Raw genomic sequence first — 115,343 nt, 5'->3', positions numbered from 1 at the left:
GAAATCTTACAAGGTATGGGCGAATTCATGTTTCTTGGCGCTGCAAACAGCGTGCAAAAACATATTGCAGACCAGCAAACCAATATTCGCTTATGCCGCCAAAGGATTTTGCTGCTTCAAGGTGGGGCGCGTTGTCTCAGCACGGTTATTGGCACGTTAAGCGCGGTGGCAATGTTGGCTCTTGCTACGCATGCTTATCATGCAGGCACGCTTTCCGCAGCGTGTTTGCCTATGTTGGCATTGAGCGGGCTTGCTGCATTTGATGTAGTGGGGCCTTTACCGGCAGCGTGGCAATTGCTTGGGCATGTGCGAGTGGCTGCACGCCGCGTATTTGCTGTATGTGATCAGCCTCCATGTGTGCCTGTACCTGCTGTAATAGCCTCGCCAGTTCAAGCATTGGATTTGTGTTTTTGTAACTTGGGAATGCGTTACCCAGAAGCAAAACACTGGGCGCTACGGCACGCCAACCTGTTGATCCGGCAAGGAGAGCATGTTGCTCTGGTTGGGCCATCAGGGGCAGGCAAAAGTACGCTGATAAATCTGCTGTTCCGTTTTTATGATTATCAGAAAGGAACAGCCAGTTTTGGTAACGTTGATCTGAAAAACGTCGATGCTGATATCATGGCGCAGCACATTGGCGTGGTGGCGCAGGATTATCACCTGTTTCAGGGCAGTATCCGGCGTAACCTGATGATTGCCAACCCCAACGCCACAGAGGAAAAAATGTGGCGGGCATTACAGATAGCGCAGCTGGCAAAGTTTACACACGCTGAGCCAGCAGGTCTGGATACCTTGATTGGAGAAGGAGGTGTTCGCCTTTCTGGCGGGCAGGCACGGCGGTTGGTTATAGCGCAGGTTGTGCTGCGAGCACCAGCCTGGATCATTCTGGATGAGCCGACCGAAGGTCTGGATGCGCAGACGGAGCAGGAGCTTATGGCCGCCTTGCTTGCTGCTCTACCGCCGCAAACAACCATAATGTGCATTACCCATAATCCTGCAGTGGCCGGATTGATGGACCGTATCGTGCGCGTTGAAGAAGGCCGGTTTCATGAGGCCGGGAGAGCGCCATGATCCGACGATGACCTGACCCACCCAAAACCCTTATTTGCTTTTACCGTAATCAGGAGATCTGACGGTGGAATTTATTGATCCCAATGTCGTCGATCTGTCGCGCTTTCAATTTGCGTTGACGGCATTGTACCACTTCATGTTTGTGCCGCTTACCCTTGGCCTTACATTCATGCTGGCAGCTATGGAGACGGTTTACGTCGTTACCGGCCGGCAGATTTATAAAGATATGGCGCAGTTTTGGGGCAAACTGTTCGGTATCAACTTTGCCATTGGGGTTGCAACCGGCATCACAATGGAATTTGAGTTTGGCACCAACTGGTCCATGTATTCTCACTTCTTTGGGGATATGTTTGGCACGCCCTTGGCTATTGAAGGCCTGATGGCCTTTTTTATGGAATCTACCTTTGTAGGTCTCATGTTTTTTGGGTGGGATCGGCTAAGCAAGCAGGCACACCTAGCCGTTACTTATCTGGTAGCCCTAGGCTCCAATTTGTCAGCCCTGTGGATACTGATTGCCAATGCCGGGATGAATGTGCCCGAAGGTGCGCATTTTGATCCAGAAACCATGCGCATGCAGTTTGAAAGCTTTGTAAATCTGGTTTTCAACCCAGATGCACAGGCCAAGTTTGTACATACATCTGTTGCGGGTTACGTTTCTGCGGCAATGTTTGTAATGGGGATTAGTGCTTTTTATCTTTTGCGCGGCCAGCACCGGCAGTTTGCAGCGCGTTCATTCCGTATGGCGGCATTGTTTGGCATTATCTCCACCGTGGCAGTTATCACGCTGGGAGATGTGCTGGGGCGGTTGGATTATGAAAAGCAGCCGACCAAAATTGCGGCAATTGAAGGCCTTTGGCATACCAGTAAACCACCGTTTGAGCCGTGGATTTTGGCCGCGCTGCCAGATGATGCCAAGCAGGAAAACCATTTTGAAGTAGGTGTGCCGCTTGTACTTACCCCGCTGATTACCCATACGTTTGATCAGCCTATTACCGGTATGCATGAACTGGAAGATGCTGCCGGACCGCGTATTCGTTCGGGTATTGAGGCTGTAAGCGCCTTGCGCCGCTATGGTGTAACGCATAGCGATGCAGATCTTGCTCTGTTTACGCAGCATGAGCAGGATATGGGGTATGGCCTGTTGGCAGCCCGACACGCGCCCAATCAGGATGTTACGAATATTCCTGAAAATCAGATTGATACTGTGGTGAAAGCAACCCAGCCCGATATTCTCCCCAACGTGTTTGTTACATTCTGGTCTTTTCGGTTTATGGTGTTTCTCTCCCTATGGTTCTTCGCGCTGTTTGCTATCTCTGCATATATCAGTCTAAAGCGTCGTCTGGAGCATAACAAACTTCTTCTAAAACTGTGTATGTGGTCTATCCCTTTGCCAATTTTGGCAACAGAGTTTGGGTGGATTACGGCTGAAGCAGGCCGTCAACCGTGGACAGTATTTGGCTGGCTGCCAACATTCCTGTCTGCCTCAAGCCACGGTGTGTCTTACATGGTGTTTTCGCTTATCGGGTTTGTGCTGCTTTACAGTGTGTTTATTGCCGCAGAACTTTACCTCATGTTCAAGTTTGCGCGTCTGGGGCCAGAACACGACAGTATGGAACCCCATGCTCAGCATGCTGCTCCCAAACCGTCTGCCTTTGACATGCACTCCACGGCCTCCTGACAGGACACGGTGATATGGAACTTTACGCGATACTGAAAATAGTCTGGGCCGTTATGCTGGGTGTGCTGTTTATCGGCCTTGGCACCATGGTGGGCATGGATATGGGGGTTGGCACATTATTGCGCTTTGTAGGGCGCAATGATGCCGAACGCCGTACAGCACTTAACATTATTGGCCCGCATTGGGATGGCAACCAGGTGTGGTTCATTTTGGGAGGAGGGGCAATTTTTGCCGCTTTTCCCACACTCTACGGTACATCGTTCTCGGTTTTTTACGTGGTCATGATCACGCTGCTGTTCAGCATGATCTTACGTCCAGTCGCGTTTGAATATCGTTCCAAGGCAGATAGCAGACTATGGCGCGCAAGCTGGGATTGGGTGTTTCTTGTTTCGGGCTTTGTGCCGATGTTTATCTACGGTGCAGCCTTTGGGAATATTCTGGAAGGGGTAGGATATCATTTTGGATGGACGGGGCAGTATTATCAGGATGAATCCTTCCTGTCTTATCTGCTCAACCCCTTTGCCATTCTGTGTGGCCTTATGTCCGTTAGCCTGAGCATTTATCAGGGTGGGGCTATGCTGATGCTGCGGGCCGATAACCCAATTTGGGCGCGTGCTCGGCATTACGCCATTGCCGGAGGTATATTTGCGGCCATCCTGTTTGTGGCTGGTGGCGTGTGGATGCAGTTTTTGCCCGGATTTGTCATGCAGGCTCCGGTTAATCCTGCCATGCTAGCAAACCCGCTACATGGGCAATCAGTCGCCATAGTTGCTGGTGGGTGGATGCATAATTTCCATAATCATCCTGCCTTGTGGGCGCTGCCTGTTGTGGGGGTGGTTTGTATGTTGGCAGGTTCTGCCATGCTGGCGGCTGGCCGCACTGTAGTGGCCTGGTGGTTGGGGCTGGGTGCATGGGCAGGCACCATCATGACTGTTGGCTGCGCCATGTTTCCATTCCTTATGCCATCCTCCACCGTGCCAGATCAAAGTCTGACGGTATGGAACAGCACGGCAAGTGAATATGGCTTGGGCTGTATGTTGGCTGTGGCCGCCATTTTTGTGCCGATTATTCTATCCTACACTTCGTGGTGTTATTACGTCATGCGCGGGAAGGTTCATACCGCTGATGTCGTAAACGATACCCATAGCTACTGATTGTGAGGTCGTGATGACAAAGCTTTTGCGTCTGGCCGGTCTGGCGGTTGTTCTTGTGGTTTCCCTACTGTTTGCCGTGTTTGTGGGGGACCAGGGGCCTTGGTATTTTGCGTGGGTGATCGGCACGGTCATGATCATTCTGATTTCTGGGGCAGGGGCTATTATGCTGGATGCTCAATCCAACCTTTCATCCGATGAGGAAATCTGACCATGATGGGTGATCTCGAACGGATTATTTTCTTTATTCCCGTTGTGTATATGGGGCTTTACCTTATTGCTTATCGGTGCGGACGGCGCTGGTTCCCATAATAAAAAGGCGCCACCCCAACATATGTGGGTGGCGCCATTATTGGGTGCAGCAGGTAATATAAGTGGCAGATAGTGGAACCTGCCAAGATGTTCGGATGTTACACAGGCACTACGCATTGACCAGACGATCATGCTGTTGTGCTTAAGCTTGTTCTGTTCTTGTTTTTTCTTTCAAGGAATGGAGCAAAGGTTTCCTTGTTGGGTGCATGATCTTGGTCGTAACATAGAACCGAGAGAATGTTATGAAAACATGGGTGTACTGGGGTAGCGTTGGCGTGCTGAGCCTTGCGGTTATCAGTGCTGCTGGGTGGAAACTTTTATTGCATCCAGAAGCAGCAGTGCTGCCCGTTGCCGCCGGGTTTGGTCCTAGTCCTGATCTTCCAAAACCCAACCATACCTTGTTCCCAACGGTTAATATTGCAACGCCTATTGGGTGGTCGGGCACGCAGGCTCCATCACCCGCACAGGGGCTGGCTGTTACGGCTTATGCAAAAAACCTGAACCACCCGCGATGGCTCTATAAATTGCCCAACGGTGATATTCTGGTGGCCGAGAGCAACTCCCCCAAAACAGATGTTAAAACTGTTAAAAGCCGTATTGCCGGATTTGTTATGGGCAAAGCAGGGGCGGGGGATGCCAGCCCCAACCGGATTATTCTGCTGCGTGATACATCAGGGAACGGAACTGTAGATACGCGCACGGTTTTTCTGGATCATCTTTATTCTCCGTTTGGGATGGCTCTGATAGGGAATGATCTCTATGTGGCCAATGCCAATGAGATTTTGCGTTTTACTTATCATGATGGCGATACGCAGATTAATACGCCGGGTACCAAAGTGGTGGACCTACCTGCAGGATATAACCATCATTGGACTAAAAACTTGCTTGCCAGCCCAGATGGCAGCTTTCTGTACGTAACTATCGGATCCAATAGCAATGTTGCCGATAACGGTATGGAGGTTGAAGAAGGGCGGGCGCGGATAGACAAACTTGACCTGTCCACAGGAAAGCTCACCCCATATGCAACCGGCCTGCGTAACCCCAATGGCTTGGCTTTTGAACCAGATAGCGGTGCCCTATGGGTAGCGGTAAATGAGCGGGATGAAATAGGCAGTGACCTTGTGCCCGATTACATTACCGCCGTGAAGGAAGGGGCGTTTTATGGTTGGCCGTATAGCTATTACGGCCAGCATGTTGATAGCCGTGTTTCACCTCAGCGTCCCGATCTTGTGGCTCAAGCTGTTGTGCCTGATTACGCGGTTGGGGCGCATACGGCATCCATCGGGATTGCGTTTTCTCATGATGCCATCCAACTTCCTGATGCTTGGCGACATGGGTTGTTTGTGGCGCAACATGGATCATGGAACCGTAGGCCTAAAAGTGGCTACAAAGTTATCTATGTGCCGTTTGCCGATGGTCAGCCAGCAGGAATGCCTATTGATGTTCTGACGGGCTTTTTAACATCTGATGAAGCACATGTGCATGGGCGGCCGGTAGGCTTGGCACTTGATCGTTCAGGAGCACTGTTGGTTGCTGATGATGTTGGCAATGTTGTATGGCGTGTGACAGGGCAGAACCCATAGTGCCCATTGCCTTGAAATGTGATCCTTGCATTTTGGATAATAAAATACGGATCACAGTTGTGTGATTTTGGTGCCGAACAGGTGCATATGCTTTCAATATCATGAAGGTATATGCACAGAGTGATGGCACTGTGTGCCGCAGAAGCCGGCCTCACGCCCGGACGCCTCAGTGCGGTGGCGATGTGTGGTTAACCAATTCACAACAATATGTATAAATTTTAGTCAGGCCATAATGATGACGGATAGCCGTGACATATCCTACCATGTCAGGAAGGTGCGGGCGCTACATGCTGCCGTGTAGCAACCGCGAAATATGATTTAGGGATGATTATGGAAAATCAGGTTCATTCAATTTGGGCGCAATTAAGCGGGCTATTGCCTGTATTGTTAGGGTATGTAAGCCAGTTTGTTCTGGCATTGATTGTTCTTTTTGTAGGCTGGAAAGTTGTTAACGCTGTAACGCGGGCAATGGGCCGGATGATGACCGCCAGCCATATAGAGCCTACATTACGTGGTTTTCTGCTTAGCGTTGTGGGGCTGTTCTTAAAAGCTCTTTTGCTTATTAGCGTTGCCTCCATGGTAGGTATTGCAACCACATCCTTTGTTGCGGTGTTGGGTGCAGCAGGCTTGGCTGTTGGTATGGCGCTACAGGGTAGCCTTGCAAACTTTGCTGGCGGTGTTTTGATTCTGCTGTTCCGTCCTTTCAAGGTGGGGGATTCCATTACTGCAGGTGGCAGTTCAGGCACGGTGACATCCATTGAGATGTTTCGCACTGTACTGCTGGATGCAAACCACGAAATTATTTATGTTCCCAACGGAACACTCTCAAACAACATTGTTATTAACAGCTCGGAATCTGACAGGCTTTTGGGCTCAGTTAGCTTACTGATTGATTACAATGATGATCTTGATAAAGCACGCGCATTGTTGCTGGGGCTGACAGAACAGGATCCGCTGGTTTTGAAAGATCCGGCTGCTTCGGTTTCCTTTTTACCCAAACCCGCAAATATTCAGGTCACTTTGGGATTCTGGTGTGCGCCGGGGGATGTTTCATCTCTCGTGGCAAAGTATTCCGAGGATTCAATCAAGGTGCTTCAGCGGGAAGGTTATCGTTTGGGGGTAACTGCGCGGCCAGCCGCATAATACACGCTATTCTTGCTTGGCGCTCAATAAGAGCCATCAATTTTGGCAAGGGGGTAGGCATTGTCCTACCCCTTTTTTGATTCAGTTAGAGTTTGAGAGCCTTGCGGAAGACCCAACAAAAACTCATGGAAGTACGTACTTGCAATTTATTCTTAGTTGCTTAATAAGGCGCGGGCCGTTCCCATGCAGTGAGCCTTGCCATGAGTTTTCGTGTGTTTTGTTTGCATACGCTTTGTGTTTCCAGCCTGCTTGCAGGTGTTGGAGAAGGCGTTTTCTTTTCTAATTACGTGCGAGCAGAAGATGTAGCATCGTCACAGAAGGCTGTTCGTGCGCCACTTGCAGCTAAAAAACAGCCAAATACAGATCAGGCAAAAAAGGCGGAGCAGGGGCAAAACAAACAGACACCAGTTGCAGCCAAGCAGGAGGATCTGGTTGTTAAGGCATCGCGTAATAACCGTATGTATGTCACCAACGGAGGGGATCTAGGGGCATTAGGGCATAAAAAGGGGTTAGATGTTCCGTTTAATATACGGAGCTATAATTCCAGCCTTATTCTGAATCAGCAGTCCCAAACGCTTGGAGATGTTCTGCTGAATGACCCAACTGTTCGTACAACAATGGGGTATGGTAATTACGCTCAGCTTTTCCAGATACGTGGCTTTACCCTGTATGGCGATGATATTGCGATTGATGGCTTGTATGGTGTAACGCCACGCCAGCTTGTTTCACCACAACTCTATGATTCAGTTCAGGTTCTTAACGGTGCCAGCGCGTTTTTGAATGGTGCTGCGCCGGGCGGATCTGCCATTGGCGGCAATGTCAATCTTATTCCCAAACGCGCAGCTTCTACCGATATCACGCGTGTAACAGGTGATTATACAAGCAGCGGGCAGGGTGGTGGCGCTTTTGATCTTAGCCGCCGTTTTGGCAAAGACCGTGCTTATGGTTTCCGCTTCAATGCCGCAGGCATGGATGGCGAAACACCCATCAAGGGGGAACGGCATGATGATATTGCCCTTGGCGGTTCCTTTGATTGGCATAATGATGATACGCGCATCAATATGAACATGAACTACCAGAAACAGCAGGTTTTTGGTGGACGCAGTGCCATTATTGTTTCCAGTCTTGCAACGGATATGCCTACGCCCAAGGCAACATCTCCATCAAAAAATTGGGGACAGCGCTGGGCTTATACAGATTTGTCCTACCTGTTCGGCACGTTGAATATTGAACATGACTTTGGTGAGCATATTACCACCTACGCAAAATTTGGCGCCCAGAGTGGGAACGAAATGGGTAATTATGCCACAACCACGCTTACCAATTCTCGTACAGGAGATGGATCTGTGGGGGCCATGGCAGATGCTTATAATGTGATGAACGAGGCAACGCAGGCGGGTGTGCGTGCGCATGTCAACACAGGTTTTATCAAGCACGAAATCAATGCGGGTGGTTCTGCAATTTGGGAAGAATCAGATGCAGCCTATGCCATGAGCTTGGTAGGGGAATCTGGAAACATTTATCATCCCACCCAGTTTACGCCCAATGAAACATATGCCGGAGGGAGCCTGCGCAACCCGGGACGCGTTTCATGGAATAAGCTCTATAGTTTGTTTCTGTCAGATACGATGACTTTCTGGCACGATCGTATCGCTTTGACAGGAGGCTTTCGTTATCAGGATATCCTGTCAGATTCCTATAATTACGGAAGTGGTAGCCTACTTTCGCATTATAATTCTTCAGCCTTTTCGCCTGTTATTGGCCTTGTTGTGCACCCGGTTAAGAATTTTGCGTTGTATTTCAACCGTATTCAGGGGCTTTCTGCAGGCACGACTGTTGGTTCCACCTACGTAAATGCGGGGCAAACCTTTGCGCCGTATCAGAGCACGCAGTACGAGGTAGGTGCAAAGTATGACGTGGGCCGTTTTTCTGCTGGTGTTGCATTTTTCCAGACATCCATGCCGTATGGCATGACAGAACCCTACGGAGATACGGGTGAATCTATCTATACCCAAAGTGGTAAGCAGAGAAACCGGGGTATGGAGCTGACATTCAACGGAGAAATCCTACGCGGTTTACGGTTTAATGGAGGTCTCACGCTGATTGATGCCAAGCAGGTGCATACAGCGGGTGGGGAATATAATGGCAAGACCGTTATTGGTGTTCCAAATTATACAATTAACGGCAATCTGGAATACGATGTCCCCTTCGTAAAAGGGCTAACGCTTGTTGGTCGTGTGGTCAGTACTGGCAAGCAGCAGTTTAATAACGTTAATTCAGCACATTTGCCTGCATGGTCCCGGTTTGATCTGGGGGCGCGTTATACCTTTTTGGTGCATAACAAACCTCTTACGGCACGGTTTGAAGTCGATAACGTTGGAAACCAACGCTATTGGGCCTCTGTTTATCAGAGCGATCTGGTTATGGGTGACCCGGAAACATTTAAGTTTTCAGTAAGCGCTGATCTCTGATACAGCCATATTAGAAGATGCTATTGTTTAGAGCCGGATGTCGCTTTGTCGCATCCGGCTTTTTGATATGTGCATGAGGCCAAGATTTTCTTTTGAGAAACAAAGTTTCCAAATTTTTAAAAGTTATTTTGTAAATAAAAATTATTTAAAGAGAAAATTGTTCTTTGATGGTGTGAAACCTTTAGTAAAGGGTGCCGTTCAACACAGTGCGCACTGTGCGGATTTATCTTTTCTGTAAGAAAATCACCGCTTCCAAAAGGACAATACTAATGAAAAAAATGTACTTTCTTGTTGCGGCTTTGTGTGTTGCTGCGCCAGCGCTTGCTGAATCTTTACCAGAACGGACAGGCATCAATTCTGTTATGGGCATAGCACCTAAAACAGATGATTTTATTCAGGCTGTTGTATGGAGTGATCTTTTTGAGATTCAATCCAGTCAACAAGCACTTTCAGAGCCTTCTCTTAAAGATTTTGCATCTAAAATGATAGAAGATCACCACAAAACTTCGGCGGAGCTGAAGCAGATTGTGAGCGATAACAACATGAACAATACGCTGCCAGTTGATGTGGATGAATCGAGCCAAAAAAAGCTTGATACGCTCCATGGTCTGCATGGTGAAAGTTTTGTGCGGCAGTACCGGGAAGATCAGATAACAGCGCATGAAAATGCTCTCTCGCTTTTCCAGCGTTACGCAAAGAATGGGGATAATCCTGCCCTGAAAAAATGGGCTGCCAGTACCGTGCCAACGCTTGAAGAGCATCTGAGATTGGCAAAGAATCTGCCCCAATAAAACTGCCTTGATGATCTAAGCTGTAGAGCGCGAGCGTTCACGGCGGGAAATATCCTGCCAAGGTAATGCGCACCTTGGTATGTCATTTTCTTCTGGAACAGTGATTGATTTGCAATACATGCGCTCTTGAGCGTATAAGCAGCATTCACTCAGATGAAAGGTCGTGTAACGACCTTTTGCTGGCTCTTGCCGCTCTCTGCTCTCAGAACGACGCCCATATGGAAGGTGTCCAGAGCACTTCACCCTCCATAGGAAACCCAAGCCCTGCAGGGGGCTGTGCGCCGTCGAAGAGAGCGAGATATCGTCCACTTTGATTGTGATCAGCTGTTCAATCAAAGGATATCTCTGTGACGACCGATAGCTGCAAGGTCTTGATGATCTTCCCTCTTTTTAACGCCAATTCATTCTGGAATTATAAAGAAGCCTGTGATCTGGCTGGGGCACGTTATCCGGCAGCTCCCCTTGGTTTGATTACGGTTGCAGCGCTGCTTCCCAAAAACTGGGAGGTGAGGTTGGTGAACCGGAATACCGAGCTTTTGACCGATGATGATTTCGCTTGGGCGGATATGGTCATGACCGGCGGAATGCTTCCCCAAAGAAATGATGCCCTACGCATTATAGAAATGTGCCGTGCCAGCAATAAGCCTGTGGTGGTTGGAGGCCCAGATGTTACCTCCAGCCCAGATCTGTATAGCGCAGCAAATTTTCAGGTGCTGGGTGAAGCGGAAGAAATCATGATTGATTTCATAACAGCTTGGCGTAGGGGAGATACGCAGGGCGTCTTTAAGGCTCCTATGGGCAAAACAGACGTTACCAAAAGCCCTTTGCCGCGCTTTGATCTGTTAAAGCTGGACCAGTACCTGCATGTAGGTATTCAGTTCTCACGCGGGTGCCCGTTTAGCTGCGAGTTCTGCGATATTATTGAGCTGTATGGGCGTGTGCCGCGGACCAAAACAAACGCGCAGGTTCTTGCTGAACTGGATGCTTTATATGCTCTTGGTTATCGGGGGCATGTGGATTTTGTTGATGATAATCTGATTGGCAATAAAAAAGCGCTCAAGAAATTTTTGCCGGACTTGAAACTCTGGCAGAATAAAAAGAAATTTCCGTTTGAGTTTTCAACCGAAGCATCCATCAATCTTGCAGATGATACGGATTTGCTGCGCGGTCTGGCAGAGACAAATTTCTTTGCTGTATTTATCGGGATAGAAAGCCCCGATACAGATACGTTGGTGATGACGCAGAAAAAGCAGAATACCCGACGCAGCCTGCAAGAAAGCATTACCAAAATTCATGAAGCCGGCATTTTTGTAAATGCTGGTTTTATTGTTGGCTTTGATAGCGAAAAAGGCAGTGTTGCAGCAGGGATGGTGGACTGTATTGAAGATACAGCCATTCCGGTTTGCATGGTTGGGTTACTATATGCTCTGCCAACAACACAGCTTACACGGCGTCTGCTGGCAGAGGGGCGGCTATTTTCTGGGGGCGAGCAGACGCAATCTGGGGATCAGTGCACGGCGGGGCTGAATTTTGAAACAAACCGGCCTCGCCGCGATGTATTGAATGATTACAGAACCGTGCTGGCAGAAATTTATAATCCGGTTGCATATTTTGGTCGTGTCCGCAGAATGGGACGGATGCTTAAGCGTGAGCGTGCCCATAAAATGATACGGGGTGATTTGCGCAGCTTTATCCGATTGCTTTTCCGTATTCATCGTGCAGGCCCCGGAACAGCCAAACAGTTCTGGCGTATGATGCTTGATTGTGGCCTGCACAACCCCAAGGCAATACCTTATGTGGTTATGACGAGCGCACTTTATTTGCATCTCGGCCCATTTTCACGGCAGGTAGTGCGTGAAATTGATAGGGAAATTAAGGATGTAGATGAAGGGCGTTGGCATGCCCCAGCAGTAAAGGTTGCAGCAGTGCAGGCCGCAGAACTGGAACCTGCTGCATAACTTGGCGGATACAGAAAGAGTTTAATAAGGCTGATATTCTGGCGTGGTGTGGTCAAGCGCCCCGGTGCCGAATGCCAGCCCAGCTGCTGCAATAAGTGTGGCATAATAGGCATCGGAATGGCTGAGTGTTGCATCTACCAAGCCATTTTCAGCTAGAGACGTTTGTACAATAGACCCAACACCATTGCGGTAGGCAGCATATGCGGCATCAAAAGCTGTTTGTGCGGCTGTTTCAAGTTTGCCGGAGGATGCATAAGCGGCCAAGCTTGTGTGTAGGGCATTTTCTGCTACCACAATTTGTTTAACGGATGAATCAACCGTTTTCTGTAAAGCTGCGTTGGCACTATCAGCTTGATCCTGTGCCTGTTTAAGTTGTGCAGCCCGCATACCACCATCAAAAATTGGCACGGAAACGCCACCAAGAATAACACTGCTGAGCGAATTGGAAGAGAGGTTGAGGGTGGGAGAGGAATCACTCCCTACGCCCGGTACAGAAGAAAGTGCCAAGTGGCCGGTTGTATAGGCCACGTTTCCGGTTACAAAAATCTTTGGCAGAAATTCGCTTTTAGCAGCAGCAACCTGGCTTCTAGCGGCTTTTGCATGGGCATACGCTGCAAGAACATCTGCGCGCCGAGAAACAGCTTGTTGAATAAAGGCATCACTCAGGCGCGTATCATCCAATGCCAAAGGTCTGCCAGATATATTCTCTGTTTCAAAATGAGTGCGGGGCGAAATGCCGATAGCGTTAACAAGTTCCAGATACGTGTTTTCAACATCGCCTTGTGCCTGAACAAGACGGAGTTCTGTTTGGGCCGTAGCCTGTTGGGCTTGTGTAACATCTACAATAGTGCCTTGCCCATGTTTAAGGCGCGCTTGCGCGGCTTCCTGCACGCGTTTGGCGTTTTCTAGTGCTTTTTCCAGAAAATGCACGCGGGATACGGCTGCCGCATGTGTATAGAAAGCGATCGTCACACTATAGATAATTTTCTGATGTTCTGCGGTAAATAGAATATTCGCGCCAATCTGGGCTTGTTGAACGGCAGCAAGAACTGCCTCTCGCTTGCCAAAATCAAAAAGCAACCATTCCAAACCTAATGTTTGAATTTCCCCGGCACCTGAGCGCGAATTACGCATGCCCCCAATAAGGTTATTAAAATTGGTAACCCCACCATTAAATATTTCTCCCGCAGCACCTCCATTGCTGATGCTGGGAGTATCACCATTATTGCGTGCACGGTTATAACCGCCGACGACTGTTGCAGTAAGGCGCGGAAGATACGTGCTTTTGGCTATGCCTACGGCCAATGCGGCATCTCGTGCAGTATCCCATGCCCGGCGTGTATCGGGGTTGGTGGATTGGGCAATGTCAATCAATTCTGCCAGACTGTAAGCGTGTCCTGCCTGTGTTGTTATGGCGGCATCAGCCGGGCGTATTTCAATCTGCTTGTTGGACGGCAGCGTATAGCCTGGTGGCAGAACCAGGCCGTGGGCATTTGCACGCCCGGGTTTGATTTCACCATTAGCAGAAAGATTTGGTTCCCATGGTGCGTTTGGCTGGGAAGGGGCTGTTTCCAGTTCCTGCGTTGCACATCCACAAAGCATCATAACCGCACAACAAGCAACAAGACGGAAAGGATTATGGGTCATTGTGCGTTGTGTTCCAGTTGTTCGATATATGCGGTGGTGTGCGCTGGGGTATCTTCCAGCAAGGTGGTAGCTAAATGATCAGCCTGGATCAATGTGCTATGCCACGTAGCCAATTGGTGCTGGAGTTGCTGTGTGCTTGCGCCCGGATTGACTGGTTCCGTCTGAGTGTATTCCAGCGTCAGTTTTGCGGCATCCAATGCGCTTTGAGCTTGCGCAAACAGGGCCTCGCGTTGCTGAATCGTGGGAGCCTGTTCCTGTTTGCGTAAAAGTTGGAAAATAGCTTTCAGCTTTGCTGGCACCAGATTACGGGCACTTGCGGGCCAGAAACTGGTGAAAATGGCGTAAGTAATAAAATTACCAATCATGATCCCGACAATGCGGTCTCTCGCTGTTGTCATATCACTTGTAGGGCCATAGCCGTTCAGATCGGTCAGATAGAAAGCCAGACCAATCTGAAATCCTGCATAGGCGATCCGCTGATTACCCGCTTTGACCCAAGCCGCCAGAAGTGACACGCCAAAAACAAGCACCAGAAAGCCGGTTATGCCATCAAGGTGCGGCATAACCCAAATAATACTTAAAATACCAATCACTCCACCAATAAGAGCACCGGTAATACGAAGTGTTAATTTAGATATCATCTCACCCGTAGTGGGGAGTGCGACAATAAAACATGTGATGATACAGGTGTGAATGCCTGGCCAATCTAGCATTTTGAATAAAAGATAACTGCTCATAACCGCGGCAGTACCTTTTACGGCAAAGCGAATATGATCAGGATTACTAAATGCATCAGGCGCGAAAAAACCTGATTTCTCTTCAGATTTTTTGGAGTCCTCTGTTATCGGTGTGGTGAAGGTTGGTAGAAGGGAGGCCAAGTTGCGTAGCGTTACGTTTTTTTCTGGGTTTGCAGGAGGAGTAATACTGGTAGGATAATCTCCTTGAGCAAAGATTGTCACCATTTCAGTAAGCGTGCCCAGCAACTCAGCAGACGCGGTTGCACCTGAGCGTGCGGCGTTGCATGAAAGAGCCAAAACGGCAACGCTGGCATTTGCGGCTTGTTGTAGGCAGGCCAGATCCTGCGGTGACCAGATTTTTTCCAGCTTGGCCATTTTGACATTGCGCATCATCTCAGAAGCCCCTGTGTTTAGAAGGGTGCTTGCATGATCAAGCAATGCGGGATCCGGGTTTTGTAATAAGGAAATGGAAAGCTTAAGGCGTTCCGTTATACCTTCTGTCAGGAGTGTTTTGGGGGAAGGGCAGATAAATAGCCCAAGCACAACCATGACTGCACCCGGCACAGCCAGAAAAAGGTCTGCGTACAGCACGGCGCGGGTTACAATTTCCCCTACGGGAACCTGATCAATGGCAATAAGGGCGTAAACGATAATCAGCCCAAGCATATAGGCCACAGGCTTGAGTTTGCTGGCTGACCCCAGAAAGAAAAACCCAAAAGAGAGCAGCGCAATAACAATAATCAGCCAAAGTGGATGATCCAGCGTAAGCCGGATAAGCCCGTAAACAAAGGCCAATAGAAAAAGAATAATGATGTTAAGGCCAATAGCAGCCACAGCATTGGTAACGCGGTCTTTCTGCCACAATGCCATGGTAACAAGGGCTGGCACGGCCAGATCAGGCACTTGCCATACTTCTCCAACCAACACCGTGGCTGTGCACCCTGCAGCCATACGCAAAGCATACCCAAGGCGACCGGGTGCTGGGTTGCACACTAACGCCCATATGCGTGAGAGTGTGAGTTTAGGAGAATTATTCCTATCTTGCTCACCTTGCTCGGGGGAGAGGTCAGTGGCAGGCGGCACCATACCGGATCTCTACATTAGCAGTGGCTCCCATGCGTAACAGTTCAGGCCGTATATCATCTATCTTGATACGCACAGGAAAACGCTGGGCAACATGCACCCAATCCATCTGCCGTGGCACAATAGGGAGTGCGCGCGCAAGAATGGTTGTATCAGCAGACATAATGCCCCAACCAATACTTTCTACATGCCCATGTAACGGCGTATGCCGATCGATCATGGAATAAACCGTGACACAATCGCCTGCATGAATGGAAGAAAGGTGAATTTCACGGATGGGGGCGGTAACGTACCATGCATCATCTGCAATCAGGGTAAACAGCACTTGTGATGGTGCCAGAACCTCACCGGGCTTTACTTGTAAGCTGGTAACGTATCCATCAGCAGGGGCGGTTACAGTTGTCTGGCGGAGTTCATAGCGCGCATGATCCAGTGCGGCCAGACTTGCTGCTTGTGCCGCCAGAGAGCTTTTAAGGTCACCCACCGCCATATCTGCGGCAACAGATTGTTGGTGAGCCTGCGCCAATGAAACTTCAGCGTTATGCAGTGCTACCCGTGCCTGATCGTATTCTTGCCATGGAATATAGGCTTTTCCGGCTAGGGGTTTCAGGCGTTCTGTTGTGCGGGCAGCAAGATCGCGGTTTGTTTGGGCGCGGGTAATCTGGTCCGTAGCTACGGCAGCATTGGCGGTTTTAACACCAACAAGTCGCTTCTGGTTGTCTACTTCAGCATTTGCCAGTTCCAGATTGGCTTCGGCTTGCCTTACGGTTAGCATGTAAGGTTCCGGGTCCAGACGGTACAATACATCGCCTTTGTGCACATGCTGGTTAACGTGAACCCGCAGGTCAATCAGGCGTCCACCCACGGTGGAGGCTACATGCACCAGTTCGGCATCAATGCTTGCACTGTCGGAACTTGGATAACTATTGCTTTTATGGGCAACAACAATACCGCATAGGCTTGCCGCTCCAATACAGGTAACTGCAATAAGAATACCTAAGGGCTTCTTGCCTGAAATACGCACGTGTTGCATTAACCTGGCCCAAATACAAATACCCATAATGCCAAGGCAGCCAGAACACCCAAAGCAACATAGGTAAAAAGACGAAAGCTCAAAAGAGCATCAATTCCGGTTAGGAGGAAAATAACGCGCAAGGTTAGTGCGACCGCAATACCCGTTATTCCGCACACCATCCAAGCAGGAAAATAAGCACCAACGATAGGGAAGGAAGGTGCCCCCCGAAATGTACACCCGCTAACCAGAGGAACGAGTAAAACAGAGAGGAACCTATGGGAGGGTCTGGGTATCATGCGGGCAAGAAGACTTTTCTGTGATCAGTGTTCGGTGTTTTTCGGTTAGCATGTTTCCAGTGAAAGAATAGGCAGAAAAACAGATTCACTTTCAAAACCACCCAAACTTAACGATGTTAAAATGGGGGAAGTGCGAAATAAATGTCAAGCATCAAAACATTTATGCCATGTGCGTAATCGGCATTTACCGGAGGTTGAATGGAAAATAACGCAAACAACCTGCAAAAATAGAAAGATCAGATATTTCTGGAATAACTGTATGAAACAGAACGGCTCTGCGCATTACTTTTAAGAAACAGAGCGCAGAGCCGCTTAAATATTATAGTGATGTATGGAATTAAAAATCAGCAGAAAGAGTAGCAGTGACCACAAACGGAGAACCGATAACGTAGGTGGGCTGTGAACCAGACAGGCTTTTGCCCGTAAGCACACCATGCTGTGTTTTGGCGTTTGTTGTATAACCATACATTGAAGACAGATAGTGGTTATCGCCAAGGTTTACGAGGTTCAGCTTGATTTTAGGAGAGACGTGGCCAATTTGCGGCAAGCGTCTGCCAAAGCCAAGGTTGGCCGTAACGTAACCGGGAATGCTCTGGTCGTTCATAAGCGTGGCGTATTGGGTGCCAGTATATTGCAGCGTAAAGTTGCCGAACCATTTGCCATCATTATAAGTCAGCCCCAATGAGCCTGAGAATTGGGGTGCGCCAACTTCTTGCTTGCCCTTTGTTGCAAGATAATCTCCTGCATAGGCAATGTTGTTTCCGTTTTTAGTGTGCATATACTGGCCAGATGCATAAGCACTAACGTGGTGCCAGGGGCGCGAGGCAAGTTCAGCCTGAATACCATAGGCCTCCATGCCACCGGCGTTGATCAACTGTGAAATTGTTGATGTTGAGCCCGGTTCATAGCTTACAGCCGAAACCTGATGGTTGGTTACGTTATAATGAAAGCCGGCCAGATTGGCCATAAACAGGCCGCTGTAGCGATAGCCTATTTCTTCCGTAATCATGTATTCCGGCTTGTAATCAGACATCGGGAGAGATGTCGCCTTGCCATTGTTGTAGCTGTAAGAGGCAAGCTGTGAACTCAGCCCCGCTGGCAAGTGGTAACCGGTTGTGCCGTTTACATAGATCTGATGGTTCGGATTAAAGCGGTAATTGATAAGCACCTGTGGTGAGGGAACAAACACGTTTTTAATGGATTTGCTTGCCGTTACGCCTGGTAGATCCTGGGTGTATTGGCGGTTAGCCATGACCATTCTAATGCCACCATCAATAGTCAGGCGGTCATGCAGGAACGACATTTTGTCGTCCACGGCAAAGCTATTCAACTGCTGTAAGGCGTTTTCATTATCTTCGTTAATAAGCAGACCGCCGTTGGCTGTAAGGGGGGCGCCATTGGAGTTCCAATGCCCACTGCCATTCACAGGGTAAAACTTCTGGGAGGCTGCTTCCTGAGCGTAAGAATACCAATAGGTAAAGTTAAGCGTATTGAACTTATGCTTCCAATGTCCGGTAAGCGTTAAGCCGGAGGAAATTGTATACCAGTCTGAAACTTCAACAGATGTTAATTTGCTTACGGATGGATCATATCCAGGCAGGTTTTTATAATCATCAAGATGTGCGTATTTTTCTGCCCCCGCGTAACCATTAGCAACGGGCACAGTTTCTCCGTAATAATAAGGACCATGAAATTCAACAGAATAGGCCTGTGCATCCAGGCTCAGGCCATGGCCAAAGCTGAAATGGTTTTTTAATGTGCCATAAATAGCCCCGGTATTTTTGCCGTTAAGCCCAACGTAGTGCGTATCGCCGTTGTAATACTGGTTGTTCAGGCCGTATTTTGTGCCGTAGGTTTTCCAGTTCGCCAAGGAGGGGTAAAGCCATTCACCTTGAGCGGCATCGGTAAAACCAAAAATGGCCTCTGAATGGCTACCGGGTGCCCAGCTTTTTGTAAGCGCTGCATCCACATGCCATTTGCGGATATCACCAGCACCACGCCACATATCACTCCGTGCGTAGGAACCTGATACAAAACCCCGTACGCCGGAATGCCCGATTTCTCCCGTATCGTAGCGGATAAAGTCTTTGTTGGTGCCGTAAGACCCACCAGAGGCTGCAACATGCACATTCTGGCGATCCATCGGGTGGCGCACGGTGGCGGAAACTTCAGCGCCTGTTGCGTTGTAGGTTGGTGAATTAATGTCCACCGAACCCTGCATTACATTCACCTGTCCCATATTCTCACTATCAACGAGAGAAGGGGTATAGGTGCTGTAGGTAAATGGGTTGGCTGCGGGCATACCTTCAAGCGTGACACCAATTTCTGCCTGCGCCATGCCACGAATATGAATGGTAGAAAATGACGTGGTGAGAGGACCTTCACTGGCAGAAACGACACCGGGCACTGTCTGGATCAGTGACTCAATTGTGGAGGTGGGGGACTGCATTTCGATATAGCTATGGGAAAGTGAGCTTATCGTTTTGGCAGATGTCTGTTTTACCATCATGCCGCCGCCTGCAGTCTTGCGCGAGACGACGTCAACATTCTCATCCTTAGCTTTCGGCAATTTGGCCGATTTTTTTGCGGCAAGGGGAGCGTGATTTTTATGTTTATCGGGGTTGCTGCTCGCTTTGGCTACGGTTGCGGTGTTTTGAGCAAATAAACAAACTGTGCTCAGGATAAGGAACTTTTTCATTGCGGTGTCTCATCTCCCCATAAGGCGCCGCAACCTATCCGACTTTTCTTGTATGTTTGATAACCATTGTAAAAATTCATTTATATTACGCAGAGTATTCACAAAACATTCATGGATTTTCTAAAAAACGGGAGTTTTGTGTATATGGCAAAATATTGCCTTCTTGTGTTTTGCCTTATTTGTGTGCTTGCGCGCGTGTTCAGATTGCTTCTGTGAATAGGGTAGGAGGCAAAAAGAGACTCTAAGATATATATTCCGATATATCTTGACATCAGATATATCGGAATATATATCGGAATTATGAAACACAGACATAAACATGCAGGCGGTCGTAACCGCCAGGTTTTCTCCCCTGAAGGAACAACTGGTTCTGGAGGGAAACATCGCCACCAACATGGTCGGGGTGGAGGCCGACGCGGTGGCCGTGGCAGGCTTTTTGATTATGGCGAAATTCGCCAGCTGGTTCTGAAGATGATTTCAGAAAAACCGACTTATGGTTATGAACTTATCAAGGATATCGAAGAAAAATTTGCGGGAAGCTATACCCCAAGCCCCGGCGTTATTTATCCTACCCTCACGTGGTTGGAAGAAGCAGGGTATATCCGCCCATCTGAAGGGGAAAGCCGTAAAAACTACCAGATAACGCCAGAAGGTGATGCGTTTCTGTCTGCCAATCAGGCCGGGTTGGAGGAAATCCTTTCTCGCGCAGCTGCGGCGGAACCTGAAGGAAGGGGAGGGCGTAAGAATATTCCCATGCCTGTGATGCGCGGCATGGAAAACCTGAAAACGGCCTTGCGTCTTCGGTTGCGTAACGGAGGGCTTGATCTGGCCGCAGAAGAAAAAATTGCAGCATTATTAGATGAGGCCGCACGGGGTATTGGGCAGGTTTAAAGGCGTAAGCTGCAACACAGTAAGGGGAAAGATAATCATGGATGACAAAATTCAGGCAGTTCTCACCCTCTATCATGAACGTATGCAGCAAGAACGCAGCCAGCCGCGTGTGGAAGCACCCGGCGGGCGTGATGGAGGGCATGACCAGCGCATGCGCTCCATCGGCCCGGAAACAGGGCAATTGCTGAATATTCTAGCCAAGAGCCTGAAAAACCCAACCATTCTGGAACTCGGCACATCCTTTGGGTATTCTGGTATCTGGCTTGCTGAAGCTGCGCGTGCTGTGGGCGGCAAGCTGATTACGATGGAACTGCATGAGTATAAATCTGCTTATGCTCAACAAATGGCGCAGCAGGCAGGCTTGGCGGATTGGATAGATTTTCGCGTAGGTGATGCCGTGCAGATGATTAATGATCTGAGCGGAAAAGTAGATTTTGTTTTTGTTGATCTTTGGAAAGATCTTTATGTACCTTGCCTAAAGGCGTTTTATCCACGCCTTAACCCCGGTGCAATTATTGTGGCGGATAATATGATCCGCCCCGGCACAGAAGATGTAAAACGCTATGGGCAGGCCATACGCGCATTACCCGGCATTTCGAGTGTTTTGTTGCCAGTTGGGACGGGTATAGAGGTAAGCTGTTTTGAAGCGGAGTAAAGCTCTGGTGAACAGGTTTTACATCATGGGCTGCTCATAATACCTGTTACCCAACTTATGATCTATTTTTGATAGTTACAGGACCTTTACGTGCAGTCATCTTCTGCGGCGGAAACCTCATCTGCCTATTCTCCCACTACGCGAATTCTTGTGTTTATCGGTCTTATCATGACCATGATTATGGGGGCGCTTGATCAGAGCATTGTTTCAACGGCTCTGCCAACCATTGTAAGTGATCTTGGTGGCTTGGCCCATATGTCGTGGGTGGTTACGGCGTTTATGTTAACCTCCACCATTGCAACGCCTATGTATGGCAAACTGTCTGATATGTTTGGCAGGCGGCCATTGCTGGCGTTTAGTATTGGGGCCTTTTTGTTTGCATCGCTTCTGTGCGGGATCGCGCAGAATATGTGGCAGCTTATTTTGTTCAGGGGCTTGCAAGGTGTTGGGGCAGGTGGGCTGATGACCCTGTCACAAACCGTTATTGGCGATATGGTAACGCCCCAACAACGTGGCCGTTACCAAGGGCTTTTTACCGGTGCTTTTGCTGTAAGCAGTGTTACAGGGCCATTTTTAGGTGGTGTGCTCACAAGCGCGCTTTCATGGCGCTGGGTGTTTCTTGTAAATCTGCCTATTGGGCTGCTGGCTTTTGCGTTAATTATGTTCAGCCTGCCTGCGGGGCGGTCTGAAGCCAAACCTCAGATTGATTATCTGGGCGCTGGGTTGCTGAGTATTGCAACAGCAGGCTTTCTGCTTCTGTTCAATTCTGTAGGTACATCTCTGGCTTGGACATCTCCGTTAACCTTCCTGCTATTTGGCTTGAGCCTTGCTGTTTTTTATCTTTTTATTCGGCAGGAAAAGCAGGCTCCAGAACCGCTTATAAATCTTGGGTTGTTGCGCATTGCCAATTTTTCCGTTTGCGTTGCCGCAACGGGTATTATGTCCTTCGCCATGATGGGATCACTGGTTTTTCTGCCTTTATACTACCAACTTGTTCTGGGGCAGACACCGGCAACCTCTGGCCTGATGATGCTGCCGCAAGTTGGCACTATGCTTGTTAGCTCCATATTGGGTGGGATAGTTTCCTCCAAAACGCAGCGTTACGAGCTTTTGCTTGCGATAGGCGTGGGTATTGAGTTTTCAGCGCTCAGCCTGATTGCGTATTGTGCACATCATGGCGCACCGCCTCTGTTCTTTCTCATCAGCCTTGGCTGTTTGGGGGTAGGCATGGGTATTGGTATGCCTAACGCCACCGTTATTATCCAAAACTCGGTGCCAAGTAATGCTCTGGGTATTGCTACGGCTATGATGTCTTTTATCCGTTCATTGGGTGGATCTTTGGGGGTGGCGCTATCTGGAGGGGTTATGGCGCTTACGCTGCAACATCAGTTGCAAGCGATGGCAGACAAAATTGATATTTCTGCATTTCTGGAAAAAGGTATGGTGGCTCTTCAGGCTCTTTCTCCAGCAATGCATGTGCAAGTGACTGAAGCATATAAAGGTGCCATTAGCGCCAGCCTGAGCGTAAGCAGCAGCTTTATGTTCTTGGCTTTTTTAATGGTTGTTGGGCTGATGATACGCAAAGTAAGGTCAAGCTAGAAAGCATTATCAACACACAAAAAGGCCCGGCATGCACCGGGCCTTTTTTATGCTTATTTGCTCTGACTATCAGGGGCAACACAGGTAAAGCTGCTGGCGTCATCCATATTGCCATGCCCATCATACCGGGCAACTTTGGGCCAAGCGCAGAGGGGGCGCGTGCGCACAACCTGGCCATTGCTCACGCGGGATGCCACAATTGTTTCAGGGGCCTGCTTGTTGCTTACCCAGTTATCAATGGCACCAAGCTTGCTGAATGTGTCACACCCTGCGCCACCGTAACAATGGCCCATACCGGGAATGGTAATCAGCCTAACATCGTTCTGATATTCTGGTCCGGCATTGTGTTGGAGAGACTGATAATAACCAGCCAACTGTTCAGGGTTATGGCCATCATTCCAGCCAATATACATCAGCAATCGGCCACCATGCTGGAAGAACGGGGTGAGGTTATCATCAACATGCAAAAGGGGGCCAACTTTGCGAGTGGCTTCCTCTATATCGGTATCCCATTTCAGGGTTGTCCAATCCCAATTTAGGTTCTGGAAAGCTGCATATTTGAAAAGATCCAACGCAACAGGAAAGGCTTTGCCATCGGCAGAAAAGCCATCCTCGCTGCCTTTTGCGGGACCAGGAAAAATTACCTCATGCGTTTGCGGGTTTACCGGCCCCTGATAGATGTTTTTGGCCGCCTGAACTTCATTTGCCGTCAGGCAGGATGAGGTATCATTCCCTTTGCACAAAAGCTGATCTGGGGTGAATGTGCATTTATCTGGCTCATCCAAAAAGCCTTGTTTTTTGCCAACAGGTGAAGCGCAGGCGTTCATGACCGCCGTGTTTAACAGACGAAACTTATCGCGTGATACACGCAAGGCCGGATTGTGATAGCTCATCCAGCCCGCCCAGAGTTGCTCGGCATTAAAGTTCACAATCGGGTTGGGGGGCGCACCAGCAACAATACCATCGTAATCTTGCGGGTATCTCTTTGCTTCAATCAGCCCTTCAAGGCCACCAAGTGAGCAGCCTATCCAGTAAGCATGGCTGGCAGGTTTTTTGTAAAATGCTTCAATAAGTGCTTTGGCCGTGGTGGTCATTAAATGATCAGCGCGGTAAGCGTAATCAATCAGTTTTTCTGGGTGGCCAAGTGTAAAGCGGCCGCCTTGGCCTTCCGGGGTTGAGCTATCATGCCCCGTATCGGTGCTGGTTACGGCATAACCTTCTCCCACACCTGTTGCCATGCCGTAATACATGAGAGAGCCGGCCCAGCCAAAATTGCCAACGCCCAACAATTTACCATTCCAGCCTTTAAGGGGCAGCCAGACTTCTGTGCGGATATGTGAATCAGCAGAGGGGTGCAGGGTCATGGCCACACGGCAGAAAGCCGGGTTAGGGGCCTGTGTAGGGTGCCCCGCCACATTCATGCCCGGAGCAGACATAATGCGGCTGAGTTGATTTTGCGGCGGTTGCCATTTACCGGCCTGCACAACTTCCACAGTGGTAAATGTTGTATCTGGTAGAGCTTGATGCGCGAGTTCTGCGCAGCTTGTGGCATGGGCTATGTGCGGAAGCATGAGCGTTGCCAAGGTAGCTCCCGTTATACAAAGGGAAAAACGGCGGGGGAATGCCGTTAACAGCGCTGAAAGTGGGTGCGGATAAGGCATGAGAAAACCTGCAGAAAGGTGACACAATAATAGGGTACCATGCGCCAGACAGCTTTTAAGTGGCACTCGCGTGGCGATTGATAACATTCTGGACGGGAATAGAGGGAAAAGGAAACCCTCTTGAGCCAAAAGTAAGGTCCATGCAGTGTTGATGATAAAAGAGAATGATATCTGACCCAAAGGGTAAAGCAGAAAACGTATGCGAAAAATTTTTGGTATAGTTGGTGGATTGTTAAGTGTGGTGCCTGCAGTAGCACAAACTTCTGCGCCACAGGTGTCACCTGCTTTGGTGCGTGCGGATGAAACAGCAACCGCCCAGCAGACCCATGCTGTGGTTATTGCTGCGCAGTCTTTTCTGTCCACTTTAGATGCGCAGAAACGTGCAGCTGTAGAGTTGCCTTTTACTATACAGAAGTCTGCCACACTTGCGCGTTTTCGGCGGAGTGCTCCAAATCAGCCTGTGCAGCCCGTAACAGATGCGCAAGCACATCAACCAACAGTCCGGGGGCCGGGTATGGGGCCGCCGGGTGGTTTTGTTGGTGAACGTTATGGTGCATCAGTATGGTCTAACTTTCCGGTTAGTGATGTGCTGCGCCCCGGTTTGCAAATGGGGCAGCTCACAGCTATTCAGCAGACTGCCGCGCTGCATTTATTGCAGACGGTTCTAAGCCCTAAAGGTTACCAGAAGGTTCTGGATATCATGGGGGCTGATCAGGCATTGGCCGATAGCGGAACGCCTTTTGCTTCAGGCAAGGCAGTTTACACCATAGCTATTTTTGGTGACCCATCAGAAACAAAGCCATGGATGATCCAGTTTGGTGGGCATCACCTTGGTTTGAATATTGTTATTGATGGTGAGCATGGGGCAATGACACCTACCTTAACAGGCGCGCAGCCCGCTGTTTATACAGCTAATGGCAAAGTGATACGTGTTCTGGCTGGGGAGAATGACCGTGCTTTTGCGCTGCTGGATGCGCTGGATGCAAAGCAACGTCAGCAAGCCATTTTACCCTACAAAGTAGAAGATCTGGTGCAGGGGCCAGGCCATGATGGTGAAACCATTGTTCCCGAAGGTATAAAGGGCTCTGCTCTTACAGCCATGCAGAAAGAACTGCTTATGGCAGTGATTGGAGAATGGGCGGGTATTATAAATGATACTTATGCGGCACCTCGGCTAAAGGAGATTAGAGAAGGCCTGAACGATACATGGTTTGCCTGGAGCGGCCCAACAACACATGCGCTAGGCCGCAATGGGTCATCCTATTATCGTATTCAGGGGCCACGTCTGCTAATTGAGTTTTCACCACAAGGGGTAGGGGACGACCCAACCATGCATGTGCACACGGTGTATCGTGATCCCACCAATAATTACGGCAGCCGGTATACTGCGCAGTGAAACCAAAATTATCCTTCTTGCTTATGCTGGCAGGGCTCACAGCTTTTGTGGTTCCGGCATGGGCGCATCGTCTGGATGAATATTTGCAGGCCACAGTTATTGATGTTTCGAGGCAAGAAATAGATGTTGTTTTGCGTCTTACGCCGGGAGTAGATGTAGCATCTCAAGTTCTGCGCCAAATTGATGCGAATGGAGATGGCAAACTTTCTGCTCATGAACAGCAGCTGTATGCTCACCATACCGTAAGCCAGGTGTCTTTAATGCTGGATCATACGTATCTTTCCCTCAAATTGAGAGACTATGTATTTCCGAGTGTTGAAGAACTACGTGCAGGAAGTGGCACGATAAACTTGCATCTTGGGGTGCAGGCTATTCTTGAGCCCGGGAAACATCAGTTGAGATATAATAATCAGGGAGCAGGACCAGATACTGTTTATTTGGTAAATGTGCTGCTTCCGCATGATGCAGCCGTTCATATACAGAGCCAAAAACGATCATTCAATCAGGCTGTTTATGATCTGGACTTTAGTGTTGATCAGTAGGTGCTCTTTATAGAAAGGGATATCCTGCGTTTTTAGGTGCATCGTGCAAAATATCAGCAGGATATCCCAAGTGTTATAATGCTATATTAAAAGTCTACGCTTGCTCCCCCCATAACCATAAAGGGTGCTGCAATAGAAAAGGTGCTGCTTCCGCCTTTAATGCTGGTGCCATACATACCGGTAGTGGCCAGAGCATTTGCGGCGGTGCCATTTACGTAGCCCAAGTAATGTCTGTCTGTAATGTTACGCAGGTTCAGCTTGAGAGTTGGAGCCTTGAAAACCCCCATATCTGGAAAGCGATAGCCTACATTGATGTTCATGGTCAGATAGCCGGGAATGTGCTGATCATTCACAAAGGTTGAATACTGTTTGGCAACGTATTTCAGGCTGTATCCACCAAATAGATGCCCATCATCGTAATCAAGATTAAGGGCAAATTGGTATTTGGGTGTCTGGGGCGCAAATTTGCCTTTACTAAAAACAAAATCTCCACCGCTGCCAGCTGCAACGTTACTATCTGTTCGTGCATTTATGTATTCGGCTGAGAAATACGGGCGGATGTGGTACAGAATAGGCCGTGTGCCAATTTCAAAATCAACACCATCGGCATGAGAATTCCCGCCATTAAAGCTGCGGCTATAATAGTTGCCGTTCGGCATAACAACAGTTTGCTGATAAAGGCGGTTGGTGAAGTTGTAATGGAAATAAGAAACAGAGCTCATGATTGTTGGGCCCTGATACCGCCATCCGAATTCTTCCGAAATTGAGATTTCCGGCTTCATGTTCGCATTGGCGCGCGTAGAATATCCCACACCAGGTGTAAAAGTTCCTGAATCATACAGGGATGTATTCATCGGAATGCGGAAGTTTGTGGTGGAAGATGCAAAAAGCTGGTTTTCATCATTAATTTTGTAGCGGATAGAAGCGGCAGGCAAAGGCTGCTGCCATGAACCGTTTATGTATGGGCCAGTGGATGTATCGGGCAGAAAGTTATGGCCTTGGCGGTTTACTACGGCATATTTCAGGCCGGCTTCCAAGTTAAGGCGGTTATTAAGTAGGGAAAGACTATCTACAATAAACATGGTGTGGATGCGCGTTTGTGTCAGCGTATCACGATACTGAGCAGTTACACCATTGGAAAGAATAAGGTTTTGGCCACCACCTAGCAGATCGTCCGGTTTGCCTGTCTCATTATCAACCAAGCTAAATGGACCGGTCTGAAGCTGCTTTGAATACTCAAACCAATACCCAACAGTTAGCCGGTTAATGCCTGTGTGCAAGGTCAGCTTGGTTACAGACCCCGGGCGGTAGGTTTGGGTGTTGGACGGATTATATAGCAGCAGAGACTTGGTGTTGGAGGCATTATATGGGCCAATAGAACCCGTAAGTGTTTCATTCCCATATTGCTGAGAGGTCAGGCTTTCACTGTAAGCGCCGCCACCATTGCCATTACCGTACCAAAAATAAGGTGTTTCCGTTAAGGTGAGGTTGTCTGTAAGCGTAAAGGTAGAAGGTGCGCTGGCATAAATGTTGGTGAACGGATTACGGTGTAGTTGGTAATAGTTTTTGCTGGGGTTTTTGGGGTCCCATTTTGATTCATAGGCGTTATGGATGCCTTTTTGCTGCCATGTATCCATATACGTGGTGGGAAACAAAACGCCGGTAGACTGGTTGCCAACCAGAGAGAAGGACACGATATTGCCTTGTCCCCATTCACTCATCCATTTTGTTTCACCGTGCATTTTGTTCTGCCCGCCTGGCCCACGCCAGGAATGTTCAGTTGCATCGGAAAATGAGACAAAGCCTTTTACATTTGTATTGCCAACGTATCCTGTGTCCAGCCGTCCGAAAATACGGCGTGCATTATAGTTGCCGTAAGAACCAACAATCTGGCCGCCCAGTTTATCCTTGGGGTTGCGCAGATACATGTTAACAGCGCCGCCTGTTGCATTAAGGTGAGGGCTATCCAGATCTGCAGAGCCCTGTTCTACATTAATCGTTCTTAAATTTTCTGGATCAACAATTTCTTGCGGATACACGGCATAGTTGCCGATATCGTTAATAGGAAAGCCTTCAAGTTCAAAACCAATCTGGTTTTCTGTCAGGCCTCGCATACTCATATGCCCACCCGAAAGCCCCATTGGGTCTGTGGATGTGGTGTTTACGCCGGGCAGAGATTCAATAAGCTGCATGGGGTTTAGGCCGGCAGCCTGCTTTGCAATATATTCCGCTGTAACAGTAGAGCGAGATTTAGGGGCATCTTCCTTAATCATAAGGCCGCCACCTACAGCACGATGGCGCCCACCATGTACTTCCAGTTTTTCTGCGGCCTGATCTGTTGGAGCTGTCGCGCCCATCATGGAAGGCAGTGTAACAGTAGCTTTTTTGGGCGCCGCTTTTGCGTGCTGAGATGCCTTTACTGTAGAGGTTTCTGCCTTGGCTGTAGGAATATTTGCTTCCCATGCATAGGGAATGGCAATTCCGACAAGCGTCGTGCATACGAGAGACTTTCGGAAGCAGGAAGGCATAGAAAGACCTTTTAGTGAATTGAAGACCAGTTGTTGAGAACAGGTCCGTTTCTAAATGGTATTGTTGTGGTTTGGGTGTGAAGGTTTTGTTATTTGTATTTTCAATATGTAATATAATATAAATATTTATATGTCATTATTTTGTAACATTATGCGTGATTGAAATTATTCTTGCGCTTTGAAGCCCCATAAAAATTAAGGGCGTTTGCATGGCTGAATATGCAAACGCCCTAAGATATAAATCTCTATAGAAGAATGAACTATAACTTACTGTATCAGCCCCATTGCTGGGTCTGTAATGCTATGGTGCCCATTATCAACGTGCCCGGCAAAAACATAAGAAAACTCAGGTTCCTTAGGTGTTGTCAGCGTTAAATCATACCACATGCTGGAGTGTGCAAGAGATAGCTCCTGCTTAATGCTGCCATGGGCGGGAACGTGCAGAACATGCAAAGATGGATGCTCTGGCACATTGCAGTGAATTTCCAATGGCTCGTGACCCATATTTTTTAGGCAGAGAAGAATGCTTTCCTTGCCGGACGGCATATATTTACATTCAGCCAAAAGCTTTATGCCGTTCTTACGCCCGGTGAATTTGCGGTAGAAACCATTGGGAGCATGTACGGATACATTATAAATATTATTATCAGATAAACCACTATCAACATTAACAGCCATATTATCTCCGGCAGCTACAGCGTAGGTGCTGGAGCGCATGCCACCTTCTTGCTGTATGTTATGGCTATAAACATTAAAAGGTGCGCCAGATGAAAGATGTTTGTGTACTTTGGTGCCCGCTTGCAAATGTAAGGTTATGGTTTGTCCATCTGCGCCTAGGCCGCCATCACAATACAGTTCGTAGGGTAGGGCACAGGCAGGGCGTGTTCCTGGTTCCTGTTTTACATATTGCTGTATCTGCCCAGGATTATTTTTGATCTGCGTAATTTCTGTTTCTTCAAGAGATTTAAAGCCACTGGGCATAGGCCGGTAGCGTGCATCTTCAATAACTTCCAGATGCTTGTCTCTTTCAATAAACGGAAGCTGCGGGGCTGTGCCATCATAGGGGCGGAAGCAGGATGTCAGATCCCCACTAATGGCACGACGCCATGGAGAAATATTTGTTTCGGTAATCTTTTTACCAAACTTACCTTCAATAAATTTCTCAAGAAACTGAAGAGTAGAGCTGTGCTCGAACAGTTGAGAATTAACCCATCCGCCACGGCTCCATGGAGATGCAATAACCATGGGAACCCGAAAGCCCAGACCAATAGGGCCGCTACGGGCCAACGTAGATGGTACGCCCATAACTTCTTCATCTTTGGCGTAAGTGTATTCCAGACCATCTGGACCAATGCTGGTGGAAGATTTGCCAGTTTCCGGACGTTTAGGGTCTGGTGCGGTGAAGGAGCAGCAATGGTCAAAGTAGCCGTCATTTTCATCATAAGTCATAATGAAAATGGTTTTTTTCCAAACTTCCGGGTTTTCTGTCAGAATATCCATAACTTCTGATACAAACCATGCGCCATACCAAGGTGAAGCTGGATGATCAGAGAAATGTTCCGGCGCGGCTAACCACGAAACGGTGGGGAGTTGGCCATCCTTCACATCCTTACGGAATTGGTAAAGGATATCTCCTTTGGGGGCATCCATATGGCGCGTATTGGGGCCATCAGAAAATGTTAGCGTTTCAAGTGTTCTATAATTTTTGTCTGCTTTGTTGGTTACAAAAGCGCGTTCAAACAGGCTGCGTTCTGCCGGAGTAAGTTGTTCTACCGTTCTAGTAGCGGTATCACGGCGGCGTTTAAGAACCGCTAGCAAAGCATTGGCTTCAGCTAATTGTTCTTCACGTTTTTCCGAAACAAGCCTCTCTTCTGTCTGAAGTTTTTCAATATGTTTTGAACAGGCTTTTATGCGTTCATCTACCCATTCATGAAATCTGGGGTTGGCTGAAGTGTTGTATTTTTCAAAGCATTCTAAAATATTCAAGGCAAAGTTAGAAAGCCAAGCGCGCTCTTTTTCATCCAAGCCGCCAACCTGGTCTGTTTCATTTTGGTAGACTTTCCATGAAACGCCAATTTGTTCCAGTCTTTCAGGAAATGTTGTCCATGTCAGGCCAGATTTCAGAATTTCTGGGTTGCGCATGTAAACTGTGGAATCTGTGCTTTGTTTATCACGCACTGTACCGGTCCAGAACACCAGTCGGTTCGGGCAGGTGCTTGTCATCACACCGCAGTAATTTTGATCACAAACAGTAAAAGCATCTGCCAATGCATAGTAAAACGGCAGGTCTTCGCGTGTATAGTATCCCATGGTCATGGGATAATGTTCGTATTTCTTGTAATGAGATTTTTTAACGTCCACCCACCGGTCATGGTGTCCGTTGTTCCACGCATCCACCTGGCTTTCACGCGAGTGGGGGATGGAGCCCATCCATGTAATGCGTGTATCGTGGATGTTCAGGCGCCAAGGTACATAGGTTTGCCCTTCTGTGCTGGATTGTACAAATACCGGGTTGCCATTGGGCTGCCGCATGGCTCGTGGGTCGTTAAACCCACGCACGCCCTGCAATGTACCATATAAATGATCGAACGACCGGTTTTCCTGCATCAGAATGACAATATGTTCTGCATCCTGATATGTCGTTCCCGGATCGGGGGAAATGGCAAATGCCCGGCTGATGGCGGAGGGCAACATACCCGCCGAACCAGCAGCCCCGGAAAGGAACGCATATTTCAGAAAATTACGACGTGTCGTCATGTCTCGATCCTGTCAGATACGTAAAACGTCTAATGAGAGGGAATGGTATTTTCGTAATGGTCCCAGTGCGTCGCTATTTCTTTTACAACAGCACTTCCAGTCTGGTACGCAGCATCCAGAGCAGGTAGAAACCCGGAAAAACCAGATTCTTTAGTTTCAGCCTTAAGCAAATTTGCTGCCGTTTGTCTCGGTGGGGGCATGTCAAAATTACTACCAGCACGCAAAACCAGAATACGGTTCATATCAACACGGCCAGCACGTGCTTGCAGGGAAAGAGCCTGCAGCATGCCAATTTCTTCTTCTGCCGTTGTTGCAAAAACGCCTTGGTTTTCGGTCCAATATTTTACCCAGCGTTCTGCCCACGCATTCATCCGCTTGCCAACCCAGAAGGTTTCAGATGCCAAGGTGTCTCCCACCATGACCTGCGGAGGCATTTGCGCGTGTAGGTATCCCTTGTATCGGTGACGGTTGGCTTGCAGGGCAGGCGTATCCGTTAAGGGTAGTGAGCGCGTAAGTTGGTATGCCCATGCAACCAAATTGGGGTTAAGCGTATAAACCATATCACCCCACTGGGAATGTAGAGCGGGGAGGGGATGAATGTTGGGGCCAGCACCTTGAATGGGCACCAGTTCATCTTGCCAGTCTTTGGGCATTTCACGGGCATCAATCATATGGGCCAGGCCGCCATTCACGGCGTATCGCGCCCATACGGCAGATCCAGCGGAGCCAAAATTGGGGTTTATGCCGCCAATACCGGCCAAAATAAAATAGGCTTTGCGTAGGTCAAATCTTGGATCAAGCACAAGGCTGGTCATGGTAGAGGCCATATGTTCCGGGCCTTCTCCAGCAACCACACCCAGAACCTGAAGGTTTGGATTATAGCGCATAACGCCATGATCTGTAGCGGGGGCAGAAATTTCCTGATTAAGGGGTAGTTTTTCTACCCAATTCTGAAATTCGCCCGGAGTATCACCGGTATCCTGGCCGAGTTCAAAAGTAGTAACAACAACCACCCTAACCGGAATTTTCTGTTCCTCTGCTTTTGCGGGTAAAATCGTCCCCATAAAAGAAGTGAGGAGAGAAAACGTAATTCCGGCAGAAATTAAGGAGCGGATGCCATTTTTGTTAGGGAAAAAGTTTTGCATTTTCAAAGTGCAGCCTTTGTTGGGATGGAACTTGCTGTTCCTTTTATAGTATCCCAATTTGGCAGCAGAAAATGCGTAGGGCAGTTATCTTGTTCCCACGGGCTGCTTGTAAAGGATGAGGCGTGAGGGAACTCACCAAGTTTTGCAGGCTTAAGCGCAAACCATAGTTGCGCTAAAACCATGCGCCCTGTTGAATCTTTGTTGCATTGAAACTGCAAACCTTTTTCTGGCAGAGGTCCTGTATCGGTTTGAATAAGTGTTTGCAGTTCGGATTTGGAAATAACCTGTCCTGCTTTGGCCGTTATCTGGGTAGATGCTGGTAAAGCTGCAAATCTGTCGCGCAATGTGGCGGCTACAGTAAAAAATTGTTCGGCGTTCATGCCAAAGCAACTCGCATGTTTGGTGTATTCATGCGCGACCAGATCAGACGGAAGATGCGCCACAACGCTGGAAAGTCGTATAGATAGGCCAGAACTTAAGGCTGGCACTGTGGGCGTAGAGGCCGCATCTGCATAGATGCTACAACCTTTCTTCCACCAGATTGTCACATCCTGATGGTTTTTGATCAGATCCGATGGGCGAGAGGCCCACAAACCATGCAAACCGATAAGCGGCGTTTGGGGCTGGTCTGATTTGCATGTGTTTTGGCCGTGTAGAAGGCAAAATCCCGGCTGCCACGTAAGCGCCAGCGTATAATGCTTGAAATCTCCATGGCGCGGGGCCTGAATAGCGAGATGATCTGGTGCTTCAGAAGTGATTGGCAAGGAATGCTGTGCGCAACCTGCCAGTGCCAAAAGCAGCAGGAAAGGCAACGCAGGTAAGCGGCAACTCATGAATATCCAGGTCCCGGAAACAGAAAATATAGATTATTAAAAAACGTCTTGTGCTGCTTGCTGCTCTACAGCGCACGCTTTTGCGTCTGGTTCTGTTTTTGCGTTACGCAAGGCAAGCAGTTCCTGGCGAACTTTTGCCATTTGCTGCGTAAATGCGGGTTGTTCCTGAAGAGCCGCAAACATGGCGCTTCCGTTCATGTAGCCAGCTTGTACGTCGCTTTTCCAATGTACACCGCAGACAATACGGCTTTCACCAAATATACGGCCACGCTGCATGATCTGTGTTGCACGATCGGGCAGAGCGCTGGCAAGAATGGATGCTGTGAGCCACCCCCACGTTGTATGGCCAGAGGGATAGGCATAGCTGTTATCAAGCCCATCTGAATGTGCTGTGCAGATGTCTTTATTTGTTCCAACAAACGGTCTGCGCCGCTTCCAGAAGTCTTTTTCGTTTGAAACATCTTGCTCTACAGGTTGTGCGAGCGAGGTAAGAAGATTGACCATGGCGGGGAGTTTGGCCGGATCCAGTTCAAACCCAGCGGCGCATGAAAAATCTTTGATGACGTGGGATGGGTTAAGGTTGGCGTCATTCTGGGCCAATTTCCAGCGCGCTTTATCTTTCAACCCTCGTGTTTTTTCAAAAGCCCGCAAGTCTGCCTGTTGCGCGGGTTCTTCAGCCTGTGGTGGGGGGGGCAAAAATGCGCGCCCATCCGGTAGGGTAAACTGTTGTGCCTGTGCGGTGTATCCAAAAAGGCTGCTCGCTAAGGAAAGGCTTGCGGCATAAAAAAAGGCGTTACGAAAACGCATAGTAACTTATTCCCACATCAATCGTCATACTGGCGCATAAGTTACCTGCATTTCACAGTTTAAACTGTGACGATTGCATGAAGATCGTGGAGAATGTGTTTTGTAAAATACAGTGCCATGCTGCAAAAAAGAATAGAAAGATAAACAGATGCCAAATGACACATTTGTTGAGCAGTTAGGGCTTGCCTTGCCAGTTGTTCAGGCACCTATGGCAGGAATAAGCACTGCTGAGATGGTTGTTGCCGCCAGTAATGCAGGTTTTTTAGGCTCTCTTGGTGCAGGCATGATGTCTCCAGCAGAAATTGAGACGTCTCTCCGGCAGATTAAATCTGAAACAACAGCCGCTTTTAACGTTAATCTTTTTATTATTGATCATCTGCCAGAGTATCAGCTTTCTGCAGAAGATATTTTGTTTTTGCGTCATATCTACGAAGTAATGGAATTAGATTTTATTTTACCTCAGCAATATGCTCCATCTTTTTATGAGCAATTTGAGGTTCTGCTTCACGCCAAGCCGCCTGTTGCAAGCTTTACATTTGGTATTCTTACACAGGAACAGGTTTCCAAGTTGCATGCACAAGGCATTTTTGTATGTGGCACGGCAACAACCAGTGCAGAGGCACGTGCATGGGCAGACGTTGGAGCAGATGCGGTGTGTGCCCAAGGCATAGAAGCAGGAGGGCACCGCGGAAGCTTTCTCTCTGATGGTAAAAATGGCGTTGGGTTACTTCCTCTTATGCGGGAGGTTGTAAAAGAGATCTCAATTCCAGTTATTGCCGCCGGGGGCATCATGGATGGAGAAGGTATAGTGGCGGCCATAAGCATGGGTGCTCAAGCTGTGCAGATGGGCACGGCATTTCTTGGTTGTTCTGATGCAGTTTTGGCCCCGGCGTATAGAAAGACCCTTGCTCAGCACTTGCCTGCTGAGAGCACTGTATTGACCAATGTTTTTTCAGGTAGGTTTGCGCGCGGCATACGTAATCAATTTATTGAAGAATATGGAAGTTCCCAGCCGCTTCCTTATCCTATCCAGAATGCCTTAACTCAAGCATTACGCAAGAAGGCTGCGCGAGATGGAAACGCTGAAAACATGTCTTTGTGGGTCGGACAAGGGCTTAGGTTGATACGAGATGTTTCTTTCATGGAGTTGGCGCATGTTTTACAGGATGAAATCCGTAGCGTGGTAGAAAAAGTAAATGCGGCCTTATCTGTTACAATGCACTGTGGACGCGGCGGCTCATAACGGAAAATGGCAAGCGACTTCATGCCCATTGTGACGAATGGGGCGTAAAGCAGGATCTTCCTGCTTGCAGCGTGTTTGCATATAGGGGCAGCGTGTATGAAAACGGCAGCCACTTGGGCGGTTAATGGGGCTGGGCACATCCCCCTGCAAAGGCATTGGGCGTGCCAGCCCTGTAACAGGCCGAGGGATGGCAGCAGTAAGAGCGGCTGTATAAGGGTGCGCTGGTGTATGCAGCACGCTATCGGTATCACCAATTTCTACAATGCGCCCCAGATACATGACAGCCACCCGGTTTGATATCTGGCGTACAACAGCCAGATCATGGGCTACAAAAATATAGGTAAGCCCAAGTTGTTTTTGTAAGTCAGCAAACAGATTGATGATCTGGGCCTGAACCGAAACATCCAAAGCAGATACAGGTTCATCAGCAACAATCAGCCGGGGAGAAAGAGCTAATGCACGTGCAATGTTAATGCGTTGGCGTTGGCCCCCAGAAAATTCATGCGGATACCGTGCTAGTGCAGTGGTGGGTAGGTTCACCAGTTGCATAAGTTCGTGCAAACGTGCCGTGATTTTGGCAGAGGAACGCTTTCGGCCTTTGGTATCGGGGTGAACCTTAAGGGGTTCGGCCAGCAAGTCTCCTATTCTTCGGCGAGGGTTCAGGCTGGCGTAGGAATCCTGAAAAACCATCTGCATGCGTTGGCGTAAAGGGCGCAAAGTGCGTTCGGGCAGATGCGTGATATCACGCCCCTCAAACACAATTTGGCCGTTTGTGGCTGGTGTCAGCCTGAGCAGGCAGCGACCTAAGGATGATTTTCCACATCCAGATTCACCCACAATGCCCAGCACTTCCCCTGAGTGAACGGAAAAGGAAACACCATCTACAGCCTTCAGTTCCTGCCTGCGGGGTAGGCGATATGTTTTATACAGATCGCGCACCTCCAGAATGGGAGATAATGTTGCAGACGTTTTCATGGCCGGAGATGTTCCTGTGCAGTTGCATCGCTCAGGCGTGGCGGCAAAGGTTTACCTTCCTGCGGGAGAACACAGGCTGCAAAATGGTCTGGGCCCGTTTGGACGTAAGGCGGTAATGCTGCTGTGCAGGCTGTATGCGCGTACTGGCAACGTGGTGCAAAAGCACATCCTGCCGGGCGGTTTTGTGGAAGTGGAGGAGAACCTGCAATAGCAGGCAAACGCAATGGCCGAGGACCATCCAATGGTGGAATAGAAGCCAGAAGCCCGGCTGTATAAGGGTGAGAAGGGGATGCGAACAAGGCAGATGTCGGCCCATATTCTGCAACACGGCCAGAATAGAGCACCATGGTGTTATCGCAAGTTTCTGCCACTACACCCATGTCATGCGTAATAAGTAAAATGGATGAGTGGTGCGTATCTCGCAGGCTGCGTATCAGTTCCAGTATCTGTGCCTGTACCGTAACATCCAGCGCAGTGGTGGGTTCGTCTGCAATCAGAAGCGAAGGGTTGCACGAAAGGGCCATGGCAATCATGGCGCGCTGACGCAAGCCCCCTGATAGCTGGTGCGGATAGCGATTAGCTGTGCGTTCAGGGTCTGGCACGCCCATATCACCCAGTAGTTTTACAGTGCGGGCACGGGCTTGTTTGCGAGAAACACGTTCGTGGGCGCGTATCTGCTCATCAATCTGCCAGCCTATTGTGTAAACGGGTGTAAAGGCTGTCATCGGGTCCTGAAAGATCATGGCAATTTCTTTGCCACGCAGGCGCCGCAGCTTTTTTTGCGGTATTCCTACCAGTTCCTGCCCCCGAAAGTAGACAGCACCTGTTACTTGCACACCGGGGGCATCAATCAAGCCCATAAGCGCCAAAGCTGTAACAGATTTGCCGGACCCGGATTCACCTACCAGCCCCAGAATTTCCTGATGGTTCAAGGTGAAGGAAACACCATCCACAATTGGAATCATCTGCCCACGGGCCGGAAAACTCACCCGTAGATCGCGCACATCCAGCAGGGCTTTGGGTGGCATGTCAGCGAGCATCGCGCACTCGAGGGTCAAGCAGAAGGTAGATCATATCCACTGCCGCATTTGCCAGCACAACAAATACTGCAGAATACATGACGGTAGCCATAATAAGGGGTAAATCCAGATTGGTAAGAGCCTGGTAGGTGAGGCGCCCGACACCGGGCAGGCCAAAAACCACTTCTGTCAGCAAAGCGCCCCCTCCGACCAACTGGGCAAAATCCATGCCGAATAGGGATACAAAGGTGACCATAGCGGTGCGCAGCCCGTGCCGGATAAGAATACGGGAGGGAGAAAGCCCCTTGGCGCGGGCTGTGCGTATAAAATCTTCACCAGAGAGCGCGACAAGATCAGCTCGCAGCACCCGGCTGTAAACGCCAATAAACAAAACAGCCAAAACAACCCACGGAATAATCAAGGCTTTAAACCAGCCCCAAGGGTTTTGTGTAAGCGGCACATAGCCCAGAGCCGGAACCCAGGAAAAAAGCCATGTATCGTGGTAACGGTTCTGTGTAATCAGGTTTGCGACTTGCCCAAGCCAAAAAACGGGTATGGAAATACCAACTAACCCGAGCATCATGAGCGTACGGTCAACCCATGTGCCTTTCAGGGCAGCAGCCAAAGTGCCCATGGCAATGGAAAACACAACCCAGATCACGGCTGCACCACACACCAAGGAAACTGTCACCGGGGCTGCGCGTGTAATTTCGGGCACCACCAGTTCGCCTCTATCTGCGTAAGAGGCCAGATCCTGCGTGATGAACAACTTTTTCATCATGATGGCATATTGAACGGGCAAAGGGCGATCAAACCCGTATTCTTGCCGCACTTTCTGCATCGTCTGGGGTGATGCGTTTTTACCAGCAATACGGGCGGTAGGGTCTGCGCCCGGTGTGGCAAAAAACACAGCAAACACTAGCGCAGAAATACCAAACAGCACAAAAACTGTTTGTCCCAAGCGGCGGAGGGCGGCCATCAACATGCGTTGGGCCTCCTATTGTTCACGGTGGCTGGCATCACGCACATCCAGCGCATCTCGCAGACCATCGCCCAGAATGTTCAGGGCCAGCACTACGGCAATAATGGCCAAGCCCGGAGCAATAGCCACCATGGGGCGTGTATAAATAAGGCCTTCACCATCCTGAATCAGTGTGCCCCAAGATGCCGCAGGGGCCTGCACCCCAATGGATAGAAACGAGAGCGCGCTTTCTGCCAACAGCGACATCGCCATGATCAGCGGCCCAAGCACAACAAGGGTGGATGTGACGTTGGGGAGAATATCGCGGAGCACAATGCGCCAGCGGGGTACGCCAAGGCAGCGTGCAGCCATAACAAATTCAGCCTCCCGCAATGCCATGACACGGCCCCGAATGGGGCGTGCCGCATAAGGGATATAAACCAGCGCGATAATGCAGATAGGCAGAAGCAGGTTATCAGATTCAATAACAAACGGCCCCAGATGCAGCCCATCGCTGACCGTGACAATAGAAAGAGAAATAGCAAACAGATACACGGGAACAGACCACATGATATCCATCATGCGGGAGAGAATAGTATCGACAATGCCGCCGCAAAACCCCGCCGCTATGCCCACAACCGCAGCCATTATGAGGCACAGAACAGCAGAACAGAATGAAATGAGCAGAGAGTTCTGCCCACCATATAATAGCCGCGCTGCAACATCACGCCCCTGACTATCAGCCCCCAGCATATAGCTTCTGTGCCACGTAGGGCCAATGGGGCTTAGGCCAAGATGTAGTGGGTTATCATTGGGCTGCATGATATCCACTTCCTTCCCCCCCATCATGATGGAACCTGCCACGTTGGAGACAAACGGATCTGTATGCGCAACATAGCGTGCGTAATAGGGTGCAAGCAGGCTAACCGCAGCTAGCAATACCAAAACAGCCAAGGATATCAGCGCTGAGCGATTGTGGCGGAGGGACCGCAGCGCCATGCGCCAAGGGCCAGGTGGTTTGGTGTCTTGCGCAGGAGAGGGGGCGGGATCAGTCATGGAACCTGTAGCTGAGAAAGCAGGATTTCATCATTAAGCGTAATTATGACATTTCGTGTGCGTTTAGAAACCAGCACAACTCTTTTGGTCTGCACCAAAGGCACTGCAGGGGCCTGTGCCATCAGCGCTTTATCAGCTTGTGCCCACATGGCATTGCTGGCAGCGCGATCTGTTAAGGTAAGCTGGGCAGCATGGTGCATCATGTCATCAATACGCGGGTCACAAAAGCCGGACATATTGGGTGAGTTATCGGAATGGAGATGAAAATTGGAACATGCAAACAGCGTATCCAGAAAGCTGGCAGCCGAGGGATAATCAGCATTCCACCCACTGATGGAAATTTGCACATGGTTGTCTGAATTCTGCACAAACGTAAAATGGACGGCAGGGCTGATGCTATGAACCGAAGCCTTGTAGCCCAGATTTTCCAATACGCTGCGTAATTCAAGCGCGGTATTGTCTGATTTGCCGCCGGAAGGGGTGACTATAGTAACCCGCATACCTTTTGTGCCACTTTCCTGCACAAGCTGGCGGGCTTTTTCCATGTCGGGTTTTACCCATTCTGGTGCAGGGTTTTGTGGAGAGGCTCCCGCAGTATAGGCACAAAAACGTTCATACCCCGGAGTGCCTTCTGGCAGAAGCTGGCATTGCGGATATGCAACCGCGCTACCCCCATCATAAATCACCATTGCATGCCGATTGACCGCGTAATTGAGTGCCTGCCGCACCTTGAGGGATGTAAACGGCGGTTCATTTACATTCAGCGTTGCGTAGTAATATAGCAGGGGGGTGAAGATGTGCACCTGATCCGCATATTTGCTGCCAACTTCGCCTAATCGGTCTAGCGGAACATTTTCATACATCAGGTCGGCTTGATCGTTTTCTACCGCGGTTACAGCAGATTCTGGTTCCAGCCCAAATGTCACTTCCATGTGGTCAGGAAATCCCGCAGGCTGTGCGTCGTGTGACCATTCATGAAAATAAGGATTGCGTTCAAAACGCATATGCGTTGTGGGGTTGTAATCTGTTATTTGGTAAGGCCCGGTCCCCGGAGGTGCTGTGTTTCCCATATCATGGGCAGGTGTATTGGCAGGTAGAATAGATGCGTGAAACCATGCCAGATGCTCCAGAAATTCAGGGTCTGGGCGGCTGAGGTGGAATGTAATGGTGTTGGTTGCAACATCCGTTTCAATACCCTCGGCCAAAGTGCAATGGGCAGGGTCTTTCAGGCAGGCATCAGCGCCTTTAATGGCACTGTAATATGGCCCGGCAGTGGGGCTGCCTGCAGCAAAAATACGACGGAAAGAAGCAACAACATCCGCTAGGGTTAAAAGCTGGCCATTGGAAAAATGAATGCCGTTACGCAGAGTGAGCCTGTAGGTTAGTCCGTTATCTTCTGGCAGGGGAACGTTTACTGCCAGATTTGGAATAACAGGTTGCGCGCCTGGGCCTGCAAATTTTGGATAAGTTAGAAGCGTATCGTAAACAGGTGTTTCAAAAAATTTGGTCAGGCCAACGTAGGATATTTGCGGGTCAAGCGTGCCAACTGCACTGGAAACCAGAATGCGCAGCGTGCCTCCCTTTTGCGGGGCTTCTACGGCATGCGCAGCAGCAGGGGCCAGCATAAAACCGCATAGGAGAGGAAGAACACGTTTCATCCACCGTGTTATGGCCTGTATGCGGGTGTCTTTCAAACTTTCAAGCGCTGCTTTTTTACATTCACATTAAAAAAACAGACAGAAGGCGCGTGTAATGCTTGCCTTTATGCGTGCATCATCATAAGAGGGAGCGCCAATGGTCGGGTGACCTGCGGCGTAGCGTATGCTTCAGGGTAACCTGCCTTTTTGTATTTCAGCAAGGGTGCCCGCAGCATGACCTCTTCTCCCTATAGCCGTGTTACGGAAGCTCTGGCGTTTGACGATGTGCTGGTTGTGCCGGCTGCATCTGACGTTGTGCCCAGCCAGACAACCGTTCGCACGCATCTCACGCGCTCTATTGAACTGAACATTCCGCTGGTTTCCGCCGCTATGGATACGGTTACGGAAGACCAGATGGCAATTGCCATGGCCCAGCAGGGTGGCCTTGGTGTGATCCATAAAAACCTGAAGCCAGAAGAACAGGCCGAGCAGGTTCGCCGCGTTAAGCGCTTTGAATCCGGTATGGTGGTGAATCCGGTTACGGTTGGGCCGGATCAGACACTGGCCGAAGTGCGTGATATCATGCATCGCCACGGCATTAGCGGCCTGCCCGTGGTTGAACCCGGCACGCAGAAGTTGGTGGGTATTCTGACCAACCGTGATGCCCGTTTTGCCGTAGATCCCAACCAGCCTGTTTCCGAATTGATGACCAAGGATCGGCTGATCACGGTTAAAAATGGTGTGGATGCAGATACGGCCCGCCAGTTGCTGCATAAGCACCGCATTGAAAAACTGCTGGTAGTTGATGATGCAGACCGCTGCGTAGGTATCATTACCGTTAAGGATATGGATAAGGCTGTTGCCCACCCGCTGGCTATCAAAGATAGCTTGGGCCGCCTGCGTTGTGCAGCCGCAACAGGTGTGGGCGAAGATGGCTTTAACCGCGCCAAAATGCTGATTGAAGCTGGCGTGGACGTGCTGGTGGTAGATACAGCGCATGGCCATTCTGCTGGTGTTCTGGGCGCAGTTGAACGCCTGAAAGCCTTTGATGCCAATGTGCAGATCGTGGCTGGTAACGTTGCAACGCCAGAAGCTGCTCATGCCCTCATTGAAGCAGGGGCAGACTGCGTGAAAATTGGCATTGGCCCGGGTTCCATTTGCACCACGCGTATTGTGGCTGGTGTGGGTGTGCCTCAGTTCTCTGCCGTTCTTGAAACCTCTCTGGCATGTAAGGAAAAAGGTATTCCCTGCATTGCAGATGGCGGTATTCGCACATCGGGTGACATCGTAAAGGCCATTGGTGCTGGTGCCGATGTTGTCATGGTGGGTTCACTGCTTGCTGGCACGGAAGAAGCGCCGGGTGAGGTGTTCCTGTATCAGGGGCGTTCCTATAAATCCTACCGCGGTATGGGCAGCCTTGGCGCCATGGCGCGTGGTTCGGCTGACCGGTATTTCCAGCAGGAAGTCAAGGATGCGCTCAAGCTGGTGCCAGAAGGTATTGAAGGCCGCGTGCCTTACAAAGGCAGCATGGCTGCGGTTATTCATCAGCTGGTGGGTGGTCTTAAAGCCGGTATGGGCTACACAGGTTCCCACGTGCTGAAGGAACTGCAAGAAGGTGCCCAGTTCCGCCGTATTACCGGTGCTGGCCTGCGTGAAAGCCATGTGCATGATGTTTCCATCACGCGTGAAGCTCCTAATTATCGTCGGGATTGATAACCACATATGACACCTTCAGCCAGGCTTGCGGCCGCCATTGATCTGCTTGCAGCAATGGAAGCCGCCCCGCGCAAACCCGCCGATGCTGTAGCCAACAGCTTTTTCAGAGAGCGGCGCTACATGGGCGGTGGAGACCGCAGAGCCATATCCGGCCTTGTATGGGATGTTATGCGGGCGTGGCGTCGGCTTGGCTGGTGGCTGGAGCAAAAAGGGCAGGTAGCATCTGCCCGGCTCCGGGCCGGGGCGCGCCTGTTGTTCGATGGTTTCTCTCTGGCCGAAGTAGAGGAAATGTTCGAGCAGGGGCGCTTTGCCGCAGGCGCTTTAACGCGTGGGGAACTTTCTATCCTTACGCCGCTTGCGGGTAAAACTCTGGATAACCCGGAAATGCCGCGGGCTGTTCGTCTGGAACTGCCCGATTGGCTGTTGCCGCATCTGGAAGCAACTTTTGGTGACAAGTTAGAAGATGAACTTGCCGCCATGTCCACCCCAGCGCCTCTGGATTTGCGGGTGAATATTCTGCGCGGCCCCCGTAAGGAGGCGCAGCGTAGTTTGGCCTGTGAAGGCCTGCATGCTGAGCCTACACCGCTTTCTCCGTGGGGGCTGCGTTTGCCAGCGCGTTTACCGGTTACAACCAGCGTGGCGTTTCGTGATGGGCTGGTGGAAATTCAGGATGAAGGCAGCCAGCTTGTTGCCGCCATAAGCGGCGTTGAGCCCCAGATGCGTGTGCTGGATTATTGTGCTGGCGCTGGTGGTAAAACACTAGCCATGGCCATGATGATGGAAAACAAAGGCCATATTGTTGCATGCGATGTTTCTGCACCCCGGTTGGAAGGTGCGGTTAAACGCTTGCGGCGCGCGGGCGTGCATAATGTAGAACGGCATTGGCTGGTTCCCGGAGATAAGTGGGCCAAACGTCGCGCCGGATCCTTTGATCGGGTGTTGGTGGATGCTCCATGTAGTGGCACAGGCACGTGGCGCCGTAACCCAGATGCACGTTTTCGCACCACAGAACAGGACCTGACAGAACTGTTGGAAAAACAGGCTGCCATTATGGATCGGGCTGCAGCACTTGTGCGTGCCGGAGGGCGGATGGTGTATGCAACTTGTTCTCTGCTTCGTGCAGAAAATATGGATCAGGTTACGGCATTTTTGGCGCGTCATCCTGATTTCAAGCTTGTGTCTTCAGATAGCCCAGATATGCCAGAGGCATTGCGGAGGGAAAGTTCCATCAGTTTAACGCCTCTGCGCGATGGCACAGATGGCTTTTTTGCCGCCGTAATGGAGCGCGCCGCGCCAGAACCGGAAGCAGGTATAGAATAGGAAAATATTTTTAACTGTTCATCTTATTGGTCTTACGCATAATACTGATGCCTGATTCATCAGGTCCTATAGACCAATAAGATAAATGGCCCCGCATGACTGAAAGCGTAATCCTTTTTGTTTTTCTCGTGCTGGGCGGCGGTATGCTGGCACAATGGACGGCTTGGCGCTTTAGGTTACCTGCCATTGTCCTGCTTTTTTCTTTAGGTTTGCTTTTGGGGCCGGGGTTGCAGATCATGCATCCCTCCGAGGTTGCCGGTAGTGCCTTCCACCAAATGGTCTCTTTGGCGGTGGCGCTTATCGTGTTTGAAGGCGGTCTCGCGCTTGATTTTCGTCAGCTAAAAGAAGCCGGTGAGGGCGTTTTGCGTCTTACGCTGGTGGCATTGCCGATCAATTTAATTTTAGGCAGCATTGCAGCCCATTACGTTGGGCGCATGGGCTGGGGCCCGGCCTTTCTGTTTGGCGCCATTATTGTGGTAACAGGGCCAACGGTTGTTCTGCCCTTGTTGCGCCATGCTAAGCTCAAGCCCCGTATTGCAGCCTTCTTGCGGTGGGAAGCCATTCTGAATGACCCCGTAGGCGCCATTCTGGCAACATTGGTGCTGGAAGTGCTGCTTATGCAGCCGGGCGAGGGATCTGGCACATTTTTTGTATCCATCATCCCGCATATGCTGATGAGTGCGACATTGATGATCGCTCTTGGCATTGGCACAGCATGGTGTGTGCGGTGGCTGTGCATACGGGATTTAATGCCCGACCTCCTGAAAATGCCGATACTGCTTAGCCTTGCGCTGATTTTGTACGTGATAGGCACCTTAACCATGGATGGTGCAGGGCTCATTGCCTCTACCGTATTTGGCATGGCGTTGGTTAATCTGCGTATTCCCGGCATGGCGGAAATCCAACGGATGAAAGAGGCACTGGTGGTGCTGATTGTCTCCATCCTGTTCATCATGCTTACGGCTGATCTCACACGGAGTGAGCTTGCCGGTTTGTCATGGTCTATTGGGGCATTAACATTGGCTGTGCTGTTTGTAGTGCGGCCTTTGGGTATTTGGTTGGCTACCATAGGTTCCAGCCTTAGTCGGGCTGAGAGGCTGTTTATGGGGTGGATTGCACCGCGTGGTATTGTGGCGGCCGCAGTTGCAGGTGCCGCCGGTGTGCGCTTGCAGGATGCGGGTTACCCCGGAGCTTCTCAGGTTATGCCGGCAGTTTTTGCCGTTATTGCATCCACTATGATTTTGCATGGTTTTTCTCTTATTCCGCTGGGTCGGCGGTTGCATCTTACGCTTTCCAACCAACCCGCATTGGCCATTGTGGGAGCTAATGACTGGTCCACTCAGTTGGCTATGGCAGTGCATGCTGTGGGCACGCCTGTTTTACTGGTGGATAGTTCTTTGGGTGATCTGCATCCAGCCGAGCGGGCTGGTGTGCCTGTTTTATGTGCCGAAGTTTTATCGGAAGAAGGCACAGAAAACTTGGAGGAACGTCCGGCTGATTATCTGATTTCAGCTACGCCGGATGCCATTTACAATGGGTTGGTTTGTGCGCATCTGGCACCACATTTTGGGCGGCAGAGGGTTTATCAGGTTAGCCCGGGCATAGCGCGTCTGGACCAGTATCGTGGTTTTAGCCGGGAAGCGCGCGGAAAGGTGTTGGGGCAGCCCGCTTGGAATTTTACCGTGCTGGAAGCGCTGGTGAGCCAAGGCTGGCATTTTGTTGCGATAGAAGTAACCGAAGACAACCAGAACTACCTTTTGAGTGAAAGCAGCCATTTCCTGTTATTTCTGGTGCTTCAGAAAGGTGCAGGCATTACAATTGTTTCGGCTGAGGATGAGCCACAACCAACCCTGACACCAGGAGGTTACGTGGCAATAGGGTTGGTTGCGCCAGAACAGATGGCCAAGCCAGCTTAACGGGGCGGATGAATAGTTATTTCTGTAGCGCCAGATGCCAGAACAAATCGTAAGTCGGCTTCTGTGAGCGCAACACATCCTTCAGTTGGTGTTTTGTTGGGGCGTTGCAGGTGCATGAAAATGGCAGAACCTTTGCCGGGTTCTGCTGGACTATCGTTGTAACCAATCACGACAATCAGATCATACACGGCATCTTCACGCCATAGTATTTCATGGCGGAAAGAAGAGGGAAGCTGAATGTGCTGGTTGTAGCTGGATGATGACGGATCATCGCACCAGCCATCTTGTAGGCTTAATGGAATAACGGGCAGGGCAGATTGGGGCTTTATAACCCGATCAGCCCGGTAAAAGACCTGCCTGAGGGAGAAGGTGCCTAACGGTGTGCACAGGTCTCCTTCGCGCTTATGGTGAGTTACGCCATTCTTGCCGATAATGGCGCTCATGCTTTTGTGTCTGCAATGCAGTTGTGCATCCATATTGCTGTTTACTGTTGGCCAGACGTGTATCATCATAAACAATCTTACCCCTGCTTTATGGCTTTCGCGTGAGGTTGACGTATCATGCCGGAAATTGGTTTCGATACGATTCGTTGTGTGATCGATAAAGAAGTAGGCCAAGGCAGCCGAGCCAGAGGGCTGACATAAGGAGACGATGTTCCATGACGGGTGCGCGCCCAATTTTGGTTGTAGATGACGATCAGGTCATTCGCAGAACACTGGCAGAGCAGTTGCAGTTGGATGGAGAATTTCAGGTTCTGGAGGCGGCAACATTGGCCGAAGCTCGCCAGAAGCTGAAGGAACCAGATGCACGGTGTGATGCCATTCTGCTGGACGTAACCCTGCCAGATGGAGATGGGCGCGATTTTTGTGCAGAACTGCGCAAGGATGGCCTGCGTATGCCCGTTATCATGCTTACAGGATCAGATGATGAATCTGATATTGTGAAGGGGCTTGATGCTGGTGCCAATGATTACGTTGCCAAGCCTTTCCGTATTGCAGAGCTTCTGGCCAGATTGCGGGCGCAGCTAAGACTGTTTGAAAACAGTGAAGATGCTGTGTTTTCCATTGGCCCATATACGTTCCGCCCTTCTGCCAAGCTATTGCAGGAACCAGCCAAAAACCGTCGCATTCGTTTGACGGAAAAAGAAACGGCTATTCTGAAGTTTCTTTATCGTGCAGGAACGCGCCCAGTGCCCCGGCAGGTTTTGCTGAACGAGGTGTGGGGGTATAATGCTGCGGTAACAACGCATACGCTGGAAACCCACATTTACCGCCTGCGCCAAAAGATTGAGCCAGATCCAGCTCATGCTTCTTTGCTGGTTACAGAAGGCGGGGGGTATCGCCTTAACCCTGAACCAGAAGTTGCGACAACAGCTGTTTGATTTTTGGTAAACTGAAGTCGTTTTAACTTCTAACGGTTTCGTGATTCAAATTATATAAAAAAGCCCTCCACATTGGAGGGCTTTTTTGTAGCTTAAGACACTATAGTAGCGCTTATTATTTTATTAAGCATGCAGAACAGAATGCCCGCTGACTTAGAAAGTGACCCCAATTGGGGAGATATCCGGGCTTAACTATAATAAGCAAACCCTGACCTGACATACTCATTGTCTGCATCGCTATAGGCAAGCAAATGCTTTAATTCGCTGATCGTCTGTAATTTGATAGGCAGATTAAAATCTTGCGGTGTGTTTTCGATAACCTCCGCCAAGGTATCACCAACAAGCTCCAAATCTTCGCCAGATGAGCTACCACCAAGATTGGTTAGGCGCGGAAGGTGTCGAGAATGTTATGATTGGAACAATCTGACAGTGCGGACATAATAAGTTATGCCATCGTGTGCTTTTTGAATAATGGGTTATTAATTTTAAGGGAAGTTAATCAAGCTAACCTAGAAGATGAGAGGTGAGCATAAATTCTCTAAAACCCGCAGGAAACTAGGGAAAACCGTGGTGGGTGCGACAGGGATTGAACCTGTGACCCCCGCCGTGTGAAGGCGATGCTCTACCGCTGAGCTACGCACCCGGTTTGTGCGAGCTTAATATCTGTCTCCCAGGCATTTGGCAAGGGGCTTCTTACGTAAAAAGTGTAAAAAAAACAGGGTAATGGCATTGCTTTGTATCATTAAAGCGGAGAAATTCTTGATTATGCTATTGCGAGAAAAAAGTCAGCGCAGTTTTCAGATGAACAGACAACTCGGTAGTTCTCTTGCCGTTGTGGCAGGGACTGTAAACGTGCTGGGTTTTCTGCAATTTGGATATTACTGCGCCAATATGACAGGCAATGCATCCAGCTTGGCTCTTAAGGTAAATGCTTTAGATATGAGAGCAGCTTTTTTAAGTTTGGCTTTAATTGTCAGCTTTGTTTTAGGTGCGATTGTTTGTACCATTCTTGTTAACATGGGGCGTCGCAAAGGGTGGGGCGCGGTATATGCTTTCAGCTTGGTTTTAGAGGCAGCTATTTTGGTAGCCTTAGGCGTGAAATCCATTTGGTTTACACAGGTTGGTGTGCCTGATGGTGGGGCTGCGTTAGTTCTAAGTTTTGTTATGGGCTTACAAAACGCTACAGTTACCCGTATTTCAGGATCCGTTGTGCGTACAACTCACGTTACTGGAATGTTGACGGATCTTGGAATAGAAATATCGGATTGGCTTGAATCTTTTTATCATCAAGTTGATAGTGAATATTTGGATGTTATTAAAAAACGCTTATGGTTGCATGCACAAATAGTGGTTTGTTTTATTGTGGGTAGTGTATTGGGTGCCTTAGGATATGCCTATTGCCAAAAATATATTCTATTTATAGTTGCAATTGTTCTAATTGCTTTGGCAGCGCCGGGCATTATTGAAAATGCCCGGATATCTGCTGAGAAAAAGTAATATTGATTTCGTTTATTTTAGAAAGCCAACAAGTTTTTCAGCTTCGGAAACAATAGGTTCCGCAATGCTCTGTGCGCGTTGTGCGCCTGAACGCAATGTATTCAGCAAATAGCTTTCATCCTGCAAAAGCCGCGTCGTTTCTTGCCCTATGGGGGCAATGGCGTTGACAACAATTTCTGTTAGCGCAGCTTTAAATGGGCCAAAGCCTTGTCCCGCATGTTCTTGTAGTACCTGCTCAGCAGAAATATCGGCCAAGGCTGCGTAAATGGAAACAAGATTTTTTGCTTCCGGACGATCCGCAAGGCCGGTGATATCTTCAGGTAGAGGTTCAGAGTCAGTTTTTGCACGGCGGATTTTTAAAGCAATTGCATCAGCATCGTCTGTTAGCTCAATCCGACTTTGTGCAGAGGGGTCCGATTTGGACATCTTTTTGGTGCCATCACGTAAGCTCATGATACGCGCAGCTGTGGGTGGAATAAGAGGTTCTACCTGCGGAAAAAACTCTACCTTGTAATCATGGTTGAATTTTTGGGCGATATCATTGGTAAGCTCCAGATGTTGTTTCTGGTCTTCGCCCACCGGAACATGCGTCGCTTTATACGCCAAAATATCTGCGGCCATAAGGTTAGGGTACACGTATAGGCCAGCCGAATGATTTTCGCGGTCTTTCCCTGCTTTATCCTTAAATTGCGTCATACGGTTCAGCCAACCTATCCGAGCAACGCAATTAAAAATCCACGCCAGCCGCGCATGGGCAGAAACTGCAGACTGGTTGAAGAGAATGTGCTTGTCAGCATCAATGCCCGCAGCAAGCAGGATAGCAGCCTGTGTTAAGGTATGTTCGCGTAGTTTTTCCGGGTCCTGCCACACGGTAATAGCGTGCATGTCTACAAGGCAAAAAATGCATTCATAGTTTGCCTGCAAATTAACCCAGTTTCGAATTGCCCCAAGATAATTGCCAAGTTGGGGAACACCAGATGGCTGAATACCAGAAAAAATACGCTGCATAAGAAAAGTATCACCACATGTTATGGGAACAGATTATGGGATTGGATGTGTGCGATCCAGTTCTTCCCGTTCGCCTGCCACTTTGCCAGCTGATTTTCTGTCAGCCCGCGCCGTTGCAATCTCTGCCGCGCTTATTGTTGGGGCAGGTTTTAGGTTTCCACGTTGTGAAAGCCAAGTCAGAATAGCCGCTACTTCTTCATCTTTAAGGTAGCGGAAGGGAGGCATTTCTGCGCTATAGGGCGCACCATTGGCTTTTATAGGCCCGCTTACGCCATTCATAAGCACATCAGCCAGATATTTGCGCCCTTCTGGGGTGCTGGCAATCTGATCAATGCGGTTGACAAGTGGGGGAACAGAGCCCGGCATGCCATCACCACCATGATGGCAAATGCCGCAATTGGTGCCGTAAAGGCTGGAGCCGCTTTTAGGAGAACATGCGGCTACAAAAAGCAACATGCCACTACATAAAAGGCGATACGCAAAGCGTGAAGCAAGCATGGGCAAAAACCCAAGCGAGTTCCTGAAGTTCAGGAACCCGCATTATCAGGAGAGTTTATATCAGGGCGAATTATGTGCATGTTCCACACCCAAAAGCTGGATGCGGAAAATGAGCGGGCTGTCAGAAGGGATAATACCCATGGATTTATGCCCATAACCAAGTTCTGGCGGCACATACAGCATCCACGTATCACCAACATGCATCAAGGGCAGAGCTTCCATCCAGCCTTGAATCAGGCCAGCAAGAGGCATCTGCATATAGGCACCGCTGCCGTGCTGATCAGAACTATCAAAGATAGAACCATCTGGCAGTCGGCCTTCATAAATAAGCATCATGCCGTCACCGGGGCGAGGCTGCTCACCATCCTTGGGGCCGGATTCCAGAACTTTATAGGCCAAGCCATCTTTCAGAACAGTTACGCCAGGTGCTGAGCGCAGCTTTTCCATCTGCTGAGCAGGCGTAAGTTCCTGTTCTTCCTTGTGAGAACCACAGGCCGTAAGAGATACGGCCAAGCTGGCCGCAAGCATGCAGGGGATAAGAGAAAAGCGACGGATCATGATCTTCTTCAACACCTTCTGATGGATGGTGGAAAAGTGGTGCCCTATAGGGCACCACCTTTACGCCCGATCTGCGCGCCCAGACGCAGGCGCAGTGCATTCAGCTTGATAAAGCCTTGAGCATCCTGCTGGTTGTATGCGCCTTCATCGTCTTCAAACGTTACAACACGGGCATCATACAGGCTGTTCGGGCTTTCGCGCCCAACACAGATAACATTGCCCTTGTACAGTTTGAGGCGAACACGCCCAGTAACGGAATGCTGGGAGGCATCAATAAGAGCTTGCAGCATCCGCCGTTCTGGGGAGAACCAGAGGCCATTATACAGAATGGAAGCGTAGCGCGGCATCAGGCTATCTTTAAGATGCATGGCTTCGCGATCCAGCGTGATGGATTCCATGCTGCGATGGGCTGTCAGCAGGATGGTGCCACCGGGTGTTTCATAAATCCCGCGGGATTTCATGCCAACAAAGCGGTTTTCCACCATGTCCAAACGGCCGATACCGTTTTCTTTGCCCAACTCGTTCAGGCGTGTCAGCAACGTAGCGGGAGACATAGCCACGCCGTTAATGGCAACGGGGTCACCGCTTACAAAATCAATGGTGATTTCTGTGGGCTTATCTGGTGCTGCTTCTGGAGAGATTGTGCGCTGAAACACAATTTCTTCTGGAGCAACGGCAGGGTCTTCCAGAACTTTCCCTTCTGAAGAAGAATGCAGCAGGTTAGCATCTACAGAGAAGGGGGCTTCGCCGCGCTTGTCTTTGGCAATCGGAATCTGATTTTCTTCAGCAAAAGCCAGCAGACGCGTGCGGGATGTCAGATCCCATTCCCGCCAAGGGGCAATAACCGTGATATCTGGCTTAAGGGCATAATATGCCAGCTCAAAACGAACCTGATCGTTGCCTTTGCCGGTTGCGCCATGTGCCACGGCATCTGCGCCAACTGCTTCTGCAATTTCAATCTGGCGCTGTGCAATCAGTGGGCGCGCAATGGATGTGCCCAGAAGATACTGGCCTTCGTACAGGGTATTGGCCCGGAACATGGGAAAGACAAAGTCCTTCACAAATGTTTCGCGCAGATCTTCAACAAAGATTTCTTTTACGCCAAACATTTCCGCTTTTTTGCGGGCTGGTTCCAGTTCTTCCCCTTGGCCCAGATCAGCCGTAAAGGTAACAACCTCGCAACCATAGGTGTTCTGGAGCCAGCGAAGGATAACAGACGTATCCAAGCCACCAGAGTAAGCCAGAACAACCTTTTTAACGTCTTTCCGGGCGGAAGTCGGGCCCATGAGGCAGATCTCCTGATATATAAATCTGTAACTATGGCTTTCCTCCTATCACTGCAGGAGGCGCGTAACCAGAGTGCATTCGCCCACCAAGGGCTGTTTATGCGGAAAAATTATTCCGAAACAGGTACAGAACTTGCGCGAGCGCGTTCACTTGCCGTTTTTAATTGCCCGCAGGCAGCCAGAATATCTCGTCCACGAGGGGTACGAATAGGAGAAGCAAATCCTGCATTCATAACAATTTCTGCAAACCGGTTTTGCTGCTCCCGCGTGGAGGGCTTGTAATCGCTCCCCGGCCACGGATTGAACGGAATAAGGTTTACTTTTGCTGGAATGCCAGAAATCAGGCGCACAAGCTCGCGCGCATCGGCTTCACTATCGTTGATGCCGCGTAGCATAATGTATTCAAACGTAATGCGGCGGGCATTGCTGGCAGCGGGGTAGCGCCGGCAGGCCGCCAGCACTTCCTCAATTGGGTACTTTCTGTTGAGTGGCACAATTTCATCGCGCAGATCATTTCGAACGGCGTGCAGGGAAACCGCCAGATTGATCCCGAGTTCATCTCCACACCGATCCATGAGAGGCACAACGCCAGAGGTGGAAAGTGTGATGCGCCGACGAGAAAGCCCAATGCCTTCGCCATCCATGATGATTTTCATGGCTTTGGCGACATTTTCATAATTGTAAAGTGGCTCCCCCATACCCATCAGTACGATGGTGGAGAGAAGGCGAGGCGTTTCGCCTTTGGGGCTGGGCCATTCTCCGTAGGAATCTCGCGCAGCCATGAACTGACTGACAATTTCTGCCGCCCCAAGGTTACGCACCAGCTTTTGCGTGCCTGTATGGCAAAAGGTGCAGGAAAGTGTGCACCCAACTTGCGATGAGATGCAGACAGCTCCCCGATCTTCCCGCCTATCAGGAATGTAAACAGTTTCAGCTTCCTGCCCATCACGAAAACGGAACAGAAATTTACGTGTTTCATCCGATGATGTTTGCACAGTCGCGGCTTCTGGGCGCCCGATAATAAAGCGTTCAGCCAATTTTTGCTGAAGCGGCTTGGCGATAGTGCTCATCCGAGAAAAGTCGGTCACACCTTGATGATAAATCCAGTGCCAGAGCTGTTTGGTGCGGAAGGGTTTTTCACCAATTTCTGTCAGAATATCCGTAAGTTCATCGCGTGAAAGCCCAACCAGATCTCTCCGTCCATCGGATAGAGTGGCGGATGGGGGGCTAAAAAGCGCAGCCTTGGCCAAAATGCGTGAACGTTCTTCCGCGTTCAGATCGGTAAGGGCTGAACTGTTAGCGTCAGCTGATGTGGAAGTATAAGTGCGGGAAGACATTGCGGATATGCTGCTACATAAAGGAAAAGGAAAGCGGGTATAACAAAAAAAGAGGCTGATAGATACCAGCCTCTTTTATATATGCGCACCAGTATACGTTATGGGCAGAAACTCTTGCGCATTAATTGCTCTCTTTAAGGGCCGAGCGCAGCCAAGGAGCAATGGTGATTTTGGAAGCATCCATACCATCCAGAATCATGCCAATAGTTTGTGCGGAATATGAATCAGGCTTGGTATCAGCAGAGATAGGGAAGGCTGGCCGTGCAATTTCTAAAGTCATGGCAGGTTCTGCTGTATCTGCGGAGTTGGCGCTAGCAGGAGTGAAGCCATCCGTCTGAATATTGGCAGATACAGTAACTTCTCGCGCATCAGGGTTCTGACCAAAATATAGATACGCGTATGTTGCCGCGGCAGAAAGAACATCTTTCATGGCCAGCCGATAGCGATTGTTCGTATTGGAATCATGCGCTTGGAGTGTTGCTGGATCGGCCTGAATTGAAAGCGTGCCTGCGCGGACATCATCATGCAGGATCAAGCCGTCCTGTTCATATCCACGTAATAGCGTATTCCCAACTTCCGTTGCCTGCATATTTTGAACAGAATCAGAAGTGTGGGATGCAGAATGAAAAACTGGAGCTGCCAGTGCCTGGCTGCTGGTAAATGCAAGGCAGGCGACGCCAAACAGACCTGCAATTTTGCGCATGAGATGCTTGCCCTTATTCTTAGTGATAACTGATGGAATGATCACAAAGAAATGTGGCAAAAAAATTGATGTGCTGCCATGCAAAAAAGGCAGGGAAACCTGAAAATTTAATTTAGTGTTACAATTGGCCGTGCTGGTTAGGTGCGTTGAGCTGCAATAAGGAACTCTCTATTCCCTTCTGGCCCAGTAATAGGGCTAGGTTCAATACCCAGAACTTTCCAGCCCGGGAGGGCGCTCCACCAAGAAAAAATGGTTTCGCAAACAGCGTCATGCACTGCAGGATCCCGCACAACGCCTTTGGCTCCGATCTGATCGCGCCCAGCTTCAAATTGGGGTTTGATCAACGCGACAGCCCAAGCATTTTCTGAGGTAAGAGCCAGCGCAGCAGGAAGCACCGTGCGTAGGCCGATAAAGCTGGCATCACATACAACCACAGAAGGGACTTCTGGTATGGTTGTGTTATCCAGATATCGGGCGTTGCACTTTTCTAGCACAGTTACGCGTGGGTCAGACCGCAGTTTCCATGCCAATTGCCCGTGCCCGACATCAACGGCGTAAACATGCTTGGCTCCATGGGTAAGGAGCACATCTGTAAACCCACCGGTTGAAGCGCCAACATCCAAGCAGACCCGTCCTTCTGGGGAAAGGCCAAAGTGTTCAATGGCATGAGCCAGCTTGCAGCCGCCGCGGGATACCCAAGGGTGCTCCTGCCCACGCACTTGCAGCGGTGCATCTTCAGGCACCTGATCTCCGGCTTTGGCAACACGTTTTTCACCAGAAAACACAAGCCCAGCCATAATAAGAGCTTGTGCTTTTGTGCGGCTTTCAACCAGCCCCCTGTCTACAAGAAGCTGGTCAACACGACGTCGTGCCATATCAAGTCAGGCCATCTGTTCCGTAAAATCAATGCCCAACGCGCTTAGAGCGGTTCCGACGATGTGTGGTGCGGAGAGGCCGGCCTCGGCGTATTGGGCGGCCTGGGTGTTATGGTCGATGAAGCGGTCTGGCAGGGTGAGGGGGCGGAAACGCACGTTATCGAGCAGGCCGGTGCGGGCCAGATGGTGCCCGACAAGGGAGCCAAAGCCACCTTCCGAACCTTCCTCAATGGTAATCAGCACGGCATGGTTGCGGGCCAGATTTTCCACCAGTTCCGTATCAAACGGCTTGGCAAAGCGGGCATCCGCCACGGTGGGCGGCAGGCCACGGGCGGCCAGCATGTCTGCGGCTTTCAGGCACTCGGCCAGACGCGGGCCAAGCGAGAGAATGGCCACGCCACCTTTTTCCGGCCCGGACTGCCCACCCATTTCACGGATGATGCGGCCTTTGCCAATTTCCAGCGGTGTGCCTTCTGCGGGCAGGTCCAGCCCAAGGCCACTGCCACGCGGGTAGCGCAGGGCAATCGGGCCTTCATCAAACAGGGCGGCGGTGGCCGTCATGTGCAGCAGTTCCAGCTCATCCGATGGGGCCATGATGGTCATGCCCGGCAGGCAGCCCAGATAGGCAATGTCGAAGGAACCTGCATGGGTGGCGCCATCGGCGCCCACCAGTCCGGCGCGGTCAATGGCAAAACGCACGGGCAGCTTTTGCAGCACCACATCGTGCATCACCTGGTCATAGGCGCGCTGGAGGAAGGTGGAATAGATGGCGCAGAACGGGCGCAGCCCTTCAGTGGCCATGCCGGCTGCAAAGGTTACGGCATGCTGCTCGGCAATGCCCACATCAAAAAACCGGTCCGGGTAGGCCTTGGCAAAGGCATCCAGCCCCGTGCCAGAAGGCATGGCGGCGGTAATGGCGGCAATCTTGTTATCGGTGGCCGCACGGCGTGTGAGCTCGCGGGAGAACACGGAGGTGTAGCTTGGCGGGCCTGCGGGGCCTTTTTTCTGCTCACCGGTGACCACGTTGAACTTGGCAACGGCGTGATACTTGTCTCCGGCTTTTTCGGCTGGCTGATAGCCGTGGCCTTTTTCCGTGATGACATGCAGCATGATGGGGCCGTTATCCGTATCGCGCAGGTTGCGCAGGATAGAGACCAGCTGCGGCAGATCATGCCCATCCACGGGGCCAACGTAGTAAAAGCCCAGCTCTTCAAACAGCGTGCCGCCGGTAATCATGCCGCGGGCATATTCATCGGCCTTGCGGGCCGTGCGTTCTACAGGGGCGGGCAGTTTTTTCACAAACTTGCCGGCCAGTTCGCGCAGCCCCATGAACTTGCGGGAAGACATCAGGCGCGACAGGTAGTTCGACATGGCCCCCACAGGCGGGGCAATGGACATCTCGTTGTCGTTCAGGATGACAATCAGCCGTTCCGCACCGGGGCCGGCCACGGCGGCGTTGTTCATGGCCTCATACGCCATGCCGGCGGAAATGGAGCCATCGCCAATCACGGCAATCACATTGCGTTCGCGGTAGCTGGGGTCTTCCTCCGCCCGCAGGTGGTGGGCCACGGCCATGCCGAGTCCGGCGGAGATAGAGGTGGAGGAATGGGCCGCGCCAAACGGATCGTATTGGCTTTCTGCGCGGCGGGTAAAGCCGGACAGGCCGCCCGGTTGGCGCAGGGTGCGAATGCGGTCACGCCGGCCGGTCAGAATCTTGTGGGGGTAGGCCTGGTGGCCCACATCCCAGATCACCTTGTCATCTGGGGTATCAAACACCGCATGCAGGGCAACCGTCAGCTCCACAACACCCAAGGAAGCCCCAAGGTGCCCCCCTGTGGTGGAAACCGCGTCCACCGTCTCGGCCCGCAGTTCATCCGCAACCTGCTTGAGCTGCTCAACCGAGAGATTGCGCAGGTCCGCCGGATACTCAACCCGGTCCAGCGCAGGAAAACGCCCTAACGTCGGAATCGGTGAAGTGTGGGGCTGATTGGTCATGAGTTCAGTTTTTCCGTTCGATCACATAATAGGCCAGATCACGCAGACGATCTGCCTGTGCGCCAAAGGGTCCCAGATCGGCAATGGCTTCTTCTGTTACGCGCAGAGCTTCTGCTTTGGCACCTTCAATACCCAGCAGGGCCACGAAGGTGGACTTGCCTGAGGCTTCATCCTTACCGGCAGTCTTGCCAAGTTCTTCGGCCGTGGCTGTTGCGTCCAGCACATCATCTGCAATCTGGAAGGCTGCGCCAATATTTGCACCATAGGAGCGCAGACGGCGGCGTAGATCAGGGGATGCCTGACCCAGAATGGCACCAGATTCTGCGGAATAACGGATCAGGCAGCCGGTTTTCAATGCGTGAAGATGGCGGACTTCTTCAAGCGGAAGTGCGCGGCCTTCGCCTTCCATGTCAATCATCTGGCCACCAACCATGCCAGCAGCGCCAGAAGCTTCGGCAAAGGCGGAAATCAGATCAATACGCACGTTTGCATCCGTATGGGTCTGGCTGGCGGCTAGAATTTCGAATGCTTTGGTTTGAAGGGCATCTCCGGCCAGAATGGCTGTGGCCTCATCAAATTTGCGGTGCGTGGAAGGCTGACCACGGCGCATGTCATCATCGTCCATGGCTGGAAGATCATCATGCACCAGTGAGTAAGCGTGCAGCATTTCAACAGACGCAGCAACGCGTGCGGACTGACTTTCTGGAACGCCAAAAAGGCTTGCCGTTACAATGGCAAGATAACCACGTAACCGCTTACCCCCACCAAGTGTTGCGTAGCGCATGGCTTCAATTAGCCGCGCATCGCCTCCGGTTGTGAGGGGAAGCAAGGTATCAATCGTGTGTTCAATAACGCGGGCGCGCGCACCCATATCCTGCTTGAGCAGGGCGCCATTATCTGATGCACGATTGATAGAGGGGGGTGTCGGGTTTGTCATCGACATCTCAGTCCATAGGTTTCATGTTCAGCGTTCCATCAGACCGCTGCACGATCGCCTGCACGCGGGCCTCAGCCTCGCTAAGCTTGGCCTCACAATGTTGCCGTAGGGCGGCCCCGCGTTCGTAGGCCGTTATTGCATCTTCCAACTTTAGCTGCCCACCTTCCAAGCCACGCACAATTTTTTCCAGCTCGGAAAGCGCATCTTCGAAAGACAGTGATTTGATGTTGTCCGACATGGCGCGGGGGTTCCTATCCGTCATGAGGGGCAGGCAATAGCCCGATATGCAGGGGTCTGCCAAGTCTTGGGTGGTGTGTGGCAGGCAGGATTTTTTTAGTTTGGCTTGTTTGCGGGCGCGCTGGCGCGACATTTTACGGTAAAACAGAACACACTGTTTTCATCTGTAAAGGCGATAAGAGCATGACCGGTTTCACGGCAGAATACCTGAAAGTCGGTTATGGAAGCGCGGTCCGTTGCTAATATTCGAAGCCGTTCCCCTGGTTGCATGGTGCGGAGAACGCGATTGGCCTTGAGCACAGGAAGTGGACAATTCAGCCCGCGTGCGTCAAGAACAGTTTCATTCATCTTGGCTGATTCCTGCCGTAGAAGGTTGGTGGCGCAGTGTTTGCAAAGTGTGCCACTTTCTTTTGTAGTAGGAAACATTCTGTTAAAAGTTTAATAAAAACAGCAGGTTATAAAGTATGTCGGACTACCGTCTGGGAATCGATATTGGGGGCACCAAGATCGAAATCGTCGCTCTTGATGCCGAAGGGCAGGTGGTTTTGCGGCATCGCGTTAGCAACCCAGGTACTTATCAGGGGCTGCTGAGTGAAGTGAAAAAACTGGTTGATGATGCGCATGCCCGCACAAACCCATATGCCACTGTTGGGGTGGGTATTCCCGGTGCTGTGGATGCGCATACCCGCCTTGTAAAAAATGCGAACGCGACCTGGCTGAACGGTCAGCCTTTTGCTGATGACTTGCAGGATGTTTTGGGTTTTCCCGTTCGTGTTGAGAATGATGCCAACTGTTTTGCTTTGTCGGAAGCAACCGATGGAGCTGCGGCTGGGTGCCATGTGGTGTTTGGTGTGATTCTTGGTTCAGGCATGGGCGGCGGCATTATTGTTGATGGCAAACCCTTGAAAGGGTTGCATGACATTGCCGGAGAGTGGGGCCACACCCCCTTGCCATGGGTGCGGGAAGATGAATTTCCTATGCCAAAATGTTTTTGTGGCAATTCTGGTTGTCTGGAGCGGTTTTTGTGCGGTCCTGCCTTGGCTGAGGCATGGAAGGGTGCAGGAAACCGCAGTGTGCAGGGTATTGAAGACGCTGCGGCATCTGGTGACCAAGCGGCTCAGCGTGCTTTGGATTTGTATGTAGATAGATTGGGTCGCGCTTGCGCTCTTATTGTGAATATTCTTGATCCGGATGCCATTGTTCTGGGTGGCGGGGTATCAAACCTGAATTGCCTTTATGAACGCGTGCCGAATGTTATGAAGCGATATGTGATTACGCCTGAGTGCAAGACCAAATTGTTGAAAAACAAGCATGGCGATAGCTCAGGCGTAAGAGGGGCAGCTTGGCTGTGGGGGTAAAGTGAAGCCGCAGACCGTATAAACTATGCGGTCTGCGTATTGATGCGGTCTGGGCGAAAGCCGGTTGCTACGACGTAAAGCTCACTGGAATCTTTACGGCTTGCAGGCGGTTTGGCGTGCCGAACCTGCGTAAACGCTTGCTTCATGATGTTGAGCATGGCTTTTTCAGAACCGCCCTGAAACACCTTGGCAACAAATCCGCCACCTTCTGCCAAAATATCAAAGGCAAAATGCAAGGCTTCTTCGGCTAACCCAATAATCCGCACGTGGTCTGTGGGGGCATGGCCTGTTGTGTTGGGGGCCATGTCAGACACAACCAGATCAGCTTTGCCGCCCAACATGGAAATAAGGCGTGCGTCCATTTCTGGGTCCGTAAAATCGCCTTCAATAATTTCTGCACCAGCTACAGGTTCTACGGGCAGAAGATCTACCCCGACCACTTGTGAAGCGCCGCGTTTGACCAGAACCTGTGTCCACCCACCAGGGGCAGCTCCCAGGTCTACAACACGCATGCCAGGGCGGATGAGATGGAAACGATCATCAAGTTCAATCAGCTTGAACGCCGCGCGTGAACGCCAGCCTTGTTTGTGTGCGGCCTGCACGTAAGGATCATTCAATTGCCGAGAGAGCCAGCGTTGCTGGGCAGTCGTGCGCCCTCGTGCCGTGCGTAATGAGACCGACTGTGCCCGCATTTTTTGCGGAGCATCGGAATCGTTTTGTACCAAGCGGCTGCCGGGTGTTGCGCTGCTCTTGCGGGCACGGCCAGGTACGCGCAACGTGGAGTTGCCGGTGGAACGGTTTTTGTTTTCAGTCATAAGCCTGTTGCCTGCATAGAGTGGCGAAGGTGAGGGGGGATGGACAAAGACGCACGATTGCGACGAGAAGCCATGCCCGATTTGCCTCGGATCATACGCAAAACCATGCCATCGCGCAGCCCTCTGTCTGCAACAATAATGTCTTCTACAGGCCAGACATCATGAATGGCCTCAAAAATGGCGCAGCCGGGTAACACAAAAGGTGCGCGATCGGGGCCGATACAAGGGTGTCGGGCTATGCCATCTGCTCCCATTTTTTGCAAAGTGCGTACAGCCAATCTGGCACTGGATGCAGGCAGTAAGGAGCCATCTACGGCGGCACGCGCATAGCGCGGCAGATTTAAGATGAGGCTTGCCAGTGTTGTGACTGTACCGCTGGTGCCGATCAGGCGTGTTTGTTTGCGTCTGATTTCCGGCCTGATCCGATAGACGTTTTCAAACTCACGTAGATGATGGCGCGTATGTTCAACCATTTTTCTGTAAGCCCGGTCATCCGTGCTGTATGCATGACCAAACTGCTCGGAAAGTGTGATGACACCGACCGGTAAGCTGAGATAGCCAATCAGCTCTTCTGTCTGACGTGTTGAATCTGTGCGTACCCATGCAATTTCAGTTGAGCCGCCACCAATATCAAACAATAAAGCACGATTGCGCGGGGGGCCAAAACGTGGGTTGTGCAAAAGATTTGCGCAGCTTTCGACGGCAAGGCAGGCTTCTTCTCGCCCGGAAATGATTTTGATATCAAATCCCGTCTGCTGATGGACGTGCTGCAGAAAGGCCTGCCCATTTTCTGCGCGACGGCAAGCTTCTGTTGCCACGGCGCGAATTTCCCGCACGGGCCATCTGCTTAAACGTTCTGCGCATGTTTGTAGCGCCTCCAAGGTGCGATCCATGGCTGCTTCATGCAGTTTTCCGCTATGATGCAGGCCTTCTCCAAGCCGCACCATACGGCTATAACTATCTACAACCCTAAACCCACCCGCTGTTTGGGTTGCAACCATTAAGCGGCAGTTATTTGTTCCCAGATCAAGCGCGGCAAAAAGATCTTCCTCTCCACCAAGGGGCGGAGAGGACGACACAAATCTACCAGACCGGCCGGTCCAGGAAGGGGGACGATCCATCTGTCCGGTCCTTAAACAAGAGGTTAAACCATATTGTCTCTTATTTTGGGCTCTCACGCGCAGGGAGCAAGACAAATATGTGACAAAATGAAAATTCTTTTGGAAAAGGGGGTTGCGCCCCCCAAAGTAGAATGCTAGATGAGCCTCACCGAACGGAAACGCTCTGTAAGATCTTCTGTAAGGCCCAGTTTGCTGGGGGATAGTTTAGCGGTAGAACTACCGGCTCTGACCCGGTCAGCCCTGGTTCGAATCCAGGTCCCCCAGCCAATTCTTTCCTATAAAATTTATACCTATGTAAGTATTGGCTTGCTCTGCCAATGTTTTATGTTGTTTCGGCATTATCTATTTTTTACGGTAATGTTTTGGAATAGATGTAAATATCACTTAAAAAATTAAAATAATTCTACATATTTCTGAGAATGATATTGCGTTCAGGTGTATGTTATTTATTGCGTGTTATGCTTAATTTTGGGGTGTATTTTAAGTATTCATTTAAAAATAAAATTTGCACACAAGTTGTGGAATGTATGTATATTTATAAATACAGTTAAAACATAAAATAATGTGATCCGTATCAAAGACGCTCCATCAGGAAAAATGTAGATAACCTTCATTCTGTTTTTTAATAAAACATTCAGGATGGTTTACATGGCCTTGGGGCGCAGAGAGTTTTTACGGAACACTGGTGCATGTGTGGCAGGTGCCAGTGCTGTAGCGCTTGGTTTTGTGCCGCCAGTTAAAGCTCTGGCGCAGGAAACCCGTCAGTACAAACTGCTGCGTGCCAAAGAAACCCGTAACAACTGTACTTACTGTTCGGTTGGATGTGGTTTGCTTATGTATTCATTGGGAGATGGTGCTAAAAACGCCAAGCCCAGCATTTTCCATATTGAAGGTGATCCAGACCATCCTGTCAGCCGGGGGTCTTTGTGCCCAAAAGGCGCAGGGTTGGTGGATTTTATTCACAGTGAAACGCGCCTGCAATATCCGTCGTATCGCGCGCCCGGCAGTCGGGAATGGAAGCGCATAAGCTGGGCAGAAGCAACAGATCGCATTGCCCGTCTTTTGAAGGATGATCGGGATGAAAACTTTATCCAGCGCAATGAAAAAGGTGAACTGGTTAATCGCTGGCTGAGCACAGGTATGCTGGCATCTTCTGCTGCCAGTAATGAAACTGGGCTGCTGGATTTCAAATTTGCACGGGCGTTGGGTATTCTGGGGCTTGATTGCCAGGCACGGCTTTGTCATGCTCCCACGGTTTCTGCGTTAGGTGCCAGCTTCGGCCGCGGTGCAATGACCAACAACTGGGTGGATATTAAAAACGCCAACGTTGTTCTGATTATGGGGGGCAACCCAGCAGAAGCACATCCTGTTGGTTTCAAATGGGTGATGGAAGCCAAAACCCGCAATGGTGCCCAGGTTATGGTGGTTGATCCGCGGTTTAACCGAAGCGCCGCCGTTGCAGATTTTTATGCGCCAATCCGTGCGGGTTCAGATGCTGCTTTTATGCTGGGCGTTATTAACTATCTGCTGACGCATGATAAAATTCAGCATGAATATGTAAAAGCTTACACAAACGCCGCGTTAATCGTGCGCGAAGACTTTCAGTTTCATGAAGGTTTGTTCTCGGGGTATGATGTCGCTACGCGCAGCTACGCTACAACCTCGTGGGATTATGAGCGTGATGAACAGGGTTTTGCAAAGCAGGACCTTACATTCCAGAATCCTCGTTGCGTGCTGAATCTTTTGCGCGACTATACCAGCCGCTACACACCTGAACTTGTTTCTCAGATTACAGGTACGCCGGAAAAAGATTTCCTGCATGTGTGTGAAACTCTGGCCTCCACTAGCGTGCCAGATCGCACATCGACATTCCTGTTTGCTCTAGGATGGACGCACCATACCAACGGATCTCAGATCATTCGTGCAGCATCTATGGTGCAAATGTTGTTGGGTAACGTGGGAATGCCCGGTGGTGGCCTGAATGCTCTGCGCGGACATTCCAATATTCAGGGGTATACAGACCTCGGGTTACTTTCAACGCGCCTGCCCGGGTATATGAATCTGCCTAAAGACAGCCAGCAAACATTGAATGCCTATCTGCAGGCAGTCACTCCAAAGGCAGATGAGCCAAAGGAAGTAAATTACTGGCATAATGCGCCCAAGTTTTTTGTAAGCCTGATGAAAACCCTATGGGGAGATCACGCTACAGATTCCAATAACTGGGGGTATGATTGGCTGCCAAAGTGGGATCGCAGTTACGATATGCTGGCCTATTTTGAGCGTATGCAGCAAGGCAAGGTAAACGGTTACATTGCGCAGGGCTTTAACCCGCTTGCGGCCATGCCGGATAAAAACCGTATGCGTGATGGCTTGGCCAAGCTGCGTTTCCTCGTCACCATAGATCCGCTGGATACAGAAACGTCCAATTTCTGGCAGGATGAGGGCATTTACAATGATGTAAGGCCCGAAGATATCCAGACAGAAGTTTTCCGTCTGCCTTCTTCCTGTTTTGCAGAAGAAAACGGTTCGGTCGTCAATTCCGCACGTTGGTTACAATGGCATTACGCCGGCACGCAGCCACCGGGAGAGGCTTGGAATGACGGGCGCATTCTGGGCACCATCTTTACCAAGCTACGGGCCCTGTATGCGAAGGAAGGCGGTGTATGCCCGGAACCTGTTCTGAACATGCAGTGGAATTATCAGGATCCAGAAGACCCCACGCCGGAGGAAGTGGCGAAGGAAGCCAACGGTTATGCCTTGGCGGATATTCAGGATGCCACAGGCAAGGTGGTTGCCAGAAAAGGGGAGTTGTTGCCTGATTTTTCCGTGCTGAAGGATGATGGCACAACAGCCAGTTATTGCTGGGTGTTTGCGGGTTCATGGACAGAAGCCGGCAACCAGATGGCTCGGCGCGATAATACGGATACAGGCCTTGGCAATACGCCGGGTTGGGCGTGGGCTTGGCCTGCAAACAGGCGCTTGCTTTACAATCGTGCATCGTTGGACCCGCAAGGGCGTCCGTGGGATCCACGCCGCAAGATTATTGAATGGAATGGCCAGCGTTGGGGTGGGGCAGATGTGCCTGATTACCCACTTACATCTCCACCGGGCAGCGGTGTTGGGCCGTTTATTATGCAGAGTGAAGGTGTCGGCCGTCTGTTTGCAGGGGCATCGTTGGTGGATGGGCCTTTCCCCGAACATTATGAACCCACAGAAAGCCCGGTATTGGCCCCTGCGTTGGGCAGTAAAGTAAGGCACAACCCGGTGGCTAGGCAGTTTGCCGATGAAATACCGCGTATGGGCAATCCTTCCGAGTTTCCATATGTGGCCACAACGTACTCTATTACAGAGCTATTCCGGCACTGGACAAAACATTCACACCTCAATGCTATTATGCAGCCTGAGCAGTTTGTTGAAATTGGCGAACGTCTGGCTAGCAAGCTTGGTGTTTCCGCAGGTGATACGGTGCGGGTATCTTCCCGCCGAGGGTATATTGAGGCCAAGGCCGTAGTTACCAAACGGCTCAAACGCCTGAATGTGATGGGGCAAGAGGTCGATCAGGTTGGGGTGCCCTGCCACTGGGGCTTTAAGGGCGCCACACGTAAGGGCTTTTTGGCCAATACGCTGACGCCGGCCATGGGCGATGCAAATTCTCAAACGCCAGAATTCAAGGCCTTTCTTGTTAATGTTGAAAAAGTCTGAGGTGCGCTGATGAGCATGCAGTCACAGGACATCATTCGCCGTTCCGCCACCAATGGGCTTACACCATCACCTCAGGCACGGCGGCATGAGCAGGAAGTTGCCAAGCTGATAGACGTTTCCCTCTGCACGGGGTGCAAGGGGTGTCAGGTTGCCTGTTCGGAATGGAATGATCTACGAGATGAGGTTGGTCACAACGTAGGGGTGTATGATAACCCCGCTGACCTAACAGCAGAAACATGGACCGTCATCCGCTTTGATGAGGTGGAGGATGAAGGCGGTAAGCTGGAATGGTTGCTGCGCAAAGAAGGCTGTATGCACTGCGAGGACCCGGGCTGCCTGAAGGCGTGCCCAAGCCCTGGTGCTATTTTGCAGTTTGCCAATGGCATTGTGGATTTTCAGTCTGAACAGTGCATTGGCTGTGGATACTGCATTGCGGGCTGCCCGTTTGATATTCCGCGTATCAACCCAAAAGATAACAAGGCCTATAAATGCACCTTGTGTGCAGATAGGGTTGCCGTAGGGCAGGAGCCCGCTTGCGTAAAAACCTGCCCAACCGGCGCTATATCTTTTGGTTCCAAAGCGGAAATGAAGGATCTGGCGCAAACCCGCGTGGAAGACCTGAAAAGCCGTGGGCATGAAGGCGCAGGATTATATGATCCACCGGGTGTAGGCGGTACACACGTTATGTATGTGCTGACGCATGCCGATAACCCAACCCTTTACCATAGGCTACCAGCCGAACCTCATATCAGCCCGGTTGTGCGTGGCTGGAAGGAATGGCTGAAACCGGTGGGTGCGCTGGGCTTTATTGCCACATTGGCTGGGGCTTTTGCGCATTACATGGCTGTTGGCCCCAATACTACAGATGAAACGGCACCGGAGGTTCCTGAAAAGGAACTGGTAGAGGCTGGCGAAAAAACGGACCAAAACGGGAGGGATGCGTAATGGATACTAAAAATCTTGTTCTGCGCACAAAGTTTATGGACCGGCTCTGCCATTGGACAATGGTTGCCTGTTTTTTTCTGGTAGCGCTTTCTGGAATCTCGTGGTTTTTCCCTAGCCTGAACTGGCTTGGTTATGTGCTCGGGCCACCGCAGATGGCACGGCTGCTGCATCCGTTTCTCGGTATTACAGTTTTTGTATTGCTGATGTGCATGTGCGTGCGCTTTGTACACCATAACCTGTTTGTGCGTACGGATATTACGTGGTTTCGCCATATTGTTGATGTGCTGATGAACAAGCATGGCGAAAAATTGCAGATTGGCAAATACAATGCCGGGCAAAAAATACTGTTCTGGGGCATTATGTCACTTATCAGCCTGCTGCTTGTAAGTGGGTTAATGATCTGGCGTGCTTATTTTGCCATGTATTTTCCCATCCCTGTGGTGCGGCTGGCTTTGCTGGCGCATTCTGTTGCCGGGCTTGGGCTTATTCTGCTGGTGCTTGGGCATATCTATATGGGCATATGGGTGCGGGGTTCTATTGGGGGCATGGTTACAGGCTACGTATCCCGTGCATGGGCACGGCAGCATCATGATCGGTGGTATGAAGAGGAAGTATTACCTGCTGAAACATCTTCTGCAAAACGGCCACACTAATGCGTTCTGAAACCGATATTGTTCCGCTGGATAAACGCACACCCGGCGTGCAGGCTATTGAGCCACTGATTTTTCCGGTGTTGGAAGCTGTATATACACGCAGGGAAAAACGGCTCCGCTTGTTGGCAGAGCAACTGGGTGAAGCGGAGGGAGGATATTTTAAGTTCCTCTCTTATCTTGTGGAAGCGCAGCAGATTTTAAAACATATGCCACTTGGTGCGGCAGATGTTTCTGCTATTCGTGCGGTGCCCAAACAAGGGTGCGATCAAGATCACCTTGAAAAGCTGTTGCTGGAAATACCATCATGGCAACAGGCGTTTTTATTTTTGGTGCAGCAGGTGGGCTGTGTTGTGCCAGAAACAACGCGCACAATGTTAGAAAAGTGTGGGCAGGATATTCCAGATTTAACAAAGCAGGCTGCCAGCTTGTTGTGTGGAGAGTATGCACAGGTTGATGCGGGGGTGGCCGTTATACTCTGGGCTGCTCTGTCTGTTTGTTGGGCACAGGCTGTAGAACAAGATCAGAAACATATTCAGCAGGAACAACTTGTTGGAGAAGCCAGAGTATGCCCCTGTTGTGGTGCTCAGCCGGTAGCTAGCCTTGTATTGGGGGGAGACCGTGAGGGGCTGCGTTACCTTCAATGCAGTTTGTGTGAAACACGTTGGCACAGGGTGCGTAGTATCTGTGTGGAATGTGGTGCATCTGCTCATCTTGAACACTGGGTATTTGAAGATTTGAAAGCTCCTGTTCAGATAGAAAGTTGCGGAGATTGCAAAACATATCTGAAGGTTTTGCGGTTGGATTATGATCCAGAACTAGATGCACTTGCGGATGATCTGGGTAGCTTTGCTTTGGATACAGCCGTAGAGCAGCAGGGCTTTGCACGCGCAGGTTTAAATCCGTTCTCATTTCCGGGGTAATGGCTGTATGGTTGGTTCTTTATTAGCCTCAGCTGTTTCAGAACAAAAATGTACGGTGCCAGAGATGGTGGCGTATGATGAAGCACAGGCTCTTCTTGCAGCCTGTACGCAAAATATACCGTTACTTGCACCAGAATTTGTATCTATCTCGCAGGCATGCGGTCGTGTTCTTGCCGAGGATATAAGGGCAGAGGTGCCACGCCCCGAAGCTGATATCTCAGCAATGGATGGGTATGCATTCCGCTGTGCAGATATGGAAAAGGCGGGTGATATAGGTTTGCCTCTTTCTGGGCAAATCGTAGCGGGGGACACTCCACCACCTTTGGAACAAGGTGTTGCATATAGCATTCTAACAGGTGCGCGCATTCCTGCTGGGGCCGATTGTGTTGTGGCTCAGGAACGCACATCCATAATGAACGGACATGTGCATTTGCTGGAGCAGAATGCCAGAAATGGTTTGAATATTCGGCGGAGTGGGGAAGAGTTTTGTAAAGGTGACATGTTGCTTGGGCGTGGCCAAAGGCTGGATTGGCGGCATCTGCCCCTATTGGCGCACCAAGGTAAGGAACAAGTAGCTGTCTATAAACGTCCGAAAATTTGTGTTGTGGCTAATGGAGCAGAGTTTGGTGCAACAGCAACGGATTGCCGCACGGAGCTGAATACGCAGCTATTAGCAACAATGCTGCAAAATGAAGGTGTATTGGTCACGCGTTGTGTGTGTAGATCAGATAGTGAAGAGGATTTACACAAGCTGCTTCATCAGTGTGCGCAGGAAGCTGATATTCTTATCACCACAGGCGGTATTTCTGTTGGGCAAACCGATCATGTTCTGCCTGTTCTCAGCCAAATGGGTGCCACGTGTCTTTTTCGACGCGTTAAAATGCGCCCCGGCAAGCCCATGACAGTTATGCAACTAGGCCAGAAAATGGTGTTCTGTTTGCCGGGAAACCCAGGGGCTGCAGCTATATGTGCGCAACTGTTCGTTGTGCCATTTTTGCATGGTCTGACTGGCGCAAAGCAAGGGGAAAATGCAAGTAAGCCTATAGAAGGAAAAAGCAGTTTTTCTTATGTTGCGGCAACAGATACAACCTGCTTTTTGCCAGTACATTTTACGGAAAATAGGGGAGAAAACCTTATAAACCTTGTGCGGTCTGTTGGAGCCTCTGATATTCTGTGCCTCACACGGGCTAGCGGTCTTCTCAAAGTCTCGGCTGGTCAATCCTTGCAGGATGGAGATGTCTGCGAGGTCATACCTTTTACAGTTTAGTTTATACTTTCAACGCATAAGCGTGTTTACGGATATATGCTGCAATAGCCATTGTATCATTCAGATCCAGAAGAGTGAGAGTATCTGGAACATCTGGTATGTTGGGCTTGTCTGATGCGATAGCAACAATGCCCGGTGTTTGTGGGTATAAAGGGTCTTTTCCTATAATGGGCCTCCATACTTCCAGGCAGATAGGTACGGTTACATGAAAGCCTTCTACCAACACCAGATCAACAGCCTGCATGCTCTGAAGTAGGTCAGATATGGTGGGTAGGCTATTACATTCATGCTGAAGCACCCATCGTTCCGGGGTGGCGAGCATAACTTCTGTTGCACCATTTTGTCTGTGCACAAATGTATCTTTACCTGGTTTGTCCATATCTACACCATGATGCGTGTGCTTGATGGTTGAGACACGCAAACCAAGATGACAAAATGCAGGAAGTAATCGTGATATCAAATGCGTTTTGCCAGACCCACTACGGCCGATAATGCCAAAAATAAGCTGTGTACGTTGAGATATCATGCTTGCAAAACCAATGAGAGATCTAAAAGATCCTTAGATTTTAGAATGTGCAAAACGTAAAAACTAGAATTAACAAGAAAGATATTTTAAAAATGGCGGAACAAGCATGAAAATAGCAGGATTGGTGTTGGCTGGCGGACAGGCTAGCCGGATGCATGGGCAGGATAAGGCCTTTTTGGATACGGGAAAGGGTCTTGCCTTAGATTGTGTTTTTGCACGATTGCAGCAGGAGTGTAGTGCTGTAGCCATTAGCGCTAATGGTGATCCCGCACGGTTTGGTGCATGGGAATGTCCTGTTTTGCCAGATAGCCTATACAATGTAGGGCCACTGGCAGGCGTGTTAAGCGGCTTGGAATGGGCAGAAAACAATGGGTACAATACGCTTATAACAATACCGGTAGATACGCCGTTTACTCCAGCGGGGCTTGTGGATGCACTTATGCCTGCACCTTCGTATGCACGTTGTGGGGGGCAGTCTCATCCATTAGTGGCAGCATGGCCTGTTTCCGCTAGGCCTGTATTGGCAGCGCAGTTATCTTTTCTGACACAGGAGAACAAAAAGCATCAAACACGTGTGCGCACATTAGCAAATACCTTGGGGGCGCGTGCTGTAGATTTTCCTTTAGTAGAGGGAATGGATCTTTTTATGAATATCAATACGCCGCAAGATCTCATGCTTGCGCAAAAATATTGCGCTTCTGTGTGTAATGCTGATGCTGCAAAAGGCAATGGATGATGGCAGAAGATATCCCCTTTCCTGTAGCTTTGTCGTACGAAGCAGAACGGATAAGCTGGCAGCAAGGCGATGACATTGCGATTAGTGTGCGAGAGTGCAGTACGCTTATGGCCGCAGAAGAAGTGCCTCTAGCTCTGGTATATAATGGCATTGATTACGCGGTTATGATGATAACACCGCATGATGTAGATGATTTTGTTGCAGGATTTTCTTTTACAGAAAATGTTATTTCTTCCTTTGTAGATTTACGACACATAAAAATAACGGCACAGCCTGATGGTTTGCGTGCTGATGTGCGGGTAAATGCAGATGCCTTGCGCAAGGTGTTGGCTCGTACGCGTCGTCCGATAGCTGGGCGGACAGGATGCGGAATTTGTGGTGCCGATATGGAGAGTATAACAAACCGCAACGTATGCGGTGTAAGCGGGCAGGAGCCTGATGCAAGTGCAATCCATAAAGCGCTGGAAAATTTACGGAGCCATCAAGTTTTAAATAAAGGCATAGGTATGCTGCACGCAGCAGCATGGTGTCTACCTAATGGCCATATTGTGCATGTGCGAGAAGATGTTGGCCGCCATAATGCGTTGGATAAACTGATAGGTTACGGGCTAAGGAATCAAGTAGATTTCACGCAGGGATTCTGTTTTTTAACAAGTCGCTGTTCTTATGAGATGGCGGCAAAAGCCATTGCTGCAGGTATGTCTGCCGTGGTGTCGCTGTCTGCGCCTACAGCACTTGCGGTGCGCACGGCACGTGCCGCAGGGTTGGTTCTCATTTCTCCAGCACGGTCAACCGGCATGTATGTGGTTTCTCCCGCCCCATAGAATTGAGAGAGTATCTGTTAGGGCGGGAGGAGCAATTGCTTACGCCAAGCCTTCTGCTTTAAGCGCTGCCTGTGTGGCGGGGCGGTTGAACACTTTGTTTCTGAGTGCACGTGCTTTGGGGTAAGCTGTCAAATCAATTTCCAAAGGTGTCGCCCAGCTTAAAATTACGGCCATAAGAGCATCTGGCTGACTAAAACCAGCAGGAAGCAAATAGTCAGTGCCATTGCTTTCCAGCAATTGCTCAAGTTGCTCCAACCGCCGGATGACTGTTTTCAGGCAAAGTGCATGTGTGGTGTCAGATAGATCTGGGGTAAAGAGCATGCCAAAGGCACTGTGTACGTCTTCACAAAAACCCAGAGCTTCCAGCATGCGTGAGCGATCTAATGAACCTTCTGCAGGCCGAAAGGCCGCAATATCAGAAAGATTCCCAATGTAGGGTAAAATAGCTACGTTCTGTGTAAGCACCACACCGGGTGAAATTTCGATGGCAGGCACAGCACCGCGTGGGTTGATCTTGAGATAATCTTTACCGTCTTCCAATGTCTTGGTTTTTAAGTCCACTTTTTCCAGACCAAAGGGAAGGCGTGTTTCGTTGAGAATAATATGAGAGGCTAAAGAGCACGCACCCGGAGTGTAATATAATTTTATCATAGTGTTTTTGTCCTTTTTATTGGGTTTCTGTCACGCATAATTCGACTTCAACATATTAACGGCTATTTCTGTCCAGCGTTCATCTTCTTATTTTGAATTATTATGAATGCCTCATATGCCGCATGAAAGATTTTGGTTTTTCAGGCTCTTGCGGAACATCTGCGATATTGATACAGAGGCTCCGTTCATTGGGGAGTAGCCACCCTCTATTACAAGAGGGGTCTTCGTCAACACACTTGGTCAGTCGACCATGGCGGAGACAGCGTTTTTTAAAAAACGCCCAGCAAGACCAACGGCATTATCGCTTCCGCTGTGGCCGGGGGGCGATGCATGCTGTTTTGCGTTTTGCGGCCCTTGGACTTGCTCATGACTGGTATTTTCACACTCGGTGTTCTGGGGCTTTCCCTTTCTGTGGATGCTTTTGCAGCCGCGGTTGGTAAGGGTGCCAGTGCCAAACATGCACGTTGGAACGATGCCTTGCGTATTGGTGCTGTGTTTGGTTTTTTTGAGGCCATTACCCCTGTTGTGGGCTGGGTGCTTGGGCTGGCCCTAAGCACATGGATTGCCGCAGTGGACCATTGGATAGCCTTTGCACTGCTGTGCGGCATAGGTGGCAACATGATCCGCCTGGCCATGAAAGATGAACCAGAAGAAGAGGCGCAAGCTGAACAGCCCAAAACTGCAAGCCGTGGTGTGTTGGGGCTGATTGGAACAGCCTTGGCAACCAGCATAGATGCAACCGCGGTAGGGGTTAGCTTGGGTGTTATGCAGGTGAATATTTTATCAGCTTGCTTGGTGATTGGCGCCGTTACCACGGTTATGGCAACGGCAGGAGTTATGCTGGGCCGGCACGCCAGTGTATGGATTGGCCGTTATGCAGAAATCTGTGGCGGAATAGCTCTGATGCTTATTGGCTGTTCGATCCTATACACGCACCTTACCTCTGCCACGGGGTAAGGTAAAAAGTTAACCACATGCCGCAGCGGCAGCGCGGATACCTGCGGCAGTCATGCCAGCCGTCAGCCGGGATGTTTGATCAATATCGACTAAAGGGTTGCGCGCAATATACAGCAACCCTTCTAAAGCTGTTGTTAAAACAGCGGCTGCAATAAAATCCATGCGTTCAGGAGATGTGTTTTTCATGGGGACCACCCTGAGCAGATTTTGCTTCAGGTCATCCAGCATTTCTCGTGTTTCACTCATATTAAAGAGCTTGGCTCTGATATGATGCTGATTGAGCTCTAAAAAATGTGGTGCACCATGAATACTTAGAAGCTCCCGAAAAGCCGCATACTGACTTTTCTGAAGCATAGTATCCAGATTATTTTCTTCGCTACGTGCCAGACGTGCGGCATCTCTTACGCGCTGTGCAACTTTTACGAGGATAATATCAAAGATGGTTTCTTTGGTTTTATAATAATTATAGAAACTTCCCGGTGAGACATTGCTAAGGGCAACAATGTCTCTTACCGTTGCTGCATCCAAGCCGATACTAGAAAAAACTTTCCATGCAGCGCTTTCAAAGGCGTCTTGCTTGAATGCGCGCGTCATTTCGCGTTTTTGAGAAGCGCGATAGGACTTTTTGGGTCTGGTTGTTGTTGGTTTAGCCTTGGTAACGGGCTTTTGCGGGTGGTCCGTCAATTTTTTACAAACTCCAGTGTCCTTCTCGCCCTTTGTTTACAGTAAAATTCTCCTATCTGAAAGCGGCAATAAAATAAGATTTAAAAAAGAGATATTTTTTCAATACATCATAGAATAAAATGGAATATTTAAGTAAACAAAAATAAAAAACTAAAATAAATTATGCCTGAAAATCAAAAGAATACGTAAGATTTATGCATTATTGTGGTTCTTTCCAATCATTAACATTTAAATAACCTTTTTGACCATGATCCATTTTACGAAATTCATCATTGAGAACAGCGTTTTGGGCTGATGTTGGAAGCATGGCAAAGCCTCGTGATGAAAAATCATTTCTGGAAGCCAGAATTTTTCTTACTTCTGTATCAAACTCATCAAAGGAGAGGCGGCCATCATGGTTGGTATCGGCATCGTTAAAATCTTTTTGCCGATCTTGTTCAGAATAAGCGCTGGAGATGGTTTCTGCACAAAGTTTTCCGGGGCAGAAATTAAAAATAATGACAGATATTGCAATAATTTTTTGAGGAAGATTATGCCAGCGGCATAGATCAAAAAATCTATGAAAATCAGGATGTTTTATAGCTATAAAGGAAAAGTTTCTTTTCACAAAAACATTTGCCTGCATGTTGTGCCTAAGCTCCTTATTTTAGCAGAATGAAAGGGACTTGTGCGACAAATCTTAAAAAATGAATAACATGTCAAGTTAGTATTTTTTCGAATACAGCACTATTTTGGTTCTTATTTTCTTTATGAATAGGAATTATCGTCAAAAATTGTTTTTAATGAAACTTATTTGCAAAGAAATAATACCAATAAGACGGTAATTTCATCAATTTAAAGTTGACGTGTTATTCGATTTTTGTCTTCCTGCACAAAGCGCATTGCGGTGCATGCACATGTTTCAGAAATCTGTTCCGTAAATGCGCGTTGCTTGCGCACGGTCACCCTAATGGCCACGAGGTCGGGAGAGAACTTACATGACTATAAAGCTGCACGACATGACACAGGTCATGCAGGAGACAACACGGAAAGGTGTTGGGAGTTCTCGATGGCAAAGGCCGGTTTACAAACACTTTCTGCCGCCTTGTAATCATGCCTGCCCTGCGGGGGAAGATATTCAGGGGTGGCTGGCACATGCGCAGGCCGGAGATTACGAAAAAGCATGGTACGCACTTACCGACAATAACCCGATGCCCGCCGTGCATGGCAGGGCCTGCTATCACCCATGCGAAGGTGCATGTAACCGAGGCAGCTTGGATGATGCAGTTTCCATTCATGCTGTAGAGCGTTTTTTGGGTGACTTGGCAGTGCAGAATGGCTGGCATTTTCAGTCTGCGGCACCTACAGGCAAAAAAGTACTGGTTATAGGCAGTGGACCAGCAGGGCTTTCCTGTGCCTATCACCTTGCCAGGTTAGGGCATCAGGTTGAGATATATGAGGCAGCAGCAGAGCCGGGTGGAATGATGATGCATGGCATCCCCGCCTACAGGCTGCCGCGCCAGCCTCTTAAAGATGAAATTGCCAGAATAACATCCATGCCGGGCGTTACATTGCGTTGTGGTATGCGGGTTGATGACGTTGCGCAGGCGCGTCAGCAAGGTGGGTTTGATGCCGTATTTGTGGCTGTCGGTGCCCAGTTGGCTAACCATCTTAATATCCCGGCAACGGACGGCAAGAAGCTGGTGGATGCTGTCAGTTTGCTGGATGAAGTGAGTAAAGGTGAAAAGCCCCAGCTAGGCCGCACCGTTGCAATTGTTGGTGGTGGCAACGTAGCAATGGATGCCGCCCGCACAGCAGAACGCTTGGGCGCCCAAGATACGGTTTTGATTTTCCGTTATGACCCCCAGCACATGGAAGCCCTGCTGAGTGAGGCTGAAGCTGCTTTTGCTGAAGGGGTTAAAATTGAATGGCTGAGCGTTGCTGACCATTTTGGTGCAGACGGGGTAACGGTTGAAAAAGTGACCATGAATCCAGATGGCAGCGTAACCCCTACAGGGCAGACCGCGCATTTGCCTGCAGATGCAATGGTTATGGCTGTTGGGCAACATAGTGATCTGGCATTGCTCAAAACAGCGCCTGCTATCAGCATAAATAAAGATGATACCGTTGCGGTAGATGCCTCAACCCTCATGACCGGGCAGGAAGGTATTTTTGCAGGAGGAGACTGCATAGGTGGTGCACGCACCATGACAACCGCAACAGGCCATGGCAAACTTGCTGCGCGTGCTATCAATGCTTATTTGGCCGGGCAGCGTTATGTGCATCCCGCAGCGCATCCTCTTGTTTCATTTGATATGCTGCATCTGCCAGATTACGCGCAGGCAGACCGAAGTAAACAGCCAGAGCGCCCCTTAACGGAGCGTGCCGGGTTTGATGAAATATTCGCCGGTTTGGATGAAAAAACAGCACGTTATGAAGCCGGTAGATGCCTTTCCTGCGGTAACTGTTTTGAATGTGACAATTGCTATGCATCCTGCCCAGAGCAAGCCATTACACGGCTAGGACCGGGGAAGGGATATGCCGTTGCCATGGATATGTGCACAGGCTGCGCTGTTTGCGCAGAACAGTGCCCCTGCCATGCCATTGAGATGGACCCAGAACCTGTAGAGGCTACGCCACCCAAGGGAAGTTTGGGTGAGCCCGTTATGCCAACACGCTTCAAGGTGCGTGCATAAAATGGAGAATGTCATGACCGAACAACTCCAGACAATGGATGGCAATACATCTGTTGCGCATATTGCTTACCGTGTGAACGAAGTCTGTGCGATTTACCCTATCACGCCCTCATCCCCCATGGCGGAACTGGCAGATACGTGGTCTGATCAAGGTGTGCAGAATATCTGGGGTGAAGTGCCCGTTGTGCAGGAAATGCAGGCAGAAGGCGGGGCAGCCGGGTGTGTGCATGGTGCTTTGCAAACCGGGGCGCTTACCACAACATTTACGGCCTCTCAGGGCCTTATGCTCATGCTGCCCAACATGTTCAAAATTGCAGGTGAGCTGACATCAACAGTTTTCTATGTAGCTGCGCGCGCGTTGGCAGCGGGTGCTTCCTCCATTTTTGGTGATCACCAGGATATTATGGCCACTCGCACAACAGGGTTTGCCATGTTGGGGGCGGGTTCTGTGCAGGAATCCCATGATCTGGCGCTGGTTGCACAGGCCGCTACTCTGGCTGCGCGTATTCCCTTTATCCATTTTGCAGATGGTTTTCGCACATCACACGAATACAACAGCCTTGTTGTGGTGTCGGATGATGTCATTCGCCAGATGATAGATGATCGGCTGGTGCATGCACATCGGCAACGTGCGCTTAACCCGGAACATCCATTCATTCGTGGTACCTGGCAAAACCCGGATACCTATTTCCAGACCAGAGAAGCCGTTAATCCATTTTATGAGCGCGTACCTGCCATTGTGCAGGATGCCATGGACAAGTTTGCGTCTCTTACGGGGCGCCAATATAGCCTGTTCCATTATACAGGTGCGCCAGATGCTGAACGCGTGGTTATTTCCATGGGGTCAGGTTCCGAAGTTGTGCGGGAAACTGCAAAATGGCTGAACGCACAGGGGGAAAAAGTAGGCGCATTGCAAGTGCGTTTGTTCCGCCCGTTTTCTGCAGAACATTTTCTAAAAGCCTTGCCCCCAAGTGTAAAATCTATTGCAGTGCTAGATCGCACCAAAGAACCCGGTGCCCCTATGGAACCACTGCATGCAGATGTTGTAAGCGTGTTGGCAGAAGGGGTGGGGAATGGTCAGTTCTCACATATGCCGCGCGTTATTGGTGGGCGGTATGGGCTTTCTTCGCGTGATTTCAACCCGGCCATGGCACGGGCCGTTTTTGATGAACTCAAAAAACCAACACCCAAGAACCACTTTACAGTGGGTATTATTGATGATGTTTCCCATACAAATCTGGAGTATGATGAAACCTTCGATATAGAACCAGAAGGCACTGTGCGCTGTCTGTTTTATGGTTTGGGTGCTGATGGCACGGTGGGAGCCAATAAAAACAGTGTTAAAATCCTGAGTGAAAAACCGGGATGGTATGCGCAGGCCTATTTTGATTATGACTCCCACAAATCTGGAGGGGAAACGGCATCTCACCTTCGGTTTGGGAAATCTCCTATTCAGGCACCTTACCTTATCCGACATGCAGATTTTGTTGCCTGTCATAAGTTCGATTTTCTGTTCCGGCGCGATATTCTGGGTGCCGCCAATAACGGGGCCACGTTTCTGCTGAACAGCCCCTATGCGGCAGACAAGGTTTGGGAACAGCTACCACGCAAGGTGCAGGATCAGATTGTCGATAAAAAGCTGCGGTTTTTTGTTATTGATGCGTCAGACGTTGCGCTAAAGCTTGGCTTGGGGCCACGTGTTAATACCATTTTGCAAACTTGCTTCTTCCATCTCTCCAATGTTTTGCCACCGGATGAAGCTATTTCTGAAATCAAAAAGTCCATTCAGAAAACCTATGGTGCAAAGGGTGATAGTGTTGTGCAGCTCAATTTCCGTGCAGTGGATGCCGCTGTAGCGGCCCTGCATAAAGTTGCTGTGCCAGCCAAAGCTGATGGCACTTTGCCTATGCCACCGGTTGTGCCTGTATCTGCCCCGTTGTTTGTGCAGCAGGTTACGGCAGAAATTATGGCGGGCAGGGGAGAGAGTATTCCTGTAAGCCGTATTCCGGCAGACGGCACTTTCCCCGGAGGCACAACCCAGTACGAAAAACGAAATATTGCCGTAGAAGTGCCAATCTGGAACCCGGATACGTGCATTCAGTGCGGGCAATGTAGTATTGTATGCCCACACAGTGTGATCCGAGCCAAGACATACGAAGACAAAGATCTAGCAGGCGCTCCAGAAAGCTTTAAATCAGCGCCAGTCAATGCACGAGGGTATCCAGATTCCCGCTTTACGCTTCAGTTTTATGTAGAAGACTGCACAGGTTGTGGCGTGTGTGTTGAAAACTGCCCAGCAATCAGCCCGGATGGTGAAACGCGCGCCATTAACATGGGCGAAAAATTGCCTATTCTGGAACAGGAACGCGGGAATATCGCGTTTTTTGAACATTTGCCAGAAGTGGATCGGGCTGCGATTAACGAAGCCAACGTGCGTGGTGTGCAGTTTCTGGAACCGCTGTTTGAATTTAGCGGTGCTTGTGCAGGATGTGGTGAGACACCATACCTGAAGCTGATCTCCCAACTTTTTGGAGATAGGTTGCAAATTGCCAACGCCACAGGCTGTTCGGCCATTTATGCGGGAAATACACCGGCACATGCATGGAAGGCCAATGCGCAGGGGCGTGGGGTTGCATGGTCGAACTCATTGTTTGAAGACAATGCGGAATTCGGCCTTGGTTTCCGTCTGGCGGCAGATAAACAGGAATCTCTGGCACGGCAATTGCTGCAAAAACAGGCTGATATTGTGGGGCAGGATCTGGCAACGGCTATCCTGAACGCGCCACAGATTACAGAAAGCGAATTTGCGCTCCAACGTGCGCGTGTAAGTGCGCTGCGAAGCAAGCTGGAGGCTGTTCATACACCTGATGCTGCCATGTTGCTTTCTGTGGCGGATTTTCTGATCCGGCGTTCCATCTGGATTGTTGGGGGCGATGGCTGGGCATACGATATTGATTACGGCGGCCTGGACCATGTGTTGGCGCAAGGGCGTAATGTAAACGTGATTGTGCTGGATACAGAGGTGTATTCCAACACGGGTGGGCAATCCTCCAAAGCCACTCCATTGGGGGCAGCAGCCAAATTTGCGGCAGGTGGCAAACGTGTGCCGCGTAAGGATCTGGCCTTGCAGACCATTGCTTATGGCAATGTGTATGTGGCCCAGATTGCGCTGGGGGCCAACCCGGAGCAGGCTATTATCGCAATGCGAGAAGCCGAGGCGTATGAGGGGCCATCTCTTATTCTGGCGTATTCGCAGTGTATTGCGCATGGCATAGATATGCGTACGGGTATGAAGCAGCAGGCACGTGCTGTGGCATCGGGGTATTGGCCATTGTTCCGGTTTGATCCCACCATGCGCAAAAGTGGGCTTAATCCGTTCCGGCTTGATTCAACCCGCCCACGTATTCCGTTGGAAGATTATGCGTATCGTGAACTGCGTTATAAAACCCTTACCCGTACGCATCCAGAAAGTGCCGCACATTTGTTGCATCAGGCGCAGGCAGCCGCCAACGAGCGCTACCGGATTTACGAAGATATGGCCGCCCGTGATGGCAGCCGCTTCCTTCCCCATTGGGAAGATGTGAACTGAGGCGATTACGGGAGCATTATGGCAATGGATATTCGTACAAACTATCTTGGGCTGGAATTGCCTCACCCTGTTGTGGCTTCGGCATCGCCTCTTACGGCAGATTTGGAAGGGATTTTGCGTCTGGCAGATGCCGGGGCTTCCGCCATTGTTATGGCCTCGGTGTTTGAAGAGGATATTCAGGCGCAGGAACTGGCAGAAGCTGCATTGTGGGAAACAGGAGAAAATTCCCAGCCAGAAGCAGCAGGGTATTTCCCCGCGATGCATCATGCCTCTCCGTTGGATGGAAGGCTGGCTGTGCTGCGAAGTGCAGCAGAAAGAGCTGGTGTGCCTATTATTGCCAGCCTGAATGGCTGCACACCAGCAGGATGGTTGCGCTTTGCCAAGGATATGGAGCAGGCAGGAGCGGCGGCCATAGAATTGAACTTCTGGCATGTGCCAACCAACCCAGATGAAACGGGCACGCAGGTGGAAGAGCGCTGTATACAGGTGCTGCGTGATGTAAAGGCACAGGTTAAAGTGCCGGTAAGCGTTAAGCTTTCTCCCTTTTTCAGCTCCCCGGGGAATATGGTGAAACGCCTATCAGAAAATGGAGCAGGCGGTATTGTTCTGTTCAATAGTTTTTACGAGCCCGGATTACGGTCATTAACAGAGAGTGCAGAAGTGGATTTTGTTCCGAGTTCTGCATATGAATTACGGTTACCGCTTATGTGGGCAGCACTGCTTTCAGAACGTTGTCAGGCTGATCTGGCAATTTCCGGCGGGGTCCATTCCGGTATGGATGTTGCCAAATGTCTCTTGGCTGGTGCTGATATCGCTATGGTAACATCAGTTCTGCTGCAGAAGGGGCCGAACTATATCTCCATTCTTCTGCAAGAACTGCGGGAATGGATGTCTGAGCAGAATTTGGGCTCTGTAAAGGCATTCAAAGGCCGAATGGCAGCCAGAGGTACAGCAACCCAGGCAGAAGAGTTTTTGCGCACACAATACAGGCATATTTTATCTGCCCATATCACTGATATTAAACAGTAATTGCAAAGATGAATAAGATGAACAACATTCCTTCAAGCAAAACACAGATTTCGCAATATACGCATGATACTACAGAAATGCCTGTAAGTTCAGCACCAACCAGTCATCAGGCGTTTGAGCAATTGGTCTCACGCGCTGTTCAATTGCCGGGGCAGGTGCCTGTTGGTATTGTCTGGCCGTGTGAACAGCATGCCCTTGAAGGCGCAATGGATGCCGCTCAACAGAATATTATAGAGCCTGTTCTGATAGGGGATAAGGGCACAATCACATCTGTGGCGAAGGCAAGTGGTATTACATTAGATAAGACTGTTTTTATTGATGCGGCAACACCGGCAGAGGCTGCCCAGAAAGCAACGGCCTTGGTAAGGCAGGGGCGCGTAAAAGCGTTGATGAAAGGTAGCCTGCATACAGATATTTTTATGCACGCCATTGTTGAGGCGGATAGCGGATTACGTACCAACAGGCGTATTAGCCACGTGTTTTTGTTGGCTGTGCCCGGTTATGAGGATTTATTGTTTGTAACAGATGCCGCTATCAATATTTTCCCAGATCTGGATGTAAAGCGGGATATTGTTCAAAACGCGATAGATCTGCACAACGGGCTGGGTTTGGGTGCCCCGCGTGTTGCTATTCTTTCTGCAGTAGAAACAGTTAATTCCAAAATACCCGGCACAGTTGATGCCGCATGTTTATGCAAGATGGCAAAGCGTGGGCAAATACAAGGGGGTGTTCTGGATGGCCCCTTGGCTATGGATAATGCTGTAAATATTGAAGCTGCAAAAATAAAGAACATTGTCTCACCCGTAGCAGGGCGCGCGCAAATTCTGGTGGCTCCAGATCTGGAATCCGGCAATATGCTGGCCAAGAACATGATTTTTATGTCTGGTGCAGATTCCGCAGGAATTGTTCTGGGCGCAGCGGTTCCCGTATTACTTACTAGCCGTGCAAACAGTGTGCAGGCGCGTTTGGCGTCTATAGCCATTGGGGCGCTTTATGCTCATCATCTTGCCGGTGGGCAGGGCTGAAAATAGCCTTATAACAAGGAAGAGTATCCGTGCAGGATGTAGTTGTTGTTTTTAATAGCGGATCTTCAAGCCTGAAGCTGACGATTTACGCTTTCTCGGGCAAAGTAGATCCGCAAGTTCTGCTGCATGGAGAAATTGAGGAGTTCCCAGATCATTCTCAGTTTACGGCCAAAGATGTGGCGGGAAAGCTTCTTGCGCAGGAAAAATGGCCAGAAACGGGGCTGCATATTTTCAGCCACCTTTTTCATTGGTTTGAACAATATTCCGGCCAAGGGCGTGTACTGGCAGTAGGGCACCGGATTGTGCATGGCGGTGCAGAGTTTCTGCAGCCGGTTAAAATTACGCTGGATACGCTCAAGCAACTGGATAAACTCACACCGTTTGATCCGTTGCATCAGGCGGCTACGTTGGCTCCTGCAAAAGCTATTTTTGAAAAGCGGCCTGATATTTTGCAGGTGGCGTGTTTTGATACCACCTTTCACCAAACCATCCCGGAAATGGCGCGTTTGCTGCCTCTTCCGCGCCGTTATGCAGAGCATGGCATACGCCGCTACGGGTTTCATGGTATTTCATACAGTTATATTGCAGGCCGTTTGGCAGAGGTTGATCCTGCATTAGCGCAAGGGCGTACTATTGTTGCGCATTTGGGAAGCGGCGCCAGCCTGTGTGCATTGCGCCATGGTAAAAGCACGGAAACAACTATGGGGTTTTCCGCCCTTGATGGGTTAATGATGGGTACGCGCTGCGGTGCGATAGATCCGGGTGCTCTGCTTTACATGGTGCAGTCTGAAAAAGCAGATTGGAAAACGCTGGTCACCACGCTCTATCATCAATCGGGGTTATTGGGCGTTTCGGGTGTATCGTCCGATATGCGTATTTTGCGCGCAACATTGGCGCAAAGTCAGGATGCCTTACAGCGTAAGAATATTACAGAGGCGCTCGGGCTGTTTGTTTACAGGATTGTGCAGGAAATTGGTGCATTAACCGCTGTTATGGGTGGGCTGGACGGCATTGTGTTTACAGCAGGTATTGGTGAGCATGATCAGAATCTCCGTGCAGATGTCTGTCAGGCATTGGCATGGATGGGCGTGCAGATTGATGAAACCGCTAATGTGGCCCATGCGCCGGTTATCAGCAAAGCCAGTAGTAAAATAAAAATCCGTGTCATACCTACAAATGAAGAACTGCAAATATATCGCAGTGTTCTTCCTTTTCTTGATTCAGGAAAATAAAATTAAATATATTCCTGAGTCGAGAAAATAATTTTCGTAGAAGTTTGGATAATATTTCTGCATTCTATTTCCTGATAAAGGATTGGGAAAGGTATTTGTATGCCCCGTTGGGTATGGTTGGCCGGAAGTGTTCTGGCTGTTTCCGCTGTGGCCGCTGGCGTGCTGGTTGCTGGCCTACCACACTATAATCTGGCGCATATTGCATCAGATAAACTCAGTGCGTCACTTGGTCGCAAAACCCAGATTGAGGCTTTGCATGTGCGTTTTGGCCGATGGGTTACGGTAGATCTGGGGAATCTGCATCTGGCCAACATTCCCCAAGGCAGCCGCGCAGATATGATAACCCTGAAGCATCTGCATGCTCAAATTCTGCTTAGCTCTTTACTGAGTGGAGATATGCAGGCGCGAGATGTGAAAATTGATGGGTTTTCAGGCCTGTTCGAGCGTACGCCTGAACGTGAACCTAACTGGAGGTTCGGTAAAAAGGTCTCTTCAACGCCATCCAACCCCAAAGAACCAAGCGGGAAAGTATGGTTTCCTGGGCTACGTGATGCAACCATTACCGATAGTGAGGTTATTTATCGCTCTGCACATGGGCAGAGCTACGTAACGGGCCTTAAAGCGGTTACCTTGCATTCAACAAGCGACAGCACACCGTTGGTGATGGATGTAAACGGCACCTATAATGGTACGCCCGTAACATTACAGGCCAATATGCAGCCAATAGATGTTTTACGCCAAGCGGGTAAACCTTATGGAACCGATATCCATGCGGCATCAGGTGATTTATCGCTTCACCTAAATGGCACCATGACCGATCTGTTTGATTTTGATGGTATTGATGCAAAGCTGGATTTGCAGACAGCAACATCGCGCCCGATCATGGCTTTTGCTGGGGAGGCGGATAGCAAGATTACACAACCTGTTACGCTATCGGGCCACTTCACGCATAAGGGGGATGTGTGGCATCTTGACCATACAACCGGTTCGCTCAAGGAAAGCCCGATCCGCAGTGCAGATGTAACCTTTACAGAAGGTGCCACAGGGCAGCCTGATAAGGTTGCAGGCTCCATGGCGTTTTCTCGCCTAAACCTGAATGCCCTTTTGGGCGGCTCTTCCGAAAAACCCAAAACATCTGCAAACGGTATTGACGTGCCGCTACAGGTGCCTTTGAAGCCTGATCCGCTGATCAATGTGACACTTGCTGCAGATACGGTGCTGTATAATGCGCTTGTTTTTAATCAGGCGCAGATCAGTTTAAGCCAAATGCCTGGGCGTGTTGATGTCAGTTCTATGAAGTTAAACTGGCTTGGGGCCAGTATTCAGGCTTCGGGGCATTTATTGGCAGGTCAGAAAGGCACGCGTGTGCAGGCTACAGTGAATGTAGATAATGGGGATATTGACCAGTTCCGTAAGCAAGCAGGGTTTTCACCTTTTCCGGTAGGAGGAAAGCTAAATATTCGCGTGCTAACGCATGCAGATAATATCCAGACTTTGAATGAAGCTTCACGTTTAGCCAATGTCACGGCTGCCGTGGGCATGAATACAGGCACAATCTCTCAAGAAGTGATGGATATTGCGACAACCGATGTAGGGGCTCTCTTTCGCCAAAGTAAAGGCAAGGTTGGTGTATCATGTCTGCTGGGTGCGTTGGAAATGCACCAAGGCAAAGGCGTTGTGCAGCCATTGCGTATAAAATCAGATTCAGGAAGTATTGTAGGGAAAGCCGAGTTTGATTTGAACAAAAAAGCATTTGAGCTGGTTTTTGCCAGTAATGGTGCCAAAGGTATGCTGGCTATGGAAATTCCCGTTATGGTAAGCGGCTCTTTTAGCAGCCCACATGTAGGGGTAGCCAAATGGTCTGGCCGTGGACGAGAACTTTTGAAAGAAGCAGATATGGCGGCACTTTTACCTCCTGAACTCAAAAGCTTTACGGCTGGTTCAGCCTGTAGCCGTGGGACGAATGCAAAATAATGATACCAGAGACATCTGTTCCCGAACAAAAGCCAGAATTGGCTACAGGAACCCGCCCAGTGCTGGTGGCTCTGTTTGCCTGCACCCTTGTGTTGGGTGCGGTGTGGATTTTAGAACCTTTTATTCCCGCTCTTATTTGGGCTGGCACTATTGCGGTAACCATGTGGCCGTTGCTGTTGCGGTTGCAGGCATGGTTACACGGTAGCCGTAAAATGGCTATTTCCTGCACACTTTTGGTTGCTCTGGCCTTGTTTGTGCTGCCATTTTGGATGGCCGTTTCTACGGTGGTCAAGCATGCTGATGCATTTGGCCGGATTATTCCTTACATCAAGTCCTTAAAGTTACCTGACTTGCCAGAAAAGCTGCTCCATCTACCTATGGTAGGTGAGTATTTGGGTAAATGGTGGCAGCATCTGCAAAACATGAAGCCAATGGATATTGTGCAGCAGGCTGTGCCGCAACCAGACCAGATTATGCATTACCTTATGTCTTATGCAGGCAGTATTGGAATGCTTGCAGTGCAGTTTTTGCTAACTTTGATTATACTTACTGCATTTCTTGCAAAAGCTGAATACCTCATTACCACCTCAGAAAGGTTGGTAGGAACGTTATCCGGCAAGCGCGGGCAGGAAATGCTGGAACTGGCTGTGCGGACCATCAGGGGGGTGGCGCTAGGGGTTACTCTTACCGCTATTGTTGAAAGTCTGGTAGGCGGCGGCGGCATGTATCTTACAGGCGTGCCTTGGGCCAGTATTCTTACAGCGGTTACCTTTATGGCATGTCTATTGCAGGCAGGGCCGGGAGTTACACTTTTTCCTGCCGTTATCTGGGTTTACTTTGATAAGGGAATGGTATCCGCAATTGTTCTGCTTGCCATAACTTTCTTGACCATTTTTCTGGACAATATGCTGCGGCCTTATTTGATCCGCAAACAGGCAGATGTTCCGTTGGTTCTTATCATGATGGGCGTTATTGGCGGGTTGGCTGCCTTGGGTTTGGCTGGTATTTTTGTTGGACCGATGATCCTTTCCATTACCTATACATTGATTAAGCAATGGATGGAAAGTAATCAGGAAGCCTGATTGCAAAATTATACCCCCAATATCTGTGCATAAATATAAGATATTGGGGGAGTTTTAGGCTTATTTATTTGGCTTGGTGGTGAATACACAAGCGGCTAGAGTAATCATAACAACCTGCAAAATACCGCTCTGCACCGCATCTTTTTTATCTTGGTGCTGGACAGCCTTACGGCTACGTACGCCAGCAATTCCATGGCTGGCAATCAGGCTGAGCCCTAACCAAGGCCGATATGTTTTACCCCAACCGTCTTTACGCAGCAGGCAGAAACCAAGAATACCGACCAAGCCGGCAGACCCCATTGTAGCCAAATGAACAGATTTTTCTTGGCCATCCAGTTCCTTATCTTTGCTGCATGCTGCCATAGCGGTCCATGCTGCACTTAGGCCAATAGCTGTAGCTTTTAGAGTGGGAAATATACACTTTTTAATAAGACTCATAGAAATCTATCCTTCAGGCATCATCTTGATTCCATTAAGATTTGGGACTTCGATATAGAATTTGCAAGATTATCAAAGATACCCTGCCATGGCCTGAGGGCAGGGCAGAAGGTAAGGGCCCAAGTGGGGATGGAGTTTGCGCCATAAAGGGCAAAGCAGCGTAAACTACAAAAAATTATGTTGATAATGATTCTTAATAATGTATTTGTGCAACGTGTTCTACTTTAACCTACCTGAAAGAGAGCGTGGGCTTTCCGCATGAGGTTCGTAACTTTCTATATACGCATGTGCGGGGAGAGCATGGTGAAATCTTTTCTGCCCGAACGAGATACCGAGGGTAAGTATGTGGCCTGAATACATGATGTGGATTGCAACAGGAGCTACTGTTTTCGGGTGCTGTTTGCTTTATGCCACTTCGCGCAATCAATACGTATTTTCTGTGCCGCTTCATCCCAAAAGTTTATACAGAGCACTAGGGTGGGGGGCCCAGGCGCTTTCTTTTTGCTGTCTCTGGCAGATCAAAAGCGCAACAACTGCATTGTTCATGCAAATACTGTTGATGATACTTGTATGGCTTGTTTTTCCATTTGCTGTTGTTTTGCTGAAACAGCGGTAAGCATTTATGATGCCTAGATACACTTATACAAGCCAGAACTGGCTCTCCAAAGTTACAGCTGCTGTTGTTCCGGGTAATCTTCTTACATTTGGCCTTGTCGGGGTTATTGGTATTCTTTCCCATGCAGACAGTGATCCGCGTAAGGCATCTGCTCAGTTTTTAACGTGGCTAACGGTTTTGCTGTGGTGTACTATTTTGTCAACTTGCTTTTTATTTTCTAATGGCAAGCGTGCTTGGAATTACCTATCTGTTGCTGCCTTATGTGTTTGGGGCCTGTTTTTTGTTTTAAAGGCTCTATAGCATGAAAATACGTGCAGATATTGTGCAGATGTATCGGGATATCCACAGTTGGGTGGGTATTCTGGCGGGGTTGTTCCTGTTTGTGGCGTTTTACGCTGGAGGTATCAGCGTTTTTGAAGCCCCTCTACAAAATTGGCTTACAAAACCAGTTGTTTTGCCTGCTCCAGTAACTGTGGAGCAGGTGCCCGATCTTATGCAAAAAGCATTTGCGGCTTATCCTGAGGCACAGCAGGAATATACGGTTGTGCTGTCTCCTACGGTTTCTTTTCCTGCTAGGTTGATGTGGCCTGTGCATGCTGGGCAAAGGCATGCTGGCCCTGTGTATATGATAGCGGCTTCACTTGATGCAGAAGGGCATTTAGTGACGGCAAAACACAAGCCATCTGAAGTGGCTCATTTTATAGATGAGCTACACGAAAACGTAGGCTTGCCTGTTTTTATGCCTTACAGCAGATGGTTTATGGGCATTATTGCGCTGTTGTATGCTGTTGCGCTGGTATCTGGTGTAATTGCATTTTTACCTATGCTGGTAAAAAATATTTTTGCTTTACGGCTTATCCAGGGGGCATGGAAGAAATGGCTGGATATCCATAACCTTTTAGGTATTTTCAGCCTGCCTTTTCATATAATTATTGCGCTTTCATCTGTGCTTTTTGCTTATCATGGTTTGATTCATAATGTGCAAACCATCATGTTTTCAGCCCCAACGGCTTTTCATGATCGTCATGCACCTGCAGGACGTATGGGGCATCAGGCGGTTGCGCATTCTTTAACCCCTTCCATGCCGCCATCAGAAATTGTGCAGGCTTTACAAAAACAGGCCCCCGAGTTTGTACCTGATGTTTTGAATTACACGATAACAGATAAAGCAAAACAAACTTTATTCGTTATCGGGCATGATGAACACTATATGATGCGTGGCCCGGCAGGTGGTCTGGCGGAACTGGATCCAGCCTCTGGGAAAATACTTTCTGCAGAGTATATGCCGGGGCTCCAGTCGGCATCATTTAGCATTTTAACCACGCTGTTTGCGCTACATTTTGGAAGCTTTGGTGGGAATGCAGTTAAATTTGGATATCTGATATTAGGCTTTGCCGGAGCCTTTCTTTTTTATTCCGGCAACAGATTATGGTTGATATCTCGATATCGAAAAGAGCAGAAAAACGGGGCAACAGAACCAAGTAAGGGCACGAAATTTCTTACACGTATAACATATGGCTGTATTTTTGGCTGTATTTCAGGAATTTCTGTTCTTATGAGCGTAGCGCTTCTAACGCCTTATTGCGAAAGTTATCTAGGTGTCAGTCTGATTTATTATGCTATTTTTTGTATGTGCCTTGGGGTGTCTTTTATGGTGCCAGATCCATTACGCATACGCATGCTGGGAATGTGCGCTGCCATAACAACTCTTGCCATTCCTTTAATATATATTTGTAAATATTTTGTATTTTAAGGCGCTTAATCTGCGGGTGTATATCGTGTTGTAATGATATACACCCGCAGAGCACTTTTGGGTTTATAGAATGTAATTTTTTAACGTGGGGCCAGAAGGCGGAAGAGGGGCCCAGTCAATACTGTGGAAAAAACCGCCAACACCATTAAAGAAGCAAAAGCAAAATCAGACAACATGCCCTGTTCATGTAAAATAGTGGCTGCAACAATTTCCATCAGCCCCTTGCATTGTAGAAGTGCTCCAATACCCAAAGCCTGCCTGGGTTTAAGCCCTGGGGCAGGGGGAAACACATAAACCGCCCCAATCTTGCTAAGGATGGATATGCCCACCAAAGCAAAAGAGGCAATGATGGAAGGCCATGTGAGAGCATCCCCATTTATGCGCAGGCCGCTATGGCCGAAGAACATGGGGGCTAGCCAGATAAGGGCAAATGTTCCCACTTGTTCTATGGGCAGACGTCTCACCCAACTGGGCGGCATGATGGCACCAGCAAAATATGCGCCTATCAATTCATGCAACCCAAGTTGCATGCTGGCCCATGATCCAGCGGCCAGATAAACAGGAACAGTTACCCAGATAACCCACGCAGGTGGATGACGAAAATGGCGAGAGGCCCAGTTGCCAGCCGCAGCCAGTGTGGCAAGCAATGCCACGGCCAGAAACTCCAGCCCTGTCCACCCATGCAGAGAGGCGGTGCCTCTATGCGCAAACTGCAAAATGGCAAGACCAACCCATAAGGCAGCATCATCTACCACAGCAAGCTTAAGCGCCAATTGCCCTAACGGGCGTTGGGAGGCATCAAGTTCTCTAACCACTCCAATCAAAACGGGGAGTGCGCTTACGGAAATGCACAAGCCGATAGATGCGGCGGCAATAAGAGGCGAGGCCAGAGGGGCTTGCCATCCATGCAAGGGCAGAAAACAGGTGTAGGCTAAGAAAGACCCCAGCAGGAAAGGAATGCCTAAAGCCACACCTGCCCCAGCTAGTAGTCGGCCGAGAGAGGGAGAGGCAATGGCATGGGCGGATGTATCACCTTCTGGGTGCTGCCACATTTCCAGGCCAGCCGTAAAAGCCAGAACCAGTACAGCAATCCACCCAATGGTATCACCATAAGAAGAAGGGATACCGAGTTCTTTAATTGGTGCGTGCCATACAGCCAGCAAAATGCCAATAAGGATAGGCAATACAACAATAGGCAATGCTTTATGCAGAAGGCGCCACAGCACCCAAGGAAGGAAAACAAAAATTGTGGCATCGGTGAAAAGCGATGTCATTGCTGTGTCGTTCCGTCCCTTGTTGTTGAAGAATGATCCTTTGTAATCGAAAACCACGATGGTATGCAAATTTCGCATATCAGGGCGCGAGCGCATGTTGCGCATGCACAGGTTTGTGAGGAATTACAAACGTGCATGCATAAGAACTATACCGGAAGTATATCTAAAATATAAGCATTTGTAATATGTAAAAAAGAGATCAATATTTTATGTCCATTTGGGTTTTAGAAAGTTATTGAATATTTAAGGGTTTTGTGAAGAGTGCATTGTGTGCAAAGCGCAAAGTTTTCCTAACCAACGCAACATATAGGCAGGAGTTGCTTGTATGTTGGAGCGTAAACTCAGCCCTTTAAGTTTGAAAAAACAGAATATTTTTGCAAGGCCAACTGTGTTGGAAGCTGTGTTTATTTTGCGCCTGGAGGATTGCTATTTTGTGCACGGTATATTATTTCTGGTTCGAAACGTACGTATTGGTCTTGCAATTACGGTGAAGGCATCACGCTGCTGGGTACTTTATGTATTTGGCTAGAGGTAAGTGCTGATCAATATGTTTCGTATTCGTCACTATTTCTGATGCGCAAGAGAAGTGATACATGCGACAGACTATGACTAATCGAAGTGCCTTCAAATTTGTATTGCTATCATGTTGTGCTGCATTTTTGTGTGAAGCAGGTACGTCAGTAGCCCACGCACAAGTTTCTGCGCCGGCACAGGTGCAGGTAGGAGACATTGCCAAAACCCTTAAGCCAGAAGAGGCGGAAAAGGGCGCAGGCACCCCAACAGATGGGGAAGAACCACCTGTGACTTCTCTTTCTGAAGAGGAAGAGGCCATGAAGCCTAAGGCGGGTAATCTGTTCCATGTCAAACCCGGTCATACCCCCACATATTGGGAAGGGCTGGAAGGGCACGTCTCTATCGAAGCGGGGATTTCAGGCAACCCCTGGACACGCTCAGGACGCAACTTTGCGCAGTACTATTCAGATCGGGCGAATACGGTCACACTGAACCAGATTATTGGGTCATTGTCTCACCCTGTTACGTCTGTAGGTAGTGGGTATGGCATCGGCTTTGTGCTGGAAGCCATGTATGGTTCCGATGCGCGCTTTGACCCCACAATCGGGATGGGCTCTGGCTCCCTGCATGGGCTGTATCAGTGGGCGCCCACACAGGCGCATCTGGATGTGCATCTACCGTGGATCTTCAAGCGCGGCATTGATGTGCAGATCGGCCAGATGTACGGCATTATGGGCGCAGAAGGCACGCCCGCTCTTGCGCGCCCTTTTTACACCTATAATTACGCATCCGATTATATCGTGCCGTTCCAAACGGTGGGTATTCTGGCCACTATGCATCTGACACGCCACATGGACTGGATTTTGGGAGTAGATGCGGGGAACTCCACAACCTTTGGTGCTTCTGGCAATAACAACAAGCCCAAGGGCTATTTTGGTCTGGCCTGGAACAAGCTGATGGATGGCAAGTTGGATGTGCATGCCATCGGGCACTTTGGGCCACAGGGCAACAATGGCCGCACCATTGTGTCACCTACGGGATGGGTGAGTGCGGGCATTGGCAAGCAGGCCAATAGTCTCATGCAGTATAATGCGGATGTTATGGCCACGTATCATATCAATGATAAAATGACCGTTTCCGTGGATGGCACCTATCTGCACGATGATTCCCTGCGTGATGATGCTTATGGGGTGACAACCTATTTTTCCTACGACATTCACCCATGGCTGACATTTAATGCGCGTGGTGAGGTCTTCCGAGACAACACTGGCGGGGTTATTACGGAATATTCCAGCTTCAATTCTCTCACGCAGGCGCTCAGCAACCAGCCTTTCCCGTATTATAACGCTCTGCCGACAACTTATGGAGAACTAACGGTAGGAGTTGCTTACAGGCCGGAATTTATAAACAAAAGGCTGGCTTTGGGGGGCTTTACCATCCGACCGGAAATCCGGCTGGACAAATCTCTTAATGGCACACATCCGTTTAACCAGGCTGGCACGGTACAGAACCCAACCGTTAATAATGGTACAAATAACATGCTTTGGTTCAGTTGTGATGCAACCTGGTCTTTCTAAGATATCTTCTTAAATACAGAGGTGATAAGAATACGGGAGATATAAACGCAAAATCTTCCGTATTTTTAGGGATGTATTTTGTAAAGCGGAAGAATGATGCATTTGCCTGAATATGTCCGGCAACGCTATTTTTGCTTCCATAGAACAGTCGGTCTCACCAACTGTCTCATGTGTGAGACAGTTGGTAACATTTTCTACAAACTCGCGTGAAAAACAGGACAAAAGTGTGACGATATTGCGTCCTTTTGTGTTGTGCAGGGCCATTGGCCGCTGCGAGGGCATGGTGTTTCAGGATCATGCTGTCGTAACGGCTCATGAAACTGTAGAAAGAGCACGAGTATGCGAGAGAGTCAGACGAGGTTATTCTCGCTCATAACCTCTATTCTGCTTGCCATTGTGGGGCTTTTCCTCTTCTTTGGCGGCGCGGAACTTCTGTTCCTTGGTGGTTCCTGGTTTTATATTATTGCTGGCGGTGTCATGCTGGGGGCCGCTCTCAGCGGTTTTCGCAAGCCTGCTCTGGCTATGCGGCTGTATGCAGCTTTACTGCTTGTGGCCACTATCTGGTCTTTGTGCGAAGTCGGCCTCAACATTTGGGGTCTGGAAGTTCGCTTGTTTACGCTTATCGGGCTAGGTGTCTGGCTGCTGCTGCCGGGGGTTTGGCGTTCGGGCAATAGCTGGCTGACTGATAAGCGCGAAGTTCTGGGTTCCTTGGTGGTGTCTTGCCTTGTTGTTGTGGCAAGCTGCTTCAGCTCTTATTCCATTGATGGCACAGTGCCCGCAGACCGTATGACGGCAAGCGGCCAGTCTGATGAAACATCAGCAGGAGTGCCTGATGGAGACTGGACAGCCTATGGCCGCACCGTTGGAGGAGACCGTTACACACCATTAGGGCAGATTACAGCTTCCAATATCTCGCATCTGAAGCGTGCATGGGTTACCCGCACCGGAGACGTGCAGCAAGCAGGTGAAGGTACTGTAGCAGGGCCAGACCAAGGGCATGAGTTCAACCTGGAACTCACCCCCATTAAGGTTGGTGATACACTTTACATGTGCACACCCCATAGCTGGGTGATGGCGCTGGATGCTGCCACAGGTAAAGTGAAATGGAAGTTTGATCCGCATCCCGCAACGGCAGATTTGGACAAAAACGTCTATCTGGCTTGCCGTGGTGTGTCTTACTACCATATCCCTGATGAAATTCAGACAAGCTGCCGTAACCGTATTTACTCACCTGTTGCTGACGTGCGCATGGTGGCCGTAAATGCAGAAACCGGTAAACCCTGTGAAGATTTTGGTGATCACGGCTTTATTTCCCTGCGCCAGTATCTGGGCCATGTGCCGCACGGGTTCCATTTTGTAACTTCCCCTCCAATGGTGGCCAAAAACCGTGTAATCACTGGTGGGTGGATTTTTGATAACCAAGCCAATTTCGAGCCTTCCGGCGCTATCCGTGCGTTTGATGCCACAACGGGTGAAATTGCTTGGGCGTGGGATGCTGGTCATCAGCCAGAAACATGGAAACCCGGCCCGAATGATGAACTAACGCGTGATACCCCCAATGCTTGGGGTGTTTACACGGCAGACCTCAATCTGGGTCTTGTTTACATTCCCACAGGTAACTCTCCGCCGGATAACTGGGGTGGAAGCCGCCGTCCGTTTGACGATGCAACATCCTCTGCCACAATTGCGCTGGATATTGTAACGGGCGAACGCCGCTGGACCTATCAGACCGTGCATCACGATCTGTGGGATATGGATATTCCCTCCGGCCCATCTATGGTCGAACTTCCCGGCCCGAATGGTGAGCAAATTCCTGCGCTGGTGCAGAGCACCAAACGTGGTGAGTTCTTTGTTCTGGACCGCCGCACCGGCACCCCTGTTCCGGGGTATCCGGTTGAAGAAAAACCGGTTCCTACAGCAGGCCATGCACCGGATGACCGTGTATCTCCTACACAGCCTTATCCTGTTGGTATGCCGTCTCTCACACCAGCTAATCTTAAAGAGTCCGATATGTGGGGGGCAACGCTGCTTGATCAGATGATCTGCCGTATCCAGTATCGTCAATCTGCTTACGAAGGGCAGTTCACACCACCGCATGTGGGTAAAACAACCATTGTTTATCCTGCGTTCTACGGTGTTGTAGACTGGCAGGGTATTACCATTGACCCGCAGCGTAAGATCATGCTGGCCAATGCAAGCTACCTGCCTTTCCGTATCAAACTGGAAAAACGTACGGGAATGGAGCAGGCTGGTACGCTGCCAAAGTGGACTGGCAGTGGGGAAGAACCAGCACCTAAAGGTGATGCCCTTTCTGTTTCTCCAGATTACGGCACGCCCTATATTGCGCTTACCAACCCGTGGCTGAACCCATTGCAGATCCCCTGTAAGGGGCCTGTCTGGGGCACGCTGACAGCAATTGATTTGGTAACCAAAAAGATTGTCTGGCAGCATCCCGTTGGCACAACGCGTGATACCGGGCCTTTCCGTACCCATAACAACCTGCCATTGCCTACCGGTATGTATAATATTGGCGGCAATATTGTTACCAAAGGTGGCGTTGTATTTATGGGTGCCACAGCAGATGACTATCTGCGGGCCTTTGATCTGGCGAGCGGCAAGGTAATCTGGCGTGATCGTCTGCCAGCAGGCGGCCAAGCAACACCAATGAGCTACGAAGCTGGTGGCAAACAGTATGTGCTGATTGCAGCCGGTGGCCACGGTGGTCTTGGCACCAGAAGCGGTGATTACATTATCGCTTATACACTTGATGGTGAGAAAGCTTCTCCCGCTCAGTAACGCGTTACTACATTGGGGTTCCAGTTTATCTGGAACCCCGCATCACGCGTTTATTTGATTGTTACTGTTACTTATCGGAATATTCAGATGCGTTTGATAGAAGGCGGGGAGCGTCTGCTTTCCCTCGTGCGTTTCGTCATGCCTACTGTGATCGTGTGTCACGTAGTTCCTGCGCGAGCTGCGGATATCACGTTGGGCATTATTGGCCCCCATGAATATGACCTTCCTGTAGACTTCAAGCCGTTTAACGTGCTTGTGCAGTATGGCGATGGAAATGCCGCAGGCCATAGCTATGGCAGTGGCGGGCAGCGTACGCCAACCGGTGGCAGCCACACATGGTCGGGTATGACAAAATATGTGCATTTCCGTAGTTTTGAAGCCATCCCTCATGTTGGATTTGCTTTTGAGCTAATCCAAACAGAAAGCTACAAACTGGCAGATGGCACAAATTACGGTGGGTTAGGGCCAACTATTGTTGGGCCAGCTGCATGGTTTAAGCCTAATAAGCACAGTACTTTTGGTATACAGACCTTTATGCAAACGCCATATGGCACAAGAGATGCAACATCCACGAATTATTGGTCAAATATATCCAGTTTAATATTTGATTATGAATGGAAGCATTTCAGTTTTGATGGTGATGCCGGCACGGTTGTTGGTTCTACAAAGCACCAAAAAGACCAGCATAGTTATTCACCTGGCGTAGTGTTTTACACCAACCTGCGCTTTAGCTGGAAAGCGACCAAGAAGTTTGAGCCATTTCTTGCGTTTGACTGGCAGAATGTTACTGGAACGCGCGATAACACGCTCCGCCAGTATCTGGATAATTCTAACAGCCGCGAAATAGCTCTGGGGCCGGGGCTTATGTACAATATTAACCAGCACTTTTCGCTAACAGCCCGCTACTCGCACTCTCTTGAAGGGCGCAATACACCAGAAACTAATGCTTATTACATAAAGTTCGTTTACCTTTGGCAGTAGGTTTTATTTTTAAATAACGAAAACTTTACTTTGTTCAAGCAGGTAAAAAATAAAATACACAACATGCCTATGAGAGTTATGTTTTTTATGTATAAGAGGAAGGCAACGTTAGGAAAGTCTTTAATATGTCCTTGTCGGATATGGTAGAGCCCCCCGCGATGAATACATGGCCTTTTTCTCAACGCACTGATTCTAAATCAGAAAGTCCAGAAGAAACAGTCCAGAAATCATGGATACGTTGCGAGACATCCTACCAGCTTGATCCTTCCCAAAAATGGAAGGCAGACGTGTTGTGTGGTGCAGAGTTTCGGCATGTCAGTAGCCGGTCCGCATTGCTTTTGCGTCAAGCTTCAGAAGAAATGCAGCACCTTTTTACTTTGGTGCAAGGCTTGGGCCTTATGGTGTTGCTGGCTGACCCCAACGCCATGATTTTGGCACGTTGTGCGGATGAAACGCACCTTTCTGTTTGTCGGCGTCTTAACCTGCGTGAAGGTGCGATCTGGAACGAAGCTATTGCAGGCACAAATGGTATTGGCACTTGCGTAGAGGATAGATGCCCAATCTTTCTGGGGCGTGGTGCGCATTGGCGCTTTTGTTTTTCCTTGCTGATCAGTTATGCCGTGCCGATATTTGATGCACAGGGGCGGGTAGCAGGGGCTCTCAACCTTGCTTCTATGAACGGCAAAACAGAAAAACCAATTGATAAATTGCTTATGGAAACACTTGCCCAGTCTGGTCGTCGTATTGAAGAACAGCTTTTCCGTAACAGTTATGCAGGGCAAAAAATCCTGACATTAGGTTCTGTGAGAGGGTGCTCAGCGCCTTTGGTTTCTATTAACGACCAAGGGGAAATTACGGGCGCAACATATGCTGCGCGTGAATGGATGGGCTGGACAGATCAAACCATTGCGCAACATCCCAACCTGCTAAATGAGCTGGAAGAGGGGTCGGAAATAAGTTTCCAGAAGGCAGAAGAAAACGTTATCCGCTCTGCTTTGGCTGTTTCTCAGGGGAACGTCACGCAGGCGGCTCGTGGTTTGGGAATTAGCCGTGCAACGCTTTACCGCAAGATGAAGAGCTTTGGTATTAACTAAAGCCCTTTACTGGAATGGGAAGTAGCGGAAAGTTACATATACTGTGTTGCCTGATGTGGCAGGATCTACACTATTGCCATGCCCATCATTCCCTTTAAAGGCGAATTTACGCACAAAAGTATATTGTAAGCCTGCCATCATGCTTCCGTAACGGCCCTGTAAAAAATGCCACCAGCCGCCAGCGGTAAAGGAGGCAAGGGTGTGTGTTTGAGCACTACATACCCCAAATTCTACATCGCATCCGGCCAGATCCAGATCGTTTACACCATAACCATATTGCTTGCCATCTGCGCCAATATAACGTTTGCGGCCAGAGGCTTCTACGCCCCCATAAGTGTAAAGCAGCACGGAAGAATTGGGGTGCCCCACCAAGCCGAGTGATCCCATAATTTCTGGAACAGGCGTAAGCTGCCCTCGGCCATTAAAGGTTGTATCCGGTATCTGTGTTGGCCCATAGCGGCCAATGCCATCACCGGCCAGAACATCACCAGTAAGATGCAAGCGGTTCGTACCCAGAGGGGCTGTCATGCCTGCACCTACGCCACCGCCAAAATGAGTATGTTTTTTGGTTGTTGTTGCACCAGGTTCCACCGCAAGGGAACGGAACCAACGTGCAAGACCGAATACTTCATAATGTCCGAAGGATGTATCTGCTGCGGCCTTCAAAATCATGTCGGGCACAGGGTTGTAGGAATAATTTGTGGCCGCGTTTAGCAGCATCCCCCCGGTATTGGCATAGTAAACACGAGCGCCGTCTGCTTGCCCACGCGCAGCGGGAATGGTGCTGCCAGAACTAATGGTGGAAGAGAAGCCAACAGTAGCCTGAGGGTCCTCAATAGAGAGACCCAGCCAGTATTTCTGGTTCCAGTCTTTGCCAATTCGGATCTGTGGCACGCGTGTAAAAACAATGCCCGGCAACTGGTTGTTATCTGTAACAGCGGGCAGTTCTTCTTGGCGGGGAATAATGCCTTTGGCGTAGTTTGTGGCCAAGCTCCACGCTTGCCCCATAAGAATATGTAAGCCCCAATCTTTTTGGGTGAACGTAAAATAACCTTGCCGCAAGCGTGGCGTATAGCCGTTAATCTGCACGCTGTTGGTTGTGCTGCCAGAGCCTGCAAAATCACTTTCAACATAAGCCTGTAAGCGGGAGGATTTGCTTGGGTTGGCTTCCATCAAAATAGATAGGCGGCTGAGCTGGGCGGAAAGTCGTTCTTCAGACAGCCCATGGTTGGGGCTGTTAGCGTAAGGAAAATTGCCCCAGCCCGTTGCAGGGCCGCTTGTCATGTTCGAACTACGCCAGATGTTGGACATGTCTATAAAACCGCCAAGTTTTACAGATATGCCACCAATACTAAAAATAGGCGGCAGCCTATCAACTTCTGTTTGTGTAATAGCCGTTGGGCTGGAAGATGAGAGATCGATTGAAGAATGGCTTTTTTCGTCGGCATCTGCGCCAGCGGTTGCATCGGATCCAGAGGCCCCGGGTAGCCATTTAAAGCCTAGCCCACCTTTGGCTGTGCCCCCATGTGTATCGGCGGCTGTTTTAACTGGGCCTTCATCTGGCGAGAACCGAATGGAAGGATCTTCTCGGTCTGCTTGGTTTGCGTAAGCTGTGGCAAGCTTATTGCCAGTATGCGGGGCAGAAGGTGAGGGTGTGTTGCGGGCAACATTATGCGTGGGGGCGGAGGGGCCTGCATGCCGTTTGGCCTGACGGGATTCAATAGCTTCTACCTGCGCGGCCAACCGGCGCATTTCCGCCTTGATGGCTGCCAGTTCCTGCGCATCATCTGCCAGAGCGGGGGCAGAAAGCAGCATGGTGCAGGTAAAAACGCTCCCTGTCAGTAACAGTTTTCTCATATTTTCCACGGTATGTGCACGTTGAATGCTGTACCATTTCACGATGAAATTATTTGCATGATAATTGTTTGTGTAATCATGCATTGAGCCAAGTCCATGAGGGCGCAAAACGTCACGCCCTTTTGAATGATATAAACAAAGCGTGTAGAATAAACGTTTGGCTATAGCAAGTCTATGAAGAGGCCAAATTCATAGCAGAAATGCATCCTGGTTTTTCTGGTGCTTACTTCAGTAAAAAATCATCAAAATACAAATATAAGTAAATTTTAAAAAACTTATAAATATCTGATTGAAAATTATAATCGTCTAAATGTGATGGTCGTGGCCTCATTTTTAGGCGCGGAAGAGGTCTATGCTGCTCAAACCAGAAAGCTGGCGGAACGTAACGCAACGGGCCAGCAGGGAGGTAATGTATTATGAGCAATAATCCGCAAATTCGTTTTTGCCCCGTAGGTATTCAGGCCACAGGCGTTCGGCAGGAACGAGACTCAATGGGCACCATAGATGTTCCGGCAGATAAATACTGGGGCGCACAAACTCAGCGTAGTCTGGTGCACTTTTCCATTGGTACAGAGCGTATGCCTCTTCCACTTTACCATGCTTACGGCATTGTCAAAAAAGCAGCTGCATTGGTGAACGCAGCAGAAGGACGTATGCCGCAATGGAAGGCGGATCTGATCGCCACGGTTGCAGATGAAGTGACCGCGGGTAAGCTGGATGCACATTTTCCGCTGTTTGTCTGGCAGACAGGGTCTGGCACCCAAACAAATATGAATGTGAATGAGGTTATTGCAAACCGTGCCATTCAACTTGTAGGCGGCAAAATTGGCTCCAAAACGCCTGTTCACCCCAATGATGATGTGAATATGGGCCAATCCAGCAACGATTCATTTCCTACGGCCATGCATGTTGTAACATTGCTGGAAATTGAAAATCGACTTTTGCCCAGTGTAGAAAAGCTTATAGAAGCCTTGCGCCAGAAGGCTGAGCAATGGATGGACGTTGTCAAAATTGGCCGTACCCATTTGCAGGATGCCGTGCCTTTAACAGTAGGGCAGGAGTGGTCTGGCTGGGTGCAGATGCTTGAAGATGCACTTTGCGGCCTGCGTAAAGATCGTAAAGCTTTGTTCGAACTTGCCGCTGGGGGCACTGCTGTGGGCACGGGGCTGAATGCACCGGCAGGTTTCAGTAAGGCTATAGCTGCACGTATAGCAGAACTAACAAAACAGCCTTTTGTTACGGCACCTAACAAGTTTGCCGCGTTAAGTGGGTTGGATGCCATGGCCAGAACATCCGCAGGTTTGCGCGGCTTGGCAGTGCCATTGCTGAAAATTGCCAATGATATGCGCTGGCTGGCTTCCGGCCCTCGTTGTGGGTTAGGTGAATTGCACCTGCCGGAAAATGAACCCGGATCTTCCATCATGCCCGGCAAGGTGAACCCAACCCAATGTGAGGCAATGGTGATGATTGCCACGCAGGTGCTGGGCAATGACAACACGATTGCTTTTGCGGCCAGTCAGGGCCAGTTGGATCTGAATGTTATGCGGCCGGTCATACTGGCCAACTGTCTTGCCAGTATCCGTATTCTGGCAGATGGCTGTCATAATTTCCGCATTTTCTCTGTGGAAGGCACACAACTGAACGAAAAGCGGCTTAAGCAGAATGTGGGTGGGTCCGTTATGCTTGTTACGGCATTGGCTCCTGTCATTGGGTATGACAAAGCTGCAGAAATTGCGCACATTGCCATGGAGCATGATCTTTCCCTTAAGGATGCAGCCTTGAAATCCGGCTACGTAGATGCCGCCACCTTCGAGAAGGTGGTGAACCCACTTGATATGGTGGGAGAAGGCGTTGCTGGCGCCTGAATACTGCAGGGTTTACAGTGTGGGGAGAGTTCTTCTCTCCCCTTTATTTTACGGTAAAATCAAAAACGACCACATTCGCTAGAAATGGTGCGGCAAACTTTTTGAACGCATCATGCGCGGGGTCAAAACAGCCACTCGTATGTACAATAGGGCGGCCAACATAGTAATTACGATCACCTTCTGAGCGGAAGGTTACAAGGTATCCGTAATCCAGCCCCAGATCAGCATTTTCACCGCTGTTTTGCGGCCCAGCCTCCAAGCTGGCAACAACGGGTGCGCCGTTCGGACGGCGTGAGTGTGTTGCCAGTTCCAGAAAGCGACGTGTCACTTCCTGCTTTTCTGCGGCAGTCGCCGTGGGGCGGAATTGAAACATGACCATGTGGCGCACAGTGCCCGGGCGAAAATCCGGTGCAGTAAAGCGCTGTTCGCCTATCTGCTTTACCAGCGCGTGCGTGGCCTGTGCGGCAGGATCGAGCACTGTCTCACGCGCACGAGCATACGTAGGATAAAGGTTTGATACAGAAAAAAACAAACCAGCTATCAAGCCCAAACGGATGGGGGAAGTGGATATTATACTCATCTGTATTTCATACCACAGATTACAGTTAAGAGACGTAAAACCACGCTGTGCTTTGAAACGGAATGGACAAGCATGTCCGGCTTTTTGACAAGCAGGGCTTGTGTTGCGTAACAGGGCGGCCGTGAAGAGAGATTTTGTATCCGCCGTAGCCAGAAAAGGAGGCAGATAGCGTGACACAGCGTTTTACGCCACCAGAGGTTAAAGGGTGGTGTCCGGGCCTGTTTGCCCCCATGCAGGCCAAAGATGGTTGGCTGGTGCGGGTAAGGCCTGCCTTTGGTCGGATAACTGCGGCGCAGGCCGTTTTTCTGGCACAGATTGCAGAGCGTGAAGGCAATGGTCTGATTTGCCTTACCAACCGCGCCAGTCTGCAATTACGTGGTTTTTCTCACAACAACGCTTTGCGTTTTCCCGAACTGGCTGTTCTGGCAGGTTTGGGTATGGCCAATCCTGAGCATGAAAAACGCTTGGCATTATTGGTATCTCCCTTAGCGGGGTGTGATCCTTCCTGTGCTCCGGATACATTGGAATGTGCCGCAGCTTTGCGAGCAGCTTTGTGTCATGCCAACAGCCTTTCTGCATTGCCGGATAAGTTCGGTTTTGCGGTAGATGGCGGGGGGCTGTTTACTATCGGGCTGTTAAAGGCCGATATTATGCTGCAGGCCACTGGGGCAGGGTTCTGGTCTGTTGTATGTGGCAATCAGAAAAGCAAGGCTGCATCTGTTCAGGCTGCTGTTGAATTGGCTATCAAACTGGCTCAGGCTTTTATCGCTATTCCCAAAAGTAAACGGCCTGCACGATATCCAGAAACGGGTAAAATGCTCTTTCAGTCCGTTAATGAGCAAGGCAATCCGGTAGAAGTTCCGGCGGTAGATGCGCCTGATTCAGCTTTGTTGGCAGGTAAAATAGGACAAGCTTTATATGCCCTAAATGCGCCACTAGGCATTTTAACATCTGCCATGCTGCGAAGTTGTGCCAATCACGCACGAAATGGAGATGGCATTCTGCGGCTTACGCCGTGGCACAGCATTATTCTGCATGGTCTGCCATACCCGCCACATGTGGCGGGTATGGTGGATACAAGCACCAATCCTATTTTGCGGGTTTCTGCCTGTATGGGCAATGCAGGGTGCGTACAGGCAGAAGGTGAAACCCAAGCTCTGGCAAGAACACTGGCGCATGGTTTGAAGGCAGAGGAAAGCCTGCATGTATCGGGGTGCAGTAAAGGTTGTGCGCACCCTGCAAAAGCAAGCTGGACAGTGGTTGCCGCCCAAAATGGCTACGGGCTTATCTGCAATGGCACGGCATCGGGGCCTGTCATGCGATTTTTTCCAGATGACAGAGCAGTCGAAGACTATTTTATAGGCACCAAGCCACAGGAAAGGATAATGAATGGCCGCGTATGAGTATATCAAGGATGGAGCAGCTATTTACGAACGCTCCTTCGCGACCATTCGGGCAGAAGCTGATCTTTCTGCCTTTACGCCAGAAGAAGCACAGGTTGTTGTGCGCATTATTCATGCCTGTGGCATGGTGGAGATGGCGCAATCTGTCAGCATGACGGCAGATTTTGTTACAGCTGCCCGCACAGCCCTGAAAAAAGGCTGCAATATTTTGTGTGATTCCGAAATGGTAGCACACGGGGTAACGCGGGCGCGTTTGCCTGCTGATAATGCGGTTATTTGCACGCTGCGTGATAGCCGCACGCCAGAACTGGCCCGCCAGATTGGCAACACCCGCTCAGCTGCCGCGCTGGATTTGTGGGGCGAAAAGCTGGCAGGTGCAGTGGTCGCCATTGGCAATGCGCCAACAGCATTATTCCATTTGCTGGAAATGCTGGATGCAGGGGCACCGTATCCGGCAGCTATCATTGGGCTGCCTGTAGGTTTTGTGGGAGCCATGGAATCTAAGGAAGCTCTTTCCCTCCGTAAGGATGTGCCTTGGCTTGTGGTGCGTGGCCGCCCGGGGGGAAGCGCCATGGCTGCTGCTGCTGTAAATGCTCTGGCCTGTGAGCGTGAATAAATGACACGCGGCACATTGCAGGTTGTTGGCGTAGGGCCGGGTGATCCGGAACTCATGACTGTTCGGGCAGTCCGGCTGGTGCAGGCGGCAAAGGTGGTAGCGTATTTCTGCCGGCATGACAGGCCGGGCCATGCGCGCACCATTGCACGTGCGCATATTGCCCCGGATGCTGAGGAATTGCGGCTGGAATATCCATTTACAACAGAAATCTCTGTTGCCAATCCAGCATATCATGGGGGCATGGGGCAATTTTATGATGAATGCGCACATAATCTGGCGCAACGGTTAGATAAAGGGCAGGACGTTGTTCTGTTATGTGAGGGCGATCCCTTCCTTTACGGCTCGGCCATGTATCTTTTTGACCGGCTGAAAGCTGGTTTTGAAACCGAGGTTGTGCCCGGTATTATGGCCATGAATGGGTGCTGGACACAGGCGCATCTGCCCATAACGCATGGAGATGACGTGTTGTGCGTTCTTCCAGCCACGTTGCCAGAAGAAAAGCTGACCAACTGGCTAGAGCAGGCAGATGCCGCAGTTATCATGAAAACAGGCCGTAACATGCCGCAGGTTAAGCGGGCACTGGAAAAAGCAGGCCGTTTGTCAGATGCCGTATATGTTGAACGTGGCACGCAGGAAAATACCCGTATGTGTGCTTTGCAGGAGCAGGAAGATAGCGTGCCTTATTTCTCGCTGGTTTTGCTGCCAGGTCGAAAAGGTGTGAGATGAAGGGCAGTGTTACCATTGTAGGGTTGGGGCCGGGTAACAGCCTTCAGCGTACCCCGCAGGCAGATCAGGCCTTGGCTAAAGCAACAGATCTGGTTGGGTATGGGCCATATGTAAACCGGGTAGAAGTCCCTCCGCATGTTGTTCGTCATGCCTCAGACAACAGGGTGGAGCTGGATCGTGCCCGGCATGCTTTGGAAATGGCAGAGCAGGGGCGGCATGTGGCTGTTGTTTCTGGTGGAGATGCCGGCGTGTTTGGCATGGCTAGCGCTGTGTTTGAGGCATTAGAGCAAGGGCCGGATAAATGGCGTGCGCTGGATATCAGCGTTGTTCCCGGCCTGAGTGCGGTTTTGGCAGCGGCGGCGCGGTTAGGAGCCCCCTTGGGTGGGGATTTCTGCGTGATGTCCCTTTCAGATAACCTCAAACCTTGGGATGTGGTGCTTGAACGTTTGCGGCTGGCAGCACAAGCTGGCTTTGTGATTGCGCTGTATAATCCACGCTCTCATGCCCGTCCGTGGCAGTTGGGGGAGGCATTGGAGCATTTGCGGGGTGTTTTACCCTCCACTATTCCCGTTGCTTTTGCACGCGCCATAGGGCGGCCCGATGAGGCCGTGCGGCTTTCTACCTTGCAAGAAGCCAATGCCGAATGGGCCGATATGAGCACATTGGTGCTGATAGGCTGCAAAGCCAGCCGTTTGGTGGATCGGCCCAATGGTGAACCGTGGTTCTATACTTTACGGCGGGTTGATGCTGCCTGATGCGCCTGTAACCATGCCATGGCTTGCTGGGCCGTTTCTACTGTAGGGATGTTCGGGCAAGCCGCTGGGCGATCAATCATCAGGACGGGAATACGCAGCAGGCGTGCAGCCTCCAGCTTGGGGTATGTTGCACTGCCGCCAGAGTTTTTTGAAACCAGAAGTGTGATGCCGTAATCCTGCATCAGCTTGGCTTCATTCTGCACGTCAAAAGGACCGCGATCCAGCAGGATGGTTGCGTGCGGAGGTAAGGAAGCAGGATCTGGCGCATCAATAGAGCGGATGAGGTAATGATGCTGTGGCGCAATTTTAAACGGCGCCAACTCCTTACGGCCTGTTGTTAAAAAAATACGCTGTGATGCCGTGTTCCATTTTGGGGAATTGGCTAATAGATTGGCCGCTTCTGCCAGATTGGCGGCATGGAGCCATGTATCGCCCGGCATTTCCTGCCAGCCCGATCGTTCCAAACGCAACAAAGGTATTTGCGTAGCGGCACAGGCCGTGGCGGCATGTTGGCTCATGGTGGCCGCAAAAGGGTGAGTGGCATCTATTACGGCGTTGATGGCGTGAGTTTTCAGCCACGTGCTCAGCCCATCAGAGCCACCAAACCCGCCAATCCGCACGGATAACGTGGGCAAATGCGGCTGCTTGGTTACCCCGGCAAGAGAAAGCGTGGCACTGATAGAAGGCTCCTGTTCCAGATAACGGCACAAAGCAGAGGCTTCCGTGGTGCCTCCCAGAACAAGAACGCGAAAATTATTGGAAGATGAAGGCATTAGGCACAAGCTTTACAGCATGAAAAACAAAAGTGTTGTAAAAGCCGAGGCCGTTGCCGCGCAAGTATGTGCCAAAAAAGGAATGGATGAATGACCAATCAACCCCAACATGCGCCACAAACGCCGTGGTTAACCCTGATTGGGATTGGGGAAGATGGTGTAGAAGGTCTTTCTCCCGTTGCACGCGCTATTCTCGCACAAGCCGATTTTGTGGTGGGTGGTGCGCGCCATCTGGAGTTGGCAGCCCCATTGGTGCAAGGAAAAACACTTGCATGGCCCACGCCTTTTGAGCATGGAATAGATGCCATTCTTGCCCGGAAGGGTTTACCCACTGTGGTTCTGGCATCTGGTAACCCATTCTTTTTTGGTGTGGGGAGCACACTGGCGCGTTCTATCCCTCCGCAGGAAATGCTGTGCTTACCGGCGCCATCTTCTGTGGCCTTGGCATGCAGTCGGCTTGGATGGGCAGAGCAGGATTGCCGGGTGGTATCCTTATGTGGCCGGTCCATAGAGCAGCTTTATCCAGCTTTGCAGCCATCTGGCCGCGTTATTGTGCTGTCTGCGGATGAAAATACGCCGCATGTTTTGGCTAACTGGCTTGTTGGTAAAGGATTGGGTGCTACGCGCTGCCATGTGTTGGAACGGCTAGGTGGCCCACATGAAGCTGTACACAGTTTTTATGCCCATGAAGGTGCGCCAGATAAGCTCCAGCGGCTTAATCTGATCGCGCTGGAGATAGATGCTCAAAGCGCTTCCCACACTTTGCCACTAACCAACGGGCTGCCCGATACGGGCTTCGAACATGATGGTCAGCTTACAAAGCGGGAAATTCGTGCGGTTACGCTGTCATCCCTAGCACCGCGGGCAGGCGAATTATTGTGGGATATTGGCGGAGGAGCTGGTTCCATCAGTATTGAATGGATGTTGGCCTCTCCTTCCTGCCGTGCAGTGTGTATTGAAGCGCAGCCAGAACGGGTTGCGCGCATTGCACGTAATGCGGCGGCTCTTGGTGTACCGGGGTTAGAAGTAAGGCAAGCCCGAGCGCCAGAAGGCATGGAAGATTTGCCAAAGCCCGATGCCATTTTTATTGGCGGCGGAGCAAGCCGTGCAGGCGTGTTGGAAACTGCATGGCAGGCCCTTAAACCAGGCGGGCGTATTGTGGTGAATGCCGTGGTGGCTGAAACAGAAGCCCGATTGCTGCGTGCCATGCAGGAATGGGGGGGAACGCTTACGCGTATCTCTGTATCCCGGTTAGAAAAAATAGGGTCTCTTCATGGTTTCCGCCCCGCCATGCCGGTAACACAGTGGGTTGCTCAGAAACCCGAGGCCTCATGATATTTCTAGGCTTGGGCTGGAACAGCAGAGCGACCTTAACGCAGGCTCAGGCATGTATTGCACTCGCCTTGGCACAACAGTTTGGCAAAGAATTGTCTGCCCTTGCTGTTCCTGCGTTTCGGCATACAGAAAATCTGCCATTACAGGTGGCAAAATGGCTGGGCACCCGAATTGTTTGGGTAGAGCTTGCCGCCATGCAGCAGCTCAATGCCCAATGCCAGACAGTATCAGCCCGTAGCATGCAGCATACCGGGGTAGCTTCTGTATCTGAAGCCTGTGCATTGGTTGCGGCTGGCCCACAGGGCAAACTTATTGTACCGCGTTGCAGCATGAATGGTGTGACATGCGCCGTGGCAGAAGGAGACATTTGAATGACCGTGCATTTTATTGGGGCAGGCCCCGGAGCGGCTGATCTACTCACCATACGTGGGAGAGACATTTTGGCATCCTGCCCGGTCTGTTTATATGCGGGGTCTATTGTGCCGCCGGAAATGCTGCAATTTTGCCCGCCAGATGCGCGCAAGGTTGATACAGCCCCCATGACATTGGATGAAATTGAAGCTGAATACGTAAAAGCTCATCAACAGGGGCAGGATGTGGCGCGCCTGCATTCGGGGGATCTTTCTGCGTACAGCGCTGTGGCTGAACAGATCCGCCGCTTGGAAAAACACGGTATTCCGTGGAGCATGACGCCGGGGGTGCCAGCATTTGCAGCGGCGGCTTCCATACTGGGGCAGGAATTCACTGTTCCGGGTATTGCACAAAGCGTGGTGCTTACGCGCGTAAACGGGCGGGCTTCTGCCATGCCAGAAAAAGAAACGCTGGCAGCTTTTGGCGCTACGGGCGCTACACTAGCCATTCATCTGGCAGTGCATGCGCTGGATAGAATTGTGGAAGAGTTGACGCCATTTTATGGGGCCGATTGCCCGGTTGCTATTGTTGCACGAGCCACATGGCCAGATCAGCTTGTGCTGCGCGGAACGCTTGCCAATATTGCAGACAAGCTGAAAGAAAACCCCATTGAGCGCACAGCTCTTGTGATTGTTGGCCGGGTATTGGGAGATAAAGATTTTAGAGAAAGCGCTCTATATAATCCTGATTATCGGCGGCGCTTTCGCGGGCAGGACTAAGCTTTCAGGCTTGCCCAACCAGATTGCCTGCACGGTCAAATACCAGCACATCGGCTTGTATAGGGGCGGGGTGTAGAACGTCCTTAACGGTTTGTAAGGCGGAGCGGGCAATCAGGTATCCTAACGGAAAACCCTGTTGGCTTGCGTGCAAAAAGGCTTCAGCCACTGTGGGGCTGCGCGCAATTGTGTCTGCTAGATCGGGGTTTCCGTTATATGCCAGAACAAGCTCGGCCAACTGGCGCATGTCTGCAGGGCCTCGTTTGGAATGCAGGTCCATAAAGCCTTGGCCCAGCTTGGTCATTTTTGCGATGCCGCCAGATATTGTAAGGCGCGGGACAGGATGTTTGCGAAGGTATTTTAACAGACCGCCAGCAAAGTCCCCCATTTCAATCAAGGCACTATCTGGCAGGTTATAGAACTTCTGCACGCCTTTTTCGGAAACATTACCGGTGCTTCCTGCCAAGTGTGTAAGGTCTTCAGCCCGCGCAACATCCACACCCCGATGGATGCTCTCAATCCATGCTGAGCATGAAAAAGGCACCACAATGCCAGTTGTGCCCAGAATGGACAGGCCGCCCAGAATGCCTAGCCGACTGTTTAATGTGCGTTCAGCCAGTTTTTCTCCATTTTCGACGCTGATAATCACTTCTGCATCTGGGCAGATACCTGCATTTGCTTCGGTTAAAGCCGCACGGATCATAGCGCGAGGGGTGGGGTTTATGGCAGGTTCTCCCACCGCTATGGGTAAGCCAGGGCGGGTAACTGTACCCACACCGGGGCCAGCCTGAAACACAATCCCGCACCCAGTGGGCAAGGTTTTTATCGTTGCACGGATAAGTGCTCCGTGCGTGATATCCGGGTCATCCCCCGCATCTTTAATAACTTCCGCAAACGGGGCATCTGGCGCGCCACCGGTGCGGGCAATGGCAAACCCAACTTGTTGGCCAGCGGGAAGGGTGATGTTCACGTATGCTGGGGCTGAATGACCGTTTAGTATAAGCCATGCGGCCTTTGCTGCGGCTGTTGCGCAGCTGCCTGTTGTCCAGCCGCGCCGGAGGGGATGAGAGTTGGGTGCCATGCGGCATGATGTAATTCATCTGCGTGTTGCAGAACATAAAAAAAGCCCCATCCATTTCTGGATGGGGCTTTTGTCAGCTTTGCATATAAAGCAGAACGGCTTCAGGATTGTTTGCTGAGGGAAAGTTCTTCAGCAATATCACCACGGGCCGCAGCCGCACGCTTCTGCTTCTCCCGTTCGGAGATTTTTTTCAGGTAGCGGCGTGCTTCGGGTGAAATGGTCAGGCACATGGTCATCAGGGCAGAGGCTACATACAGACCAGAGAAGATCCAGATAATGCCTTCAACGCCGCGCCAGGATTCAAACCACGTTACAATGGCCGGACCAACCCATGTGCTGGCGCCAGCACCCAAGCCAAGAGCGGAAAGAGCGGCAGCTTTTTCCTTCGGGCAAATCTGGGGCACCAAACCGGACAGAGGCACAAAAGCAGCCAAGGATGCGCCGTACAAAGCCCCCACAATAGCGGCAATCATGAAGTTGCCGGGGAACATCTGCGGCACATAATAGAAGGCAGGCACCATAATGGCTGCACCAATGCCGCCACCAAAAGCCACAACTTCACGATGACCGAATTTGTCTGCTGAAATGCCGGAAAACAGATTTACCAGAATGTTGGACAGGAACACGATGGACAGCAGCTGCAACCACTGGGAAAGCGTAAAGCCAACAACCTTGGTAAAGAAGGTCGGCATGATCACCAGAAAGGCATATTCGGATGACGTGTTGATGGTACGCACCACCATGGCCACAAACGTTTTGGGTTCGCGCCACAGAATGCTGATGGAACTAAAGAAGATTTCCTTGGCCGGAGTGCCGGGGGCAGCCAGACGCTGAGAACCTGTAGGTTCACGCGTAAGCAGCAACGCCAGCAGGCCACCAAAGACAACCATACCCAGAGAAGACCAGAAAGTGGCCATTTCCCCAATAACGGGAATGGCAAAGCTGGCGAACAGAGAACCCAAGGTAGGCAGGCCACCAGAAAAGGCAAACCAGAACCAACCCGCCGCAGAACCTAGCTGACGAGGGGGGGAGGCAGCAGCAATCCAGACTAGGAAGCCGTAAGTGAACAGCGGATACCCTAAACCACGCAGGGAATATGCCAGCAGCATGATGGGGTAGCTGTTAACGGCAACACCGCAGGCCAGAAAGATAACTTCAAAAACGGCCCAGATGGCCAGACCGATCCACATGACGCGCTTGGGGCCCCATAGATCAGACAGCGGGCCAGAAAGCCAGGCGGAGATGGAAACGGTAACACCGTAAATAGTAAACAAAAGCGCGGTGTTGCCGGCTGATGTGCCATGTGCTTCCAGATAGGGAGCAAGGTAACCGGCTTCTACACCATCACCAATCATAAAGAACAGAAGCCCCACAAAGCCCCAGAACAGAGGCGCGGGAATTCCAAGACGATCTGCAAACGATGCAGGCGGAGGCGACAGAGGGTCTGTCTGTTTCAAGGGGAGATACTCCTCTTTACACAGGCAACCGTCATTTTGACGGGATATTCCACCGAAGTGCGGAATATGCTGGCTGACTGCAATTCTCCGGGTGATGCCAAATGGCCGTTCACTCCGGAATCTTGTGGAAAAATACGGTTCGGGAGAAGTCCGCGCCTGAATGGTGGAAGCCAATAGGGGCTTCTAACCATAAAAGCCTCAGGACATGTGTCTGAGGGAAAAAGAGCGCAGCGGGTCTGCGGCACTATGCGATAGCTGGATGTATCTGCTTGCCTGATGGGAGAAAAGAAGGAATCTGAGAGTAAACAGATTATGGTTTTATATTATTGCAATAATATAAAACAGGAACCCATCTAAAGACCACAAGAAAACGAAACCATTTGATGATGTGGAAGAATTACAATTCTAAAGGAAAGGCCTCTCCTTATGCCAGTTGTCATAACATTGCCTTGATAATATTTTCTGATAAAATTTTCAACGGAAAAGTTTTGCAATATATTATTTTGCAACAATTATAATATATGAAAATAAATATATAATTTTACAATAAAAACAAAATTACTTTTTGAAAATTAGGATTTATAAAACAATTACTTATGTAATATTTTTAGTTTTTATTTATATACAAACTTTTCCTGTGTTTCTGATTGTTAATTCTCAGAAAATGCAACACAGGAAAAGTTTTTTATAATCAGACTGCTACAGAATCCAGCAAAGGAATGCCCGATCGCTTGGAGAGAGCCTGCCTATAGTTCTCTACCGCAGCAGGGTAAGTAAGCCCTTTGATGATGGAAAAACTATGTAAGTGCGCAAACAGATGGATATCATCATAAGAAAGCGGCCCCTGAAGCGCAGAGGGTTCAGGCAGGAGAGAGGCTAAATCTTCCAACACCGCGTTTAAAGGAAGAAGGGCTTCTGTGCCTTCATTGAAAATCTCGCAGAATGGGCCAGTTGAAGCCTCTTTTTTGCGGATAAAGTATGCCCGCCCGGATGTGGTGGAAAATTCCGGAAAAGGAGCCGCTGCCGCGCGAGGAAGGAATTGCCTATACAGCAGAGAGCTTGAGCGGCTGATCCAATCAGAAATTTCTGGCCGAGCGGGAACAGTAAGAAGAGGTGTTCCTTCACGGTCTATATGCGCAATAATATCCAGGCTTTCCCCCATATAGTGCCCGTTTTCTTCCAGAATGGGCAGCATTTTCTGACCGATCATGCCAATAGGCGTTGCTTCATCATCATTTTGAAGAACAACAAGCTCAACAGGGATGTTTTTGAGGCCAAAAATCATTCTGGCTTTAATGCAGAATGGGCAGTGATCATAAACATAAAGTTTACGCATGAGAGACAACTTTCTGATACAGAGTGTAAGACTGAATGTCCTGCAAAAACAGGATGTTTGTTTTATTGTTTACGCATGAAGCATAAACATGGTTTGAATAATTTTATAGTAGGAAGAGGCCAAAATGGATGCGCAATTCTGGAACATGAAATGGCAGAAAAACCAAATTGGCTTTCATCTTCCTGCAGTTAATCCACTTCTGGTTAAATATTTTCCTGTTCTGGAGCTTAAAGAGGGCGCGCGTGTTTTTGTGCCGTTATGTGGCAAAACGCTGGATATTCACTGGCTCTTACAACGCGGGATGAATGTGGTTGGGGTAGAGCTTAGCCAGATTGCCGTAGAGCAGCTTTTTTCCGAACTTGCTCTAACGCCGCAAATAACCGATGTGGCACCCAATATGCAGTGTTTTCAGGCAAAAAACCTCACTATATTTGTAGGCGATATTTTTGCGCTCTCTCGGGTGTTAGTGGGGAGTGTGCAGGTTATTTATGATCGGGCTGCTCTGGTTGCTTTTCCGCCTGCCATGCGTGCAGCTTACGCAGAGCATCTGATGGATATTTCAGGCACAGCGGAGCAACTCCTTGTTACCTTGGAGTATGATCAATCTTGTATAGCGGGGCCACCGTTTAGCATAACCCAGCAGGATATTCAGCGGTATTACGGGGCAGAATATGCCATAAGCTGTTTGGAAAATACTTCAGTAACTGGCGGTTTAAAAGGTGGTGTGCCCGCTACGGAGAATGTATGGTTTTTGAAACCTGAATAGTCCGTATCAGGCATTTACCAAAAATTAAGTAGGTAATCGTTTATGTTGGTAAGTAAAAGATACGGTTAAGAAATAATTTTGCTTGTTTTACAGCTTTGACCTCTTGCGTCTTCTTCCCTATATGAGCCTTCTTTTTGACAAGTTTCATGCTCCAGAGGGAGAAGAATGACAGATGGCAGCGGTTGCTTCACCCACTAATACCAAACGGCGCACCTACGCTATCCTAATTGCCCTTGTGCTAGGCATTTTATGCGGGCTTGCGGTGCATGATCTGTTTCCGGCCTATATTTCGGCTGCGCATCAGGTGGCAACCCTGTTAACGGGGCTTTTCCTGCGGCTTATCCGCATGATTATTGCGCCGTTGGTGTTTGCAACATTGGTAAGCGGCATTGGCAAGCTGGGGGATGATACCTTGGTGGTGCGCGTGGGTGGGCGCGTTTTGCTGTGGTTTATCTCCATGTCCTTTATCTCGCTGCTTATTGGCTTGTTTGCCGCCAATATTCTTCAGCCGGGTTATGGATTTTCAGCACCCTTGCCGTCTGATATTTCATCCCTGAAGCATCCTTTTGAACCAGTTGAGTTTCTGCTGCACGTTGTGCCAACCAGCGTCATGGATGCCATGGCACGTAACGATATCCTGCAGATTGTGGTGTTCTCGGTTCTGTTTGGTGTGGCGTTGCCTGCTGCGGGCAAGGCGGGTGAGACCATGCTGAAATGGACGGAAGAACTCGCCCACATCATGTTGCGTATGACAGACATGGTAATGGTACTGGCACCACTGGCCGTGTTTGGCTCCATTATGGGCACTGTGGCGCAAAGCGGTGCGGGTATGTTGCTGCATTTTGGCCGGTTTTTGGCAGAATTTTACGGCACCATTTTTGTGCAGTGGGGTGTTCTTACTGTTATTGCTTTTCTGGTTCTGGGGCGCAGCATTAAAAGGCTGGTGGGTGAACTGGTGCAACCGGTGCTGCTGGGTTTTGCTACGGCAAGCAGTGAGTCCGTTTACCCATTGCTGCTGGAAAAGCTGGAGAATTTTGGCGTACCCACCCGGATCAGTGGCTTTGTGCTGCCCTTGGGGTACAGTTTCAATATGGATGGCTCCATTCTGTTTCAGTCTTTCGGAGCCATTTTTATTGCGCAGGCTTACGGCATTCATATGCCGTGGTCTCAGCAGTTTCTGATGCTGCTGGTTATGATGCTCAGTAGTAAGGGTATTGCTGGTGTGCCACGTGCATCGCTTGTTACGCTTGTAGCTGTTCTGCCTCAGTTCGGACTGCCAGAGGCAGGTATCGCGCTCATTCTGGGTATTGATCATTTTCTGGATATGATGCGCACAGCAACCAACGTGCTGGGCAACGGCTATGCCGCTGCAATCTCTGCCAAATGGGAAGGTGCGCTTTCTGATGGGCCAACAGAGGATACTCTGTAAGCTTCATTTTAAGTTAATCAGGTGCTCTTGTTATCCGCGCTAGATGTCAGAAAGCGGCACATGCAGGGCACCTATTCTTTTTTCCATACCACAGGGTAGAAATAGGGGGCGTATAATGCCCCCATGAAAACACAACCCTCTGCCAGTAACCCTGCCGATATGATTTGCGTCCGCGGGGCACGTGAACACAATCTGAAAAACGTTTCTGTTTCTGTGCCGCGTGACAAGTTTGTTGTGATGACTGGCGTTTCAGGGTCAGGCAAATCCTCACTGGCATTTGGCACAATTTACGCAGAAGCCCAGCGTCGGTATCTGGAATCTGTTTCTCCTTATGCGCGTCGGCTGTTTAATCAGATGCCAGTGCCGGTTGTGGATGCCATAGAAGGCCTCCCCCCAGCCGTTGCCTTGCAGCAGCAGCGCGGGGGCAGCAGTAGTCGGTCTTCTGTCGGAAGCCTCACAACACTCTCAAACCTCTTGCGCATGCTGTATTCGCGGGCAGGCACATATCCTGCTGGCATGAGCCGCTTAGAGGCAGAAGATTTCTCGTCCAATACGCCAATGGGGGCATGCCCACGTTGCCATGGGCTCGGGCGCATTTACGATGTCACAGAAAAAACATTGGTGCCGGATGATACGCTGAGTATCAGGCAACGGGCTGTTGCGGCATGGCCAACGGCGTGGCAGGGCCAAAACTTACGGGATATCCTGATCACGCGTGGCGTGAATGTAGATATTCCGTGGAAAGACCTGCCCAAGGCCACGCGGGATTGGATCCTTTATACAAAGGAAACCCCAACAGAGCCCGTTTACCCCGGCCGCACGCATGA

Annotated in this window: 94 protein-coding genes, 2 tRNA genes, 1 pseudogene and 1 riboswitch (2 of these 98 running past the window's edge); of the genes and pseudogenes, 54 read left to right on the top strand and 43 right to left on the bottom strand. The window is 50.0% G+C overall.

Translation table 11 applies throughout. The features are described from left to right. From cydC to EOV40_RS07105, 9 genes are all read left to right on the top strand, one after another. On the top strand, nucleotides 1–1,071 hold the 3' portion of the coding sequence (cydC, locus tag EOV40_RS07145; protein WP_128105494.1) for a thiol reductant ABC exporter subunit CydC. It extends 621 nt beyond the left edge of the window; 1,071 of the gene's 1,692 nt are visible here — the last part of the coding sequence; its start codon lies off the left edge, out of view; its stop codon occupies nucleotides 1,069–1,071. Between the two features lie 64 nt (nucleotides 1,072–1,135). Then, the gene (locus EOV40_RS07140) at nucleotides 1,136–2,749 is read left to right on the top strand and encodes a cytochrome ubiquinol oxidase subunit I (protein WP_128105493.1); all 1,614 of its coding nucleotides are present in this window, start codon (nucleotides 1,136–1,138) and stop codon (nucleotides 2,747–2,749) included. A 14-nt stretch (nucleotides 2,750–2,763) separates the two neighbouring features. After that, nucleotides 2,764–3,903 carry a cytochrome d ubiquinol oxidase subunit II gene (cydB, locus tag EOV40_RS07135; protein WP_128105492.1) on the top strand — a complete coding sequence of 380 codons (1,140 nt, stop codon included), beginning with the start codon at nucleotides 2,764–2,766 and terminating at the stop codon, nucleotides 3,901–3,903. A gap of 13 nt (nucleotides 3,904–3,916) precedes the next feature. Further along, entirely contained in the window at nucleotides 3,917–4,111 is a 195-nt protein-coding gene (locus EOV40_RS07130) for a hypothetical protein (protein WP_019087756.1), read from the top strand. Nucleotides 4,112–4,454: 343 nt separating this feature from the next. Then, nucleotides 4,455–5,795 carry a PQQ-dependent sugar dehydrogenase gene (locus EOV40_RS07125; protein ID WP_050820009.1) on the top strand — a complete coding sequence of 447 codons (1,341 nt, stop codon included), beginning with the start codon at nucleotides 4,455–4,457 and terminating at the stop codon, nucleotides 5,793–5,795. Between the two features lie 324 nt (nucleotides 5,796–6,119). Further along, on the top strand, nucleotides 6,120–6,938 hold the full coding sequence (locus EOV40_RS07120; RefSeq protein WP_128105491.1) for a mechanosensitive ion channel family protein: 819 nt from the start codon (nucleotides 6,120–6,122) through the stop codon (nucleotides 6,936–6,938). A gap of 200 nt (nucleotides 6,939–7,138) precedes the next feature. Further along, nucleotides 7,139–9,409: a TonB-dependent receptor gene (locus EOV40_RS07115; RefSeq protein ID WP_128105490.1), complete on the top strand. Its 2,271-nt coding sequence runs from the start codon at nucleotides 7,139–7,141 to the stop codon at nucleotides 9,407–9,409. A 269-nt stretch (nucleotides 9,410–9,678) separates the two neighbouring features. Further along, nucleotides 9,679–10,200, top strand: coding sequence for a DUF4142 domain-containing protein (locus tag EOV40_RS07110; protein WP_128106212.1), 522 nt, complete (start codon nucleotides 9,679–9,681; stop codon nucleotides 10,198–10,200). Between the two features lie 347 nt (nucleotides 10,201–10,547). Next, complete coding sequence (locus tag EOV40_RS07105) at nucleotides 10,548–12,158, top strand: B12-binding domain-containing radical SAM protein (protein ID WP_208729109.1); 1,611 nt, start codon at nucleotides 10,548–10,550, stop codon at nucleotides 12,156–12,158. A 21-nt stretch (nucleotides 12,159–12,179) separates the two neighbouring features. Here the strand turns inward: EOV40_RS07105 and EOV40_RS07100 are convergent, their stop codons facing one another. The 5 genes from EOV40_RS07100 to EOV40_RS07080 all read right to left on the bottom strand — a co-directional run bounded on the left by EOV40_RS07100 (nucleotide 12,180) and on the right by EOV40_RS07080 (nucleotide 19,634). Continuing rightward, nucleotides 12,180–13,805 carry a TolC family protein gene (locus EOV40_RS07100; RefSeq protein ID WP_128105489.1) on the bottom strand — a complete coding sequence of 542 codons (1,626 nt, stop codon included), beginning with the start codon at nucleotides 13,803–13,805 and terminating at the stop codon, nucleotides 12,180–12,182. After that, nucleotides 13,802–15,628, bottom strand: a complete 1,827-nt coding sequence (locus EOV40_RS07095) for an FUSC family protein (protein ID WP_128105488.1) — start codon at nucleotides 15,626–15,628, stop codon at nucleotides 13,802–13,804. Before EOV40_RS07095 ends, EOV40_RS07100 begins: the two co-directional genes overlap by 4 nt. Then, nucleotides 15,609–16,685, bottom strand: coding sequence for a multidrug transporter subunit MdtN (gene mdtN, locus EOV40_RS07090; protein ID WP_208729107.1), 1,077 nt, complete (start codon nucleotides 16,683–16,685; stop codon nucleotides 15,609–15,611). The genes EOV40_RS07095 and mdtN overlap by 20 nt, the downstream gene beginning before the upstream one ends. Further along, nucleotides 16,658–16,819: a hypothetical protein gene (locus EOV40_RS15250; protein WP_230844528.1), complete on the bottom strand. Its 162-nt coding sequence runs from the start codon at nucleotides 16,817–16,819 to the stop codon at nucleotides 16,658–16,660. Before EOV40_RS15250 ends, mdtN begins: the two co-directional genes overlap by 28 nt. A 454-nt stretch (nucleotides 16,820–17,273) precedes the next feature. Continuing rightward, nucleotides 17,274–19,634 (bottom strand): TonB-dependent receptor, encoded by a 2,361-nt coding sequence (locus EOV40_RS07080; RefSeq protein ID WP_128105485.1) that lies wholly within the window; start codon nucleotides 19,632–19,634, stop codon nucleotides 17,274–17,276. 300 nt (nucleotides 19,635–19,934) lie between these two features. Here EOV40_RS07080 and EOV40_RS07075 point away from each other — a divergent pair, with 300 nt between their 5' ends. From EOV40_RS07075 to EOV40_RS07065, 3 genes are all read left to right on the top strand, one after another. Next, nucleotides 19,935–20,525, top strand: coding sequence for a PadR family transcriptional regulator (locus tag EOV40_RS07075; protein ID WP_128105484.1), 591 nt, complete (start codon nucleotides 19,935–19,937; stop codon nucleotides 20,523–20,525). A gap of 31 nt (nucleotides 20,526–20,556) precedes the next feature. Next, a complete protein-coding gene (locus tag EOV40_RS07070) occupies nucleotides 20,557–21,180 on the top strand; it encodes an O-methyltransferase (protein WP_208729312.1) in 624 nt (207 codons plus the stop codon). Nucleotides 21,181–21,270: 90 nt separating this feature from the next. Then, the gene (locus EOV40_RS07065) at nucleotides 21,271–22,779 is read left to right on the top strand and encodes an MDR family MFS transporter (protein ID WP_128105482.1); all 1,509 of its coding nucleotides are present in this window, start codon (nucleotides 21,271–21,273) and stop codon (nucleotides 22,777–22,779) included. A 53-nt stretch (nucleotides 22,780–22,832) separates the two neighbouring features. Here EOV40_RS07065 and EOV40_RS07060 read toward each other — a convergent pair. Further along, nucleotides 22,833–24,481, bottom strand: a pseudogene (locus EOV40_RS07060) (tannase/feruloyl esterase family alpha/beta hydrolase). A gap of 158 nt (nucleotides 24,482–24,639) precedes the next feature. Between EOV40_RS07060 and EOV40_RS07055 the strand changes: the two are divergent. Next, a complete protein-coding gene (locus tag EOV40_RS07055) occupies nucleotides 24,640–25,836 on the top strand; it encodes a DUF3500 domain-containing protein (protein WP_128105480.1) in 1,197 nt (398 codons plus the stop codon). A gap of 23 nt (nucleotides 25,837–25,859) precedes the next feature. After that, the gene (locus tag EOV40_RS07050) at nucleotides 25,860–26,378 is read left to right on the top strand and encodes a hypothetical protein (RefSeq protein WP_128106210.1); all 519 of its coding nucleotides are present in this window, start codon (nucleotides 25,860–25,862) and stop codon (nucleotides 26,376–26,378) included. Between the two features lie 86 nt (nucleotides 26,379–26,464). On the opposite strand, the gene EOV40_RS07045 is transcribed toward EOV40_RS07050, so the two are convergent. From EOV40_RS07045 to EOV40_RS07025, 5 genes are all read right to left on the bottom strand, one after another. Continuing rightward, nucleotides 26,465–28,906, bottom strand: a complete 2,442-nt coding sequence (locus EOV40_RS07045; RefSeq protein ID WP_087652000.1) for a TonB-dependent receptor — start codon at nucleotides 28,904–28,906, stop codon at nucleotides 26,465–26,467. Nucleotides 28,907–29,173: 267 nt separating this feature from the next. Further along, nucleotides 29,174–31,663, bottom strand: coding sequence for a phosphocholine-specific phospholipase C (locus EOV40_RS07040; protein ID WP_128105479.1), 2,490 nt, complete (start codon nucleotides 31,661–31,663; stop codon nucleotides 29,174–29,176). A gap of 29 nt (nucleotides 31,664–31,692) precedes the next feature. Further along, nucleotides 31,693–32,808, bottom strand: coding sequence for a purine nucleoside permease (locus tag EOV40_RS07035; RefSeq protein ID WP_128105478.1), 1,116 nt, complete (start codon nucleotides 32,806–32,808; stop codon nucleotides 31,693–31,695). Nucleotides 32,809–32,810: 2 nt separating this feature from the next. Further along, nucleotides 32,811–33,641, bottom strand: coding sequence for a ribonuclease T2 family protein (locus EOV40_RS07030; RefSeq protein ID WP_128105477.1), 831 nt, complete (start codon nucleotides 33,639–33,641; stop codon nucleotides 32,811–32,813). A gap of 36 nt (nucleotides 33,642–33,677) precedes the next feature. After that, a complete protein-coding gene (locus EOV40_RS07025; RefSeq protein ID WP_128105476.1) occupies nucleotides 33,678–34,448 on the bottom strand; it encodes an acid phosphatase in 771 nt (256 codons plus the stop codon). Nucleotides 34,449–34,596: 148 nt separating this feature from the next. Between EOV40_RS07025 and EOV40_RS07020 the strand changes: the two genes are divergently transcribed. After that, nucleotides 34,597–35,691 carry an NAD(P)H-dependent flavin oxidoreductase gene (locus EOV40_RS07020; protein ID WP_128105475.1) on the top strand — a complete coding sequence of 365 codons (1,095 nt, stop codon included), beginning with the start codon at nucleotides 34,597–34,599 and terminating at the stop codon, nucleotides 35,689–35,691. Here EOV40_RS07020 and EOV40_RS07015 read toward each other — a convergent pair. Genes EOV40_RS07015 through EOV40_RS06995 form a run of 5 tightly spaced genes read right to left on the bottom strand, consistent with a single transcriptional unit; the run spans nucleotide 35,686 to nucleotide 41,360 of the window. Then, the gene (locus tag EOV40_RS07015) at nucleotides 35,686–36,666 is read right to left on the bottom strand and encodes an ABC transporter ATP-binding protein (RefSeq protein ID WP_128105474.1); all 981 of its coding nucleotides are present in this window, start codon (nucleotides 36,664–36,666) and stop codon (nucleotides 35,686–35,688) included. The two genes, EOV40_RS07020 and EOV40_RS07015, sit on opposite strands and share 6 nt — an antisense overlap. Then, nucleotides 36,663–37,694: an ABC transporter ATP-binding protein gene (locus EOV40_RS07010; RefSeq protein ID WP_128105473.1), complete on the bottom strand. Its 1,032-nt coding sequence runs from the start codon at nucleotides 37,692–37,694 to the stop codon at nucleotides 36,663–36,665. Before EOV40_RS07010 ends, EOV40_RS07015 begins: the two co-directional genes overlap by 4 nt. Before the next feature lies 1 nt (nucleotide 37,695). After that, entirely contained in the window at nucleotides 37,696–38,670 is a 975-nt protein-coding gene (locus tag EOV40_RS07005; protein ID WP_128105472.1) for an ABC transporter permease, read from the bottom strand. A gap of 12 nt (nucleotides 38,671–38,682) precedes the next feature. Further along, nucleotides 38,683–39,702 (bottom strand): ABC transporter permease, encoded by a 1,020-nt coding sequence (locus EOV40_RS07000; RefSeq protein ID WP_128105471.1) that lies wholly within the window; start codon nucleotides 39,700–39,702, stop codon nucleotides 38,683–38,685. Further along, nucleotides 39,699–41,360 (bottom strand): ABC transporter substrate-binding protein, encoded by a 1,662-nt coding sequence (locus tag EOV40_RS06995; protein ID WP_128105470.1) that lies wholly within the window; start codon nucleotides 41,358–41,360, stop codon nucleotides 39,699–39,701. Before EOV40_RS06995 ends, EOV40_RS07000 begins: the two co-directional genes overlap by 4 nt. A 213-nt stretch (nucleotides 41,361–41,573) precedes the next feature. On the opposite strand from EOV40_RS06995, the gene guaB reads away from it, so the two are divergent. The 3 genes from guaB (at nucleotide 41,574) to EOV40_RS06980 (ending at nucleotide 46,291) form a co-directional block, all read left to right on the top strand. Further along, complete coding sequence (gene guaB / locus EOV40_RS06990; RefSeq protein WP_050819985.1) at nucleotides 41,574–43,052, top strand: IMP dehydrogenase; 1,479 nt, start codon at nucleotides 41,574–41,576, stop codon at nucleotides 43,050–43,052. A 9-nt stretch (nucleotides 43,053–43,061) separates the two neighbouring features. Further along, nucleotides 43,062–44,375, top strand: coding sequence for an RsmB/NOP family class I SAM-dependent RNA methyltransferase (locus tag EOV40_RS06985; RefSeq protein ID WP_128105469.1), 1,314 nt, complete (start codon nucleotides 43,062–43,064; stop codon nucleotides 44,373–44,375). 95 nt (nucleotides 44,376–44,470) lie between these two features. Next, the gene (locus tag EOV40_RS06980; RefSeq protein ID WP_128105468.1) at nucleotides 44,471–46,291 is read left to right on the top strand and encodes a cation:proton antiporter; all 1,821 of its coding nucleotides are present in this window, start codon (nucleotides 44,471–44,473) and stop codon (nucleotides 46,289–46,291) included. Here the strand turns inward: EOV40_RS06980 and EOV40_RS06975 are convergent. Continuing rightward, a complete protein-coding gene (locus EOV40_RS06975) occupies nucleotides 46,288–46,803 on the bottom strand; it encodes a L,D-transpeptidase family protein (RefSeq protein ID WP_208729101.1) in 516 nt (171 codons plus the stop codon). The genes EOV40_RS06980 and EOV40_RS06975 overlap by 4 nt on opposite strands. Before the next feature lie 146 nt (nucleotides 46,804–46,949). Here EOV40_RS06975 and EOV40_RS06970 point away from each other — a divergent pair, with 146 nt between their 5' ends. Beyond that, nucleotides 46,950–47,672, top strand: a complete 723-nt coding sequence (locus EOV40_RS06970; protein ID WP_003623877.1) for a response regulator transcription factor — start codon at nucleotides 46,950–46,952, stop codon at nucleotides 47,670–47,672. Between the two features lie 568 nt (nucleotides 47,673–48,240). Here the strand turns inward: EOV40_RS06970 and EOV40_RS06960 are convergent. Further along, nucleotides 48,241–48,315 (bottom strand) — tRNA-Val (locus tag EOV40_RS06960). 122 nt (nucleotides 48,316–48,437) lie between these two features. On the opposite strand from EOV40_RS06960, the gene EOV40_RS06955 reads away from it, so the two are divergent. Then, nucleotides 48,438–49,169, top strand: a complete 732-nt coding sequence (locus EOV40_RS06955) for a YoaK family protein (RefSeq protein WP_128105467.1) — start codon at nucleotides 48,438–48,440, stop codon at nucleotides 49,167–49,169. A gap of 12 nt (nucleotides 49,170–49,181) precedes the next feature. Here EOV40_RS06955 and trpS read toward each other — a convergent pair whose 3' ends face one another. The 11 genes from trpS to EOV40_RS06900 form a co-directional block, all read right to left on the bottom strand. Continuing rightward, nucleotides 49,182–50,177: a tryptophan--tRNA ligase gene (trpS, locus tag EOV40_RS06950; RefSeq protein ID WP_087652056.1), complete on the bottom strand. Its 996-nt coding sequence runs from the start codon at nucleotides 50,175–50,177 to the stop codon at nucleotides 49,182–49,184. Between the two features lie 33 nt (nucleotides 50,178–50,210). Then, the gene (locus tag EOV40_RS06945; protein WP_050819906.1) at nucleotides 50,211–50,675 is read right to left on the bottom strand and encodes a c-type cytochrome; all 465 of its coding nucleotides are present in this window, start codon (nucleotides 50,673–50,675) and stop codon (nucleotides 50,211–50,213) included. 60 nt (nucleotides 50,676–50,735) lie between these two features. Continuing rightward, nucleotides 50,736–51,233 carry an FKBP-type peptidyl-prolyl cis-trans isomerase gene (locus EOV40_RS06940; protein ID WP_012813070.1) on the bottom strand — a complete coding sequence of 166 codons (498 nt, stop codon included), beginning with the start codon at nucleotides 51,231–51,233 and terminating at the stop codon, nucleotides 50,736–50,738. 44 nt (nucleotides 51,234–51,277) lie between these two features. After that, a complete protein-coding gene (locus tag EOV40_RS06935; protein ID WP_003623870.1) occupies nucleotides 51,278–52,519 on the bottom strand; it encodes an argininosuccinate synthase in 1,242 nt (413 codons plus the stop codon). 110 nt (nucleotides 52,520–52,629) lie between these two features. Then, nucleotides 52,630–53,856, bottom strand: coding sequence for a 23S rRNA (adenine(2503)-C(2))-methyltransferase RlmN (rlmN, locus tag EOV40_RS06930; RefSeq protein ID WP_003623869.1), 1,227 nt, complete (start codon nucleotides 53,854–53,856; stop codon nucleotides 52,630–52,632). 121 nt (nucleotides 53,857–53,977) lie between these two features. Then, nucleotides 53,978–54,559, bottom strand: a complete 582-nt coding sequence (locus EOV40_RS06925) for a hypothetical protein (protein WP_128105466.1) — start codon at nucleotides 54,557–54,559, stop codon at nucleotides 53,978–53,980. Nucleotides 54,560–54,696: 137 nt separating this feature from the next. Continuing rightward, complete coding sequence (locus tag EOV40_RS06920; protein ID WP_128105465.1) at nucleotides 54,697–55,434, bottom strand: TlyA family RNA methyltransferase; 738 nt, start codon at nucleotides 55,432–55,434, stop codon at nucleotides 54,697–54,699. A gap of 6 nt (nucleotides 55,435–55,440) precedes the next feature. Beyond that, nucleotides 55,441–57,429 (bottom strand): 1-deoxy-D-xylulose-5-phosphate synthase, encoded by a 1,989-nt coding sequence (gene dxs, locus EOV40_RS06915; RefSeq protein WP_128105464.1) that lies wholly within the window; start codon nucleotides 57,427–57,429, stop codon nucleotides 55,441–55,443. A 4-nt stretch (nucleotides 57,430–57,433) separates the two neighbouring features. Beyond that, nucleotides 57,434–58,372, bottom strand: a complete 939-nt coding sequence (locus EOV40_RS06910) for a polyprenyl synthetase family protein (RefSeq protein WP_128105463.1) — start codon at nucleotides 58,370–58,372, stop codon at nucleotides 57,434–57,436. Nucleotide 58,373: 1 nt separating this feature from the next. Then, nucleotides 58,374–58,628 carry an exodeoxyribonuclease VII small subunit gene (locus tag EOV40_RS06905; protein ID WP_003630879.1) on the bottom strand — a complete coding sequence of 85 codons (255 nt, stop codon included), beginning with the start codon at nucleotides 58,626–58,628 and terminating at the stop codon, nucleotides 58,374–58,376. Nucleotides 58,629–58,699: 71 nt separating this feature from the next. Next, entirely contained in the window at nucleotides 58,700–58,951 is a 252-nt protein-coding gene (locus tag EOV40_RS06900; RefSeq protein ID WP_003625422.1) for a sulfurtransferase TusA family protein, read from the bottom strand. 116 nt (nucleotides 58,952–59,067) lie between these two features. On the opposite strand from EOV40_RS06900, the gene EOV40_RS06895 reads away from it, so the two are divergent. Further along, entirely contained in the window at nucleotides 59,068–59,961 is an 894-nt protein-coding gene (locus tag EOV40_RS06895; RefSeq protein ID WP_128105462.1) for an ROK family protein, read from the top strand. Between the two features lie 23 nt (nucleotides 59,962–59,984). On the opposite strand, the gene EOV40_RS06890 is transcribed toward EOV40_RS06895, so the two are convergent. Both EOV40_RS06890 and EOV40_RS06885 read right to left on the bottom strand, forming a co-directional pair. Continuing rightward, the gene (locus EOV40_RS06890) at nucleotides 59,985–60,776 is read right to left on the bottom strand and encodes an RlmE family RNA methyltransferase (RefSeq protein ID WP_050819899.1); all 792 of its coding nucleotides are present in this window, start codon (nucleotides 60,774–60,776) and stop codon (nucleotides 59,985–59,987) included. Beyond that, complete coding sequence (locus EOV40_RS06885; RefSeq protein ID WP_244296835.1) at nucleotides 60,773–61,897, bottom strand: Ppx/GppA phosphatase family protein; 1,125 nt, start codon at nucleotides 61,895–61,897, stop codon at nucleotides 60,773–60,775. Before EOV40_RS06885 ends, EOV40_RS06890 begins: the two co-directional genes overlap by 4 nt. 193 nt (nucleotides 61,898–62,090) lie before the next feature. On the opposite strand from EOV40_RS06885, the gene EOV40_RS06880 reads away from it, so the two are divergent. From EOV40_RS06880 to EOV40_RS06855, 6 genes are all read left to right on the top strand, one after another. Beyond that, nucleotides 62,091–62,164, top strand: a tRNA-Gln gene (locus tag EOV40_RS06880). 381 nt (nucleotides 62,165–62,545) lie between these two features. Beyond that, on the top strand, nucleotides 62,546–65,599 hold the full coding sequence (gene fdnG / locus EOV40_RS06875; RefSeq protein WP_128105461.1) for a formate dehydrogenase-N subunit alpha: 3,054 nt from the start codon (nucleotides 62,546–62,548) through the stop codon (nucleotides 65,597–65,599). Between the two features lie 9 nt (nucleotides 65,600–65,608). Further along, a complete protein-coding gene (gene fdxH / locus EOV40_RS06870; RefSeq protein ID WP_128105460.1) occupies nucleotides 65,609–66,544 on the top strand; it encodes a formate dehydrogenase subunit beta in 936 nt (311 codons plus the stop codon). Further along, nucleotides 66,544–67,197, top strand: a complete 654-nt coding sequence (locus EOV40_RS06865; protein WP_050819897.1) for a formate dehydrogenase subunit gamma — start codon at nucleotides 66,544–66,546, stop codon at nucleotides 67,195–67,197. Before fdxH ends, EOV40_RS06865 begins: the two co-directional genes overlap by 1 nt. Further along, entirely contained in the window at nucleotides 67,197–68,117 is a 921-nt protein-coding gene (gene fdhE / locus EOV40_RS06860) for a formate dehydrogenase accessory protein FdhE (protein WP_128105459.1), read from the top strand. The genes EOV40_RS06865 and fdhE overlap by 1 nt, the downstream gene beginning before the upstream one ends. A 7-nt stretch (nucleotides 68,118–68,124) precedes the next feature. Beyond that, complete coding sequence (locus EOV40_RS06855; protein ID WP_128105458.1) at nucleotides 68,125–69,384, top strand: molybdopterin molybdotransferase MoeA; 1,260 nt, start codon at nucleotides 68,125–68,127, stop codon at nucleotides 69,382–69,384. A 1-nt stretch (nucleotide 69,385) separates the two neighbouring features. Here EOV40_RS06855 and mobB read toward each other — a convergent pair whose 3' ends face one another. After that, nucleotides 69,386–69,910, bottom strand: coding sequence for a molybdopterin-guanine dinucleotide biosynthesis protein B (gene mobB / locus EOV40_RS06850; protein WP_128105457.1), 525 nt, complete (start codon nucleotides 69,908–69,910; stop codon nucleotides 69,386–69,388). 106 nt (nucleotides 69,911–70,016) lie between these two features. Here mobB and mobA point away from each other — a divergent pair, with 106 nt between their 5' ends. Together mobA and fdhD are read left to right on the top strand one after the other, a co-directional pair. Next, a complete protein-coding gene (gene mobA / locus EOV40_RS06845; protein ID WP_128105456.1) occupies nucleotides 70,017–70,646 on the top strand; it encodes a molybdenum cofactor guanylyltransferase in 630 nt (209 codons plus the stop codon). Beyond that, a complete protein-coding gene (fdhD, locus tag EOV40_RS06840) occupies nucleotides 70,646–71,470 on the top strand; it encodes a formate dehydrogenase accessory sulfurtransferase FdhD (protein ID WP_128106207.1) in 825 nt (274 codons plus the stop codon). Before mobA ends, fdhD begins: the two co-directional genes overlap by 1 nt. Nucleotides 71,471–71,509: 39 nt before the next feature. On the opposite strand, the gene EOV40_RS06835 is transcribed toward fdhD, so the two are convergent. Further along, entirely contained in the window at nucleotides 71,510–72,121 is a 612-nt protein-coding gene (locus EOV40_RS06835) for a glutathione S-transferase family protein (protein ID WP_128105455.1), read from the bottom strand. 178 nt (nucleotides 72,122–72,299) lie between these two features. After that, nucleotides 72,300–72,481, top strand: a riboswitch (yybP-ykoY riboswitch). A gap of 6 nt (nucleotides 72,482–72,487) precedes the next feature. Between EOV40_RS06835 and EOV40_RS06830 the strand changes: the two genes are divergently transcribed. Further along, a complete protein-coding gene (locus EOV40_RS06830; RefSeq protein WP_128105454.1) occupies nucleotides 72,488–73,078 on the top strand; it encodes a manganese efflux pump MntP in 591 nt (196 codons plus the stop codon). A gap of 9 nt (nucleotides 73,079–73,087) precedes the next feature. On the opposite strand, the gene EOV40_RS06825 is transcribed toward EOV40_RS06830, so the two are convergent. Continuing rightward, nucleotides 73,088–73,762 (bottom strand): TetR/AcrR family transcriptional regulator, encoded by a 675-nt coding sequence (locus EOV40_RS06825; RefSeq protein WP_050819891.1) that lies wholly within the window; start codon nucleotides 73,760–73,762, stop codon nucleotides 73,088–73,090. 199 nt (nucleotides 73,763–73,961) lie between these two features. Beyond that, nucleotides 73,962–74,387 carry an EF-hand domain-containing protein gene (locus EOV40_RS06820; RefSeq protein ID WP_128105453.1) on the bottom strand — a complete coding sequence of 142 codons (426 nt, stop codon included), beginning with the start codon at nucleotides 74,385–74,387 and terminating at the stop codon, nucleotides 73,962–73,964. A 352-nt stretch (nucleotides 74,388–74,739) separates the two neighbouring features. Between EOV40_RS06820 and EOV40_RS06815 the strand changes: the two genes are divergently transcribed. The 7 genes from EOV40_RS06815 to EOV40_RS06785 all read left to right on the top strand — a co-directional run bounded on the left by EOV40_RS06815 (nucleotide 74,740) and on the right by EOV40_RS06785 (nucleotide 86,368). Further along, nucleotides 74,740–76,437, top strand: coding sequence for an NAD(P)-binding protein (locus tag EOV40_RS06815; protein ID WP_128105452.1), 1,698 nt, complete (start codon nucleotides 74,740–74,742; stop codon nucleotides 76,435–76,437). A gap of 1 nt (nucleotide 76,438) precedes the next feature. Then, nucleotides 76,439–80,026: a pyruvate:ferredoxin (flavodoxin) oxidoreductase gene (gene nifJ / locus EOV40_RS06810; protein WP_128105451.1), complete on the top strand. Its 3,588-nt coding sequence runs from the start codon at nucleotides 76,439–76,441 to the stop codon at nucleotides 80,024–80,026. Nucleotides 80,027–80,044: 18 nt separating this feature from the next. After that, the gene (locus EOV40_RS06805) at nucleotides 80,045–81,055 is read left to right on the top strand and encodes a dihydroorotate dehydrogenase-like protein (protein ID WP_128105450.1); all 1,011 of its coding nucleotides are present in this window, start codon (nucleotides 80,045–80,047) and stop codon (nucleotides 81,053–81,055) included. 8 nt (nucleotides 81,056–81,063) lie between these two features. Further along, complete coding sequence (locus EOV40_RS06800) at nucleotides 81,064–82,080, top strand: bifunctional enoyl-CoA hydratase/phosphate acetyltransferase (protein ID WP_128105449.1); 1,017 nt, start codon at nucleotides 81,064–81,066, stop codon at nucleotides 82,078–82,080. 29 nt (nucleotides 82,081–82,109) lie between these two features. After that, the gene (locus EOV40_RS06795) at nucleotides 82,110–83,312 is read left to right on the top strand and encodes an acetate/propionate family kinase (protein WP_128105448.1); all 1,203 of its coding nucleotides are present in this window, start codon (nucleotides 82,110–82,112) and stop codon (nucleotides 83,310–83,312) included. A 99-nt stretch (nucleotides 83,313–83,411) separates the two neighbouring features. Next, a complete protein-coding gene (locus tag EOV40_RS06790; protein ID WP_128105447.1) occupies nucleotides 83,412–85,286 on the top strand; it encodes an AsmA family protein in 1,875 nt (624 codons plus the stop codon). Next, nucleotides 85,286–86,368, top strand: a complete 1,083-nt coding sequence (locus tag EOV40_RS06785) for an AI-2E family transporter (RefSeq protein ID WP_128105446.1) — start codon at nucleotides 85,286–85,288, stop codon at nucleotides 86,366–86,368. The genes EOV40_RS06790 and EOV40_RS06785 overlap by 1 nt, the downstream gene beginning before the upstream one ends. A gap of 60 nt (nucleotides 86,369–86,428) precedes the next feature. Here EOV40_RS06785 and EOV40_RS06780 read toward each other — a convergent pair whose 3' ends face one another. Continuing rightward, a complete protein-coding gene (locus EOV40_RS06780) occupies nucleotides 86,429–86,806 on the bottom strand; it encodes a hypothetical protein (RefSeq protein WP_196332552.1) in 378 nt (125 codons plus the stop codon). Between the two features lie 998 nt (nucleotides 86,807–87,804). Between EOV40_RS06780 and EOV40_RS06770 the strand changes: the two genes are divergently transcribed. Then, nucleotides 87,805–89,175, top strand: a complete 1,371-nt coding sequence (locus EOV40_RS06770; RefSeq protein WP_244296823.1) for a PepSY-associated TM helix domain-containing protein — start codon at nucleotides 87,805–87,807, stop codon at nucleotides 89,173–89,175. A gap of 80 nt (nucleotides 89,176–89,255) precedes the next feature. On the opposite strand, the gene EOV40_RS06765 is transcribed toward EOV40_RS06770, so the two are convergent. Then, the gene (locus EOV40_RS06765) at nucleotides 89,256–90,527 is read right to left on the bottom strand and encodes a cation:proton antiporter (protein WP_408740468.1); all 1,272 of its coding nucleotides are present in this window, start codon (nucleotides 90,525–90,527) and stop codon (nucleotides 89,256–89,258) included. A 247-nt stretch (nucleotides 90,528–90,774) separates the two neighbouring features. Between EOV40_RS06765 and EOV40_RS06760 the strand changes: the two genes are divergently transcribed. From EOV40_RS06760 to EOV40_RS06735, 5 genes are all read left to right on the top strand, one after another. Then, a complete protein-coding gene (locus EOV40_RS06760; protein WP_128105443.1) occupies nucleotides 90,775–90,978 on the top strand; it encodes a hypothetical protein in 204 nt (67 codons plus the stop codon). A gap of 64 nt (nucleotides 90,979–91,042) precedes the next feature. Further along, on the top strand, nucleotides 91,043–92,539 hold the full coding sequence (locus EOV40_RS06755; RefSeq protein ID WP_128105442.1) for an outer membrane beta-barrel protein: 1,497 nt from the start codon (nucleotides 91,043–91,045) through the stop codon (nucleotides 92,537–92,539). 339 nt (nucleotides 92,540–92,878) lie between these two features. Further along, on the top strand, nucleotides 92,879–95,335 hold the full coding sequence (locus EOV40_RS06745; RefSeq protein ID WP_128105440.1) for a membrane-bound PQQ-dependent dehydrogenase, glucose/quinate/shikimate family: 2,457 nt from the start codon (nucleotides 92,879–92,881) through the stop codon (nucleotides 95,333–95,335). 87 nt (nucleotides 95,336–95,422) lie between these two features. After that, complete coding sequence (locus EOV40_RS06740; RefSeq protein WP_003630995.1) at nucleotides 95,423–96,316, top strand: transporter; 894 nt, start codon at nucleotides 95,423–95,425, stop codon at nucleotides 96,314–96,316. Nucleotides 96,317–96,441: 125 nt separating this feature from the next. Beyond that, nucleotides 96,442–97,410, top strand: a complete 969-nt coding sequence (locus EOV40_RS06735) for a helix-turn-helix domain-containing protein (RefSeq protein ID WP_197687340.1) — start codon at nucleotides 96,442–96,444, stop codon at nucleotides 97,408–97,410. A 6-nt stretch (nucleotides 97,411–97,416) separates the two neighbouring features. On the opposite strand, the gene EOV40_RS06730 is transcribed toward EOV40_RS06735, so the two are convergent. Next, nucleotides 97,417–99,351 carry a hypothetical protein gene (locus EOV40_RS06730; RefSeq protein ID WP_128105439.1) on the bottom strand — a complete coding sequence of 645 codons (1,935 nt, stop codon included), beginning with the start codon at nucleotides 99,349–99,351 and terminating at the stop codon, nucleotides 97,417–97,419. 332 nt (nucleotides 99,352–99,683) lie between these two features. Here EOV40_RS06730 and fumC point away from each other — a divergent pair, with 332 nt between their 5' ends. Next, the gene (gene fumC / locus EOV40_RS06725) at nucleotides 99,684–101,132 is read left to right on the top strand and encodes a class II fumarate hydratase (RefSeq protein WP_128105438.1); all 1,449 of its coding nucleotides are present in this window, start codon (nucleotides 99,684–99,686) and stop codon (nucleotides 101,130–101,132) included. Nucleotides 101,133–101,175: 43 nt separating this feature from the next. On the opposite strand, the gene EOV40_RS06720 is transcribed toward fumC, so the two are convergent. Beyond that, nucleotides 101,176–101,712 carry a Dabb family protein gene (locus tag EOV40_RS06720; protein ID WP_128105437.1) on the bottom strand — a complete coding sequence of 179 codons (537 nt, stop codon included), beginning with the start codon at nucleotides 101,710–101,712 and terminating at the stop codon, nucleotides 101,176–101,178. A 170-nt stretch (nucleotides 101,713–101,882) separates the two neighbouring features. On the opposite strand from EOV40_RS06720, the gene cobG reads away from it, so the two are divergent. Genes cobG through cobJ form a run of 4 tightly spaced genes read left to right on the top strand, consistent with a single transcriptional unit; the run spans nucleotide 101,883 to nucleotide 105,212 of the window. After that, the gene (gene cobG / locus EOV40_RS06715; protein WP_128105436.1) at nucleotides 101,883–103,115 is read left to right on the top strand and encodes a precorrin-3B synthase; all 1,233 of its coding nucleotides are present in this window, start codon (nucleotides 101,883–101,885) and stop codon (nucleotides 103,113–103,115) included. Beyond that, entirely contained in the window at nucleotides 103,102–103,731 is a 630-nt protein-coding gene (locus EOV40_RS06710; protein WP_128105435.1) for a precorrin-8X methylmutase, read from the top strand. The genes cobG and EOV40_RS06710 overlap by 14 nt, the downstream gene beginning before the upstream one ends. Then, on the top strand, nucleotides 103,732–104,457 hold the full coding sequence (locus EOV40_RS06705) for a precorrin-2 C(20)-methyltransferase (RefSeq protein ID WP_050819874.1): 726 nt from the start codon (nucleotides 103,732–103,734) through the stop codon (nucleotides 104,455–104,457). It abuts the gene before it with no gap. Continuing rightward, entirely contained in the window at nucleotides 104,454–105,212 is a 759-nt protein-coding gene (cobJ, locus tag EOV40_RS06700; RefSeq protein ID WP_128105434.1) for a precorrin-3B C(17)-methyltransferase, read from the top strand. The genes EOV40_RS06705 and cobJ overlap by 4 nt, the downstream gene beginning before the upstream one ends. Here cobJ and EOV40_RS06695 read toward each other — a convergent pair. Continuing rightward, the gene (locus EOV40_RS06695; RefSeq protein ID WP_128105433.1) at nucleotides 105,182–105,985 is read right to left on the bottom strand and encodes a cobalt-precorrin-6A reductase; all 804 of its coding nucleotides are present in this window, start codon (nucleotides 105,983–105,985) and stop codon (nucleotides 105,182–105,184) included. The two genes, cobJ and EOV40_RS06695, sit on opposite strands and share 31 nt — an antisense overlap. A 90-nt stretch (nucleotides 105,986–106,075) precedes the next feature. Between EOV40_RS06695 and cbiE the strand changes: the two genes are divergently transcribed. The 3 genes from cbiE to cobM are packed head-to-tail and all read left to right on the top strand — an operon-like array spanning nucleotide 106,076 to nucleotide 108,450. Then, complete coding sequence (gene cbiE, locus EOV40_RS06690) at nucleotides 106,076–107,320, top strand: precorrin-6y C5,15-methyltransferase (decarboxylating) subunit CbiE (protein ID WP_128105432.1); 1,245 nt, start codon at nucleotides 106,076–106,078, stop codon at nucleotides 107,318–107,320. Continuing rightward, a complete protein-coding gene (locus EOV40_RS06685) occupies nucleotides 107,317–107,691 on the top strand; it encodes a cobalamin biosynthesis protein (protein ID WP_128105431.1) in 375 nt (124 codons plus the stop codon). The genes cbiE and EOV40_RS06685 overlap by 4 nt, the downstream gene beginning before the upstream one ends. Continuing rightward, complete coding sequence (cobM, locus tag EOV40_RS06680) at nucleotides 107,692–108,450, top strand: precorrin-4 C(11)-methyltransferase (RefSeq protein ID WP_128105430.1); 759 nt, start codon at nucleotides 107,692–107,694, stop codon at nucleotides 108,448–108,450. Between the two features lie 4 nt (nucleotides 108,451–108,454). Here cobM and EOV40_RS06675 read toward each other — a convergent pair whose 3' ends face one another. The 3 genes from EOV40_RS06675 to grxB form a co-directional block, all read right to left on the bottom strand. Next, nucleotides 108,455–109,528 (bottom strand): cobalt-precorrin-5B (C(1))-methyltransferase, encoded by a 1,074-nt coding sequence (locus tag EOV40_RS06675; protein WP_128105429.1) that lies wholly within the window; start codon nucleotides 109,526–109,528, stop codon nucleotides 108,455–108,457. Nucleotides 109,529–109,629: 101 nt separating this feature from the next. Continuing rightward, nucleotides 109,630–110,985, bottom strand: coding sequence for an MFS transporter (locus EOV40_RS06670; RefSeq protein WP_128105428.1), 1,356 nt, complete (start codon nucleotides 110,983–110,985; stop codon nucleotides 109,630–109,632). Between the two features lie 691 nt (nucleotides 110,986–111,676). Further along, nucleotides 111,677–112,321, bottom strand: coding sequence for a glutaredoxin 2 (gene grxB, locus EOV40_RS06665; RefSeq protein WP_128105427.1), 645 nt, complete (start codon nucleotides 112,319–112,321; stop codon nucleotides 111,677–111,679). A gap of 124 nt (nucleotides 112,322–112,445) precedes the next feature. Between grxB and tmpT the strand changes: the two genes are divergently transcribed. From tmpT to EOV40_RS06650, 3 genes are all read left to right on the top strand, one after another. Then, a complete protein-coding gene (tmpT, locus tag EOV40_RS06660; protein WP_128105426.1) occupies nucleotides 112,446–113,087 on the top strand; it encodes a thiopurine S-methyltransferase in 642 nt (213 codons plus the stop codon). 172 nt (nucleotides 113,088–113,259) lie between these two features. Continuing rightward, nucleotides 113,260–114,516: a dicarboxylate/amino acid:cation symporter gene (locus tag EOV40_RS06655; RefSeq protein WP_050819864.1), complete on the top strand. Its 1,257-nt coding sequence runs from the start codon at nucleotides 113,260–113,262 to the stop codon at nucleotides 114,514–114,516. Between the two features lie 123 nt (nucleotides 114,517–114,639). Continuing rightward, nucleotides 114,640–115,343, top strand: the 5' portion of a protein-coding gene (locus tag EOV40_RS06650; RefSeq protein ID WP_128105425.1) for an excinuclease ABC subunit UvrA. 1,810 nt of this gene lie beyond the right edge of the window; the window shows 704 of its 2,514 coding nt (coding positions 1–704); it begins with the start codon at nucleotides 114,640–114,642; its stop codon lies beyond the right edge, outside the window.

Origin of the sequence: Acetobacter oryzoeni (assembly GCF_004014775.2) — a bacterium.
Lineage (GTDB): Bacteria > Pseudomonadota > Alphaproteobacteria > Acetobacterales > Acetobacteraceae > Acetobacter > Acetobacter oryzoeni.
The sequence above is the reverse complement of the archived record's forward strand: the minus strand, read 5'-3'. Positions and strand labels throughout refer to the sequence as shown.

Coding starts and splice junctions, on each gene's coding strand:
- cydB (WP_128105492.1), top strand. CDS start 2,764: ATGGAACTTTACGCGATACTGAAAATAGTCTGGGCCGTTATGCTGGGT.
- EOV40_RS07130 (WP_019087756.1), top strand. CDS start 3,917: ATGACAAAGCTTTTGCGTCTGGCCGGTCTGGCGGTTGTTCTTGTGGTT.
- EOV40_RS07125 (WP_050820009.1), top strand. CDS start 4,455: ATGAAAACATGGGTGTACTGGGGTAGCGTTGGCGTGCTGAGCCTTGCG.
- EOV40_RS07120 (WP_128105491.1), top strand. CDS start 6,120: ATGATTATGGAAAATCAGGTTCATTCAATTTGGGCGCAATTAAGCGGG.
- EOV40_RS07115 (WP_128105490.1), top strand. CDS start 7,139: ATGAGTTTTCGTGTGTTTTGTTTGCATACGCTTTGTGTTTCCAGCCTG.
- EOV40_RS07110 (WP_128106212.1), top strand. CDS start 9,679: ATGAAAAAAATGTACTTTCTTGTTGCGGCTTTGTGTGTTGCTGCGCCA.
- EOV40_RS07100 (WP_128105489.1), bottom strand. CDS start 13,805: ATGACCCATAATCCTTTCCGTCTTGTTGCTTGTTGTGCGGTTATGATG.
- EOV40_RS07095 (WP_128105488.1), bottom strand. CDS start 15,628: ATGGTGCCGCCTGCCACTGACCTCTCCCCCGAGCAAGGTGAGCAAGAT.
- mdtN (WP_208729107.1), bottom strand. CDS start 16,685: ATGGGTATTTGTATTTGGGCCAGGTTAATGCAACACGTGCGTATTTCA.
- EOV40_RS15250 (WP_230844528.1), bottom strand. CDS start 16,819: ATGGTGTGCGGAATAACGGGTATTGCGGTCGCACTAACCTTGCGCGTT.
- EOV40_RS07080 (WP_128105485.1), bottom strand. CDS start 19,634: ATGAAAAAGTTCCTTATCCTGAGCACAGTTTGTTTATTTGCTCAAAAC.
- EOV40_RS07075 (WP_128105484.1), top strand. CDS start 19,935: ATGAAACACAGACATAAACATGCAGGCGGTCGTAACCGCCAGGTTTTC.
- EOV40_RS07055 (WP_128105480.1), top strand. CDS start 24,640: ATGCGAAAAATTTTTGGTATAGTTGGTGGATTGTTAAGTGTGGTGCCT.
- EOV40_RS07050 (WP_128106210.1), top strand. CDS start 25,860: ATGCTGGCAGGGCTCACAGCTTTTGTGGTTCCGGCATGGGCGCATCGT.
- EOV40_RS07045 (WP_087652000.1), bottom strand. CDS start 28,906: ATGCCTTCCTGCTTCCGAAAGTCTCTCGTATGCACGACGCTTGTCGGA.
- EOV40_RS07040 (WP_128105479.1), bottom strand. CDS start 31,663: ATGACGACACGTCGTAATTTTCTGAAATATGCGTTCCTTTCCGGGGCT.
- EOV40_RS07035 (WP_128105478.1), bottom strand. CDS start 32,808: ATGCAAAACTTTTTCCCTAACAAAAATGGCATCCGCTCCTTAATTTCT.
- EOV40_RS07030 (WP_128105477.1), bottom strand. CDS start 33,641: ATGAGTTGCCGCTTACCTGCGTTGCCTTTCCTGCTGCTTTTGGCACTG.
- EOV40_RS07025 (WP_128105476.1), bottom strand. CDS start 34,448: ATGCGTTTTCGTAACGCCTTTTTTTATGCCGCAAGCCTTTCCTTAGCG.
- EOV40_RS07020 (WP_128105475.1), top strand. CDS start 34,597: ATGCCAAATGACACATTTGTTGAGCAGTTAGGGCTTGCCTTGCCAGTT.
- EOV40_RS07015 (WP_128105474.1), bottom strand. CDS start 36,666: ATGAAAACGTCTGCAACATTATCTCCCATTCTGGAGGTGCGCGATCTG.
- EOV40_RS07010 (WP_128105473.1), bottom strand. CDS start 37,694: ATGCCACCCAAAGCCCTGCTGGATGTGCGCGATCTACGGGTGAGTTTT.
- EOV40_RS07005 (WP_128105472.1), bottom strand. CDS start 38,670: ATGTTGATGGCCGCCCTCCGCCGCTTGGGACAAACAGTTTTTGTGCTG.
- EOV40_RS07000 (WP_128105471.1), bottom strand. CDS start 39,702: ATGACTGATCCCGCCCCCTCTCCTGCGCAAGACACCAAACCACCTGGC.
- EOV40_RS06995 (WP_128105470.1), bottom strand. CDS start 41,360: ATGAAACGTGTTCTTCCTCTCCTATGCGGTTTTATGCTGGCCCCTGCT.
- guaB (WP_050819985.1), top strand. CDS start 41,574: ATGACCTCTTCTCCCTATAGCCGTGTTACGGAAGCTCTGGCGTTTGAC.
- EOV40_RS06985 (WP_128105469.1), top strand. CDS start 43,062: ATGACACCTTCAGCCAGGCTTGCGGCCGCCATTGATCTGCTTGCAGCA.
- EOV40_RS06980 (WP_128105468.1), top strand. CDS start 44,471: ATGACTGAAAGCGTAATCCTTTTTGTTTTTCTCGTGCTGGGCGGCGGT.
- EOV40_RS06975 (WP_208729101.1), bottom strand. CDS start 46,803: ATGATGATACACGTCTGGCCAACAGTAAACAGCAATATGGATGCACAA.
- EOV40_RS06970 (WP_003623877.1), top strand. CDS start 46,950: ATGACGGGTGCGCGCCCAATTTTGGTTGTAGATGACGATCAGGTCATT.
- EOV40_RS06955 (WP_128105467.1), top strand. CDS start 48,438: ATGCTATTGCGAGAAAAAAGTCAGCGCAGTTTTCAGATGAACAGACAA.
- trpS (WP_087652056.1), bottom strand. CDS start 50,177: ATGCAGCGTATTTTTTCTGGTATTCAGCCATCTGGTGTTCCCCAACTT.
- EOV40_RS06945 (WP_050819906.1), bottom strand. CDS start 50,675: ATGCTTGCTTCACGCTTTGCGTATCGCCTTTTATGTAGTGGCATGTTG.
- EOV40_RS06940 (WP_012813070.1), bottom strand. CDS start 51,233: ATGATCCGTCGCTTTTCTCTTATCCCCTGCATGCTTGCGGCCAGCTTG.
- EOV40_RS06935 (WP_003623870.1), bottom strand. CDS start 52,519: ATGGGCCCGACTTCCGCCCGGAAAGACGTTAAAAAGGTTGTTCTGGCT.
- rlmN (WP_003623869.1), bottom strand. CDS start 53,856: ATGTCTTCCCGCACTTATACTTCCACATCAGCTGACGCTAACAGTTCA.
- EOV40_RS06925 (WP_128105466.1), bottom strand. CDS start 54,559: ATGCGCAAAATTGCAGGTCTGTTTGGCGTCGCCTGCCTTGCATTTACC.
- EOV40_RS06920 (WP_128105465.1), bottom strand. CDS start 55,434: ATGGCACGACGTCGTGTTGACCAGCTTCTTGTAGACAGGGGGCTGGTT.
- dxs (WP_128105464.1), bottom strand. CDS start 57,429: ATGACCAATCAGCCCCACACTTCACCGATTCCGACGTTAGGGCGTTTT.
- EOV40_RS06910 (WP_128105463.1), bottom strand. CDS start 58,372: ATGTCGATGACAAACCCGACACCCCCCTCTATCAATCGTGCATCAGAT.
- EOV40_RS06905 (WP_003630879.1), bottom strand. CDS start 58,628: ATGACGGATAGGAACCCCCGCGCCATGTCGGACAACATCAAATCACTG.
- EOV40_RS06900 (WP_003625422.1), bottom strand. CDS start 58,951: ATGAATGAAACTGTTCTTGACGCACGCGGGCTGAATTGTCCACTTCCT.
- EOV40_RS06895 (WP_128105462.1), top strand. CDS start 59,068: ATGTCGGACTACCGTCTGGGAATCGATATTGGGGGCACCAAGATCGAA.
- EOV40_RS06890 (WP_050819899.1), bottom strand. CDS start 60,776: ATGACTGAAAACAAAAACCGTTCCACCGGCAACTCCACGTTGCGCGTA.
- EOV40_RS06885 (WP_244296835.1), bottom strand. CDS start 61,897: ATGGATCGTCCCCCTTCCTGGACCGGCCGGTCTGGTAGATTTGTGTCG.
- fdnG (WP_128105461.1), top strand. CDS start 62,546: ATGGCCTTGGGGCGCAGAGAGTTTTTACGGAACACTGGTGCATGTGTG.
- fdxH (WP_128105460.1), top strand. CDS start 65,609: ATGAGCATGCAGTCACAGGACATCATTCGCCGTTCCGCCACCAATGGG.
- EOV40_RS06865 (WP_050819897.1), top strand. CDS start 66,544: ATGGATACTAAAAATCTTGTTCTGCGCACAAAGTTTATGGACCGGCTC.
- fdhE (WP_128105459.1), top strand. CDS start 67,197: ATGCGTTCTGAAACCGATATTGTTCCGCTGGATAAACGCACACCCGGC.
- EOV40_RS06855 (WP_128105458.1), top strand. CDS start 68,125: ATGGTTGGTTCTTTATTAGCCTCAGCTGTTTCAGAACAAAAATGTACG.
- mobB (WP_128105457.1), bottom strand. CDS start 69,910: ATGATATCTCAACGTACACAGCTTATTTTTGGCATTATCGGCCGTAGT.
- mobA (WP_128105456.1), top strand. CDS start 70,017: ATGAAAATAGCAGGATTGGTGTTGGCTGGCGGACAGGCTAGCCGGATG.
- fdhD (WP_128106207.1), top strand. CDS start 70,646: ATGGCAGAAGATATCCCCTTTCCTGTAGCTTTGTCGTACGAAGCAGAA.
- EOV40_RS06835 (WP_128105455.1), bottom strand. CDS start 72,121: ATGATAAAATTATATTACACTCCGGGTGCGTGCTCTTTAGCCTCTCAT.
- EOV40_RS06830 (WP_128105454.1), top strand. CDS start 72,488: ATGACTGGTATTTTCACACTCGGTGTTCTGGGGCTTTCCCTTTCTGTG.
- EOV40_RS06820 (WP_128105453.1), bottom strand. CDS start 74,387: ATGCAGGCAAATGTTTTTGTGAAAAGAAACTTTTCCTTTATAGCTATA.
- EOV40_RS06815 (WP_128105452.1), top strand. CDS start 74,740: ATGACTATAAAGCTGCACGACATGACACAGGTCATGCAGGAGACAACA.
- nifJ (WP_128105451.1), top strand. CDS start 76,439: ATGGAGAATGTCATGACCGAACAACTCCAGACAATGGATGGCAATACA.
- EOV40_RS06805 (WP_128105450.1), top strand. CDS start 80,045: ATGGCAATGGATATTCGTACAAACTATCTTGGGCTGGAATTGCCTCAC.
- EOV40_RS06800 (WP_128105449.1), top strand. CDS start 81,064: ATGAATAAGATGAACAACATTCCTTCAAGCAAAACACAGATTTCGCAA.
- EOV40_RS06790 (WP_128105447.1), top strand. CDS start 83,412: ATGCCCCGTTGGGTATGGTTGGCCGGAAGTGTTCTGGCTGTTTCCGCT.
- EOV40_RS06785 (WP_128105446.1), top strand. CDS start 85,286: ATGATACCAGAGACATCTGTTCCCGAACAAAAGCCAGAATTGGCTACA.
- EOV40_RS06780 (WP_196332552.1), bottom strand. CDS start 86,806: ATGAGTCTTATTAAAAAGTGTATATTTCCCACTCTAAAAGCTACAGCT.
- EOV40_RS06765 (WP_408740468.1), bottom strand. CDS start 90,527: ATGCGAAATTTGCATACCATCGTGGTTTTCGATTACAAAGGATCATTC.
- EOV40_RS06760 (WP_128105443.1), top strand. CDS start 90,775: ATGTTGGAGCGTAAACTCAGCCCTTTAAGTTTGAAAAAACAGAATATT.
- EOV40_RS06755 (WP_128105442.1), top strand. CDS start 91,043: ATGCGACAGACTATGACTAATCGAAGTGCCTTCAAATTTGTATTGCTA.
- EOV40_RS06745 (WP_128105440.1), top strand. CDS start 92,879: ATGCGAGAGAGTCAGACGAGGTTATTCTCGCTCATAACCTCTATTCTG.
- EOV40_RS06740 (WP_003630995.1), top strand. CDS start 95,423: ATGCGTTTGATAGAAGGCGGGGAGCGTCTGCTTTCCCTCGTGCGTTTC.
- EOV40_RS06735 (WP_197687340.1), top strand. CDS start 96,442: ATGTCCTTGTCGGATATGGTAGAGCCCCCCGCGATGAATACATGGCCT.
- EOV40_RS06730 (WP_128105439.1), bottom strand. CDS start 99,351: ATGCATGATTACACAAACAATTATCATGCAAATAATTTCATCGTGAAA.
- fumC (WP_128105438.1), top strand. CDS start 99,684: ATGAGCAATAATCCGCAAATTCGTTTTTGCCCCGTAGGTATTCAGGCC.
- EOV40_RS06720 (WP_128105437.1), bottom strand. CDS start 101,712: ATGAGTATAATATCCACTTCCCCCATCCGTTTGGGCTTGATAGCTGGT.
- EOV40_RS06710 (WP_128105435.1), top strand. CDS start 103,102: ATGGCCGCGTATGAGTATATCAAGGATGGAGCAGCTATTTACGAACGC.
- EOV40_RS06705 (WP_050819874.1), top strand. CDS start 103,732: ATGACACGCGGCACATTGCAGGTTGTTGGCGTAGGGCCGGGTGATCCG.
- cobJ (WP_128105434.1), top strand. CDS start 104,454: ATGAAGGGCAGTGTTACCATTGTAGGGTTGGGGCCGGGTAACAGCCTT.
- EOV40_RS06695 (WP_128105433.1), bottom strand. CDS start 105,985: ATGCCTTCATCTTCCAATAATTTTCGCGTTCTTGTTCTGGGAGGCACC.
- cbiE (WP_128105432.1), top strand. CDS start 106,076: ATGACCAATCAACCCCAACATGCGCCACAAACGCCGTGGTTAACCCTG.
- EOV40_RS06685 (WP_128105431.1), top strand. CDS start 107,317: ATGATATTTCTAGGCTTGGGCTGGAACAGCAGAGCGACCTTAACGCAG.
- cobM (WP_128105430.1), top strand. CDS start 107,692: ATGACCGTGCATTTTATTGGGGCAGGCCCCGGAGCGGCTGATCTACTC.
- EOV40_RS06675 (WP_128105429.1), bottom strand. CDS start 109,528: ATGGCACCCAACTCTCATCCCCTCCGGCGCGGCTGGACAACAGGCAGC.
- grxB (WP_128105427.1), bottom strand. CDS start 112,321: ATGCGTAAACTTTATGTTTATGATCACTGCCCATTCTGCATTAAAGCC.
- tmpT (WP_128105426.1), top strand. CDS start 112,446: ATGGATGCGCAATTCTGGAACATGAAATGGCAGAAAAACCAAATTGGC.
- EOV40_RS06655 (WP_050819864.1), top strand. CDS start 113,260: ATGGCAGCGGTTGCTTCACCCACTAATACCAAACGGCGCACCTACGCT.